92 protein-coding genes (1 of these 92 cut by a window edge) are annotated in these 113,357 nt (G+C 74.4%); 43 read left to right on the forward strand and 49 right to left on the reverse strand.

What is annotated here, in order from left to right; genetic code table 11:
* Nucleotides 1–1,228: 1,228 nt before the first annotated feature.
* Nucleotides 1,229–2,029, reverse strand: coding sequence for a crotonase/enoyl-CoA hydratase family protein (locus tag ACZ4M3_RS19645; RefSeq protein ID WP_467734262.1), 801 nt, complete (start codon nt 2,027–2,029; stop codon nt 1,229–1,231).
* A gap of 186 nt (nt 2,030–2,215) precedes the next feature.
* On the opposite strand from ACZ4M3_RS19645, the gene ACZ4M3_RS19650 reads away from it, so the two are divergent.
* Complete coding sequence (locus ACZ4M3_RS19650; RefSeq protein ID WP_467734263.1) at nt 2,216–3,847, forward strand: acyl-CoA synthetase; 1,632 nt, start codon at nt 2,216–2,218, stop codon at nt 3,845–3,847.
* 22 nt (nt 3,848–3,869) lie between these two features.
* On the opposite strand, the gene ACZ4M3_RS19655 is transcribed toward ACZ4M3_RS19650, so the two are convergent.
* Nucleotides 3,870–4,517 carry a DUF2278 family protein gene (locus ACZ4M3_RS19655; protein ID WP_467734265.1) on the reverse strand — a complete coding sequence of 216 codons (648 nt, stop codon included), beginning with the start codon at nt 4,515–4,517 and terminating at the stop codon, nt 3,870–3,872.
* A 195-nt stretch (nt 4,518–4,712) separates the two neighbouring features.
* Between ACZ4M3_RS19655 and paaK the strand changes: the two genes are divergently transcribed.
* From paaK to ACZ4M3_RS19675, 4 genes are all read left to right on the forward strand, one after another.
* Nucleotides 4,713–6,029, forward strand: a complete 1,317-nt coding sequence (gene paaK, locus ACZ4M3_RS19660) for a phenylacetate--CoA ligase PaaK (protein WP_467734267.1) — start codon at nt 4,713–4,715, stop codon at nt 6,027–6,029.
* Between the two features lie 111 nt (nt 6,030–6,140).
* Nucleotides 6,141–6,995 (forward strand): YhjD/YihY/BrkB family envelope integrity protein, encoded by an 855-nt coding sequence (locus tag ACZ4M3_RS19665; RefSeq protein WP_467734269.1) that lies wholly within the window; start codon nt 6,141–6,143, stop codon nt 6,993–6,995.
* 66 nt (nt 6,996–7,061) lie between these two features.
* On the forward strand, nt 7,062–7,925 hold the full coding sequence (locus ACZ4M3_RS19670; protein WP_467734271.1) for an oxidoreductase: 864 nt from the start codon (nt 7,062–7,064) through the stop codon (nt 7,923–7,925).
* A 101-nt stretch (nt 7,926–8,026) separates the two neighbouring features.
* Nucleotides 8,027–10,459: a penicillin acylase family protein gene (locus ACZ4M3_RS19675; protein WP_467734273.1), complete on the forward strand. Its 2,433-nt coding sequence runs from the start codon at nt 8,027–8,029 to the stop codon at nt 10,457–10,459.
* A 64-nt stretch (nt 10,460–10,523) separates the two neighbouring features.
* Here ACZ4M3_RS19675 and ACZ4M3_RS19680 read toward each other — a convergent pair whose 3' ends face one another.
* Genes ACZ4M3_RS19680 through ACZ4M3_RS19690 form a run of 3 tightly spaced genes read right to left on the reverse strand, consistent with a single transcriptional unit; the run spans nt 10,524 to nt 14,343 of the window.
* A complete protein-coding gene (locus ACZ4M3_RS19680; protein WP_467734275.1) occupies nt 10,524–11,636 on the reverse strand; it encodes a calcium:cation antiporter in 1,113 nt (370 codons plus the stop codon).
* Between the two features lie 35 nt (nt 11,637–11,671).
* The gene (locus ACZ4M3_RS19685) at nt 11,672–13,219 is read right to left on the reverse strand and encodes an acyl-CoA synthetase (protein WP_467734277.1); all 1,548 of its coding nucleotides are present in this window, start codon (nt 13,217–13,219) and stop codon (nt 11,672–11,674) included.
* 5 nt (nt 13,220–13,224) lie between these two features.
* Nucleotides 13,225–14,343 (reverse strand): nitronate monooxygenase, encoded by a 1,119-nt coding sequence (locus ACZ4M3_RS19690; RefSeq protein ID WP_467734279.1) that lies wholly within the window; start codon nt 14,341–14,343, stop codon nt 13,225–13,227.
* Between the two features lie 920 nt (nt 14,344–15,263).
* Here ACZ4M3_RS19690 and ACZ4M3_RS19695 point away from each other — a divergent pair.
* Entirely contained in the window at nt 15,264–17,075 is a 1,812-nt protein-coding gene (locus ACZ4M3_RS19695; protein WP_467734748.1) for a serine hydrolase domain-containing protein, read from the forward strand.
* Between the two features lie 371 nt (nt 17,076–17,446).
* Nucleotides 17,447–17,902, forward strand: a complete 456-nt coding sequence (locus ACZ4M3_RS19700) for a nitroreductase family deazaflavin-dependent oxidoreductase (protein WP_467734281.1) — start codon at nt 17,447–17,449, stop codon at nt 17,900–17,902.
* Nucleotides 17,903–17,906: 4 nt separating this feature from the next.
* Here the strand turns inward: ACZ4M3_RS19700 and ACZ4M3_RS19705 are convergent, their stop codons facing one another.
* The 9 genes from ACZ4M3_RS19705 to ACZ4M3_RS19745 form a co-directional block, all read right to left on the reverse strand.
* Nucleotides 17,907–19,481 carry a phytoene desaturase family protein gene (locus ACZ4M3_RS19705; protein WP_467734283.1) on the reverse strand — a complete coding sequence of 525 codons (1,575 nt, stop codon included), beginning with the start codon at nt 19,479–19,481 and terminating at the stop codon, nt 17,907–17,909.
* Nucleotides 19,478–21,541, reverse strand: a complete 2,064-nt coding sequence (locus tag ACZ4M3_RS19710) for a serine/threonine-protein kinase (RefSeq protein WP_467734285.1) — start codon at nt 21,539–21,541, stop codon at nt 19,478–19,480. Before ACZ4M3_RS19710 ends, ACZ4M3_RS19705 begins: the two co-directional genes overlap by 4 nt.
* Before the next feature lie 27 nt (nt 21,542–21,568).
* The gene (locus tag ACZ4M3_RS19715) at nt 21,569–22,504 is read right to left on the reverse strand and encodes an oxygenase MpaB family protein (RefSeq protein ID WP_467734287.1); all 936 of its coding nucleotides are present in this window, start codon (nt 22,502–22,504) and stop codon (nt 21,569–21,571) included.
* 133 nt (nt 22,505–22,637) lie between these two features.
* Nucleotides 22,638–24,113 (reverse strand): chloride channel protein, encoded by a 1,476-nt coding sequence (locus tag ACZ4M3_RS19720; protein ID WP_467734289.1) that lies wholly within the window; start codon nt 24,111–24,113, stop codon nt 22,638–22,640.
* Complete coding sequence (locus tag ACZ4M3_RS19725; protein WP_467734291.1) at nt 24,110–25,963, reverse strand: glycoside hydrolase family 15 protein; 1,854 nt, start codon at nt 25,961–25,963, stop codon at nt 24,110–24,112. Before ACZ4M3_RS19725 ends, ACZ4M3_RS19720 begins: the two co-directional genes overlap by 4 nt.
* A 231-nt stretch (nt 25,964–26,194) precedes the next feature.
* On the reverse strand, nt 26,195–27,229 hold the full coding sequence (locus ACZ4M3_RS19730) for a peptidogalycan biosysnthesis protein (RefSeq protein ID WP_467734293.1): 1,035 nt from the start codon (nt 27,227–27,229) through the stop codon (nt 26,195–26,197).
* Nucleotides 27,226–28,500 (reverse strand): MFS transporter, encoded by a 1,275-nt coding sequence (locus ACZ4M3_RS19735; protein WP_467734295.1) that lies wholly within the window; start codon nt 28,498–28,500, stop codon nt 27,226–27,228. The genes ACZ4M3_RS19730 and ACZ4M3_RS19735 overlap by 4 nt, the downstream gene beginning before the upstream one ends.
* Complete coding sequence (locus ACZ4M3_RS19740) at nt 28,497–29,747, reverse strand: ATP-grasp domain-containing protein (RefSeq protein ID WP_467734750.1); 1,251 nt, start codon at nt 29,745–29,747, stop codon at nt 28,497–28,499. The genes ACZ4M3_RS19735 and ACZ4M3_RS19740 overlap by 4 nt, the downstream gene beginning before the upstream one ends.
* 5 nt (nt 29,748–29,752) lie before the next feature.
* Nucleotides 29,753–31,006: an ATP-grasp domain-containing protein gene (locus ACZ4M3_RS19745; protein ID WP_467734296.1), complete on the reverse strand. Its 1,254-nt coding sequence runs from the start codon at nt 31,004–31,006 to the stop codon at nt 29,753–29,755.
* Nucleotides 31,007–31,222: 216 nt separating this feature from the next.
* Here ACZ4M3_RS19745 and ACZ4M3_RS19750 point away from each other — a divergent pair, with 216 nt between their 5' ends.
* Together ACZ4M3_RS19750 and ACZ4M3_RS19755 are read left to right on the forward strand one after the other, a co-directional pair.
* The gene (locus ACZ4M3_RS19750; RefSeq protein WP_467734297.1) at nt 31,223–32,662 is read left to right on the forward strand and encodes a coproporphyrinogen-III oxidase family protein; all 1,440 of its coding nucleotides are present in this window, start codon (nt 31,223–31,225) and stop codon (nt 32,660–32,662) included.
* Entirely contained in the window at nt 32,659–33,720 is a 1,062-nt protein-coding gene (locus tag ACZ4M3_RS19755; protein WP_467734298.1) for a DUF1152 domain-containing protein, read from the forward strand. Before ACZ4M3_RS19750 ends, ACZ4M3_RS19755 begins: the two co-directional genes overlap by 4 nt.
* A 364-nt stretch (nt 33,721–34,084) precedes the next feature.
* Here ACZ4M3_RS19755 and ACZ4M3_RS19760 read toward each other — a convergent pair whose 3' ends face one another.
* The 3 genes from ACZ4M3_RS19760 to ACZ4M3_RS19770 form a co-directional block, all read right to left on the reverse strand.
* Nucleotides 34,085–35,275 (reverse strand): acyl-CoA dehydrogenase family protein, encoded by a 1,191-nt coding sequence (locus tag ACZ4M3_RS19760; protein ID WP_467734299.1) that lies wholly within the window; start codon nt 35,273–35,275, stop codon nt 34,085–34,087.
* A gap of 93 nt (nt 35,276–35,368) precedes the next feature.
* The gene (locus tag ACZ4M3_RS19765; RefSeq protein WP_467734300.1) at nt 35,369–36,205 is read right to left on the reverse strand and encodes a class II fructose-bisphosphate aldolase; all 837 of its coding nucleotides are present in this window, start codon (nt 36,203–36,205) and stop codon (nt 35,369–35,371) included.
* The gene (locus ACZ4M3_RS19770; RefSeq protein WP_467734301.1) at nt 36,202–37,104 is read right to left on the reverse strand and encodes an SIS domain-containing protein; all 903 of its coding nucleotides are present in this window, start codon (nt 37,102–37,104) and stop codon (nt 36,202–36,204) included. The genes ACZ4M3_RS19765 and ACZ4M3_RS19770 overlap by 4 nt, the downstream gene beginning before the upstream one ends.
* 152 nt (nt 37,105–37,256) lie before the next feature.
* On the opposite strand from ACZ4M3_RS19770, the gene ACZ4M3_RS19775 reads away from it, so the two are divergent.
* On the forward strand, nt 37,257–38,036 hold the full coding sequence (locus ACZ4M3_RS19775) for a DeoR/GlpR family DNA-binding transcription regulator (protein ID WP_467734302.1): 780 nt from the start codon (nt 37,257–37,259) through the stop codon (nt 38,034–38,036).
* 972 nt (nt 38,037–39,008) lie between these two features.
* Here ACZ4M3_RS19775 and ACZ4M3_RS19780 read toward each other — a convergent pair.
* The 3 genes from ACZ4M3_RS19780 to tdh all read right to left on the reverse strand — a co-directional run bounded on the left by ACZ4M3_RS19780 (nt 39,009) and on the right by tdh (nt 42,380).
* Complete coding sequence (locus ACZ4M3_RS19780; RefSeq protein WP_467734303.1) at nt 39,009–39,923, reverse strand: LysR family transcriptional regulator; 915 nt, start codon at nt 39,921–39,923, stop codon at nt 39,009–39,011.
* Nucleotides 39,924–40,002: 79 nt separating this feature from the next.
* A complete protein-coding gene (locus tag ACZ4M3_RS19785) occupies nt 40,003–41,205 on the reverse strand; it encodes a glycine C-acetyltransferase (protein WP_329193030.1) in 1,203 nt (400 codons plus the stop codon).
* Nucleotides 41,206–41,351: 146 nt separating this feature from the next.
* Complete coding sequence (gene tdh, locus ACZ4M3_RS19790) at nt 41,352–42,380, reverse strand: L-threonine 3-dehydrogenase (RefSeq protein ID WP_467734305.1); 1,029 nt, start codon at nt 42,378–42,380, stop codon at nt 41,352–41,354.
* Between the two features lie 159 nt (nt 42,381–42,539).
* Here tdh and ACZ4M3_RS19795 point away from each other — a divergent pair, with 159 nt between their 5' ends.
* Nucleotides 42,540–43,508: an alpha/beta hydrolase fold domain-containing protein gene (locus ACZ4M3_RS19795; protein ID WP_467734307.1), complete on the forward strand. Its 969-nt coding sequence runs from the start codon at nt 42,540–42,542 to the stop codon at nt 43,506–43,508.
* A 95-nt stretch (nt 43,509–43,603) separates the two neighbouring features.
* Here ACZ4M3_RS19795 and ACZ4M3_RS19800 read toward each other — a convergent pair whose 3' ends face one another.
* Complete coding sequence (locus ACZ4M3_RS19800) at nt 43,604–44,314, reverse strand: class I SAM-dependent methyltransferase (protein ID WP_467734309.1); 711 nt, start codon at nt 44,312–44,314, stop codon at nt 43,604–43,606.
* A 215-nt stretch (nt 44,315–44,529) separates the two neighbouring features.
* Between ACZ4M3_RS19800 and ACZ4M3_RS19805 the strand changes: the two genes are divergently transcribed.
* Nucleotides 44,530–46,578 (forward strand): SpoIIE family protein phosphatase, encoded by a 2,049-nt coding sequence (locus ACZ4M3_RS19805; RefSeq protein WP_467734752.1) that lies wholly within the window; start codon nt 44,530–44,532, stop codon nt 46,576–46,578.
* Between the two features lie 300 nt (nt 46,579–46,878).
* Nucleotides 46,879–48,288, forward strand: coding sequence for an APC family permease (locus ACZ4M3_RS19810; RefSeq protein ID WP_467734310.1), 1,410 nt, complete (start codon nt 46,879–46,881; stop codon nt 48,286–48,288).
* Nucleotides 48,289–48,363: 75 nt separating this feature from the next.
* Here the strand turns inward: ACZ4M3_RS19810 and ACZ4M3_RS19815 are convergent, their stop codons facing one another.
* Nucleotides 48,364–50,157 carry a glycoside hydrolase family 15 protein gene (locus tag ACZ4M3_RS19815; RefSeq protein WP_467734312.1) on the reverse strand — a complete coding sequence of 598 codons (1,794 nt, stop codon included), beginning with the start codon at nt 50,155–50,157 and terminating at the stop codon, nt 48,364–48,366.
* A gap of 85 nt (nt 50,158–50,242) precedes the next feature.
* Nucleotides 50,243–50,806, reverse strand: a complete 564-nt coding sequence (locus ACZ4M3_RS19820; RefSeq protein WP_467734314.1) for a DoxX family protein — start codon at nt 50,804–50,806, stop codon at nt 50,243–50,245.
* 113 nt (nt 50,807–50,919) lie between these two features.
* Between ACZ4M3_RS19820 and ACZ4M3_RS19825 the strand changes: the two genes are divergently transcribed.
* Nucleotides 50,920–51,384 carry a MarR family winged helix-turn-helix transcriptional regulator gene (locus tag ACZ4M3_RS19825; RefSeq protein ID WP_467734316.1) on the forward strand — a complete coding sequence of 155 codons (465 nt, stop codon included), beginning with the start codon at nt 50,920–50,922 and terminating at the stop codon, nt 51,382–51,384.
* A 39-nt stretch (nt 51,385–51,423) separates the two neighbouring features.
* Here the strand turns inward: ACZ4M3_RS19825 and ACZ4M3_RS19830 are convergent, their stop codons facing one another.
* Both ACZ4M3_RS19830 and ACZ4M3_RS19835 read right to left on the reverse strand, forming a co-directional pair.
* Nucleotides 51,424–52,074, reverse strand: coding sequence for a fasciclin domain-containing protein (locus tag ACZ4M3_RS19830; protein WP_467734318.1), 651 nt, complete (start codon nt 52,072–52,074; stop codon nt 51,424–51,426).
* A gap of 47 nt (nt 52,075–52,121) precedes the next feature.
* Complete coding sequence (locus ACZ4M3_RS19835) at nt 52,122–53,684, reverse strand: molybdopterin-dependent oxidoreductase (RefSeq protein ID WP_467734320.1); 1,563 nt, start codon at nt 53,682–53,684, stop codon at nt 52,122–52,124.
* Between the two features lie 308 nt (nt 53,685–53,992).
* Between ACZ4M3_RS19835 and dhaK the strand changes: the two genes are divergently transcribed.
* From dhaK to ACZ4M3_RS19850, 3 genes are all read left to right on the forward strand, one after another.
* The gene (dhaK, locus tag ACZ4M3_RS19840) at nt 53,993–54,997 is read left to right on the forward strand and encodes a dihydroxyacetone kinase subunit DhaK (RefSeq protein WP_467734322.1); all 1,005 of its coding nucleotides are present in this window, start codon (nt 53,993–53,995) and stop codon (nt 54,995–54,997) included.
* 111 nt (nt 54,998–55,108) lie between these two features.
* Nucleotides 55,109–55,720: a dihydroxyacetone kinase subunit DhaL gene (gene dhaL / locus ACZ4M3_RS19845; RefSeq protein ID WP_467734324.1), complete on the forward strand. Its 612-nt coding sequence runs from the start codon at nt 55,109–55,111 to the stop codon at nt 55,718–55,720.
* Nucleotides 55,717–56,127, forward strand: coding sequence for a PTS-dependent dihydroxyacetone kinase phosphotransferase subunit DhaM (locus tag ACZ4M3_RS19850; RefSeq protein ID WP_467734326.1), 411 nt, complete (start codon nt 55,717–55,719; stop codon nt 56,125–56,127). The genes dhaL and ACZ4M3_RS19850 overlap by 4 nt, the downstream gene beginning before the upstream one ends.
* A gap of 25 nt (nt 56,128–56,152) precedes the next feature.
* Here ACZ4M3_RS19850 and ACZ4M3_RS19855 read toward each other — a convergent pair whose 3' ends face one another.
* Entirely contained in the window at nt 56,153–56,530 is a 378-nt protein-coding gene (locus ACZ4M3_RS19855; protein ID WP_467734328.1) for an RNA-binding S4 domain-containing protein, read from the reverse strand.
* A 134-nt stretch (nt 56,531–56,664) separates the two neighbouring features.
* Here ACZ4M3_RS19855 and ACZ4M3_RS19860 point away from each other — a divergent pair, with 134 nt between their 5' ends.
* The 3 genes from ACZ4M3_RS19860 to ACZ4M3_RS19870 all read left to right on the forward strand — a co-directional run bounded on the left by ACZ4M3_RS19860 (nt 56,665) and on the right by ACZ4M3_RS19870 (nt 60,119).
* Entirely contained in the window at nt 56,665–57,060 is a 396-nt protein-coding gene (locus ACZ4M3_RS19860; RefSeq protein ID WP_467734330.1) for a TOBE domain-containing protein, read from the forward strand.
* A gap of 130 nt (nt 57,061–57,190) precedes the next feature.
* Nucleotides 57,191–58,006, forward strand: coding sequence for a molybdate ABC transporter substrate-binding protein (modA, locus tag ACZ4M3_RS19865; RefSeq protein ID WP_467734332.1), 816 nt, complete (start codon nt 57,191–57,193; stop codon nt 58,004–58,006).
* A gap of 184 nt (nt 58,007–58,190) precedes the next feature.
* The gene (locus tag ACZ4M3_RS19870) at nt 58,191–60,119 is read left to right on the forward strand and encodes an ABC transporter permease (RefSeq protein WP_467734334.1); all 1,929 of its coding nucleotides are present in this window, start codon (nt 58,191–58,193) and stop codon (nt 60,117–60,119) included.
* Nucleotides 60,120–60,126: 7 nt separating this feature from the next.
* Here ACZ4M3_RS19870 and ACZ4M3_RS19875 read toward each other — a convergent pair whose 3' ends face one another.
* From ACZ4M3_RS19875 to ACZ4M3_RS19885, 3 genes are all read right to left on the reverse strand, one after another.
* A complete protein-coding gene (locus ACZ4M3_RS19875) occupies nt 60,127–62,784 on the reverse strand; it encodes a phosphodiester glycosidase family protein (protein ID WP_467734336.1) in 2,658 nt (885 codons plus the stop codon).
* 950 nt (nt 62,785–63,734) lie between these two features.
* Nucleotides 63,735–65,846 (reverse strand): SpoIIE family protein phosphatase, encoded by a 2,112-nt coding sequence (locus tag ACZ4M3_RS19880; protein WP_467734338.1) that lies wholly within the window; start codon nt 65,844–65,846, stop codon nt 63,735–63,737.
* A gap of 12 nt (nt 65,847–65,858) precedes the next feature.
* Nucleotides 65,859–67,100, reverse strand: coding sequence for a DUF6777 domain-containing protein (locus ACZ4M3_RS19885; protein WP_467734340.1), 1,242 nt, complete (start codon nt 67,098–67,100; stop codon nt 65,859–65,861).
* Nucleotides 67,101–67,503: 403 nt separating this feature from the next.
* Here ACZ4M3_RS19885 and ACZ4M3_RS19890 point away from each other — a divergent pair, with 403 nt between their 5' ends.
* Complete coding sequence (locus ACZ4M3_RS19890) at nt 67,504–68,793, forward strand: streptophobe family protein (protein WP_467734342.1); 1,290 nt, start codon at nt 67,504–67,506, stop codon at nt 68,791–68,793.
* Nucleotides 68,794–68,906: 113 nt separating this feature from the next.
* Nucleotides 68,907–69,275, forward strand: coding sequence for a hypothetical protein (locus ACZ4M3_RS19895; RefSeq protein ID WP_467734343.1), 369 nt, complete (start codon nt 68,907–68,909; stop codon nt 69,273–69,275).
* A 10-nt stretch (nt 69,276–69,285) separates the two neighbouring features.
* On the opposite strand, the gene ACZ4M3_RS19900 is transcribed toward ACZ4M3_RS19895, so the two are convergent.
* The 3 genes from ACZ4M3_RS19900 to ACZ4M3_RS19910 are packed head-to-tail and all read right to left on the reverse strand — an operon-like array spanning nt 69,286 to nt 73,292.
* Nucleotides 69,286–70,290 (reverse strand): serine/threonine-protein kinase, encoded by a 1,005-nt coding sequence (locus ACZ4M3_RS19900; RefSeq protein ID WP_467734345.1) that lies wholly within the window; start codon nt 70,288–70,290, stop codon nt 69,286–69,288.
* Nucleotides 70,290–70,931 carry a hypothetical protein gene (locus ACZ4M3_RS19905; protein WP_467734754.1) on the reverse strand — a complete coding sequence of 214 codons (642 nt, stop codon included), beginning with the start codon at nt 70,929–70,931 and terminating at the stop codon, nt 70,290–70,292. The genes ACZ4M3_RS19900 and ACZ4M3_RS19905 overlap by 1 nt, the downstream gene beginning before the upstream one ends.
* Nucleotides 70,932–70,943: 12 nt before the next feature.
* Nucleotides 70,944–73,292 carry an ABC transporter ATP-binding protein/permease gene (locus ACZ4M3_RS19910; protein WP_467734347.1) on the reverse strand — a complete coding sequence of 783 codons (2,349 nt, stop codon included), beginning with the start codon at nt 73,290–73,292 and terminating at the stop codon, nt 70,944–70,946.
* Nucleotides 73,293–73,443: 151 nt separating this feature from the next.
* Between ACZ4M3_RS19910 and ACZ4M3_RS19915 the strand changes: the two genes are divergently transcribed.
* From ACZ4M3_RS19915 to ACZ4M3_RS19940, 6 genes are all read left to right on the forward strand, one after another.
* Nucleotides 73,444–74,475 (forward strand): cation diffusion facilitator family transporter, encoded by a 1,032-nt coding sequence (locus tag ACZ4M3_RS19915; protein WP_467734349.1) that lies wholly within the window; start codon nt 73,444–73,446, stop codon nt 74,473–74,475.
* Between the two features lie 30 nt (nt 74,476–74,505).
* The gene (locus ACZ4M3_RS19920; protein ID WP_467734351.1) at nt 74,506–75,003 is read left to right on the forward strand and encodes an NUDIX hydrolase; all 498 of its coding nucleotides are present in this window, start codon (nt 74,506–74,508) and stop codon (nt 75,001–75,003) included.
* Between the two features lie 48 nt (nt 75,004–75,051).
* Nucleotides 75,052–76,308: a Tm-1-like ATP-binding domain-containing protein gene (locus ACZ4M3_RS19925; RefSeq protein ID WP_467734353.1), complete on the forward strand. Its 1,257-nt coding sequence runs from the start codon at nt 75,052–75,054 to the stop codon at nt 76,306–76,308.
* Between the two features lie 118 nt (nt 76,309–76,426).
* On the forward strand, nt 76,427–78,058 hold the full coding sequence (locus ACZ4M3_RS19930; RefSeq protein WP_467734355.1) for a serine/threonine-protein kinase: 1,632 nt from the start codon (nt 76,427–76,429) through the stop codon (nt 78,056–78,058).
* Nucleotides 78,055–78,333, forward strand: coding sequence for a hypothetical protein (locus tag ACZ4M3_RS19935; protein ID WP_467734357.1), 279 nt, complete (start codon nt 78,055–78,057; stop codon nt 78,331–78,333). The genes ACZ4M3_RS19930 and ACZ4M3_RS19935 overlap by 4 nt, the downstream gene beginning before the upstream one ends.
* Nucleotides 78,330–78,758, forward strand: a complete 429-nt coding sequence (locus ACZ4M3_RS19940) for a hypothetical protein (RefSeq protein ID WP_467734359.1) — start codon at nt 78,330–78,332, stop codon at nt 78,756–78,758. The genes ACZ4M3_RS19935 and ACZ4M3_RS19940 overlap by 4 nt, the downstream gene beginning before the upstream one ends.
* Before the next feature lie 114 nt (nt 78,759–78,872).
* Here the strand turns inward: ACZ4M3_RS19940 and ACZ4M3_RS19945 are convergent, their stop codons facing one another.
* Nucleotides 78,873–80,162 (reverse strand): ATP-binding protein, encoded by a 1,290-nt coding sequence (locus ACZ4M3_RS19945; protein WP_467734360.1) that lies wholly within the window; start codon nt 80,160–80,162, stop codon nt 78,873–78,875.
* A 263-nt stretch (nt 80,163–80,425) separates the two neighbouring features.
* On the opposite strand from ACZ4M3_RS19945, the gene ACZ4M3_RS19950 reads away from it, so the two are divergent.
* Nucleotides 80,426–81,193, forward strand: coding sequence for a trypsin-like serine peptidase (locus ACZ4M3_RS19950; protein WP_467734362.1), 768 nt, complete (start codon nt 80,426–80,428; stop codon nt 81,191–81,193).
* Nucleotides 81,194–81,196: 3 nt separating this feature from the next.
* Here the strand turns inward: ACZ4M3_RS19950 and ACZ4M3_RS19955 are convergent, their stop codons facing one another.
* Genes ACZ4M3_RS19955 through ACZ4M3_RS19965 form a run of 3 tightly spaced genes read right to left on the reverse strand, consistent with a single transcriptional unit; the run spans nt 81,197 to nt 83,881 of the window.
* Nucleotides 81,197–81,682 carry an NUDIX hydrolase gene (locus tag ACZ4M3_RS19955; protein ID WP_467734363.1) on the reverse strand — a complete coding sequence of 162 codons (486 nt, stop codon included), beginning with the start codon at nt 81,680–81,682 and terminating at the stop codon, nt 81,197–81,199.
* 37 nt (nt 81,683–81,719) lie between these two features.
* On the reverse strand, nt 81,720–83,321 hold the full coding sequence (gene lnt, locus ACZ4M3_RS19960; RefSeq protein WP_467734365.1) for an apolipoprotein N-acyltransferase: 1,602 nt from the start codon (nt 83,319–83,321) through the stop codon (nt 81,720–81,722).
* Between the two features lie 44 nt (nt 83,322–83,365).
* Nucleotides 83,366–83,881: a hypothetical protein gene (locus ACZ4M3_RS19965; RefSeq protein WP_467734367.1), complete on the reverse strand. Its 516-nt coding sequence runs from the start codon at nt 83,879–83,881 to the stop codon at nt 83,366–83,368.
* 257 nt (nt 83,882–84,138) lie between these two features.
* On the opposite strand from ACZ4M3_RS19965, the gene ACZ4M3_RS19970 reads away from it, so the two are divergent.
* On the forward strand, nt 84,139–85,059 hold the full coding sequence (locus ACZ4M3_RS19970) for an ADP-ribosylglycohydrolase family protein (RefSeq protein ID WP_467734369.1): 921 nt from the start codon (nt 84,139–84,141) through the stop codon (nt 85,057–85,059).
* Here the strand turns inward: ACZ4M3_RS19970 and abc-f are convergent.
* From abc-f to ACZ4M3_RS19985, 3 genes are all read right to left on the reverse strand, one after another.
* Complete coding sequence (gene abc-f, locus ACZ4M3_RS19975) at nt 85,035–86,657, reverse strand: ribosomal protection-like ABC-F family protein (protein ID WP_467734371.1); 1,623 nt, start codon at nt 86,655–86,657, stop codon at nt 85,035–85,037. The genes ACZ4M3_RS19970 and abc-f overlap by 25 nt on opposite strands.
* 156 nt (nt 86,658–86,813) lie before the next feature.
* Nucleotides 86,814–87,161, reverse strand: a complete 348-nt coding sequence (locus tag ACZ4M3_RS19980; protein ID WP_467734373.1) for a VOC family protein — start codon at nt 87,159–87,161, stop codon at nt 86,814–86,816.
* Between the two features lie 116 nt (nt 87,162–87,277).
* The gene (locus tag ACZ4M3_RS19985) at nt 87,278–88,069 is read right to left on the reverse strand and encodes a glutamate racemase (protein WP_467734375.1); all 792 of its coding nucleotides are present in this window, start codon (nt 88,067–88,069) and stop codon (nt 87,278–87,280) included.
* A 272-nt stretch (nt 88,070–88,341) separates the two neighbouring features.
* Between ACZ4M3_RS19985 and ACZ4M3_RS19990 the strand changes: the two genes are divergently transcribed.
* From ACZ4M3_RS19990 to ACZ4M3_RS20015, 6 genes are all read left to right on the forward strand, one after another.
* Entirely contained in the window at nt 88,342–89,514 is a 1,173-nt protein-coding gene (locus ACZ4M3_RS19990; protein ID WP_467734377.1) for a glycosyltransferase, read from the forward strand.
* A gap of 257 nt (nt 89,515–89,771) precedes the next feature.
* Complete coding sequence (locus ACZ4M3_RS19995; protein ID WP_453408323.1) at nt 89,772–90,281, forward strand: DUF6643 family protein; 510 nt, start codon at nt 89,772–89,774, stop codon at nt 90,279–90,281.
* Nucleotides 90,282–90,375: 94 nt separating this feature from the next.
* A complete protein-coding gene (locus ACZ4M3_RS20000; RefSeq protein WP_467734379.1) occupies nt 90,376–91,200 on the forward strand; it encodes an MOSC domain-containing protein in 825 nt (274 codons plus the stop codon).
* A gap of 220 nt (nt 91,201–91,420) precedes the next feature.
* Nucleotides 91,421–92,038: an Rv1733c family protein gene (locus ACZ4M3_RS20005; RefSeq protein ID WP_467734381.1), complete on the forward strand. Its 618-nt coding sequence runs from the start codon at nt 91,421–91,423 to the stop codon at nt 92,036–92,038.
* 114 nt (nt 92,039–92,152) lie between these two features.
* On the forward strand, nt 92,153–94,609 hold the full coding sequence (locus tag ACZ4M3_RS20010) for a right-handed parallel beta-helix repeat-containing protein (protein ID WP_467734382.1): 2,457 nt from the start codon (nt 92,153–92,155) through the stop codon (nt 94,607–94,609).
* A gap of 132 nt (nt 94,610–94,741) precedes the next feature.
* Nucleotides 94,742–95,218 (forward strand): SRPBCC family protein, encoded by a 477-nt coding sequence (locus ACZ4M3_RS20015; RefSeq protein WP_467734383.1) that lies wholly within the window; start codon nt 94,742–94,744, stop codon nt 95,216–95,218.
* Nucleotides 95,219–95,294: 76 nt separating this feature from the next.
* On the opposite strand, the gene cds1 is transcribed toward ACZ4M3_RS20015, so the two are convergent.
* Nucleotides 95,295–96,422, reverse strand: coding sequence for an L-cysteine desulfhydrase Cds1 (gene cds1 / locus ACZ4M3_RS20020; protein WP_467734384.1), 1,128 nt, complete (start codon nt 96,420–96,422; stop codon nt 95,295–95,297).
* Nucleotides 96,423–96,775: 353 nt separating this feature from the next.
* Here cds1 and ACZ4M3_RS20025 point away from each other — a divergent pair, with 353 nt between their 5' ends.
* The gene (locus ACZ4M3_RS20025) at nt 96,776–97,318 is read left to right on the forward strand and encodes an ATP-binding protein (protein ID WP_467734386.1); all 543 of its coding nucleotides are present in this window, start codon (nt 96,776–96,778) and stop codon (nt 97,316–97,318) included.
* 159 nt (nt 97,319–97,477) lie between these two features.
* On the opposite strand, the gene ACZ4M3_RS20030 is transcribed toward ACZ4M3_RS20025, so the two are convergent.
* Nucleotides 97,478–98,776, reverse strand: coding sequence for an ROK family protein (locus ACZ4M3_RS20030; RefSeq protein ID WP_467734388.1), 1,299 nt, complete (start codon nt 98,774–98,776; stop codon nt 97,478–97,480).
* A 41-nt stretch (nt 98,777–98,817) separates the two neighbouring features.
* A complete protein-coding gene (locus ACZ4M3_RS20035) occupies nt 98,818–99,468 on the reverse strand; it encodes an alpha-ketoglutarate-dependent dioxygenase AlkB family protein (protein ID WP_467734390.1) in 651 nt (216 codons plus the stop codon).
* Nucleotides 99,469–99,519: 51 nt separating this feature from the next.
* On the opposite strand from ACZ4M3_RS20035, the gene ACZ4M3_RS20040 reads away from it, so the two are divergent.
* Nucleotides 99,520–100,251 carry a maleylpyruvate isomerase family mycothiol-dependent enzyme gene (locus ACZ4M3_RS20040; protein WP_467734392.1) on the forward strand — a complete coding sequence of 244 codons (732 nt, stop codon included), beginning with the start codon at nt 99,520–99,522 and terminating at the stop codon, nt 100,249–100,251.
* A 30-nt stretch (nt 100,252–100,281) separates the two neighbouring features.
* Here ACZ4M3_RS20040 and ACZ4M3_RS20045 read toward each other — a convergent pair whose 3' ends face one another.
* Together ACZ4M3_RS20045 and ACZ4M3_RS20050 are read right to left on the reverse strand one after the other, a co-directional pair.
* Nucleotides 100,282–101,238, reverse strand: coding sequence for a spherulation-specific family 4 protein (locus ACZ4M3_RS20045; protein ID WP_467734394.1), 957 nt, complete (start codon nt 101,236–101,238; stop codon nt 100,282–100,284).
* A gap of 162 nt (nt 101,239–101,400) precedes the next feature.
* The gene (locus ACZ4M3_RS20050) at nt 101,401–102,099 is read right to left on the reverse strand and encodes a TetR/AcrR family transcriptional regulator (protein ID WP_467734396.1); all 699 of its coding nucleotides are present in this window, start codon (nt 102,097–102,099) and stop codon (nt 101,401–101,403) included.
* A 170-nt stretch (nt 102,100–102,269) separates the two neighbouring features.
* Between ACZ4M3_RS20050 and ACZ4M3_RS20055 the strand changes: the two genes are divergently transcribed.
* Together ACZ4M3_RS20055 and ACZ4M3_RS20060 are read left to right on the forward strand one after the other, a co-directional pair.
* A complete protein-coding gene (locus tag ACZ4M3_RS20055) occupies nt 102,270–102,734 on the forward strand; it encodes a nitroreductase/quinone reductase family protein (RefSeq protein ID WP_467734398.1) in 465 nt (154 codons plus the stop codon).
* Between the two features lie 238 nt (nt 102,735–102,972).
* Nucleotides 102,973–104,037: an SMP-30/gluconolactonase/LRE family protein gene (locus ACZ4M3_RS20060; protein WP_467734400.1), complete on the forward strand. Its 1,065-nt coding sequence runs from the start codon at nt 102,973–102,975 to the stop codon at nt 104,035–104,037.
* A gap of 46 nt (nt 104,038–104,083) precedes the next feature.
* Here ACZ4M3_RS20060 and ACZ4M3_RS20065 read toward each other — a convergent pair whose 3' ends face one another.
* The gene (locus tag ACZ4M3_RS20065) at nt 104,084–105,364 is read right to left on the reverse strand and encodes a geranylgeranyl reductase family protein (RefSeq protein ID WP_467734402.1); all 1,281 of its coding nucleotides are present in this window, start codon (nt 105,362–105,364) and stop codon (nt 104,084–104,086) included.
* Nucleotides 105,365–105,545: 181 nt separating this feature from the next.
* On the opposite strand from ACZ4M3_RS20065, the gene ACZ4M3_RS20070 reads away from it, so the two are divergent.
* Both ACZ4M3_RS20070 and ACZ4M3_RS20075 read left to right on the forward strand, forming a co-directional pair.
* Nucleotides 105,546–106,910 carry a M20/M25/M40 family metallo-hydrolase gene (locus ACZ4M3_RS20070; protein ID WP_467734404.1) on the forward strand — a complete coding sequence of 455 codons (1,365 nt, stop codon included), beginning with the start codon at nt 105,546–105,548 and terminating at the stop codon, nt 106,908–106,910.
* 116 nt (nt 106,911–107,026) lie between these two features.
* A complete protein-coding gene (locus ACZ4M3_RS20075) occupies nt 107,027–107,746 on the forward strand; it encodes an MBL fold metallo-hydrolase (RefSeq protein WP_467734406.1) in 720 nt (239 codons plus the stop codon).
* Nucleotides 107,747–107,810: 64 nt separating this feature from the next.
* On the opposite strand, the gene ACZ4M3_RS20080 is transcribed toward ACZ4M3_RS20075, so the two are convergent.
* Nucleotides 107,811–108,848 carry an NUDIX hydrolase gene (locus ACZ4M3_RS20080; RefSeq protein ID WP_467734408.1) on the reverse strand — a complete coding sequence of 346 codons (1,038 nt, stop codon included), beginning with the start codon at nt 108,846–108,848 and terminating at the stop codon, nt 107,811–107,813.
* A gap of 222 nt (nt 108,849–109,070) precedes the next feature.
* Between ACZ4M3_RS20080 and ACZ4M3_RS20085 the strand changes: the two genes are divergently transcribed.
* On the forward strand, nt 109,071–110,060 hold the full coding sequence (locus ACZ4M3_RS20085) for a LacI family DNA-binding transcriptional regulator (RefSeq protein WP_467734756.1): 990 nt from the start codon (nt 109,071–109,073) through the stop codon (nt 110,058–110,060).
* A 33-nt stretch (nt 110,061–110,093) separates the two neighbouring features.
* On the opposite strand, the gene ACZ4M3_RS20090 is transcribed toward ACZ4M3_RS20085, so the two are convergent.
* The 3 genes from ACZ4M3_RS20090 to ACZ4M3_RS20100 form a co-directional block, all read right to left on the reverse strand.
* On the reverse strand, nt 110,094–111,392 hold the full coding sequence (locus ACZ4M3_RS20090; protein WP_467734410.1) for a DUF6986 family protein: 1,299 nt from the start codon (nt 111,390–111,392) through the stop codon (nt 110,094–110,096).
* Nucleotides 111,393–111,566: 174 nt separating this feature from the next.
* Entirely contained in the window at nt 111,567–112,541 is a 975-nt protein-coding gene (locus ACZ4M3_RS20095; protein WP_467734412.1) for an electron transfer flavoprotein subunit alpha/FixB family protein, read from the reverse strand.
* A 62-nt stretch (nt 112,542–112,603) separates the two neighbouring features.
* On the reverse strand, nt 112,604–113,357 hold the 3' portion of the coding sequence (locus ACZ4M3_RS20100; RefSeq protein WP_467734414.1) for an electron transfer flavoprotein subunit beta/FixA family protein. 32 nt of this gene lie beyond the right edge of the window; the window shows 754 of its 786 coding nt (coding positions 33–786); its start codon lies off the right edge, out of view — the gene reads right to left on this strand; the stop codon is at nt 112,604–112,606.

Below are 113,357 nucleotides of genomic sequence, written 5' to 3' on the forward strand. Positions count from 1 at the left end.
CGACATGCCGACCGGGGGGCGACCTTCCGGCCTTCCGGCCGGTCCGGTATCCGGTCGGCCGTGGGGGCCGGCCAGTTGGTGCGGGTGGTCCGGTCTGGGTGGTCCGGTCCTCCGGCCGGGCCGACATGCCGACCGGGGGCCGGCCCTCCGGCCTTCCGGCCGGTCCGGTATCCGGTCGGCCGTGGGGGCCGGCCAGTTGGTGCGGGTGGTCTGGTCCTGGGTGGTCCGGTCCTCCGGCCGGGCCGACATGCCGACCGGGGGGCGACCTTCCGGCCTTCCGGCCGGTCCGGTATCCGGTCGGCCGTGGGGGCCGGCCAGTTGGTGCGGGTGGTCCGGTCCTGGGTGGTCCGGTCCTCCGGCCGGGCCGACATGCCGACCGGGGGCGACCTTCCGGCCTTCCGGCCGGTCCGGTATCCGGTCGGCCGTGGGGGCCGGCCAGTTGGTGCGGGTGGTTGGTGCGGGTGGTCCGGCCCTCCGGTGGACCTACATTCCGGTCGGTTGGCTGGTCGCGGGCGGATTGGCGGTCAGGGCGGTCGGGCGTCCCGGCCAGTCGGCCGGATCGGGCGGTGCCGGGCGGTCCGGCGGTCGGATCGGTCGGATCGGTCGGATCGGTCGGTCCGTGGTCGGCCCTCGGCCGGCACCGGAACTCCGGCCGAGCGGTCGGTTGTTACCAGGCGGTCGGACGGCGGAGCTGGTCCGGCGTTCCGGCTGGTCAGCCGGATCGACCGGTACTGGGCAGTCCGGTCAGGGCAGGGTGCGGCCCGGCCTTCCGTTCGTCCGGCATCCCGGCAACCGGCCGATGCCGGGTGGTTGGGGGCCCTCGGGCCGACCGGCCGGGCGGTCCGGCCTCCGGCTCGTCCGGCGTCCGGTCGGCTGCCGGTCCGTCGCAGGGTGGTCCGGTTGTCGGCCCGTCGGCGCCGACCGGCCGGGATGGCCGGAGCCGGGGCAAGCGGTCGGAGCGCCACCGCCGCGGTGCGGCCGGTCCGCGTCGACCACCCGGGCCGGCCGTGCGGCACCGCCGCGGGCCACCCCGGGGGCGCCCGCCCGAACCGCGTGGCCGGAGCCCGCAACCGGTTCCCGTACCGCAGCCCCGGGTGCGCCCACCCGAGCCACAGAACGGCGGGCCGCCCGCGGGTACCCGTACCGCAGCGCCGCCCCCGGTCTGCCCACCCGAACCGTACGGCCGCACTCCGCCGGGATACCGGAACCCGCACCGCGCGGCCGGCGGTCAGGTTCGGCGGTAGTGCGGCCGGCGTTTTTCCGCGAAGGCCCGGGCGCCCTCCTTCGCGTCCGCCGTGTCGAAGATCGGCCAGCCCCGGGTCAGCTCGGCGGCCAGTCCCTCCGTCTCCGTCAGCTCCGCGGTCTCGTACACCGACGCCTTCACCGCCTCCACCGCCAACGGCCCGCACGCGTTGATCAGTTCGGCGGTCTCCAGGGCCCGCTCCAGCGCGGAGCCGTCCGGTACCACCCGTCCGATCAGGCCGACCCGGGCCGCCTCCGCCGCCCCGTACGGCCGGCCGGTGAGCAGCATCTCCAGCGCGTGCGTGCGCGGGATCTGCCGAGGCAGCCGTACCGTCGAGCCGCCGATCGGGAACAGGCCCCGTTTGACCTCGAACAGCCCGAAGGTGGCCCCTTCCCCCGCGATCCTGATGTCGGTCCCCTGCAGGATCTCGGTGCCGCCCGCCACGCAGTACCCCTCCACCGCCGCGATCACCGGTTTGCGCGGCCGGTGATGGCGGAGCATCGCCTTCCAGTGGAGGTCGGGGTCGGCCGTGAGCCGGTCCCGGTACTGGTCGCCCGCCATCCCCCGGCCGGCCAGCGCCTTGAGGTCCATCCCGGCGCAGAAGTCCCCGCCCGCACCGGTCAGGACCACCGAGCGGACGGCGTCGTCCGCGTCGGCTTCCAGCCAGCCGTCGTACAGCCCGACCAGCAGCGGCAGCGAGAGCGCGTTCTTCGCCTCCGGCCTGTTCATGGTGAGCACCAGCGTGGCCCCGTGGCGTTCCACGGTCAGGTGTTCCGTCCCACCCATTGCCGTCCTCCCGTCTGAAGACCTAGAACAGGTTGCAGGAGGGGAGGAGGCAGTTCAATAGTTTTCTGACACCCAGTCAGTTTTCTTGTTGCGCGCCTTCCCAGTTGACCGCCCCGGCGCTCTAATGACCGCCGAGCCGGGCCGGCCATGGGGTCAGCCGTGGACACTTTCGGGTCAGGAGGAACGGTGGAGTACAACCTTGCCGACCTGTTCGAGTCGGTCGTCGACGTGGTCCCCGACCGGGAAGCCCTCGTCTACGTGGACCACCCGGGCACCGGCGCCGAGCGCCGCCTGACGTACGCGGAACTGGACGCGGCGGCGAACCGCCTCGCGCACCACCTCCTCGACAGCGGGCTGACGCCCGGCGAGCACCTGGGGCTGCACCTCTACAACGGGGTCGAGTACCTCCAGACGGTGCTGGCCTGCCTCAAGGCGCGCCTGGTCCCGGTGAACGTCAACTACCGCTACGTCGAGGAGGAATTGGTCTACCTCTACAACGACGCCGACCTCGCGGCGCTCGTCTTCGAGGGCGAGTTCACCGAGCGGGTGGCCGCGGCGCTGCCGCAGACCGCCAGGCTCCGGCACCTGATCCGGGTCGGCGAGGTTCCCGACGGCGCGCCGGAGCCCGCGATCGCGCCGGTCGCGTACGCGGACGCGGAGGCGGCCGGCTCCCCGGAGCGCGGCTTCCCGCCCCGCTCCCCCGACGACCTGTTCATCATCTACACCGGCGGCACCACCGGGATGCCCAAGGGCGTCATGTGGCGGGCCGAGGACCTCTTCTTCGCCGGGCTGTTCGGCGGCGAGCCGTCGGGCGAGCCGGTCAAGCGGCCGGAGGAACTCGCGGAACGGGTCGCGGCGCGCGGCACCGGGCTCACCTTCTTCCCCGCGCCCCCGCTGATGCACGGCACTTCGACCCTGACCTCGTTCATCGCCTTCAACTACGGGCAGCGGGTGGTCATCCACCGCAAGTACGCGCCCGAGGAAGTGCTGCGCACGATCGAGAAGGAGAAGGTCTCCAGTGTGTCGCTGGTCGGCGACGCGATGCTCAGGCCGCTCATCGACGCGCTGAACGGTCCGCTCAAGGGGACCGACCTGTCCTCGCTGTTCAGCGTCTCCTCGTCCGGGGCGATCATGTCGGAGACGGTCCGGGCCGAGTTCCAGCGGCTGGTGCCGCACGTGGTACTGCTGAACAACTTCGGTTCCTCGGAGTCCGGTTCCAACGGCCGGGCGGCGAACGACTCCGGCCCGGAGAAGGGGTTCCGGCTGGAGGTCAACGACCGTACGCAGGTGGTGGACCCGGTGACCCACGAGCCGGTGCCGGTGGGCCGGCCGGGTCGGCTGGCGCAGCGCGGGCACGTGCCGCTCGGCTACTACAACGACCCCGCGAAGACGGCCGAGACCTTCTTCCGCAAGGGCGGGGAGCGGTGGGTGCTGCTCGGCGACATGGCGACGGTGGACGAGAGCGGGATCGTCACCGTGCTGGGGCGCGGCTCGCAGTGCATCAACACGGGGGGCGAGAAGGTCTACCCGGAGGAGGTCGAGCAGGCGTTGAAGTCGCACCCGGACGTGTACGACGCCCTGGTCGCGGGGGTGGCGGACCCGACGTGGGGCAGCCATGTCGCCGCGGTGGTCCAGGTGCGGGCGGGGGCGCCGGAGCCGACGCTGGAGGAGATCCAGGCCCATTGCCGAACCAGGCTGGCGGGGTACAAGATCCCGCGCCAGCTCGTCGTCACGCCCGCGATCCAGCGCTCCCCGAGCGGGAAGGCGGATTACCGCTGGGCGAAGGCGGTGGCCACGGAGGCGGACGCCACCCGCTGAGACCGTGCTGGGCGCACCCGGTTCACAGGGGGTGGCCGTCGGGGCCGGTCCGGTCGGCCTGGGTGGAGAACTTGGAGAGGAAGACGTCGTACCAGCCGTCGTCCCGCCTGGTCATCGTCGCGCCGTCCTGCCAGATCCCGTTGTCCGCCCACCACTGGCTGTCGTACGGGTCGCCCTGGTTCTGGTGGATGTTGTGCAGGCCCGGGCCGCCGTGGTCGAAGGGCTCGCCGAAGACCAGGACGGGCCGGCCGGGTACGAGGACCGGCTCCAGCGCCTGGGAGGCTTCGAGGTAGGAGCCCGAGGTCCAGGGGTGTGACGGGCCCGGCCGGCCGAGGAGCGCGCGCAGCCGGGCGGTCGCCCGGCCGGCCCGGCCGGCCAGTGCGGGGTGGCGCTGGAAGTCGAGGGCGCCCGATCCGGAGGTGCGGGCGAGGTCGTGGTAGCCCGGCGCGAGCGCGGAGGCGGGTTCGAGCACCGAGGCGGCGAGGGTCAGGACCTTCCACTGCACGCCGATCGTGGAGTGTTTGCTGTCGACGTCGACGGCGCACCGGTAGCGCCCTTCGGGTGCGTCGACCTCCAGGTTGACGTGGAACCAGCGGCCCTGCGTGTCGGGCTCGTCGCGGAAGTGGCGGTGCAGCGTTCCGGACAGCACCCCGTAGTCGGCGAGCGGCATGCGGACAGTGAACCACCGCCGACCGCGGGGGGCGAGCTGGGGTGGGGCGCTGCTCCCGGCCGGTCCCGCCCCGGCTCCCCGCCCCGTTCGTGCGGGGCCGACGACACCGATCACTCGTTCGAGTCATTGATTTGGCCGCCCGTCTCCGGCAGGCTACCGAATGATCGGTCGGTGCGTCGAGAACGGGGTGAGGACATGTCGGACTTCGCGGGCGAGGAGCGGGACCCGGGCGAGCTGCTGAGCGGTGACGAGCTGGCGGCCCTCCAGCTGAGCCGGCTGCGCGCCACCTTGCACCGGGTCCACGAAACGGTGCCCTTCTACCGGCAGGCGTTCGAGAAGGCCGGGGTGCACCCCGACGACTGCCGTTCCCTCGCCGACCTCTCCCTCTTCCCCTTCACCACCAAGGCCGACCTGCGCGACCAGTACCCCTTCGGGATGTTCGCCGTGCCCCGGTCGCAGGTGCGCCGCATCCACGCCTCCAGCGGCACCACCGGCCGGCCGACGGTGGTGGGCTACACCGAGCGGGACCTGTCCACCTGGGCCGATGTCGTCGCCCGCTCGATCCGCGCGGCGGGCGGGCGGCCGGGGCAGGTCGTGCACATCGCCTACGGGTACGGCCTGTTCACCGGCGGCCTGGGCGCGCACTACGGCGCCGAACGGCTCGGGTGTACGGTCGTGCCCGCCTCCGGGGGCATGACGGACCGCCAGGTCCGGCTGATCCAGGACTTCCGGCCCGAGGTCATCATGGTGACCCCGTCCTACATGCTGACGTTGCTGGACGAGATGGAGCGCCAGGGCATCGACCCCCGTTCGACCTCGCTCCGTACGGGGATATTCGGCGCGGAGCCGTGGACGGAGGAGATGCGCCGGGAGATCGAGGACCGGCTCGGCATCGACGCCGTGGACATCTACGGGCTGTCGGAGGTGATGGGGCCCGGCGTGGCGCAGGAATGCGCTGCGACCAAGGACGGGCTCCACATCTGGGAGGACCACTTCTACCCCGAGGTGGTCGATCCGCTCACCGGGGCGGTGCTGCCGGACGGTGAGCCGGGAGAGCTGGTGTTCACCTCGCTCACCAAGGAGGCCATGCCGGTCGTCCGGTACCGCACCCGGGATCTGACGCGGCTGCTGCCGGGCACCGCCCGCCCGGCGTTCCGCCGGATGGAGAAGATCACGGGCCGCAGTGACGACATGATCATCCTGCGGGGGGTGAACCTCTACCCCACGCAGATCGAGGAGATCCTGCTCCGCGTCCCGGCCCTGGCCCCGCACTTCCAGCTCCGGCTGACGCGGGAAGGCCGGATGGACGCGCTGACCGTCCGGGTGGAGGCCCGGCGCGAGGCGGACGCCGCCCAGCGGGAAGCGGCGGCCGCCGCGGTGGTCAGGGCCGTGAAGGAGGGGGTGGGGGTCTCCGTGGGGGTGGAAGTGGTGGATCCGGAGACGCTGGAGCGGTCCGTGGGCAAGATCAAGCGGATCCGGGACCTGAGGGGGGAGAGACCCGGACGCCCCTGACGGACGGCGGCGAGCCGGAGTCGGCCGCGCGGGCGCCGGAAAACCACCTCTTCGGGCCGTTTTCGGCGGCGCCTCCGAGGCAATCGGGGTGCGGCCGGGTAGGTGAAGGGTGTGACTTCGACGCCCCGTCCGCGGCACGACCGGCTCCGGGCCTCCCTCGTCGGGCTGGCCTGGAGCCGTGGGCGCCAGATGGAGCTGATGCACCGGGCGATGGGCTTCGCGGCCCTGGGGTTCCTGACCCTCGTACCGCTGCTCGTGGTCGTCGCGGCCGCCGCGCCCGGCAGCGGCTCCGGCTTCGGCCGCTGGCTCGGGCAGGCCCTCGGGGTGACCGAGGCCTCGCGGGCCCGGGTGGAGATGCTGTTCAGCGCCGCCGACCTGGCGCTGGAGCGGACCACCGCCTTCGGTCTGGCCGCCCTCGCCGTCTTCGGCCTGACCTTCGGCTCGGCGGTCCAGACCGGCTACGAGAAGGTCTGGGACCTCCCGACCGCCCGCTGGCACACCATGTGGCGGCACGTCGTCTGGCTCGCCCTGCTCGTCTGCTACCTCGCCCTCCTCGTCGAGATCCCCGCCCCCTCCAAGAGCGCGCTCGGCGTCGTCGCCGGCACCCTCAGCGACCTCATCGGCACGGTCCTCTTCTTCTGGACCTCCCAGCGCCTCCTGCTGGGCGGCCGGGTCCGCTGGCGCGCCCTGCTCCCGGGGGCGGTCGCCACCAGCATCGGCCTGCTCGGCCTGCGCGTCTTCTCCCAACTGGTGTTCTCCCCGCTGATCGCCTCCAGCGCCGTCACCTACGGCCCGTTCGGCACCCTTCTCGTGGTCCAGTCCTGGCTGGTCGGGGTGGGCTTCGTCGTCTACGGCGGCTCCCTCGTCGGCCGCCTGGCGCACGAACGGCTCACCCTGCGCCGGCTGCGCAGGGCCGGTGCGGTCCCCGAGGAGGGTCCGGATCCGCATGGTCCGAGAACCGACTGACGCCGCGGGCCCGCCGGTGCGAGGATCTGGGTGATCCAGTAACACCAGTCACTCGCAGGGGGATTGATGACCACGCAGCATCCGACGGGCGCGCCCGAGGGCCGGGTCTGGCTGATCACCGGGGCGTCCTCCGGTTTCGGCCGGATCCTGACCGAGGCGGCGCTGGCCGCAGGTGACACGGTGGTGGCGGCCGCCCGCCGCACCGCCGCCCTCGAAGCCCTGGCCGCCGAGCACCCCGACCGCCTCGTCCCGCTGGCCCTGGACGTGACGGACACCACCCGTGCGGAGGAGGCCGTCAGCGGCGTCGTGGACCGTTTCGGCCGTATCGACGTCCTGGTCAACAACGCCGGCCGGGGCCTGGTCGGCGCCGTGGAGGAGGCGACCGACGCCGAACTCCGCGAGCTGATGGACCTGCACTTCTTCGGCCCGGCGGCGCTCCAGCGCGCCGCGCTCCCCCACATGCGCTCCCGGAAGTCCGGGGCGATCGTCCAGATGAGCAGCATGGGCGGACGGCTGGCCTTCCCCGGCGTCGGGGCCTACTGCGCGACGAAGTTCGCCCTGGAGGGGCTGACCGAGGCGCTCGCGGCCGAAGTGGCCCCCTTCGGGATCAAGGTGCTCATCGTGGAACCCGGCTCGTTCCGCACGGGTTTCGCGGGCGGCGGTGCGCTGCGGTCCACGACCCCGCTGCCCGCCTACGAGGACATCGTCGGCCCGGTCCGGGCCGGGCTCCCGGCGAGCGACGGCCACCAGCCCGGGGACCCCGTCAAGGCGGTCGCCGCGATCCTCTCCGCCCTGGACGCCCCGCAGACCCCGTTGCGGCTCGTGCTGGGCACGGACGCCGTCGAGTTCATCCGGGCCCGCACGGATGCCGTCCGCGCCGAAGCCGACGCCTGGGAGTCCGTCAGCCGCGGCACCGACTTCGACGCCTGACCCCGTCGCCCGCGGGGACGTACGCCCACATCCGTCACCGGGTGCGGGCGTACGTCCCGGCACGGCCGCGCAAGCCCACCGGCAGCCACCTGGGAGGCACCTTGCAGCTCCGCACCCGCCCGCTCCTGCGCCGCCTCGCGCTCACCGGCGCCGCGCTGCTCACCGCCGCGGCGGCCGTTCCCCCGTCCCCGGCGGCCGCCGCCGACGGGCCGGCCCCCTCCGGCGGCGGGCTGTCCGCCGTCATCCGGTACACCGAGAACGGCATCCCGCACATCGTGGCCCGGGACTACGCGGACCTCGGGTTCGGCACCGGCTGGGCGCAGGCCGCGGACCAGGTGTGCGTGCTGGCCGACGGGTTCCTGACCGTCGCCGGGGAACGCTCGCGCTGGTTCGGCCCCGACGCGGCGCCCGACGGTTCGCTCTCCTCGGCCACCGCGAACCTCTCCAGCGACCTCTACTTCAAGGGCGTCCGCGAGTCCGGAACGGTCGAGAGGCTGCTCGCCACCCCCGCGCCCGCCGGGCCGGGCAAGGACGTCAAGGAACTGATGCGGGGCTGGGCGGCCGGGTACAACGCCTGGCTGGCGCAGCACGAGATCACCGACCCGGCCTGCAAGGGCGCCGCCTGGGTCCACCCCGTCTCCGCGCTCGACGTGGCCGCGCACGGCTTCGCCGTCTCGGTGCTCGCGGGCCAGGGGCGCGGCATCGACGGGATCACCGCCGCGCGGCCGCCCGCGCCGGCCACCGCCCGCGCCGGAACCCCCGGCATCGACCCCGGGGCGGCCGCCGAAGCCGCCCGGCGGTTCTTCGACCCGGCCCAATCCGACATGGGCTCCAACGCGGTGGCGTTCGCCGGCTCGACCACGGCGAACGGAACCGGCCTGCTGCTCGGCAACCCGCACTATCCGTGGCAGGGCGGCCGCCGGTTCTGGCAGTCGCAGCAGACCATCCCGGGCGAGCTGAACGTGTCCGGCGCCTCGCTGCTCGGCAGCGCCGTGGTGAACATCGGCTTCAACGAGAAGGTGGCCTGGAGCCATACGGTCGCCACCGGCACCCCCGTCAACCTGCACCAGCTGACCCTCGACCCCGCCGACCCGACCGTCTACCTGGTCGACGGCAAGCCGGAGCGGATGACCGAGCGCAAGGTCGGCGTCCCGGTGCCGGGCGCGGCACCGGTCGTGCGCAGCCAGTGGTGGACCCGCTTCGGACCGGTCGTGACCGCCCTCGGCCCCGGCCTGCCACTGCCCTGGACCTCCGCCACGGCGTACGCGCTGAACGACCCCAACGCCCTGAACCTGCGCGGCTCCGACACCGCCCTCGCCCTGGGCAAGGCACGCTCGGTGGCCGGGCTGCGGGACGCCCTCGCGCGCACCCAGGGCCTGCCCTGGGTCAACACCGTCGCCGCGGACTCGGCCGGCCACACCCTCTTCACCCAGTCGCAGGTGCTGCCCCGGATCACCGACGAGCTCGCCGCGCGCTGCTCGACCCCGCTGGGCAGGGCCACGTACCCCGCCTCCGGACTCGCGGTGCTGGACGGTGCGCGGGGCGACTGCGCGCCCGGCTCGGACCCCGACGCCGTACAGCCGGGCGTGTTCGGCCCGGGCGGCGCGCCGGCGCTGCGGGACGCCCCGTACGCCGAGAACTCCAACGACAGTGCCTGGCTGGCCAACGCGGACCGGCCGCTGACCGGGTACGAGCGGATCTGGGGCACGGTCGGCACCCCGCGGTCCCTGCGCACGCGCGGCGCGGTCGAGGACGTGTCGGCGATGGCCGCCAAGGGCCGGCTCACGGTGGCCGACCTCCAGGCGCAGCAGTACGCGAACCGGGTCCCGGCCGGCGACCTGGCCGCCGCCGACGCCGCCGGGGCGTGCGCCGCGCTGCCCGGTGGAACCGCGATGGGCAGCGACGGCACGGCGGTGGACGTCTCGGCGGCGTGCCCGGTGCTGGCCGGCTGGGACCACCGTGCCGACAGCTCCAGCAGGGGCGCCCTGCTGTTCGACCGCTTCTGGCGGAGGCTGACGGCGGGCACGGCGGCCAAGGACCTGTGGCTGGTGCCGTTCTCCCCGGCCGACCCGGTCGGCACGCCCCGGACCCTGAACCGGGCCGCGCCCGGGGTGGGGCGGGCGCTCGCGGACGCCGTCGCGGAGCTGCGGGCCGCCGGCATCGCGCTGGACGCGCCACTCGGCGAGCACCAGTTCGTGGTGCGCGCGGGCCGGAAGCTGCCGGTGGGCGGGGGCACGGAGGCGCTGGGCGTCTGGAACAAGATCGAGGCACCCTGGAACGCGGCTGCCGGGGGCTACCCGGAGGTGGTGCACGGCTCCAGCCACATCCAGGCGGTGGGCTGGGACGGCAGCCGCTGCCCGGTGGCCCGCACGCTGCTGACGTACAGCCAGTCGGCGGACCCGCGGTCGCCGTACTACGCGGACCAGACCCTGCTGTTCTCCCAGGAGCGCTGGGTCACCTCGCGGTTCTGCGAGCGGGACATCCTCTCCTCGCCGCGGCTGAGGATCGAACGGCCGCACGAGCGGCGGCGCTGACGCGGGAGCTCAGCTGCTCACGGGCGTAGGGGCTCACGGCGTAAGGCCTCACGGGCTCACGGGCTCACGGGCTCACGGCGAGGAACAGGTAGGCGGCCAGCAGCACGATGTGCACCCCGCCCTGGAGCAGCGTCGCCCGCCCCGGCACGATCGTCAGGGCGCTGACCACCACCGTCAGCGCCAGCAGCACCATGTGGACCGGGCCGAGGCCGAGCAGCAGCGGTCCGGAGAGCCAGATCGATGCCAGCGCGATGGCCGGGATGGTCAGTCCGATGCTGGCGATGGCCGAGCCGTAGGCCAGGTTCAGGCTGGTCTGCACCCGGTCCCGGCGGGCGGCGCGGACGGCCGCCAGGGTCTCCGGAGCCAGCACCAGCAGGGCGATGATCACACCGACGACGGCGTGCGGCAGCCCGGCGTCGGCGACGCCCCGCTCGATGGTCGGCGAGACGGCCTTGGCGTTGCCGACCACCGCGACGAGCGCGACCAGCAGCAGACCGAGGCTGACCAGGGTGGCCCGGAAGCTCGGCGGCACGGCGTGGGCCTCGTCCCCGGCCGCTCCCGAGGAGGTTCCCGGCGTTTCCACGGGGAGGAAGTAGTCCCGGTGGCGGACCGTCTGGACGGCGATGAACAGGCCGTAGAGCGCGAGGGAGGCACCGGCGGCGAAGGTCAGCTGGGCGGTGGAGAACTCGGGGCCGGGCTTCGAGGTGGTGAACGTCGGCAGCACGAGGCTGAGTACGGCGAGGGTCGCGACCGTGGCGAGCGCCGCGCCCGAGCCCTCGGCGTTGAAGACGGCCACCCGGTTGCGCAGCGCGCCGACCAGCAGCGACACGCCCACGATGCCGTTGCAGGTGATCATGACGGCGGCGAAGACGGTGTCCCGGGCCAGCGAGGAGGTCTTGTCGCCGCCACCGGCCATCAGGGTGACGATCAGGGCCACCTCGATGATGGTGACGGCGACGGCGAGGACGAGGGAGCCGAAGGGTTCGCCGACCCGGAGGGCCACCACCTCGGCGTGGTGCACGGCCGCCAGGACCGCGCCCGCCAGGCAGAGGGCGACCAGGGCGACCGCGAAGGCGGGCAGGTCGCGTCCCCAGCTCAGGACGAGCGCGGCGAGGGCCACCACGGGGACCAGGACGGTCCAGTCGGTCAGGGGCGTTCTGTGCGGTGCCGTACTCATGTCGGCCAACTTGCCAGAACCGTCACCCCGGGGCGTCACATGGCGCGCTCGCGCCCTTCCCAGTACGGATCGCGCAGCCGTCGCTTGTAGAGCTTGCCGTTGGGGTCGCGGGGCATCGTCTCGATGAAGTCGACCGTCTTGGGGCGCTTGTAGGCCGCCAGCTGCCGCTCGCAGTGGTGCAGGATCTCGGCGGCGAGCGCGTCGCCCGCTTCGAAGCCCTCGGCGGGCTCGATGACGGCCTTGACCTCCTCGCCCCAGTCGTTGTGAGGAATGCCGAAGGCGGCGGCGTCCGCGACCGCCGGATGGGTGAGGAGCGCGGACTCGATCTCGGCCGGATAGATGTTGACCCCGCCGGAGATGATCATGTCGATCTTGCGGTCCCGGAGGAAGAGGTAGCCCTCCTCGTCCAGCAGACCGAGGTCGCCGACCGTGAAGAAGTCGCCGATGCGGTTCTTGCGGGTCTTGCCCTCGTCCTTGTGGTAGCTGAAACCGCCGGTGTTCATCTTGATGTACACGGTGCCGAGTTCGCCGGGCGGCAGCCGGTTGCCGTCGTCGTCGAAGATGGCCAGTTCGCTGATGGGCCAGGCCTTGCCGACGGTTCCCGGCTTCTTCAGCCAGTCCTCGGCGGTGGCGAAGGCACCCCCGCCCTCGCTGGCGGCGTAGTACTCCTCGACGCAGCCGCCCCACCAGTCGATCATCGCCCGCTTGACGTGGTCCGGGCAGGGGGCGGCGCCGTGGATGGCGTGCCGCATGGAGCTGACGTCGTAGGCGTCCTTCGTCTCCTGCGGGAGCGCGAGGAGGCGGTGGAACTGGGTCGGCACCATGTGGGTGTGGGTGCAGGCGTGCCGGTCGATCAGGCGCAGCATCTCGGCGGGCGTCCACTTGTCCATGAGGACCAGCGGGTGCCCGATGTGCAGCGAGGCACCCGCGAACTGCAGGACGGCGGTGTGGTAGAGCGGCGAGCAGACGAGGTGGACGTTGTCGTCGAAGGGCCGGATGCCGAAGATGCCGAGGAACCCGCCCAGGTACGTCTCCTCGGGGAGCTTGCCGGGCAGCGGGCGGCGGATGCCGCGCGGCCGGCCGGTGGTGCCGGAGGTGTAGTTCATCACCCAGCCGAGGGTGCGGTCGGCGGGGGGTGTGCCGGGGTGTCCCGCGAGGAGGTCCTCGTACGGGCGGAAACCGGCCACCGTTCCGACGGCGTAGCGGTGGCTAGCGGTCAGGCCGGCTTCGTCGGCCGCCGCCGTGGCGGCCTCGGCGAAGCGCTCGTGCGCGATGAGCACCTGGGCGCCGGAGTCGGCGACGATCCAGGCGATCTCGGGGCCGACGAGGTGGTGGTTGACCGGAACCAGGTAGAAACCGGCCTGGGAGGCGGCGAGGTAGGCGGTGAGGAACTCGACGCCGTTGGGCAGGACGATGGCGAAGGCGTCGCCCTTCTCCATCCCGGCGGCGCGCAGCCCGTGGACGAGCCGGTTGACGTCGGCGTGCAGCCGGCCGGCGCTCCAATGTTCGCCGTCGGGGGTGGTCAGTACGGTGCGGTCGGGCTCGGCGGTGGCCTGGGCCCAGAAGCCGTTGGTGTCGGTCATGCGGTTCACGCCTCTCGGGTCCGGCGGCCGGCTATCCGGTTGATGCGGTCGATGGCCTTCTCGAAGCCACTGGTCAGCTCGTCGAAGACGGCCTGGACGCTGCGTTCGCTGTTCATCCGGCCGACGATCTGCCCGACCGGGGTGCCGAGCAGCGGCTGCACCTCGTACTTCTGGATCCGTGACACGGCCTCGGCGACCAGCAGGCCCTGGAGCGGCATGGGCAGCGCGCCGGGGCCGGCCGGGTCGTCCCAGGCGTCGGTCCACTCGGTGCGCAGCTGGCGGGCGGGCTTGCCGGTGAGGGCGCGCGAGCGGACGGTGTCGCCGGATCCGGCGGCGAGGAGTTTGGCGGTGAGGGCGCGGGAGTGGAGGTCGGCTTCGGTGGTGGTGAGCCAGAGGGAGCCGAGCCAGACGCCCTGGGCGCCGAGGGCGAGGCCGGCAGCTATCTGTTCGCCGCTGCCGATGCCGCCGGCGGCGAGGACGGGGAGGGGGGCGACGGCTTCGGCGATCTCGGGGACCAGCACCATCGTGGCGATGTCACCGGTGTGGCCGCCGGCCTCGTAGCCCTGGGCGACGACGACGTCGATGCCGGCCTCGGTGTGGCGGCGGGCGTGTTTGGCGCTGCCGGCGAGGGCGGCGACGAGGACGCCGTGCGCGTGGGCGCGGCGGATGACGTCGGCGGGCGGGGAACCGAGCGCGTTCGCGAGGAGTTTGATGGGGTAGTCGAAGGCGACGTCGAGCTGGTCGCGGGCGACCTGTTCCATCCAGCCGGTGATCCGCCAGCCGGATGCCTCGCCCTCGCCCAGCTCGGGCACGTGGTGCTTGGCGAGGGTGTCGCGGACGAAGGCGCGGTGGCCGGCGGGGATCATCGCCTCGATCTCGGCTTCGCTGATGCCGTCGACGGCCTTTTTGGCGGGCATGACGACGTCGAGGCCGTAGGGCTTGCCGTCGGTGTGTTCCTGCATCCAGTCGAGGTCGCGTTTGAGGTCGTCGGGCGCGGTGTAGCGGACGGCGCCGAGCACGCCGAAGCCGCCCGCGCGGGTGATGGCGGCGGCGACCGCCGGGAAGGGCGTGAAGCCGAAGATGGCGTGCTCGACTCCCAGTTTCTTGCTCAGCTCCGTCTCCATGGGCGTGAGGATGCCGCAGCCCGCCGGTCGAGGGAAGAGGTTTCCTGATGCAGCGTCAGATTCTTTACGGGCCGGTCGGTGCGGGAGGCGCGGGCCGCGCGGGCAGATACTGCGGGAGGGCGTGACGGCGGACGGGAGGACCGGTCATGGACGAGTCCACGGGGGCGGTCGGCGGCGACGGCCGGGCGGCCTCCGCCCCGGCGAGCGCGGACACCGGCCCGGCAGGCGCCGGCCTCGAACCGGCTTGTGCGGAATCCACGCTGGCCGCCAGGCACGCCGGACCGGCCGGCACGGACAACGGACCGGCAGACATCGGCCGCGAACCGGCCGGCACGCACGCCGGACCGGCCGCCCCAGGCTCCGGGCCGACGGACACGGGCCGCGAACCGGCAGACGCGGGCTCCGGCCCAGCCGCCGCACACACCGGGCCAGCCGGCCCGGACAACGGACCGGCACGCGCTGGCTGCGGGCCGACGGACACGGGCCGCGAACCGGCAGACGCGGGCTCCGGCCCAGCCGCCGCACACGCCGGGCCGGCCGGCACGGACAACGTACCCGCACGCGCTGGCTGCGGGCCGACGGACGCGGGCCGCGAAGCGGCAGGCGCGGGCTCAGGGCCAGCCGCCGCACACACCGGGCCGGCCGGCACGGACAACGGACCGGCCGCCCCAGGATCCGGGCCGACGGACGCGGGCCGCGAACCGGCAGGCGCAGGATCCGGGCCACTCGGCGTACACGCCGGGCCGGCCGACCTGGACGACGGACCGGCAGGTGCGGGGACTGGACCGGCAGGAGCAGACTCCAGGCCAGCCAGCACACACCCCGGACGGACAGGCACGGACAACGGACCGGCGGACGTCGGCCGTGGACGGGTCGGCACGCACGCCGGACCGGCAGGCGCCGGCCGCGGAGCAGCCGACCTGGACTCCCGGCCGGTGGGTGCGGGGGTGGGCGGGGGGGTGAGCCGGAGGCGGCTCGGCGCGCGGCTGCTCGCGCTCGGCGGCGTACTCGTCCTCCAGGCCGCCCTCCCCGGCTCGGCGGGCGCCCGCGGCAACCCGGCCGAGCGGCGGGCCCTCCAGGGGCTGAAACTGCGCTACGGCTCCGCCCGTCAGGCCGGGCTGCTGGAGAAGCACCTCGAAGGGGTGGCGGAGGAGGCCCGGCGCTTCCTCGGCCCCTCCCCCGAACACCCGTACTACGCCGGGGCCGTCGTCCTCGCCGGCCGCGGCCGCACCGTCGCGCTGCACCGGGCCATGGGCGACGCGGTCCGCTACGCGGACTACGACGGCCGCGCCGACCGGGTCCGGGAGTTCCCCGCGGCCGAACGGATCGCGATGGCCGAGGACACCGTCTTCGACCTGGCCTCGCTCACGAAGCTGTTCACCTCGCTGCTGGCCGTGCAGCAGATGGAGCGGGGGCGGCTGGAGCTGGAGGCTCCGGTGGACCGGTACCTGCCGGAGTTCACCGGCGGCGGCAAGGAACTGGTCACGGTCCGTCAGCTGCTCACGCACACCTCGGGGCTGCGTTCCTGGGCGCCCTTCTACCAGGAGTCCACCCGCGAGGGACAGCTGAGGCTGCTGTGGTCGGTGCGACCACAGGACACACCCGGGACCGTGTACCGGTACTCCGACCTGAACCTCATCGCGCTCCAACTGCTCCTGGAACGGATCACCGACCGCACTCTGGACACCCTGCTCCGCGACGAGATCACCGCTCCGCTCGGGATGCACCGCACTCGTTACCGCCCACCGCTCTCCTGGCGCCGGAGCATCGCCGCCACCGAGGTTCAGCGTCCGCCCTGGTCCGGCCTGGACCGCGGCCTGGTGTGGGGCGAGGTCCACGACGAGAACGCGTACGCCCTCGGCGGCGTCGCGGGGCACGCGGGCGTCTTCGGCACCGCCTGGGACCTGGCCGTCCTCGCCCGCGCCCTGCTCGACGGCGGGGTCTACGCCGGGAAGCGCATCCTGCGCCCCGCCTCCGTCGAGCTGCTCTTCACCGACTTCAACACCGCCTTCCCCGGCGACGACCACGGCCTGGGCTTCGAGCTCTACCAGCACTGGTACATGGGCGCCATGGCCACCCCGCACTCCGCGGGCCACACCGGCTTCACCGGCACCTCGCTGGTCCTGGACCCCTCCACCGACTCCTTCCTGATCCTGCTCGGCAACTCGGTCCATCCCGTGCGGACCTGGCGGGCCGGCAGCGCGCCCCGGGTCGCCACGGGCAACCGCTTCGCGCGGGCCGTCCCCGTCCGCACCCGGCACGGCGGCCCCGCCTGGTTCTCCGGCATCACCCCGGGCGGCTCGGGCACCCTCACCCTCCCCCCGCTGACCCCCGCCACCACGGCCGCCCGGCTGCGCTGCGCGCTGTGGTGGGACACCGTGCCGGGCGAGGGGGCCTTCCACCTGGAGGCCTCGGCCGACGGGCAGGCCTGGGAGCCGCTGCCCTTCAGCACCGTGCGCTCCACCGGCGGCGCGCCCGAACCGTGGCCCCAGGGCCGCGCCGACGGCTGGTCGGGCCGCATCTGGCACCGCCTCGAAGCGCCGCTCACCTCCTGGGCGGACCGGGAGGTCCGCCTGCGCTTCCGCCACACCGCCACGGGCCGTTACGTGGGCCGCGGCGTCTACGTCGACGTCATCCGCGTCGCCGAACCGGCCCGGCTCCTCTTCGCCGAGGACCGCCCGGCCGACTTCGCCCGCCTGGAGGCCACGGGCTGGACCCGCTCGGCCGACTGAGCCCCGCTCAGAGCGGGAAGCCGATCAGGCCCCAGCCCCTACGGCGGGCCCCTTCGACGAGCTCGCCCCCCAGTCCCGCAGCAGGCCCTCGAACTCTGGAAGGTGCGGATCCAGCCGTCCGGGACCGCCGCGTGCCGGGCGAAGGGCTCCCACAGACCCGGCAGCAGCGGCTCCACCCGGTCCCGGTGCGAAGGCGTCCAGCGCTGCACGGACGGGAGCACCGGCCACCTGCGAGGTGTGCGGGCGGGGGCCGGTCGGGGCGGGGGTTCACCCGTACGGGGCACGTCCGGCCGGAATGAACGCCGTGCCGCGGGGCGTTGTGTGGTTGATTGAGGTTCGTTGATCGTTCGACGCGAAGGCAGGCACCCCCGATGACCACCGTCGACTGGGACCACCCGACCGACCCCAAACCCGGCACCTGGCAACTCGACCACCTGCGGAAGTACGTCGAGACGAACGGCCGCGAGGGCCAGTTCTGGAACAACACCCAGACCCTGCTGCTGACCACCCTCGGCCGCAAGTCCGGCAAGCCGGTGCGCACGCCGCTGATCTACGGCGAGGCCGACGGCCGCTACCTCATCGTGGCGTCCAAGGGCGGCGCCAGCGACCACCCGCTCTGGTACAAGAACTTGTCCGAGCACCCCGAAGTCCGCGTCCAGGTCGGCCCGAAGGTCCTCCAGGGCACCGCCCGGACGGCGAACCCCGAGGAACGCGCCAAGTACTGGCCCGTGATGGTGGGGCACTGGCCCGACTACGACGAGTACCAGACCAAGACGGACCGCGAGATCCCGATCGTGGTCATCGAGCCGACCGGCCAGGTCGGGTAACGGCTCAGCGTCCGAGGACCGCCATGGCGGCGTTGTGGCCGGGGACCCCGCTCACACCGCCGCCGCGCACCGCGCCCGCCCCGCACAGCAGTACGTTCGGGTGCCGGGTTCCGACGCCCCACCGGCCCGTGTCCTGACCGTCCTCGTACGGCCAGGACAGGTCGCGGTGGAAGATGTGCCCGCCGGGCAGCCGCAGTTCACGGTCCAGGTCGAGCGGGGTCTTGGCCTCGATGCAGGGCCGGCCGTCCGCGTCGAGGGCCAGGCATTCGGTGAGGGGCTCGGCCAGGTGCGCGTCGAGCTGGGCGAGGGTGCCCGCCAGCAGCACCTCCCGCGCTCCCTGGTTGTCCTTCTCGAACAGCCGGGCGGGGGTGTGCAGGCCGAACAGGGTCAGGGTCTGGTAGCCCCGCGCCACGAGCTCGGGTCCGAGGATCGAAGGGTCCGTCAGCGAGTGGCAGTAGATCTCCGAGGGCGGTACGGAGGGCAGTTCACCGGTCGCGGCCTCGGCGTGGGCCCGCGCCAGCTGCTCGTACCCCTCGGCGATGTGGAAGGTGCCGCCGAACGCCTCGCGCGGGTCCACGGAAGTGTCCCGGAGCCGGGGCAGCCGCCGCAGCAGCATGTTCACCTTGAGCTGGGCCCCCTCCGGCCGGGGTGCCGGGGCTTCGCCGAGCAGTTCCGCCAGGGCCCGCGGGGAGGCGTTCACCAGCACCGTGCGGCCCGCGACGGCGCCCTCCCCGGTGGCCGTCCGGAAAGTCACCTCCGCGGGCGCGCTGCCGTCCGTGTCGATGCGCAGTGCCTCGTGGCCGGTGAGGATCTCGGCTCCCGCCGCCCGCGCGGCCCGCGCGAGGGCGTCGGTCAGCGCGCCCATACCGCCCACGGGGACGTTCCAGTCGCCCGTGCCGCCGCCGATGACGTGGTAGAGGAAGCAGCGGTTCTGCGCGAGGGAGGCGTCGTGGGCACCGGCGAAGGTGCCGATCAGGCCGTCCGTCAGCACCACGCCGCGCACCAGGTCGTCGGAGAAGTACCGCTCCACGGCCCGGCCCAGCGGCTCCTCGAACAGCATCCGCCAGGCGGCCTCGTCATCGATCCGGGCCCGTAGTTCCCCGCGGGTGGGGAGCGGCTCGGTGAGGGTGGGGAACACCCTCCGGGCGAGCCGGCCCGTCGTCGCGTAGAAGGCGCGCCAGTTCTCGTACTCCCGGTCGGAGCCGGTGAGGCGGGCGAAGGACTCCCTCGTACGGGCCTCGGCGCCGCCGATGAGCAGTCCGCCCGGGCGGCCGGCGCGCTCGACGGGTGTGTACGAGGAGACCGTGCGCCCGCGTACCGCGAAGTCCAGGCCGAGATCGCGCACGATCTTCGCGGGGAGCAGGGAGACGAGGTAGGAGTAGCGCGAGAGCCTGGCGTCCACGCCCGCGAAGGGGCGGGTGGAGACGGCCGCGCCGCCGGTGTGGCCGAGCCGTTCGAGGACCAGTACGGACCTGCCCGCGCGGGCCAGGTACGCGGCGGCCACCAGACCGTTGTGCCCGCCGCCCACGATCACCACGTCGTAGGCCGCCTGCCGGAAGGGCGCCGAGGTCGTCGTCATGGCTCTTGGTAGCACACCTGGCCGAGCCGCTCCAGACAGTGCGCCTCGTCGGCGTGGGCCAGCACCGTGCCGGGATGCCCTTCGCCGAGGGACCGTTCGCGGATGCCGGAGAGTTCCCGGTAGAGCGGCAGCGCCTCGTGCCAGCGTCCGAGGCGGCCCAGGCCGACGGCGAGTTCGCGGCGGCTGACCAGCGTGTCCGGGTGCTCGGAGCCCAGTACCTCGGCCCGCGCCCGCTCGACCGCGCGGGCCTCGGCCACCGCCTCCTCCCAGCGGTCCAGCCGGCCCAGGTTCACGCCGAGGACGTGCCGGGCGCGCAGGGTCTCCGGGTCGGCGGCGCCGTAGGCTCGGGTGCGGTCGCGCACCAGGGCGCGGAACAGGTCGAGGGCTTCGGCGGCGCGCCCGGTGCGGCCCAGCGCGACGCCGGTTTCGTAGCGGGCGGCGAGGGCGTCGGGGTGGTCGCGGCCGAGGACCCGTTCGCGGACGGCGGCGACCTGCCGGAAGCCGGCCAGCGCCTCGTCCCAGCGGCCGAGGCGGCCGAGCGCGTACGCGACCTCGTACCGGGTCAGGAGCGTGTCGGGGTGTTCGGCGCCGAGCACGGCGGCGCGGTCCGCCGCGACCTCGGCGGCGGTGCGGTGGGCGTCCTCGTGGCGGCCGATGGCGCCGAGCGTGCAGGCGAGGTTGTGGCGGCAGCGCAGGGTGTCGGGGTGGCGCGGGCCCAGGGTGCGGGAACGGGCGGCGGCCACTTCGGCGTAGATCTCGCAGGCCTCGCGGTGGCGCCCGAGACGCCCCAGTTCGTACGCCTCCTCCTGACGGGCCGCGAGGGTGTCGCCGTGGTCGGGCCCCAGCACCCCGGCCCGCCCCCGGGCCACGGCCGCGTACCCGGCCAGCGCCTCCTCGGGCCGACCGGCGCGGCTGAGGGCGTACGCGCGGGAGTACGCGGCGCCGAGGGCGTCGGGGTGCTCCGGACCGGGGGGAGCCGCGGCGCGGGTCAGCCCGACGGCGAGGGTGAGCCGGGGGTCGGCGGCGGCGTCGGGCCGCTCGATCGGCCGGGTGACGCCGGGCCGGGCGGCGGTCCAGGAACCGGTGAGCACGGCCCATTCCCCGCTCGCGGGGCGGGCGTCGGTGCCGGCCTTGCGCCCGGCGGTCATCTCCCGGGCCCACTCGGGCAGCGGCGGCGGGGCGCCGGGCGGCGCGCCGGGGCCGAGCCGGTGCTCCACGAGCCGCCGGTGCAGGTGGCGGGCGTCGCCGGGGCGGTCCTCGGGCCGCTTGGCGAGCAGTTCGAGGACCAGCCGGTCGAAGTACTCGGGCAGCTCGGGGCGGTGCTCGCGGGGCGGTACGGGCGCGTTGTCGCGGTGGCCGACCAGGACGGACCAGGAGTCGCCGAGGTCGAAGGGCGGGGCGCCGGTGGCGATCTCGTACAGGACGCAGCCGAGGGAGTAGAGGTCGCTGCGGTGGTCGACCTCGCCGCCCGCGATCTGCTCGGGCGACATGTAGTGCGGGGTGCCCATGGCCATGCCGCCGCCGGTGAGCTTGGCGGTGAAGCCGATGTCGTGGGCGAGGCGGGCGATGCCGAAGTCGCAGATCTTCACGGTGCCGTCGGTGAGCCGCATGATGTTCGCGGGCTTCAGGTCGCGGTGGACGACGCCCTGGTCGTGGGTGTACCCGAGGGCGGCGGCCATCTGCTCGGCGATGTCGACGACGACGTCCACGGGGAGCGGACGTGACTCGTTGTCCTCCAGGAGCTGGCTGAGGTTGCGGCCGTCCAGGAGTTCCATGACGAGGTAGAGGGGACCGCCGGCCGCGCTGTCGTCGCCGAAGTCGTGGACCACGGTGACGCCGCGGTGCTGGAGCGCGGCGGCCACGCGCGCCTCGCGGCGGAAGCGTTCGCGCAGCACCTGGGTGAAGTGGTTGTCCTGCTCGGGCCCGAGGGGCTTGAGGCACTTCACGGCGACCTGGCGGCCCAGCGATTCGTCCCGGGCCCGCCATACCTCGCCCATGCCGCCGCGCCCGATCAGATCGAGCGACCGGTACCGGCCCTGGATCAGTCTGGACTCCGCCATGTCTTGAAGCCGCCCCCGTGTGTTGTGCTACGCCCTCCCCGGACGGTCCAGTATGGCCGCTGATGTACGCAGTGTGTACGCCGAGGGGCGACTCCCGGGGCCCATGCGGCGCATCGCTTTCAAGATGTGACCTGGCGGCAGCTGCCAGCGCAGACCTGCGGGGATGGTGCGCAACAGGCGTCCTGTGAGGCGCAGGCGGCGGGTGACGTCCCGCGGGTCGGGAGCGGGTCTGCCGTACAGCCGGTGCGCGTAGTCCGGGAGGGAACCGTACGCGAGGGCGGCGAGCGGCCGCCACAGCAGGTTTCGGCCAGGGACCAGGAGAGTGGGGACGGGCGGGGCGCGCAGGAAGTCGTCCACGGCGAGCGCGTCGGCCCCGGCGGCGAGGTCGGGGCGGACCGTCTCGAAGTAGCCGGCGAGGGCGGCCGTGTCGGCGGGCACGCCACTGGGGTCGAGGCCGACGAGGCGGGCGTTGACCCGGTTCTCGTCGACGTAGCGGTCGGCCTGGGCGGGGGTGAGGGGGACGCCGGAACGGTGCAGGACGTGCAGGAAGCTGTCGATCTGCGCGCAGTGCACCCAGAGCAGCAGGGCGGGGTCGTCGACGGGGAACCGGCGGCCGGTGGCGGGGTCGGTCGCGGACAGCTTGCGGTGGACGGCCCGGACGCGGGCGCCGGCCTGTTCGGCGGCAGCGGTGGTGCCGTAGGTGAGGGTGCCGACGAAGTCCGCGGTGCGCAGCAGCCGCCCCCAGGCGTCCGCGCGGCCCCCCTTGTCCCCGAACGCGGCGCTGTTCTCCATGACGCCGCGGACGGCCCGGGGGTGCAGGGCCTGGAGGTAGAGCGCACGGACCCCGGCGATCCACATCACCGGGTCCCCGTGGCACTGCCACGTCACGGACCCGGGCCCGTACAGCCCGGGATCGGGCCCCTGCCCCTGCTGTCCCGCCGTAGGTCCCGCCGTTGGTCCCATCCCGGTACCTCCTGCTGCCGTGCGGGCGTGGCCGACTGCGCGTCGTCCAGCGTAGCGGCGTACGGACCGGGGGCAGGAGCGGATCGAGCGGGAACTCCCGCGGCGGCCGGCGGCCGCAGCCGGGCGCCCGCCGTCAGGGCGCCCGGGCCGCCCGGGCGCCGGCTGTCGCGCCGGGCCGGGGCGCGGGCGGCGCCAGGGGCGGGAGCTCCGGCAGCAGTTCGGTGACGACGAAGGCGATGACGGCGGCGATGATCGCCACGGGCATCACGGCGGAACTGCCCAGCAGCAGGACCACGAGCACCACGCTGCTGACCGGCAGCCGCAGGACGGCGACGGTGGTGGCGGCCATGCCCGCCGCGATCGCGGGTACCACGCCCAAGCCGGGCAGCGGGGAGGCCAGAACGCCGGCCGCGGCCCCCAGGAACAGCGCCGGGAAGATGGGGCCGCCGCGCAGGCTGCCCAGGCACAGGGCGTAGGCGGCGCCCTTGCACAGCAGGACCGCGACCAGCGCGCCGATCCCCCAGGCATGCGGATCGGCGGCCAGTTGCGCCAGCGTCGACTGACCCGACAGGGCGGCCTCCGCCGAGGAGCGGCCGGTGGTCAGGGCGTAGAGGGCGGCGCAGGCGCCGGCGCCGAGTGCGCAGAGCGCCGTACGCGGCACGGTACCGTGCGTGACGAACACCGCGACCCGGCGCGCCACGGACTGCACCGGCCGCATCAGGAGGGCGCAGCCGAGGGCGATGACCACCGCCCAGAGCACGTCCGCCGCGTCCAGGCGCGGGTCCGCCCCGGACACCTCGAGGCCGAGTTTGCCCGTGCCCAGACCGGTCCAGCGCCCGAAGCCGGTGAAGACCAGGGAGCCGATGCCGCTGGAGAGCAGCGCGGGGAGCATGACCGCGAACAGCCGCGGTCCGCCCACGCCCGCCACCTCGATCAGCAGGACGGCGGCGACCAGCGGGTTGCCGAAGATCGCCGCGATGGCGGCCGCCGCTCCGGCCGAGCCCAGCAACGCGGTGGTCAGTGCACTCGTCGGGGCCCTGGTGAGGTCCCGCAGGAGCAGGGCGAGGCCGCCGCCCAGCGCGATCAGGGGTGCTTCCGGCCCCAGCACGGCGCCGAGCGGCAGGCCCACCGCCGCCGCGAGCAGTACGCCCGGCAGGGCGGCCGGTCTGGTGCCGCCGGTGGCCAGCCCGGCTGCGGGGACGTGGCCGCCGGCCCCGGGGAGGCGGGTGACGACCAGGCCGACGAGGACCCCGGCGACCGGCAGCAGGGGCAGGGGCCACCACCACGGGGGGCCGCCCTCGCCCAAGGCGTGCGGGAGCGACACCCACACGGCGTGTTCCAGTGCGTGGAGCCCGGCGAGGAACCAGAACGCGACCAGGGACACCGGGATGCCGACGAAGGCGGAGAAGGCGAGGGCTTTGAGGTAGCCGGGAGAGCGCAGGATGGCGCGCAGCAGGTCCGCCTCCCGCGGCTGGGCGCCCCCGGCGGCCCCGTCCGGCCGGGGCACCGCTGCCCGCGGCTCTCCGGGTCCCTTCGGTCCCTCCGGTCCCTCCGGTTCCATCGGTTCCATCGGCTCCTCCGGTTCCGTCGGTTCCCTCGGTTCCGTCATGGCTCCCCGTCCAGTTCGGCGTCGAGCGCGAGGGCCGCGGTGACCAGCGCGAGGTGGGTGAACGCCTGCGGGAAGTTGCCCAGTTGCTCGCCGGTGGGGCCGATCTCCTCGGCGAACAGGCCGACGTGGTTGGCGTAGGTGAGCATCTTGTCGAAGGCGTACCGGGCCTGTTCGACCCGTCCGGCGCGGGCGAGGGCGTACACGTAGAGGAAGGAGCAGAGCGAGAACGTGCCCTCGGAGCCCCTGAGACCGTCCGGTGAGGCGTCGGGGTCGTAGCGGTGGACGAGGCTGTCCGAGACGAGTTCGCGGTCCATGGCGTCCAGGGTGGACAGCCAGCGCGGATCCTGCGGCGGGATGAAGCCGACCAGCGGCATCATCAGCAGCGAGGCGTCCAGGACGGCGCTGCCGTAGTGCTGGACGAACGCCTGGCGTTCCTCGCTCCAGCCCCGGGTCATGATCTGGCCGTGGATGGCGTCCCGGACGGCGGTCCAGCGCTTCACGTCCGCCGGGCGGCCGGTGGCCACGGCCTGGCGGACGCCGCGGTCCAGGGCGACCCAGCACATGAGGCGGCTGTAGGTGAAGTCCTTGCTGCCGCCGCGGGTCTCCCAGATGCCGTCGTCGGGGCGGTCCCAGTGGTCGCAGAGCCAGTCCAGCAGGGCGGCCGAGCTCCGCCAGTCGTCGTAGCCGACCACATCGGGGGTCCGGCCGCTCTGGGCGAGGGCGTAGACCGCCTCGCCGTAGATGTCGAGCTGCAGTTGGCCGACGGCGTCGTTGCCGGCGCGTACGGGGGCGGAGCCCCGCCAGCCCGTCAGGTGGCCGAGGACCTCCTCCGGCAGGTGCGGGTCGCCGTCGACGCGATACATGATCTGCAGTGGCTCGCCGCCGGGTGCTCCGCCGTCCCGGAACCGGTCGGCGAGCCAGCCGCGGAAGGCGTTCGCTTCCTCGGTGAACCCGAGGTCGCGCATGACCCGGACGGCGAGGGAGGCGTCCCGGACCCAGGTGTAGCGGTAGTCCCAGTTGCGCTCCCCGCCCTCCTGCTCCGGCAGGCCCATCGTCGCCGCGGCGATGGGAGCGCCCGTGGGCGCGTACGTCAGGAGCTTGAGGGTGATCGCGGAGCGGTTGACGATCTGCTGCCAGCGGCCGCGGTAGCGGCAGCGTCCGGTCCACCGGTGCCAGAAGCGGTTGAGGTCGGTGAACTCCCGTGTCATGTCCAGCGCGTCCGGCGGCGGAGGGGCCGGGCCTCCGGCGTCGCACACCGTCAGGACGGCGGCCGCGCGTTCGCCCGCCGCCAGCGCCACCGTCGCGCGTACGTCGCCCCCGTCGGCCCGGAGCACCACCGGGCCGACGGCCTGGAGGTGGGCGGTGCAGCCGGGTGCGTCGAAACGTGCGGCCCGGCCGTCCAGGGTCAGGGCGTGGTGCGCGCGACCGTAGTCGAAGCGCGGCCGGCAGGCCAGGGCGAAGCGCATCGATCCGCGTACCACGCGCATGACCCGCACCACCTGGTGCCGGTCGGTGGGGGTCCGCTCCTCGCGGACGGGCATGAAGTCGACCACCTCGCCGACCCCTTCGGGGGTGAGGAAGCGGGTGATCAGGACGGCGGTGTCGGCGAGGTAGAGCTGGCGGGTGACGACGCCGTCCCCGCCGGCCGGCGGGCCGGCGTCCTGCGGCGGCTGCGCGGTGATGGCGAAGTACCCGCCGCGGTCGTGGTCGAGGAGCCCGGCGAAGAGGCTGGGTGAGTCGAAACGGGGGGAGCAGAACCAGTCGAGCACTCCCTCGGACGACACGAGGGCACAGGTCTCCAGGTCGCCGATCAGGCCGTGTTCGGCGATCGGCGGGTACGGGCGCGTCATGCGACCGCCTCCCCGGACCGCCTCGCAGCCCGCGCGGCACCCGTCCGTGGACCGGGTCGCGCGCCCGTACGAGCGGACCGCCTCGCGTCCTTCATGGCCGGTCCCCTTGACGTGGTGGCCTCGGATGTGGGGTCCCCCGACGGACGTGGCCTCCGGCAGGTCCATTCTCCCGTCCCCGCGCAGTGATCGCCACGCAGCCGGGCGGGGGCGGTGGCCGGCCTGCCGCACAGGTCACCCGCTGCCCGGCTGACCTGTCCCCCCCGGCTCCTGGTCGACCAGCGCGTACAGGCCGGACACCACGGCGCCGCGCCGCCGCTTCGCCTCGATCGTCGTCATACCGGCGTGCAGGCCGGTCGAGCCGTGGGCGTAGGCGTCTGCGACGGGCAGGTAGTACATCAGGTTGAAGTACAGGTGGGGCGCCGGATGCCGCCGGTCGACGGCGACCGCGCGGATCCACGTCGTGGCCCCGTAGTGGTAGTACAGGCAGAACCCGGTCATCCGCTGCCCGTCGTAGGCGGCCACCACCCGCGCTTCGCTGCCCATCGCCGCCGCCTGCCGCTTCAGCAGCGTGGTCATCGCGTCGACACCGTCCCGGTCGTGCCCGTGATCCAGCTGGTGTCCGGCGAGCAGGACCCCGGCGTCCTCGAAGCAGTCAGCGAGCACCTGGTGGCGGACGTCGAGCCCGGTCGCGGCGAAGGCGCGGCGTTCACGACGTACGCCGACCCGGCGTCGTGAGGGCAGGGAGGCGATGTAGTCGTCGATGCCCGCGCCGGGCAGCGGAATGAGAGCGTCGTCCTGGAGGTGGAGGGGACGTCGGGGGTAGAGGGGGGCGAGCCGGGTGGCGGCCTCGGAGGTGAGGTAGGGCCACCAGTGAGTGGTGTGGTGCAGGGCGGCGAAGTCGCGTGCGGCGTCCCGCAGCAGGACGAGGCAGGCGTCCCGCCGTACGGCGTCGAGACCGGGGGCGGTGAGCGGGGTGTTGTGGTAGCCGCGCCGCGCCCCGGCGATCACCCGGGGCCGCAGTGGGGCGGGCAGCACGGCGGCGGGCTGGTAGGAGTCGTTCGGTTCGTCCCGCACCAGGTAGAGGGGCGCGGCGGCCAGCAGCCGGCCTCCGCTGTCCCGTACGAGCGCGTACGCGCAGGTGGCGGTGGGGTCTGCTTCCTCGCCGGCGAGCCACTGGTGGGCGAGGTAGAGGCCGGCCGGGCGGGCGAGCTGCTCCCATTCGGCGGCGAGGAGGGCGTGGATCGATTCGACGACGCTCGTGATCAATGGGGTTTCCTTCGGCGGCGGCGGTTGGTGGCCTTCAGGGCGGGAGCGGCGACCATGGCGACCAGGCAGGCGGCGGCTTCGACGCCCCACGGCAGGAGGGGACCGGCGTCCAGCAGCAGGGTGAAGAGGGCGGGAGCGGCGACCATGCCGAGGGCCCAGGAGAACTGGTACAGGCCTTGCGTGAACCCCCCGGCCGCCTCGGGGGTCAGGCTCACGGACAGTTCGCCGAGCGCCGGGCCGAGCAGCATCTCCGCCAGGCTGAACAGCGCGATCGCGCCGAGCAGCGCCACCCGGGCGGTGAAGGCGAGGGCGGGCAGTACGGGCAGTGCGAACGCCGCCATCCCCGCGGCCATGATCAGGTATCCGGCCGCCACGGCCCGGCGGGGCGGTTGCGGCGCCAGGTGCGCGGTGACGACGGTGGAGAAGCCCGAGACGATGACGGTGTTGACGACGAACAGCAGGCTCGCCGCCGACGGGGGCAGCTCCAGGGCGTGGGTGGTGTAGAGGGCGACCAGCACGGCGAGGATGGCCTGGGCGAGGACGTAGGGGATGTTGACCGCCACGAGCAGCAGGTAGCGGCGGGTGTTGGCGGTCCAGGCCGCCGGCGCACCCGCCGGCGCACTCGGTAGCGCACTTCGCGGCGCGTCCTCGGGTAACGGCGGACGGGTGGTGAGGGCGGCGAAGCAGGCGGCGGCCAGCAGGTAGGTGGCGGCGTCGACCGCGATCAGCCACCGCAGCGAGCCCCTCCCGGACACCGCCAGGGTCGCCGCCGCGGCGCTGGCCCCCGCGGCGAGGCCGATGTTGCGCAACGAGCCGGTGAAGGCGAACCACGAGCGGCGTTCCCCGGGTGCGGTGACGTGCGTGATCAGGGTGCGCTGTGCGGTGAAGTACATGTTGATCCCGGCCTGCACCACCAGGTACGCGCCGGCCACCTGCCACGGCCGGCCCGCGAACAGGAACAGGGTGAACCCGGCTGCGGAGAGGATGTTCGCCCAGACCACGACCGGTCGTGGTCCCACCCGGTCCATGAGGCGTCCGGCGAGGAACGTCACCGGCAGGGCGATCGCCTGCCCCGCCGTCATCGCCACGCCGACCTGCGCCGGTGGCAGCCCCCGTACGTCGGTGAAGTACAGCAGGCCGAGCGGCAGGAGCATGCCGTTGCCGACGGAGTCGATCAGGTTGCCGGTGATGAAGAGGCCGTGCCCCCGCAGCCCGGGCACGCCGAGCCGGTCGGCGACGCGGGGGCGGCGGGTACCGGTGGCCGTGCTCACGGGCCCAGCAGGGAACTGATCTTGCGCAGGACGCCGGCCGCGGGGAAGCCGGTCGCCTCGTGCAGCTCCGTCAGGGCCCGCACCGTCTTGTCCTCCGCGCCTTCGGCGAGCGTGAGAACGACGATGTCACCGTGGGAGGCGCCGTCGATGACCAGTTCGTGCGCGGTGACCACCGTGACGCGTTCCCGCAGCCGCGCCACCACCGCCGGGGGGACGCGGCCGCTGGTGAGGAATTCGAGGGCCCATCCGGTCCGTCGCGCCGTGCCGCCCTCGACGGGGAGGCCGCGGGCCATCCGGGCGAGGGCGGTGAAGGTGTTCGTGCCCGACGCGGCGCAGGACAGGGTCGTGGCTCCGCCGATGCGGGGGTTGACCTCCAGGATCACGAACCGGCCGGCGGTGTAGACCATGTCGACGTTGACCGATCCGCAGACCCCCAGGTTCCCGCACAGGGTGACCAGTGTGCGCGCCACGTCCACGAACGCGGCGTCCGCTTCCGCGCGGGGCCCGCACCAGCGCAGGTCGGCGAAGGTGAACACCGGTTCCGCCCCGGCGCGTCCGGTCCAGCACAGCGGCAGGACCCGGTAGGAGCCGGGCCGTCCCACGATGTCCACGCTGCACAGGTCGCCTTCGACGACCTGCTCCAGCACCGCCGACACCTCCGGCGGGGACGCGAGGTAGGCGTCCAGATCGGCGGCCGAGCGCAGGGTGCGGATGCCCATGCTGGTCGAGTCCCCCACGGGCTTCGACATCAGCGGATAGCCGGTCTGTCCGGCACGTACGCGCAGCGCGTCCGGGTAGCCGGGCGTCGGCAGGCCCCGCCCCGCCAACAGGTCGGAGTCCGCGCGGAATCCGTCCGGCACGTTCAGCCCGGCCCGTTCGCAGAGCCGCTTGGTCTCCCACTTGTCCACCAGCAGCATCGTGGCCGCGAGCGGTGTCATGACCGTCGGGATGCCCGCGGCGTCCAGGAAGGCCTTGGCCGCGGCGTCGCGCAGCGCGTTCTCGCACGGCAGTGAGATCGACACCGCCGCGTCCGCCCCCCAGGCGGCGACCGCGTCGGCGAGCTCCCGTGGCGTCACGTCGCGGGCGAGCCGTTGCCGGTGTCCGGGGAAGTCGTCGTCGTCGGCGGTGCCGCCGGTGTGGAACAGTCCGGCCTCGATCCCGTCGGCGGCGAGCGCGCGTACGGCCTGCTGGATGTAGGGGTCGGCGCGCCGGATGGCCACCGACCGCAGGAACGCGATCTTCCGCACCTGGTTCAACCCACTTCCACTCGGGACCGGACGATCACCTGGTCCGCCAGGTCGCGTGCGTGCTCCACCGTGCCCGCGCGGGCCACCACGTGCCCGATCCGGCAGGCCGAGTCCGCCGGTTCGGGCACCGTGTCCCCGGGCTCCAGGTGCAACTCACTGTGCGTACCGGGCACTTCGGGGATGGACACCTGTCGCAGCACCCCGCCGCGCTCCGGCAGCAGGAAGCGGATCGTCGCCGCGTCCGCAGCGGAGGTGACCGTGTCGGGGACCCGGCCGAGCACGGCCTGGAGGTAGGCCACGGCCTCGTTCACGCCCGTCGCCGCCCGGACGATCTCGCACAGGTTGTCGCCCGGCAGCCGGGCGCCGGTCTCGATCACGTACGGCGTCCCGGTGCCCGGAGGGATCTTCACCTCCGTGTGCGCGATCCCGTTGCGCACGCCGACGGCGAGCGCTGCCCGCGCCGCGGTGTGCTGCACCTTCCGGGCGAGCGGCGGCGCCAGACCGGACGGGCAGGTGTGGCCGGTCTCGATCCGGTAGCGGCCCTCGGTGGTGTCCTTCCGGACGACCGGCAGCGGGTAGGCCACCCCGTCCGCGACCACCGTTTCGCACGAGTACTCCTCCCCCGGGATGTACTCCTGCACCAGTGCCCGCGTGTCGAGCTCCAAGCCGTGCGGGTAGGCGTGCGTGTACCGCTGGGCGGCGCCGACCGCTGCGGCGAGCCGCTCCGGGCCGTCCACCACGGACACCCCCCACGAGCCGCCCTGCTCCGCGGGCTTGACCACCAGCGGCCAGCCCAACTCCCCGGCCCGCGCCACCCGGTGCGCCTCGGCCGCGTCGTGCACGACCTTCCAGCGGGGGGCCGGGACGCCTGCCGCCGCGAACGCCTCGCCCATCAGGATCTTGTTCCGGGCCGCCCGGGCGAGCTGCGGATCGTTGCCGGGCAGGCCCAGCCGCTGGGCGAGCGGCGCGGCGAGCGGGGTGAACAGCTCGAAGCAGGCGGCGACACCCGCGATGGCATGCTGCCTGCAGAAGGCTCCCATCTCCTCCAGGGCCCTCGGGGCGTCCGCGAGATCCGTCGCGCACACCCCCGCGAGGGCCGATCGCAGCCGGTCCGGGTAGCCGTCGTGGATGTCCTTGCGCGTGGCCGCGTACAAGCGCAACCCCAGCCGGTCAGCGGCCTCTACGAGAAAACGCCCCGCGTTCCCCATCGGCTCGATCACCAGCACTCCCGGCCCGCGCGGGCCCGCACCGAATGTCATCCGCCCAGCAAAGCCGGGGGGTGAGGGTAGCCGCTATGGGCCCGACCGACGAAAACAACTCGCCCTGGAGCAGGTTGTTTTGGAGCAAAGCCCAGACAACCGGTCAGTAGCGGCCCGGCATTTGGTGCGCCCACCCGATGGAGCCGTACGGGCCTCCCGTGGTCGGATCACAACGCCAGGTCCGCCGCCACCGCGACCCGAACGGGGACGACCACCGTGACCAGCCTGCGCCAGCAGCTCGCCGCCCACATCGACCAGGGCGTCATACCGCCCTACCAGTACTCGTACCCGCCGCGCTCCACCTACCGCCCCCTCCCGGAGGGGAAGTGGAGCATCCCCGACGTGTGGGCCATGGACCGCGCCAACTACCAGGTCCCCGAACTCAACCTCTACCTGCACGTCCCCTTCTGCGACCGCAAGTGCGGCTTCTGCAACCTGTACACCATCATCAGCACCGACGAGGACGTCTTCGACGCCTATGCGGACGCCCTGTGTACGCAGATCCGGGATCACGCCGAGATCATCCAGGCCCGGCGCCTGCGCACGGTCTACATCGGCGGCGGCACCCCCGCCCTGCTCAAGCCACGCCACTTCGAGCAGATCTTCACCACCATCGGCGACATCTACCCCAACTGGCGCTCCACGGTCGAGGAAGTCGCGGTCGAAGCCACTCCTTCCTCCATCGCCGACGCACCGGACGAGTTCAAGGCCCTCATCGGCATGGGCCTGACCCGCGCCAACGTCGGCATCCAGTCCCTCGTCCCGCGCGAGATCCGCGAAGCAGGCCGCGGCGGCGAGGACGAGGGCGTCATCCGCCGAGCCATCCACACCGCACACGAACTCGGCCTGCCGGACCTGTCCACCGACCTGATCATGGGCTTCGCCGGGCAGACCCCCGAGACCTGGCGGCACAGCGTGAACGAGCTGGCCGAGCTCCGGCCCACCACCGTCAGCACCTACTTCCTGACCGTGCGGCCGGACGCCTGGTTCTCCAAGACCGGCGCCTACCAGTACATGTGGCAGCCCGAGCTGTACGACCGCTACGACTACGCCCGCGAGGTCTTCCTGGACCACGGCTACGTCCAGGAGGGCTCCGTCCGCTACAAGAAGCCCGGCCGCGGCGGCTACGCGCAGAAGGTACTCACCTTCCACGGCGTCCCCCTGCTCGGCCTGGGAGTCGGCGCCCGCTCCTACACCAGCGTCCTCGATTACATGACCGGCAGCGTCAGGCCGTCCACGGCCGAGGTCGCCGACTACATCAGGAAGGCCAGGAACCACGAGATCGTCCCCGTCACCGGTATCGAACTGACCGGGGAGGAGCTCGTCCGCAAGCGCCTCGTCCTCGACTCCTTCGACCTCGACCTCACCGAACTCGACCGGTTCGGCTACCAGAAGCACGCCGCCGAGTTCGAAGCCGTACTCGACGCGGCCGAGTCCAACGGACTCCTCCACCGCATCGGCCGCCGCGTCCAGCTCACCCCCAAGGGCTTCAAGTACCGCGACATCCTCTCCTGGATGTTCTACTCCGAGCCCGTCAAACGCCTCGACCGCGAGTACTACGAGAACCTCCACGCGGCGAACGCGCGCGCCCAGCGGAACATGGGGACGACGCCCGTCCGCATCACCGGCATCGACCTGCGCGGCGGAGCCGCATGACCGACCTGTACGTCGCGGCGGGCGGCGGCGGAGACCCCCTCGGCACGCTCATCGCCGCCCGCTCCGTCACCGTCGACCCGGCCCCGCCGCTGATCGCCACCTACGCGTGGGAGCGCCCCGAGGTCGACTCCACGTCCCGGCCCCTGGGGAGCGGGGACTTCACCGGACTCGCCCACGGAGTCGGCGGCGCCGCGGCCTTCACGCCCGCCACCCGGGCCCGGCGCCCGGCCGGATCCACCATGCCGGGCCTCGCCCGGGACCTGCCGGCCCGGCTCTTGCTGCTGGACCCCGCCCAGGGGCTCCGGTCCGTGGCACGGCAGATCGCGTCCATCGCCGACGCCGCGGGCGGGCGGATCCGCGTGGTCGACATCGGCGGTGACATCCTCACCCACGGCGACGAACCCGGCCTGCGCAGCCCGTTCGGCGATGCCTTCACGCTCGCCGCCTGCCACCTCACCGGCATCCCCACCACCGTCTACGTCGCGGGCCCCGGCCTCGACGGGGAGATCGGCGAACAGCCCCTCCTCGAACGCCTCACCGGTTGCCGCCACCCCCTCACCCCCGGCCGGGGCGCGGCCGCGGCGGCCGCCGCCGCGCTGTCCTGGCACCCCTCCGAGGCCTCCGCGCTGTGGGCGGCCGCCGTCCATGGCGCCCGCGGCGCCGTCCGCACCGTCCACCACACCGTCCGCCTCACGGAGGTCTCCCCGCGGCTGTACCACCTGCCGCTCCGGGAGGCCATCGGTCACAACCGGGTCGCCCAAGCCCTCCTCGACGAACGCCCGGCCACCCTGGAGGCGGCGGCGGGCCTCTCCCACCGGCTCACCGGCATCCACGGGCTGGAGCCGGAACGCGACCGCGCACCCCGGCCGGACCCGCCCACGGGGCCGCCCGCCGTCCCCGGCCGGGACGAGGCCATGAAGACCCTGCGCGAAGCGTCCGACGGAGCCGACCACATCACCTTCCGCTACGCCGCCCGCACCCTCGGCCTCCCCTGGACGGCCATCCCCACCCTCCGCGCCACCCTCACCACCCCCACCCCCCTCCTCCGCCTCACCTGACCGCCCCTCATCCAACGTCGAGGGACACCTGCGGCGCGGAGCAAGCGGTCCTGGGGTGAAGACCACCACGTACAGCACCGGCGGCACCTCCACCCTCGCCGGCTGGGCCTGGTCTTCTGCGTCACCCGCAACGGCAAGACCGTGTTCGGGGTGCTGCTGGACGACGAGGACCGCTAGGTCGGCTCCATGCCGCTCTCCGCCCGGGCCCTGGGCCCGGTAGCGGCCCCCCGGACCGCTCTCCAGCGCAGCAACACCGAGCCCATCCCGAACGTCCTCGACTGACCGGGCGCTGACACCGGCCCGACCCGAAGCGCAGCGGATGCCCCGGCATCCGCTGCGCGTCTCTCTTTCCCGAAGAGGGCGGCTACCGGCGGACGCGGGGCATGCCGAGGCCGATCCAGGAGATGATCTCGCGCTGGATCTCGTTGTTGCCGCCACCGAAGGTGAAGATCACGGCGCTGCGGTAGCCGCGTTCGAGTTCGCCGTGCAGGACGGCGCCCGCCGAACCGTCCTTGAGGGAGCCGGCCGCGCCGACCACCTCCATCAGCCAGGCGTAGGCGTCCCGGCGGGCTTCCGAGCCGTAGACCTTGACGGCGGAGGCGTCCTGGGGGGTGAGGGTGCCGGACTGGACGGCGCCCACCATCTGCCAGTTGAGGAGCTTCATCGCGTCCAGCCGGGCGTGGGTGCGGGCGAGGCGGCCGCGGACCCAGGAGAGGTCGATCACCCGGCGGCCGTCGGCCAGTTCGGTCTCCGCCGCCCAGCGCTGGACGTCGTGCAGGGCCCGGATGGCCATGGTTCCGTGGGCGGCGAGGGTGACGCGCTCGTGGTTGAGCTGGTTGGTGATCAGCCGCCAGCCCTTGTTCTCCTGGCCGACGCGCCGGCTCGCCGGGACCCGGACGTTCTCGTAATAGCTGGCCGTGGTGTCGTGCGAGGCGAGGGTGTTGATCAGGGTGCACGAGTAGCCCGGGTCGGAGGTCGGCACCAGGAGCATGCTGATGCCCTTGTGGGCGGGGGCGTTGGGGTCGGTGCGGACCGCGAGCCAGACCCAGTCGGCCGTGTCGCCGTTCGTGGTCCAGATCTTCTGGCCGTTGACCACGTAGCTGCCGGTCTCCTCGTCGCCCTCGCGCACCGCCTTGCACGTGAGCGCGGCGAGGTCGGTGCCGGCGTCGGGCTCGCTGTAGCCGATGGCGAAGTCGATCTCGCCGGAGAGGATGCGGGGCAGGAAGTACGCCTTCTGCTCGTCCGTGCCGAACTGCATGAGCGTCGGCCCGACGGTGTTCAGCGCCATCAGCGGCAGCGGTACGACGGCCTGCGCGGCCTCGTCGAAGAAGATGAACTGGTCCATGGGCGACATCCCGCGCCCGCCGTACTCCTCGGGCCAGCCGACCCCGAGCCAGCCGTCCGCCCCGAGGCGGCGGATGGTCTCGCGGTAGAAGCGCTTCTGGGCGGCGGGGTCCTCGTAGCGGGAGTAGACGTCCTGCGGGACCAGCTCGGCGAAGTAGGCGCGCAGCTCGCTGCGCAACCGCTCCTGCTCAGGCGTGTATTCGAGGTGCACGGCCCCTCCGGGTGTCTCGCGGTCCGTCCGTCGGCGGAGGCAGAGTAGAACCTGTTACAAGAATCCGGAAGGGCGGTGGCGCACGGGACGGGGTCAGTCGAGGACGGCGATCATCGCCGCGGCGGTCGCCGCCATCGCGGCGCGGGCGGCCGTCAGGTACGGGCGGGGGTCCGCCGGGGTGAGGTGGGTGCGGATGGCTTCGGTCATGGCCACGTTCAGCGCGGTACCGATGTTGACCTTGCGGATGCCGCCCGCGACGGCCGCCGCTAGTTCGGCGTCCGGGAGCCCCGACGAGCCGTGCAGGACGAGCGGGACCTCCACCGCCTTGGCCAGGCGGGCCAGCAGCCCGTGGTCCAGGGAGGCCGTCCGGCTTGTCATGGCGTGGCTGCTGCCGATGGCGACGGCCAATGCGTCCACCCCCGAGTCGGCGACGAACCGCCGTGCCTCGTCCGGATCGGTACGGGCGCCCGGCGCGTGCGGATCCAGCGGCGCGGCGCCGTTCTTGCCGCCGACCTCCCCGAGCTCCGCCTCGATCCACAGGCCGTTGGCGTGGGCCCAGTCGGCGGCGGAGCGGGTGGCCTCCAGGTTCTCGGCGTAGGGCAGGTGCGCCGCGTCGTACATCACCGACCCGAAGCCCGCGTCGACGGCCTGCCGCAGCAGTTCGGAGCTCTTCACGTGGTCCAGGTGCAGCCCGACCGGCACGCCCGCCGCCTCGGCGCACGCGCAGGCCGCCCGGGCGATGGGGAGCAGCCGGCCGGACCGGAACTTCACCGCGTTCTCGCTCAGTTGCAGGATGACCGGCAGACCGACCCGCTCGGCGCCCTCGATGACGGCCTCGGCGTGCTCCAGCGTGATGATGTTGAACGCGGCGACGGCGCGGCCGGCGGCGGCCGCCTCCGTCACGAGCGCGCCCGCGGGTACGAGGCTCATCGGACCGCCTCCTCGCCCGCGGTCAGGATCACGGACCGGGTCAGGTGCCGGGGCGCGTCCGGGTCGAGGCCGCGGTGGGCGGCGACGGCGAGGGCCAGCCGGTGGACCCGTACCAGCTCGGCGAGGGGGTCGAGCCGCCCGGCGACCCACTCGGCGCCGGTCGTCAGGACCTGCTCGGCGAGCCCCTCGGGGGCCTCGCCCAGGGACCAGGTGACGGTTCCGGGCCCGGTGACGCTGATCGGTCCGTGCCGGTATTCCATCGCCGGGTAGGACTCGGCCCAGGAGAGCGACGCCTCGCGCATCTTGAGCGCGGCCTCGTTCGCGAGGCCGGTGCTCCAGCCGCGCCCGAGGAAGGTGAACTGGTCCCGGTCTTCCAGCCCTTCGGGCAGCGGCTCGGCGAGCGCGGTGCGGGCGTCCGCGACGACGGCCGGGCCGTGCGCGCCGAGGTGCGCGCGCAGCAGCGTCAGGGCCGTCGTGGCGAACCGGGTCTGTACGACGGACCGTTCGTCGGCGAAGTCCAGTACGACGAGTTCGTCCGCGAGGGTCATCACGGGGGTGGCCGGGTCGCCGATGACGGCGGTGGTCGCCACCCCGGCGTCCCGCAGGCCGGCCAACAGGTCCAGCACCTCGGTGGTCGTCCCGGACCGGGTCAGCGCCACCACCCGGTCGTAGCGCCGGTGACGGGGGAATTCCGAGGCGGGGAACGCGTCGGTCTCGCCCTGTCCGGCCTCCTCCCGGAGGGCGGCGGCCGCCTGGGCCATGTAGTACGAGGTCCCGCAGCCGACGATCGCGGTCCGCTCCCCCGGCTGCGGCAGCACCGCCCGCCGCCCGGGGGCCAGTTCGGCGGCCCGCTCCCAGCACACGGGTTGCGTGGCCAGTTCGTGCGCGACGTGACTCATACGGGCTCCCTGGGGCTGTGCCGTCGATGCGGATGCGTGTTCCTGCACGTTATCGGGCCGTTTCACGCAACTTCAAGCATCGGCCGGGCGATCGTCTGGGTTAATCTCAACCGGAGGGCCGAAGGACGGGCCGGGAAAGTGGGAGTGGGGCCATGACCCGCAAGGAACGCTGGCAGAGACTGCTGGATCTGCTGGTGGAGCGGGGCGGGCTGGAGGTGGAGCCGGCCGCCGAGCTCCTCGGCGTGTCCGCCGCGACCATCCGGCGCGACCTCGACCAGCTGGCCGAGCAGCAGATGCTGGTCCGTACGCGCGGTGGCGCCGTTCCGCACGGGGTCTCGTACGAACTGCCGCTCCGCTACCGCACTTCGCGCCGGGCCGCCGAGAAGGGCCGGATCAGCGAGGCGGTGGCGGCGCTCATCGCCCCCGGCGAGGTGATCGGGCTGACGGGCGGGACGACGACCACCGAGGTCGCCCGGGCCCTCGCCGCCCGCCCGGACCTGGCCACCGGCTCGCCCGCGCTGACGGTGGTCACCAATGCCCTCAACATCGCGGGTGAGCTGGTGATCCGCCCGCAGTTCAAGATCGTGCTGACGGGCGGGGTGGCCCGGCCGCAGTCGTACGAACTCACCGGCCCGCTGGCGCAGCAGGTGCTGGGGCAGCTCAGCATGGACACCGCCGTCGTGGGCGTCGACGCCTTCGACCCGGCGGACGGCGCGGCCACCCGGCACGAGGACGAGGCCGCGATGAACCGGCTGCTGTGCGAGCGGGCCCGGCGGGTGGTGGTCGCGGCGGACTCCAGCAAGCTGGGCGTACGCGCCTTCGCGCGCATCTGCGCGACGGACGCGGTGGACGTCCTGGTGACGGACACGGGCCTGCCAGAACCGGTCGCGGAGGCGTTCACCGCGGCGGGCGTCGAGGTCCGCCGGGTCTGAGACGGCCCCTCCCGGTCGGCGGCCCTGAACGACGGGGCGGTCCCACCGGACCCGCCGGGCGGAGCCGAGGAGCCAGGGACGGCGGACATCGGGGCCCGGAGCCGAGCCGACGGGGTACCCAGCGGCTCCTCCCGGCCGCCGGCTGAGCTGCCGGCCGGCCGCCCGAACGCGCACGGTGTGCGCGCAGCGCCCCTGGACCCGGCGGGGCCCCCGTTGAGCCGGTGCCCGGCGCGGCCGTGGCGGACCGGCGGTCAAGGGCAACTGGCCGGGCTGGCCGGGCTGGCCGGGCTGGCCGGGCTGGCCGGGCTGGCCGGGCCGCTGTCGCGCGGCCTCCTGGACGCCGCTGCCGGGTATGTCCAGCGGCCACGCACGCGGCCGATACGGACCCGCAGCAACAGGCCCCCGGCGGGGGGAGCTGCTGGGCTCCCTGGACTCCGACGACTGGGCGTCGAGGGCCGGGAAGTGCGGACGTTCATCGCTGGCCTGGCCGGGCGGCCTCGGGGGCCGCACCCCGCGCTCGGTGTACTGGGCCAGCAAGGCGCGGGCCCCAGCGGCCGGTGGCCGGGCGGGGTGGACTCGACGAGGGTGATGGCGCGCGATGAACGCGTCGGCCAGCATCTGGGTGGGTTGCCAGTCGTCGGTGCAGCCGTTGGAGACGGGCCCGCCCGCGTACGCTGCCCGAGGCCTACTGGCCGGCCATGTCGGTGATCTCGGCTCCGGACCGCGGCACGAGCGGCCGAGGGGGGAGGAGGGAACACCCGCCACGCCCCACCGCGGCGCAGCCTCCTGGACGCCGCTGCCGGGCGGGCCCGGCGGCCGCGCAGGCGGCCATCGCGGACCCGCAGTGACAGCGCCCCCGGGCGGCTCCCTCCTGGCCGGGGGAACTGCCGCGGATCCCGCAGCGGCCCGGACAGGTGGGAACGCGCGCCTGGCCGGGGTGGGCGCGGGGGCGGGGCGTCCGCGCGGCCGCGGTCAGTGGGTCGGGACGCGTTCCGCCTCGCGGGACAGGGCGGACAGGACCGGGGCGATCAGGGGGTGGGATTCCGCGCCGCGGCGGGTGGCCGCGAAGACCCTCCGGGTGGGGGTGGAGCCCGAGACCGGGCGGACCTGGACCTCCTTGAGGTCCATGCCGCGCAGCGCCGAGCGCGGGACCAGGGCCACACCCGCCCCGGCACCCACCAGGGCCGTCACGGCGCGGAAATCGTCCGAGGAGTGCACGAACCGGGGCTGGAACCCCGCCAGTTCGCAGGCGAGCAGGGTCACGTCGTGGCACGGGTTCCCGGGGTACTGCCCCACCCAGTCCGCGTCCGAGAGGTCTGCGAGCGGGACCTCGGGGAGGTCGGCCAGCGGGTGTCCCGAGGGGAGCACCGCGTCGAAGGGTTCCGCGTACAGCGGGAGCACGGACAGCCTGCCGTCGTCCGCGCCGGGGGCGCCCCGGTACTCCACGGCCAGGGCCAGGTCCGCCTCGCCGTCCAGCAGCAGCGGCAGGCTCTGGTCGCCCTCCGCGTCGCGCACCCGCAGCCGGATGCCCGGGTGGTCCACGGCCAGCCGGGCGATGGCCGGCGCCAGTACCTCGGCGATGCCGGTGGCGAAGGCGGCCACCGTGACCTCGCCCGCCGCACCGCCCGCGTAGGCGGCGAGTTCGGCCTCCGCGCGCTCCAGCTGGGCCAGCACCTCGTGGGTGTGGCGGAGGAGGATCTCCCCGGCGGCGGTGAGGCGGACGCCCCGGCCGCTGCGGGTGAGCAGGGCGTGCCCGGTCTCCTGCTCCAGCGCCGCGAGCTGCTGCGAGACGGCGGAGGGGGTCAGGTACAGGGCTGCGGCCGCGGCGGTCACCGTACGGTGGTCCGCCACGGCCCGCAGGACACGCAGCCGGCGGGGGTCGATCACCCCGCCATTGTCTCAGGCCCCAGGCGCCTCAGACCCCGTCCACCGCAGGCCCCGCCCACCGCAGCCTCCCGGCCGGGCCTCAGGCCCCGGCCGTCGCCAGCGCCGCGCGGGCGTCGACGAAGGCGGCCACCGCGCGCTCGACGTCCGCCGTCGAATGGGCGGCCGACAGCTGGACGCGGATGCGGGCCGCGCCCATCGGCACCACCGGGTAGGAGAACCCGATCACGTACACGCCGCGCTCCAGCAGGAGTTCCGCCATGCGCGCCGCCTCCGCCGCGTCGCCGATCATCACGGGGGCGATGGCGTGGTCCCCGGGCAGTACCTCGAAGCCGGCCGCGGTCATCTTCGTACGGAACAGCTCGGTGTTGGCGGCGAGCTGCTCGCGCAGGTCGCCCGCGGACTCCAGCAGGTCCAGGACCTTGAGCGAGGCGGCCGCGATGACCGGGGCGAGGGAGTTGGAGAAGAGGTACGGGCGCGAGCGCTGGCGCAGCAGTTCCACGATCTCGGCACGGGCCGCGACGTAACCGCCGGACGCGCCGCCGAGGGCCTTGCCGAGGGTGCCGGTGATGATGTCGACGCGGTCCATGACGCCGTGCAGCTCCGGGGTGCCCCGGCCGCCGGGGCCGACGAAGCCGACGGCGTGCGAGTCGTCCACCATGACCATGGCGTCGTAGCGCTCGGCGAGGTCGCAGATCTCGGCGAGCGGGGCGACGTAGCCGTCCATCGAGAACACGCCGTCGGTGACGATCAGGCGGCGCCGGGCGTCCTGGGTGTCCTTGAGCCGGGTCTCCAGCTCCGCGAGGTCGCGGTTCGCGTAGCGGTAGCGGCGGGCCTTGGAGAGGCGGATGCCGTCGATGATCGAGGCGTGGTTGAGGGCGTCGGAGATCACCGCGTCCTCGGCGCCGAGCAGGGTCTCGAAGACGCCGCCGTTGGCGTCGAAGCAGGAGGAGTAGAGGATCGTGTCCTCCTGGCCGAGGAACGCCGAGAGGCGGGCCTCCAGTTCCTTGTGCACCTCCTGGGTGCCGCAGATGAAGCGGACCGAGGCCATGCCGTAGCCCCAGCGGTCCAGCGCGTCCTTGGCGGCGGCGACCACCTCGGGGTGGTCGGCGAGCCCGAGGTAGTTGTTGGCGCAGAAGTTCAGGACCTCCCCGGCGGAGCCGCCGGAGGTGACGGCGACGGACGCGCTCTGCGGGGTGCCGATGACGCGCTCGGGCTTGTGCAGGCCGGCGGAGCGGATCTCGTCGAGGGTGGTGCGCAGGTCGGCGCGGACGGTCTCGAACATGGGGTGGTGCTCTCTTTCTCCTGGTCGGCGGAGGGAGGGGGCCGGGCCCCGCGGGGCGGTGGTTGCGGGACCCGGCCGGAGGGGGATGGTCCGGGGGCCGGGGACACCGCGGACGGCGCTGCCGCCGTCCCGGTCCCCGGCGGCGGTCAGGCCGTCCAGTCCAGGATGATCTTGCCGCTGCGGGCGGTCGACGCCTCGTCGAAGGCGGCCTGGAAGTCGGTGTGGGAGTAGCGGCCGGTGATGACGGGGCTGAGATCGAGGCCGCCCTCCAGCAGCACGGTCATCGCGTACCAGGTCTCGAACATCTCGCGGCCGTAGATGCCCTTGATGGTGATCATCGAGGTGACGACCTTGGCCCAGTCGACGGGGAACTCCTGCGCGGGCAGGCCCAGCATGGCGATCCGGCCGCCGTGCGTCATGTTGTCGATCATGTCGCGCACCGCCTCGGGGCGGCCGGACATCTCCAGGCCGACGTCGAAGCCCTCGCGCAGGCCCAGCTGCGCCTGCGCGTCGGCGATGGTCGACTCCCGTACGTCCAGGGCGAGCGTGGCGCCGGCCTTGCGGGCGATGTCGAGGCGCTCGGGGCTGACGTCGGTGATGACGACGTTGCGGGCACCGGCGTGCCGGGCCACGGCGGCCGCCATGATGCCGATCGGGCCGGCGCCGGTGATCAGGACGTCCTCACCCACCAGCGGGAAGGACAGCGCGGTGTGCACGGCGTTGCCGAACGGGTCGAAGATCGCCGCCACGTCCAGGTCCACGGCGGTCCGGTGCACCCAGACGTTCTGCGCGGGCAGCACCACGTACTCGGCGAACGCGCCGTCACGTCCGACACCGAGCCCGACGGTGCTGCGGCACAGGTGCCGGCGCCCGGCGAGGCAGTTGCGGCACTTGCCGCACACCAGGTGGCCCTCGCCGCTGACCAGCGCGCCGATCTCGATGTCCCGGACGTCGGCGCCGAGGGCGGCGACCTCGCCCACGAACTCGTGGCCCAGCACCAGGGGCGTCTTGACGGCGCCCTGCGCCCAGCCGTCCCAGGCCCGGATGTGCAGGTCGGTCCCGCAGATACCGGTCCGCAGCACCTTGATCAGCACGTCGCCGGGGCCGTACTCGGGCTCGGGCACGTCCATGAGCCACAGCCCGGGTTCGGCCTTGTGCTTGACGAGTGCCTTCATGGGGTGGCTCCAGGCATGCGAAGGGTGCCGTCGCGAGCGTGCGGGCCCGCGCGGTGTCGTGTCGGGTGACGGGACCAATCTGCCGAGCGGCCCGGTGATCAGTCCATCGAGACTTTCTTAAGCGGGTCGACAGCGCAGCTTCACGCCTATGCTCCTCAGGTGACGGGGCAGGGCCGGCCGGGACCGGGCCGGGAGCAGGAGAACGGGGAGGTGGGGGGCGTGCCGAGTCTGCGCAGCAGGGCGCTGTCGGTCGCGCTGATCGCGACGGGACGGCGAAGACGGTTCGCGAGCGCCGAGGCGGTACGCGCCAGGGTCGCGCACAGCGCCAGGCGGCCCGCGTCGCATCTGCCGCCGCGCTCGCTCGGGCGGATCGCCGAGGTCTCGCGGGCCTTCGTCGGGGCCTGGCCGGTGTACGACATCTCGCCGCGCGGCACCGAAGCGGTGGCCCAGGTGCTCTACGTGCACGGTGGCGCGTACATCAACGAGCTGGTCCGGCCGCACTGGTCGATGATCCGCACCCTGGTCGGCCGGGCCCGCGCCCGCGTCGTCGTACCGGCCTACATCCTGGCCCCGCGCGGGACCGCCGACCGGAACGTGCCGGTCGCCGCCGACCTGCTGAGCGGGCTCATCGAGAGCGGCGGGGCGGGCGGGACGGTACTCATCGGAGACTCCGCCGGGGCCGGTCTGGCGCTGGCCGCCGCGCAGCGGCTGCGGGACCGCACCGGCGCTCAGCCGTCCCGGATCGTGCTGATCTCGCCCTGGCTGGACGTGACGATGAGCCATCCCGAGCAGCCGGGCATCGAGCGGGCCGACCCGCTGCTGGCCCGGTCCGGGCTGGCCGAGGCCGGGCGGCTGTACGCGGGCACCCTGGCCGCCGACGACCCCAGGGTGTCCCCGCTGCACGGCTCCTTCACGGGCCTGGCGCCGCTGACGGTGTTCACGGGCACCAGGGACGTGCTGAGCACCGACAGCCGGGAGCTGCTGCGGCGGGCCCGGGCGGACGGCGTGGAGGTGGAGTTCCACGAGGCGCCGGGGCTGCCGCACGGCTACCCGCTGCTGCCGGTCCCGGAGGGGCGGGCGGCCCGTGACCGGATCGTGGACCTGGTCAGGGCCGCCGGGGAGCTGTGACGGACCCCTGGGTGTCCGCGGCCTGACGCACGGGCGGCGGCGCGACCCCGGCGGGCGGCCCGGCCCGGGCGGGCTCCACGTCAGCGGGCGCACGCTCAGGCCAGGCAGCTCATCAGTGAGCTGACCGGCCGGGCCCGGTAGGCCGCCCAGAAGGCCTCGTCGCGTTCCGCGTCGGGCGGTGGGGTGCGTACGGGCTGCCAGCCGGCGGTGGTGAAACCGGCCTCGACCGCCGCTTCGCAGAAATCGGCGTGCGTCCAGGCGCGGAACTCGAAGTGCGCGTCCGGCCGGCCGACGAACTGCGCCCGGACCAGCGGGGCCTCCTCGGGGTGCGGTTCGCGCTCCAGGACGCGTACCCCGTACGGGGACCAGTCCGGGCACGGGAAGGCTCCCGGGTTCGGCACGATGGCCAGCAGCCGGCCCCCGGGGCGCAGGTTGGCCCGTACGGACCGGAACAGGGCGTGCAGCGCCTCGCGGTCCGGGGCCTGGTTGAACAGGTAGACGGCGGTGGCCAGGTCGAAGGGGCCCAGCTGCGGCATTCCGGCGGCGTCGGCGACGACGTACTCGATCCGGGCGTCGTGGTGGGTTTCGCGGGCCCGGCGGATCCGGTCGGGGCAGCTGTCGACGCCCACGGTCCGCCGGGCGCCGCCGCTCGCCAGCAGTCTGGCGGTGCCGCCGTGCCCGCAGGGCAGGTCGAGGGCGTCGAGCCCGCGGACCCCGCCGAGCGCGTCCAGCGCGCTGCGCAGGGTGAGGGCGTCGGCCGCCGAGAAGGCGGGCGGGGGCGTCGACGTGTCGTACTGCTGCTGCATGCCGGAAGCCTCCCCGGCCGCTGCCCGGCCGACAGCCGCCCGGCGCCGACCGTCCCCCGCACGGGGGAGGCGTTCGGGTCAGTCGGTGCGGCGTACGGGCCCCGCGCGGCGGTGCGGGCCCGTCCCACCGGGCGCATCCTGGCTGTGTGACGGCGAGACCCGACAGCGGCAGCCCGGCCACCGATGCCTTGGCCCGGGTGCTCGCACGGGCCGCCATGGCCGCCGTGGAGGCCGTCGGCGGCTACGCGGGCGGGGTGTACCTGCGCTCGCGCACGGACGGGCTGCTGCGGCTGGCGGCGCTGGACGGGCTCCCGGGCCGGCTGTTCCGGCCCTGGTGGCGGATGCACGTGAACCGGCCCTATCCCGTCGCGGAGGCGTACCGCTCGGGGCAGGCGGTGCACCTGCCCGACGCCGAGTCGGCGATGCGGCGCTTCCCCCAGCTCACGGCGGGGCTGCCCTTCACGTTCGGGTCGCTGTACGAGCCCGTCACCGCCGGGGACGAACGGTTCGGGGTGCTGATGGTGCTGCGCCCGGCGACTCCCGGCGCGCAGGTCGGCCCCGCGGACCGGGAGCGGATGCGCAACATCGCGGCGCGGCTGTCGGCCGAGCTGGCGGCGCTCACCGCGGGCGGCGAGCCGGCGGTGTGGGAGGGCGACCCCTTCTGCCCGCCGCCGACGGTCCCGCGGGTCGGCGCGGAGACGGCCGTGGACCGCCTCGCGCAGGCGGTGCTGTCGATGGACCGGCAGGGGAGGATCCGGTTCGCCAACGCCACGGCGCCGGCCGTGCTCGGCGCCGAGGGACCGCTGCTCGGGGAGGTGCTGTGGGAGGCGCTGCCCTGGCTGGCCCATCCGGCGTACGAGGACCACTTCCGGGCGGTGTTCATGGCTCCCGATCCGGTGTACTTCATGGCCCGCCAGGGCCGCCCGCCGTCCGGGGCGTGGTTGTCGGTCGGCCTGTTCCCGGGGCTGGACGGGGTGACCGTGACGGTGGGCGACGCCGGGTCGGGCCGGTACCCGCCGGCGCGGGAGGGACCCGGCTCTCCGGCGGACCGGTCCTCCGCCCTGTACCGGCCCGTGGCCCTGGCGATCGCGCTGACCGAGGCGGTGACCGCCCGCCAGGTCTCGGCAGTGGTCACCGAGGAGCTGCTGCCGGCCTTCGGCGGCCGCCAGCTGGCGATCTACCTCCTCGACGAACGCCATCTGCACCTGGCGTGGGAGACCGGGTTCCCCCGGGGCTTCCTGGACCGCTTCGACGGCGTGGGCCTGGACGTGCGGCTGCCCGGTGTGGAGACCCTGACCTCGGGCCGCCCGCTGTTCTTCGAGTCGATGGAGCACCTGGCCGCGGCCTACCCGGGGATTCCGCTGGACACCAATGTCGGGGCCCGGGCGTTCCTGCCGCTGATCGCCTCGGGCCGCCCGGTGGGCTCCTGCATCCTCGGCTTCGACACCCCACGCGGCTTCGGCGCGGAGGAGCGTACGGTCCTCACCGCGCTCGCCGGCCTGATCGCGCAGGCCCTGGAGCGGGCCCGGCGCTACGACACCGAGGCGGCCCTGGCCCGCGGGCTCCAGTCGGCGCTGCTGCCGCACCGGCTGCCGGTGCGCGAGCGGGTCGTCACCGTGGGCCGGTACCTGCCCGGGACGGTCGGCATGGACGTCGGCGGCGACTGGTACGACGTCACGGAGACCGGCCCGGACACCATCGCCCTGGTCATCGGCGACGTCCAGGGCCACGGGGTGGCGGCCGCGGCGACGATGGGCCAGCTGCGCAGCGCCGTGCGGGCCTTCGCCCTGGGCGGCAACGACCCGGAGCAGGTGATGCGCGGCACCAACGGGCTGCTGATCGACCTGGACCCGGGCCAGTTCGCCAGCTGCTGTTACGTCGAGCTCGACCGGATGACCGGCCGGGCCCGGGCCGTCCGCGCCGGACACCCGCAGCCGCTGCTGCGCCATCCCGACGGCCGGACCGAGGTGCTCAACCTGCGGGGCGGCGTGGTGCTCGGCGTGGACCCGGCCGCCTCGTACCCGGTGACGGAGTTCCTGCTGGAGCCGGGCGCGCTGCTCGCCCTGTACACGGACGGGCTGGTGGAGCAGCCGGGCGCCGACATCGACACCGGGGTGGAGCGGCTGCGGGCGGCGCTGGCCGCCGCCCGACCCGTCCCACTGACCGAGACGGCGGACCGGCTGGCGGGCGGGGCCGGTACGACGGGCGACCGGCCGGACGACATCGCCCTGCTGCTGGCGTGGCGCACCGAAGCGGGCGGCTGAGCCGGCCCCCGGTGGTCACAGTAGGGGGCCCGCTCGGCAAAGCGGAGGAAAATTCGCGCTGATCTACGTGCGGTTTGCGTACCCCCGCGGGGGCAGTGTTTACGCCACCTTGACGCCGGAATTGGGTTACCGGCGGTCCGCGGACAAGGGAATCCGCACATGAACAGCTCTTGACCTGCGGATCTCGCGCAGATTGCATGACGGCCCGGGAGCCACCGAAACACCTTGCCGACCACCGCCCCGGAGGCGATACCGCTCCCGCCTCATTCCCCCGCATCTGCCGATCGGAACACCGCACCGATGACTGACACGATCAGCGCCCCGCAGGCCCTCGCTCCAGCGACCGCGCCCGTCCCCCAACAGCTCAAGCGCTCCATCGGCGTGGTCGGCGGCACGCTGCTCACGCTCTCGTGCGTGACGCCCGCCTCGACGCTCTTCGTGGTCGTTCCCGACCTGTTCGCCGGTCTCGGTACCTGGACCGCGCTCACCATCGCCATCGGCTCGCTGCTCTGCATCGGCGTGGCGTTCTGCTACTCGGAGCTGGGAACGCTCATCCCCAGCGCCGGGGGCGAGTACGCGATGGTGTCGACCATGGCGGGCCGGCTCGCCGGCTGGCTGGTCTTCGTGCTCTCCCTGCTGGTCGTGATGATCGTGCCGCCCGTGATCGCCATGGGCACGGCCGACTACCTGGCTCCGGTCGTGCACGTCCCCGCCCCGGTCGCCGGCGGGGCCGTGATGCTGCTCGCCACCCTGGCCGGGCTCCTCGACCTGCGGGCCAACGCCTGGATCACCGGCATCTTCCTGGTCCTGGAGGTCGTGGCGGCCGCGGTGGTCGCCGTACTCGGCTTCGCCCACAGCGAGCGGGGCGCCGGCGCGCTGGTGCACGGCTCGGTGGCCGCCGAGGGCGGCGGCACGTCGACGGTGACGGCGATGATGGTGGTCTCCGGACTGGCGATCGCCCTGTTCGTCACCCAGGGGTTCTCGACGGCCGTCTATCTGTCGGAGGAGCTGGAGAAGCCGCGGCGCAACGTCCCGCGGACCGTGCTCGCCACTCTCGCCATCTCCACCGCCGTGATCCTGGTGCCGGTCATCGCCATCACCATGGGCGCCCCGGACCTCGACGCGCTGAGCGCCGGGGACCTCGGCGGGATGGTCACCGCCTGGTCGAACTCGGCCGTCGGCACCTTCGTCAGCCTGTGCGTCGCGCTCGCGATCATCAACGCGGGCATCGTCATGGTCATCCAGAACTCCCGCGTGCTGTTCGCCTCCGCCCGTGACAAGGCCTGGCCGGAGCCGGTCAACAACGCCCTGGCGAAGCTGGGCCGGTTCGGCTCGCCGTGGGTGGCGACCCTGCTGGTCGGCATCCCGGGCGCGGCGATGTGCTTCGTCAAGCTGGACACGCTGTACGGGGTCACCGGCGTCTCGGTGACCGGCATGTACCTGCTGGTCGCGGTGGCCGCGCTGTTCTGCCGCCGGGGGGCGCACCGCGAGAAGGCCGCCTGGCGGATGCCGCTGTGGCCCGCCGTGCCGGTGCTGCTGATCGCGGTGTTCGCGTACATCCTGACCCAGCAGGAGACGCAGTACCTGCTGTGGACGGGCGGGATCACCGCCGTGGCCACCCTGTACTGGGCCCTGTACCTGCGCCCGCGCCGGGACAGCCGCTGGCTGGTCAGCATTCCGCAGGATGCCGAGGAGGACGCCACCGCGTAGGGGCCGCGCACCGTGGGACCGCGCGGGGCCGACGGGTTCGCATCCCGTCGGCCCCGCGCCCGGTTCCCCGTCGGGTCAGTCGCGCGGCGGGCCCCAGCCGAGCAGCAGCGCGGTGCTGACCAGGCCGATGTGGCTGAACGCCTGGGGGAAGTTGCCGAGCTGGCGTCCGGCGATGGGGTCGTACTCCTCGGCGAGCAGGCCGACGTCGTTGCAGACGCCCAGCAGCCGTTCGAACAGCTCGCGCGCCTCCTTGCTGCGGTCCGTCAGGTGCAGGGCGTCGGCCAGCCAGAACGAGCAGGCCAGGAAGACCCCTTCGTCGCCGGGCAGTCCGTCGACGGAGGGCCCTTCGGTGCTGTAGCGGCGGACGAAGCCGCTGGCGCCGAGTTCCTCGCGCACCGCGTCGACGGTGCCGATGACGCGCGGGTCGTCGGGGGGCAGGAAGCCCACCCTGGGGATGAGCAGGGTCGCCGCGTCCAGCTCGCGCGAGCCGTAGTACTGGGTGAAGGTGTTGCGCTCGGGGTCGTAGCCGTTCGCGCAGACGTCGGCGTGGACCTCGTCCCTTATGGCCCGCCAGCGCTCCACGTCGCCCGGCATCGAGGGGTCGTGCTCCAGGGTCCTGACGGCGCGGTCCGCGGCGACCCAGGCCATCACCTTGGAGTGGGTGAAGTGGCGGCGCGGGCCGCGGACCTCCCAGAGCCCTTCGTCGGGCCGCCGCCAGTTGCGCTCCAGGAAGTCGAGGAGCGCGAGCTGGATCTTCCAGGCGTGCCGTTCGGTGGGGAGCCCGCTGGCCCGCGCCAGGTAGAGGGCGTCCATTACTTCGCCGTACACGTCCAGCTGGAGCTGGTCCACGGCCGCGTTGCCGATGCGTACCGGGGCCGAGTCGGCGTAGCCGCGCAGCCATGGCAGGTCGGTCTCCGGGATCCTGCGTTCGCCCGCGATCCCGTACATGATCTGCAGGTCGGCGGGGTCTCCGGCCACCGCGCGCAGCAGCCAGCCCCGCCAGTCGCGGGCCTCGTCGTGGTAGCCGGTGGCGAGCAGGGAGCCCAGGGTGAGGGTGGCGTCGCGGAGCCAGCAGTAGCGGTAGTCCCAGTTGCGCACGCCCCCGAGCTCCTCGGGGAGGGAGGTCGTGGCGGCCGCGACGATGCCCCCGGTCGGGGCGTAGGTCAGGGCCTTGAGGGTGATCAGGGAGCGCACGACGGCCTCCCGGTAGGGGCCCACGTAGGCGCATTTGGCCGCCCAGTCACGCCAGTCGGCGAGGCTCTGTTCGAGCGCCTCGTACGGGTCGAGGGGCTCGGGCCGCGGCTGGTGCGAGGGGTGCCAGGTCAGGACGAAGGCGACCTGCTCGCCGGCGGCGACGGTGAACTCGGAGCGGGTGCTGTTGTCCTCGCCCCAGGTGCGGACGGGCGGCTCGCTGCGGAACCACGCGGAGTCGGGTCCGGCGATGGCGACGCGGTCGCCGTCGCGCCGCCGGACCCAGGGCACGATGCTGCCGTAGTCGAACCGCAGGCGCAGGGTGCTGCGTACGGTGACCTCGCCGGTCACTCCTTCGACGATCCGCATGACGTCGGGCATGACGTCGCGCTGCGGCATGAAGTCGGTGACCTTGACGGTGCCGTCCTCGGTTTCCCAGACCGTCTCCAGGATGAGCGAGTCGTCGACGTAGGCGCGGCGCGTGCACCCTTCGCCGTCGGCGGCGGCCGCCGGGGCGATGCGCCAGTGACCGTTCTCCTGGTCGCCCAGCAGGGAGGCGAAGCAGGCGGCCGAGTCGAAGCGGGGCAGGCACAGCCAGTCGATGGACCCGTCTCGGCCGACCAGTGCGCTGGTCATCAGGTCGCCGATGAGTGCGTAGTCTTCGATGGGTTGTGTCATTTGTGCGATCTTCCCCCGAACGCCCGGGGCCAATCAGGTCCGGGTTCCGCTCGGTTCGTCCGGGGGCAGGGCGCGTGGCGGGTCGTCAGTTCCGTACGAGGAGCAGGACGGCCCCGGCGGCCACGCCGAGGGCGACGGCGAGCGCGCCGTGGGCCGGGCGGGGCGTGCGCACCGCCGGGACGGGCAGCAGCCGGTCGGCGGCGTACCGGCCGGGGCCGGTGAGGGCGAGGGCCGCGGCGCCGGCGGTCAGGAGCAGTTCGAACTCGATGCCCTTCGGGGCGAAGAACGATCCGGCGCCGTGCACGGCGATCGCGTTGATCATGGTGCCGACGACGGCGGCGCCGGCGAGCGGGGTGAGCAGTCCGGCGGCGAGGCCGAGACCGCCGAGGGTCTCGGTGAGGCCGGCGAGGGCGGCCATGACGTCACCGGCCGGGTAGCCGCTCGCGGTGAAGAAGCGCCCGGTGCCGCTGATGCCGCCGCCGTCGAACCAGCCGAACAGTTTCTGGGTGCCGTGCGCGGCCATGGTGAGACCGAGGACGAGGCGCAGGAGCAGCAGACCGGTGTCGTGGCCGGCGGTCCGGCGCGTGGGGGCGGGGGCGGCCGGTGCGGCGGCCGGGACCTTCGTCGCGGGGGCGGAGGCGCTGGTCATGGGGGGGATCCTTCCGGTCGGGCGGCGGTTCGCCCGGTTGTTCAAATTCGAACCGACAGTTCATGACCCTAAGCCATTGATTCAAATTGGAACAACACATGTAAGCTGGTGTCATGGGTGGGACGAGATGGCTGGACGACCGCGAGATGCGCGCCTGGAACGGCTTCCTCGCCGCCTCCGCGCTGGTGAACCGCCGCCTCGACCAGCAGCTCAAGGAGGATTCCGGGCTCTCGCACCCCCAGTACGAGATCCTCGTCCGGCTCGCCGCCGCGCCGGACCGCGAGCTGCGGATGACCGAGCTGGCAAACGGACTGATCAACTCCAAGAGCGGGCTGACCTACCAGATCACCCAGATGGAGAAGGCGGGACTGGTGCGCCGCCGCAGCTGCCCCTCTGACGTGCGCGGCGTCTTCGCCGTCCTCACCGAGGCCGGGCTCACCCGGCTGGAGGAGGCGGCGCCGGGGCACGTGGCCACCGTGCGCGAGATCCTCGTCGACGTGCTGACCCCCGAACAGCTGGACGCGCTGGCGGCCGGTCTGGGTGAGGTCGGCCGCCGGCTCCGGGAACAGGGCGCCTGAGGCGCCGCCGGCCGGCGCCCTGTTCCCCGCGTCGCGCCGCTACTTCGGCATCAGGACGGTGTCGACGATGTAGACCTTGGCGTTGGCCGTCGTCACGTTGCCGCACACCACGTTGGCGCTGCCGTTGACCTTGTAGGACTGGCCGGAACCGGCCGTGGTGAGCGTGCCCTTCTCCAGGGTTTCGAAGGAACCGGACTCCAGCTGCTGCGGCGTCAGCTGCTGCCCGACCACGTGGTAGGTGAGGATCTTCGTCAGGGTCGCCTTGTCGGCGAGGACCTTGTCCAGGTCGGCCTTCGGGATCTTGGCGAAAGCGTCGTTGGTCGGCGCGAACACCGTGATGTCCTTCGCGTTGTTGAGCGTGTCCACCAGGCCGGCCTTCTTGACCGCGGTGACCAGCGTGGACAGCGCCGGGTTGTTCGAAGCGGCGGTGGCCACCGGGTCCTTGGCCATCCCGTCGAAACTGCCCGCGCCCTGGGCGGGCACCCCGGCACAGGCCGGTCCGAACGGCGCGTCCATCACCATCGCGGGCGAGGCGGCGCCGGCGGCGGGATCGGCCGGCCCGGAGGCGGCGCTGCCGTAGCCCGCTTCCCCGCCGGAGTCGGAGGAACAGGCGGCGAGGGCGAAGGGCAGCACGGCCGCGGCGGCGACGGCGAGGGCCGTGCGACGGAGACGAAGACGAAGACTATTCATGAGGGTTCTCCTTGGTAGTGACGTTATGGCTGAGGGGCGGGATGGGATCAGCCGACGCTGACGACGACCGAGTGCCGGCCGCTCGCCCCGTCGGGGATGGTGGGGGTGCGTTCCTCGGTCTGGGTGGTCCCGGACCGGTCGGTGGCGCGGACGGTGAGGGTGTGTCCGCCGGTGGCGGCCTGCCACCGGTAGGACCACTGCCGCCAGGTGTCGGCGGTGTCCTCGGCGGCGAGGTCGGCCGGCTCCCACGGGCCGTCGTCGACGCGTACCTCGACCCGGTCGATGCCCCGGTGCTGCGCCCAGGCGACTCCGGCGACCATGACGGCGCCGGGTGCGGGGCGGGCGAACGGCTTGGGGGTGTCGATGCGGGCCTGCGTCTTGACGGGCGCCTCGCGGGCCCATTGGCGCCGGACCCAGTAGGGGTCGTAGGCGGCGAAGGTGGTGAGTTCGATGTCCTCGATCCACTTGCAGGCCGAGACGTACCCGTACAGGCCCGGCACGAGCATCCGTACCGGGAACCCGTGGGCGAAGGGCAGGGGTTCGCCGTTCATGCCGACGGCGAGCATCGCGTCCCGGCCGTCCATGACGGCTTCCACCGGCGTTCCCAGGGTCATGCCGTCCACCGAGCGCGCCACGAGCTGGTCGGCCGGACCGCCCTGCGAGGGCGGCCGTACGCCCGCCTCGCGCAGCAGGTCGGCCAGGCGTACGCCGAGCCAGCGGGCGTTTCCGGTGTACGGGCCGCCGACCTCGTTGGACACGCAGGTCAAGGTGATGTCGCGCTCGATGAGCGGGCGGCCGAGGAGGTCGGCGTAGCTGTACGTGCGGGGGCGCGCGACGCCCTTGCCGTGGACGCGCAGTCGCCAGTCGTCGGCGGAGACCGCGGGCACCACCAGGGCGGTGTCGACGCGGTAGAAGTCCGCCGCGGGCGTGGTGAACGGGCTGATGCCGGGGATGCGCAGGGCGGCGCCGCGGGGGACGGCCGGGGCGGGCGAGGCCGGCGCGGGCAGCCGTACGGCGGCCCGGGAGGCGGCCGCGTCCCGGGCCCGCGAGGAGTTCAGCCGCCGGCCGAGGGCTCCGGCCGCCGTGGCGGCGACGGCAGCGCCGGCCGCCAGGAGGAACCTCCGGCGGTCCGGCCCGTGGTCCGCCGCCGCGCCCGGGCCGCCGTACGACGGGCCGGACAGCGCGTACAGCAGCGCGGCTCCGGCGAGGGCGCCCAGCACCGACGGCAGGGCGTCGACGGGGCCGGTCGAGTCGGGCCGGGTGACGGCGGCCGCCCCGCCGACGAGACCGAACAGCAGGACCCCGGCGGCGCCGCGGCGGCGGTGGCGCAGGGCGAGGAGGCCGAGGGCGACGCCCGCCAGCGCCAGTACGGCGAGGATGCCGAGCCGCAGGACGAGCTTGTCGTCGGTGCCGAAGTGCCGGACCGCCCAGTCCTTCAGCGCGGGCGGCGTACGGTCGATGGCCGCCCCGCCGACCGCGGTCACCGGTCCCGCCTCGGGCCGCACCGCGGCGGAGACCAGTTCGGCGAACGCCAGGGCGGCGTAGCCGGACAGCAAGCCGCTCAGCGCCGCGGGGGCGGTGCGGGCGACGGTGGCTCGGATGATCCTCACAGCGGGTCTTCGGCGCCGCCCGGCAGCCGGATTGGCCCGTCTTTTTTCTCACGGAGCGGATCCACGGAGCCGATCCACGGAGCGGATCCGCTCCTTCTTCACGGAGCGGCCGCGCCCGGCAACCCGGACGTCCGCGGGGCGCCCGGCACGCCGAGGTGGGACGCTGGAAGTGGCTGCCCGAGCCCCCGACGGCCCGGCCCGAAAGCCGGATCGGCCCCGCACCGTGGGGTGTCGTCACCGGGTCACCGGCCGCCTGCCGTCAGCATGGGCAGACACGCGCACCACTCCAGCCGCACCGGGAGATTCTCGTGAAGATGCTGATCAACAGTGCCGAGACCGTCGTCGCCGACGCGCTGCGCGGGCTGGCCGCCGCGCATCCCGACCTGGACGTCGACGTCGAGCGCAGGGTCGTCGTACGGCGCGACGCGAAGTCCGGCGGCCGGGTCGGGCTGGTGTCCGGCGGCGGCTCCGGCCACGAGCCGCTGCACGCCGGGTTCGTCGGCCCAGGCATGCTGTCGGCGGCGTGTCCCGGCGAGGTGTTCACCTCCCCGGTGCCCGACCAGATGGTGCGGGCGGCCGCCGCGGTGGACGCCGGGCAGGGCGTGCTGTTCGTCGTGAAGAACTACACCGGCGACGTGCTGAACTTCGAGATGGCGGCCGACCTCGCGGGCGAGGACGGCGTACGGGTCGAACAGGTGCTGGTCAACGATGACGTGGCCGTCACCGACAGCCTCTACACCGCCGGGCGGCGCGGGACCGGCGCGACGCTGTTCGTGGAGAAGATCGCCGGGGCGGCCGCCGAGGCGGGCGCGCCCCTGGAACAGGTCGCGGCGCTCGCCCGCCGGGTCAACGAGTCCTCGCGCAGCTTCGGCGTCGCCCTGAGCGCCGTCACCACGCCGGCGAAGGGCAGTCCCACCTTCGACCTGCCCGTCGGCGAGCTCGAACTGGGTATCGGGATCCACGGCGAGCCCGGCCGGGAGCGGCGCGCGATGATGGCCGCCCGGGAGATCGCGGACGTGGCGGTGGGCGCGGTGGTCGACGACCTCGCGCAGGTGGGTCCCGCCGACGGGCCGGTGATCGCGCTGGTCAACGGGATGGGCGGGACCCCGCTGCTGGAGCTGTACGGGTTCCACGCGGAGGTGACCCGGGTGCTGGCCGAGCGAGGCGTGCCGGTCGCCCGGGCGCTCGTCGGCAACTACGTCACCTCCCTGGACATGGCGGGCTGTTCGGTGTCCCTGTGCCGGGCCGACGAGGAACTGCTGCGCCTGTGGGACGCCCCGGTCCAGACCGCCGCACTGCGGTGGGGCCGGTGAGCGGCCGTCAGCCGACCGTCCCGGGCCGTCGTCAAAGCCCCGTCCGCGCGCCCGTGGACCGTATGGTGGCGGCGGGAGACCGGTCGGGCGGACGTGAGGCGAGGAGATCCGGTGCGTGACACAGACTTCTTCCGGCGCTGGATGGACACCGCCACGGCGGCGGTGGAACGCGAGGCGGACCGGCTGACCGAACTCGACTCCCCCATCGGGGACGCCGACCACGGGAGCAACCTGCTGCGCGGCTTCATGGCCGTACGGGCGGCCCTCGCCGCCGGCGAACCGGCCGTGGCCTCCCCGGGCCAGGTGCTCCAGCTCGCCGGCCGGACCCTGATCTCCACGGTGGGCGGGGCGTCCGGACCGCTGTACGGGACGTTGCTGCGCCGCGCGGGCAAGGAACTCGGCGACGCCCCCGAGGTCTCCGACGACGCGCTGCGCGAGGCGCTGTACGCCGGGGTGGGCGCGGTGGCCCAGCTCGGCGGGGCCGCGCCGGGCGACAAGACGATGCTGGACGCGCTGGTGCCGGGGGTGGCCGCGCTCGGCACCTCCTACCGGGCGGCCGCGGACGCGGCGGAGGAGGGCGCGCTGGCGACGGTGCCGCTCCAGGCGCGCAAGGGCCGGGCCAGTTACCTGGGCGAGCGCAGCATCGGGCACCAGGACCCGGGCGCGACCTCGTCGGCCCTGCTGCTGAACGCGCTGGCCGAGGTCGCGGAGGACGGGGCGTGAGCGCGCCCCGTGCCGGAGTCGGCATCGTGCTGGTCTCGCACAGCGCCGGGGTCGCCCAGTCGGTGGCCGGTCTCGCCCGGGGCCTGGCCGGGGGCGCGCCGGCCGTCAAGATCGCCGTGGCGGGCGGTACCGGGGACGGCGGGCTCGGCACCAGCGCGGAGCTGATCGTGACCGCCGCACGGACCGTGGACCAGGGCGCGGGGGTCGCGATCCTGGCGGACCTGGGCAGTTCGGTGCTCACGGTGAAGTCGCTGCTGGTGGACGGGGAGCTGCCGGACGGCAGCCGGCTGGTCGACGCGCCGTTCCTGGAGGGGGCGGTGGCGGCGGTGGTGGCCGTCTCCGCCGGCGCCCCGCTGGACGCGGTGCTGGCCGCGGCCGGCGAGGCGTACACGTACCGCAAGAGCTGACCGGCCGGGCCGGCCGGCGCAGGGCCTACCGTCCGCGCAGGGTTTCGATCTCGCGGCGTTCGCGCTTCGTCGGCCGGCCCGCGCCGCGGTCGCGGATGCCGACCACGGCCGCCTCGACCGGGGTGGGCGGCGGCGGGCTCTTGTCGATGTAGCACTCGGCGGCCACCGGCGCGCCGACCCGCTTGGCCACCGGCCTGCTGACCACCACGATCCGTTCGCGGCCCGCGTGGAAGAGCCGGACCTCGTCGCCCGCGCGCACGGCCTGGGCCGGCTTGGCGCGTTCGCCGTTGACCCTGACGTGACCCGCACGGCAGGCCGTCGCCGCGGTCGAGCGGGTCTTGGTCAGGCGCACCGACCAGATCCACGCGTCCACCCGGACCGTTCCCGATACCTCTTCAGCCATGTCCCGACTTTATCGAGACGCGCGGCCGGGGACCGAACGACTTTCGGCGAATACCACAACACCACTGGCATCTGCCATGTACAACTAGCTGATGGAATTGCAAATGCGCCAGAGGTGCCCCTACCTTGTCGCACATGCAGTCCTACACCATCGGACAGGCCGCGCGCCTGCTGGGCGTCAGCCCGGACACGGCGCGCCGCTGGGCCGACGCCGGCCGGGTCGCGACCCATCGCGACGAGGGCGGGCGCCGGCTGATCGACGGCCGCGCGCTGGCCGCCTTCTCCGTCGAGGTGGGTCAAGGCGCCCACAGCGAGGAGGAGGAGCCGTACACCTCGGCGCGCAACGCCTTCCCCGGCATCGTCACGGCCGTCACGCTCGGCGACGTGGCCGCCCAGGTGGAGATCCAGGCCGGTCCGCACCGCCTGGTGTCGCTGCTCACCCGTGAGGCCGTCGAGGAGCTCGGCCTGGAGGTCGGAATGCAGGCGACCGCCCGCGTGAAGTCCACCAGTGTGCACGTCGACCGCGCCTGACCGCGGTCCCGGCAAACCCGCTCAGCACCACCGAACGTCCCCACCCGCTCCGCCCGTCCCCGGCGCGGGTCACCACCGCGCGGTCCCGGCACCCGAGCCGGCCGCCGACCCGACCGAGGAGCACCCGCTCATGTCCCCGACCCTGACCCGCCGCCGCGCGGCCGCCGCCGCGCTGACCGCCGCCCTCCTCGTGCCGGCCCTTTCGGCCTGTGGCGCCGACAAGAAGACCGACGCCGCCGCCTCGCCGAGCGCCTCCTCCTCCGCCTCCACCGGGACCAAGGCGGCGAACCTGACCGTCCTCGCCGCTTCCTCGCTCACCGACGTCTTCAAGACGGCGGGCGCCGCGTACGAGAAGGCGCACCCGGGTACGAAGGTCACCTTCTCCTTCGCCGGTTCGCAGGAGCTCGCCGCCCAGGTCAAGCAGGGCGCCCCGGCCGACGCGCTGGTCACGGCCGACACCAAGACCATGGACGGCCTGAAGGCCGAGACCGGCGATGCGACGGTCATCGCGAAGAACCGTCTGGTCATCGCCGCCGCCAAGGGCAACCCGTTCAAGATCGACGAGCTCAAGGACCTCGCGGACAGCAAGATCAAGGTCGTGCTCGCCGCGCCCGAGGTGCCGGTCGGCCGCTACAGCAAGCAGATCCTCGACGCGCAGAAGATCGAGGTCAAGCCGGTCTCCCAGGAGCCCAACGTCCGCGCCGTGCTGAGCAAGGTCGAACTCGGCGAGGCCGACGCCGGCCTCGTCTACAAGACGGACTCCGCCAAGTCGGGCGACAAGGTCGTCAACGTGGACATCCCGGACGACCAGAACGCCGTCGCCTCCTACCCGGCCGCCACGCTCAAGCAGTCCAAGAACGGTGAGGCCGCGGCCGCCTTCGTGGCCTGGCTGAGCACGCCGGAGGCGCAGAAGATCCTCCAGGACGCCGGTTTCCAGAAGCCGTAACGCCGCGCCCGGCCGAACGCGCGGGAGGGACTGCCCGGTCCGGGGGGACGGGCAGTCCCTCCCGCCGTTGCCGCGCCGCCCGGGCGCGGGCGCCGGTCCAGGCCCTACCCTTCCCGTTCCGGACCGCCGCCCCGGCAGACACCGTGACCCGGCCCCGCCGGAACCCCCAGCCAGGAACCGCCCCATGAGCAGACTCCGTACCCGCGTCCGGCCGCCCCTGGCCCTGGCGTTGCCCGCGCTCCTCGCCGTGGCGTTCCTGCTGCTGCCGCTCGTCGGCATCCTGACCCGTACCCAATGGGGCGAGCTCGGTACCCATCTGGGCAGCCCCGGCGTGGAGACGGCGCTGCGGCTGTCGCTGCTGGTCTCCTTCTGGGCCCTCGGGCTCTCGCTCCTCCTCGGCGTCCCGCTCGCCTGGCTGCTGGCCCGCGTCGACTTCAAGGGGAAGGCGTTCGTACGGTCCCTCGTGCTGCTCCCGATGGTGCTGCCGCCCACGGTCGGCGGTGTGGCGCTGCTGCTGGGCTTCGGCCGGCGCGGGCTGCTCGGGCCGTGGCTGGAGGACACCTTCGGCATCACGCTGCCGTTCCACACCTCGGGGGCCGTCGTCGCCGCCACCTTCGTCGCGATGCCGTTCCTCGTCATCAGCCTGGAGGGCGCGCTCGGCGGCCTGAAACGGAGTTACGAGGAGACCGCGGCCTCGCTCGGGGCCCCGCCGGTGCGGGTGTTCTGCACCGTGACCCTGCCCATGGTGGCCCCCGGCCTGGTCGCGGGCGCGGCGCTGACCTGGGCCCGGGCCCTCGGCGAGTTCGGGGCCACCATCACCTTCGCGGGGAACCTCCCCGGCACCACCCAGACGCTGCCGCTCCAGGTGTACCTACTGCTCCAGGACAGCCCCGAGGCGGCCACCTCGGTGTCCCTGCTGCTGCTCGTGATCGCGATGGGGGTGCTGATCGCCCTACGCGGCCGCTGGACCGGCACCCCGGTCGGCCGCACCCCGGCAGCGGCGGCCGTCCCCGGGGCCGGGGAGGTCCCCGAGCCCCCCGCCCCGGCGCAGCCGGCCGTCGCACACCGGGACGGCGGCCGGTGGCCGCTGCACGCCGAGGTCACCGGCTTCAACCGGGTCACCCTGGACGCCGGGCCCGGCACCACGATCGCCGTCGTCGGCGAGAACGGCGCCGGCAAGACCACCCTGCTGCGGGCCCTGCTCGGCCTGACCCCGCGCGCCCACGCCGACCTGCGGCTCGGCGGCACCGATGTCACCGCTCTGCCGCCGCACCGGCGGCAGGTGGCCTGGGTCCCGCAGGACGGCGCGCTGTTCCCGCACCTGACCGCCCTCGCCAACACGGCGTACGGGCTGCGCGCCCGCCGGGTGCCGCGCGCCCAGGCCCGCGCCGAGGCGCAGGCGTGGCTGGACCGGCTCGGCGTCGGCCACCTGGCCCGGCGCAAGCCCGCGCAGCTGTCCGGCGGGCAGGCGCAGCGGGTGGCGCTGGCCCGGGCGCTCGCCGCGCGGCCCCGGCTGCTGCTCCTCGACGAGCCGCTCGCGGCCCTCGACCAGACGACGCGGGCCCGGGTCCGGCACACCCTGCGCACCCACCTGGCCGGTTTCGGCGGGGTCTGTCTGATCGTCACGCACGACCCCGTCGAGGCGGTGTCGCTGGCCGACCGGGTCCTCGTGCTCGCCGACGGGCAGACCCTCCAGGACGCCCCGCCGGCCGAGGTCACCCGGCATCCGCGCTCTCCCTGGGTGGCCCGGATGCTGGGCCGCAACGCCTGGCCGGGCACCGCCACCGCAGAGGGGCTGGAGCTCGCCGGAGGGGGTCGGCTGGTGGTGTCCGAGGCCCTGCCGGAGGGGTCGGAGGCGCTGGCGATCATCGCCCCGGAGGCGGTGTCCCTACACCGGACGCGGCCGGACGGCAGCCCCCGCAACGTGTGGCCCGGCACCGTACGGGAGGTCACCGCGGTGGGGAGCCGGCTGCGCGTGCTGGTCGGCTCCGCCGAGGCCCCGGACCTCGTCGCGGAAATCACCCCGCAGGCGGCGGCCGAACTCGGTGTGGTCGACGGCGCCGAGGTGTGGACCAGCGTCAAGGCCACTGAGGTGACGCTCGTCCGGCTCTGATCCGGCGTCAGGCTCCGGGCCGTACGGACAGCCAGTCCCCGGCGGCGAAGGCGTCGACCCCGATCAGGGTCCGCTCCGCGCGGGCCGCCGAAACCGCCAGGACGCCCTCGGAACGGCCGGCCGCGAACCGGGGCGCGTCGAGGATCAGCAGTACCGCGCGCTTTCCGGTGGTGCGGCGGAAATCGGCGAGCAGACGCTCCAGCAGGGCGGCCTCCTTGCTGTCCACGGTGTGGGGCGCATGAGGTTCTACGACGGCCACCGCGCCCGTGTCCGGCTCCCGGGCGGCAGCTGCCAGCGCCTCGCGCACCGTCCGCATCCGGTCCAGCCCGGCGCCGCCGTCCAGCGTGCGGCGGCCACTGTCCAGCGGCACGATCCGTAGCCCGCGGTGCACGAACGCGCGGCGGGCCCGCCCGCCGCCGAGCACGAAGTCGACGCCCGGCGGGGGCGTCCGCCCGGCCGGGAGCACCGCGAACCGCCAGGGCCGGGCCGCCGCTTCGGCGGCGGTGTCCACCACGGGATCGGTGGCCGCGGGCACGGCGGGAGCCGGACCGGTCGGCGGGGTGGCGGCGGTCGGCGTGTCCAGCAGCAGCCGGCCGGGCCTGGTCCCGGGCGCCGCCGAAAGCCGGGTCACGGTCAGCGGCCGCTGCGCTCCCCCGGGCAGCGCCAGGGTGATCCGGCGCCGGCCGGTCCAGGTCACGGCGGGCCCGCGCAGGGAGACGGCGGCCCCGTCGGCATCGGCGAGGTGCACGGTGGGGCGGGCTCCGGAGCCGTCCCCCGTCACCCACAGGGACACCGAGCGGGCCGGCTCCGGCACCGGGACCGGGCCGGGCGGGACGGCGTACGCCCCGGTGCGGCCGGGGGTGAGGGCCACCGCCCCGGCGGCCGCGGCCGCGCCCGGGCCGGTCCAGCGGGCGGTGGCTCCGGGGGCGGTGAGCGGCAGCTCGTCCAGGCCCACGCCGAGGGCGAGTTCGGCGGTGGCCCCGGTGGCCCGGACGGTGACGCCCAGCCGTCCGGTGGCGTGCGGCACCCGGGCGGCCACGGTGAAGGCGCCGCGGCCGTCGTCGGTCACGCTCCAGCGGGAGCGGTCGAACCGGAGCGTCACGTCCCGGGGTTCGACCGGCGCGGCCGCGCCCTGTGCGTCGTAGCCGGTCAGCGCGAACGAGGCGGGCTCGGTGGGGCGGGCGAGGCCGATCCGGTCGGAGGTGGGCCGGATCCGGGTCAGCGGGCCGAGGACCTCCAGCCGCAGCGCGCCGGCGGCCGGGCCGCGGCGGGCCGTGACGGTGGCGGGGCCGGGCCGCAGGGCGTGGAAGACCCCGTCGGGGCCGGTCCTCCCGCCGCCCCGGGTGGACCAGTGCGGGGCGCCGGGGGCGGGGCCCAGGGCGGAGTCGTGGCCGGTGGCGGTCAGGGTGCGGGTCAGGCCGGGGAAGGCGCGGGCCGGCCCGGCCACGGGCTCGACGCGGTATCCGGCCAGCCGGCCGGAGCCGGCCGGGGCGGTGAGGACGAGGCCGTTGGGGACCGGGCGGAGCGAACCGTCCGAGGGGGAGTTCTCCACGGTCAGGGCGGTGACCCCGGTCCGTCCGGCGAGCAGGGTCGAGGAGCCGCCGCCGTCCAGGTTGAGGGCCTCGGCGGCGCCGAGCCGGCGCATCATCCGGCCGAGCCCGGTCAGGGTGAGACCGCCGCTGTCGCGCTGGCGGCCGTCGACGGTGACCAGGCGCAGTCGCCGGCCGTCGGCCGAGAGGCCGGCCGCGGTGCGCGGGGCGGCGGTGTTGTTGGGTTCGCCGTCGTGGTCCTGCGGGGTTCCGGCCAGGACCAGCGGCTCGCGGCCGCCGATCGCCGTCACGGGGACCGGGGCGCCGGAGGCGGGCAGCGGGGTTGCCGTCACGGCCACCGGGTCGCCGGGGCGCAGGGCGGCGAGTTCGGCCGCCGCGCGCCCGGCGGCGAACAGCAGGGTGGTTCCGGGGGCGGGGCGCCCCGTCGGCTGCCGGGCGGGGCCGGTCACCCGGCCGGCCCGGAGTTCCACGACGTGCCCCGCCGCGGTGGGCATCCGGATGCCGGGCCAGTCCTCGGTGTAGAGGGTGAAGCCGTCGGCGGCCGGGCGGGCGGCGTTGTAGGCGCCCAGGGCCCGGACGGCGCCGCCCGGCAGGGTGACGGTCCCGGCGAGGCCGAGGCGCAGGAGGCGGCCGCCGCCGTCGGGGCCGAAGCCGACGGCCAGACCGCCGCCGGGGCCGGCCGAGGCGGAGTGCAGCAGCCGTCCGGAACGCAGCCCGGGGCCGAGGGGGGCTCTGGTGCCCCGGATGTCGAAGAAGTCGCCGTTGACGGCGCCGACGATCCGCCGCCCGGGCCCGGCCGGATGCCGGGCGGCGGCCTCGGCGAGGGTCTCGGGGCGCGCCGGGTTCCGGGCGGGCCCGCCGAGGTACTCGGCCCGTACGCCGTCGGCTCCGCCGAGGTCGGCCACGAGCTCGTCGATCCGCAGCCACCGGTCGGCCTGGAGGCGGTCGTAGGACTCCAGGCGGACTCCGGGGGCGATCTGCCGGGAGGTACGGGCGGTCTCGATGCCGTCGTCGTCGGCGGCCCGAGCCGGGGGCGCCGCGATGAGGGCGGCGCAGAGCAGGGCGGCGAGCGGAACGGGGAGGGACCCGGCGAGCGCCGGACGCGGGTTCGACACCCGGGCAGCATCGAACGTCGGGCCGTCACCCGAGCCCCTGTTCGGCATGCCACGCCCACGGGTTCAGCCATTTCGCCGCCCGCGCGGCGCCGACAGACCCAGCCATGCGCCGCCCGTGCCGCGCCCCCGGACCAGCCGTGCGCCGCCCGGGCCGCGCCCACAGGCTCGGCCTTCCGTCACCCGGGGGGGGTACCCGCGGGCCCAGCCAGCCATACACCGGCCAGCTCGCGTCTTCCGCCATTTCGCCGCCCGGGCGTACCCGCGCGCTCCCCCATCGCCCGTCCGGACAGCGCGCGCAGGTCAGCCGTGCGCCGTCCAGGCCCGCGCCCGCGGATTCGGCCATTCGGCAACGAGCGGCGCCCGCAGGCCAGCCGTGCGCGTCCAGCCCGCGCCCGCGGGTTCCGTGAGGCGCCGCCCAGGCGGCCGATTCCGCCAATCCGGCGTCCAAGCCGCGCCCGCAGACTCCACCATTCGGCAACGGGCGGCGCCCGCAGGCCAGCCGTGCGCCGCCCGGGCGCGCCCGCAGGCTCGCCTTTCCGCCGCCCGCGGGTCTCGTCATGCGCCGCGCAGACCGTCGATTCGCCATTTCGGCGTCCGGGCGTGCTCGCGGATTCCGCCATCGCCCAGCCGGGCGGCGCCCGCAAGCCAGCCGTGCGCGTCCAGCCCGCACCCGCGGGTCCCATCAGGCGCCGCCCAAGCCACGGTTCCGCCAAACCGGCGTCCAGGCCGCGCCTGCGTGCTCCGGCCCAACCGGACGGACCGCAGCCACAGCCGTGCGCGTCGCGCCCGCGGGTCCCCTCACGCGCCGTCCAGTCGGCCGATTCCGCCAATCCGGCGTCCAGGCCGCGCCCGCAGACTCCGGCCCAACCAGATGGCCCCGCGGCACAGCCGTGCGCGTCCGGGCCGCGCCCGCGGGTCAAGCCGTGCGCCGTCCGGCGGGCTCGCCCGGTTCAGCCGTGCGCCGTACCGGCGGCGGGGGGCGCGTCGGCCGGGGGTGGTGGGACGGCGAACTCGCACCACACGCACTTTCCGCCGCCCCGGGGTTCCACCCCCCAGGCGTCCGCCAGTCCCTCCACCAGCAGCAGGCCGCGTCCCGACATCGCCCACTCCCCCGCCTCCCGGCGGCGCGGCAGGGCGCTGCTGGAGTCCTCCACCTCGACCCGGATCCGTCCGTCCACCGTCCGGCGCATGCTGACGTGGCCGCCGCCGTCGGTGTGCACCAGGGCGTTCGTCATCAGCTCGTCGGCGGCCAGCACGATCTCGTCCGCCCGGTCCCGGGCACCCCAGGCTTCCGAGGCCGCGCGGATCAGGTGCCGGGCCTGTCCGGGGGCCGCCGGGTCGTCCGGGTCGAGCCGGTGGCTCAGCGGGCCGCCGCCGCGCGGGGCCGGCGTACCGCGGCGGCGCAGCAGGAGCAGCGCCATGTCGTCGCCGCCGCCCGCGTCGCCGATGAGGTCGCACAGCACGTCGGCGAGTTCCTCGACGTCGGCCGGGCCGTCACGGACCGCGTCCATCAGCTCGCGCATGCCCGCATCGGAGTCCCCCCGGGGCCGCTCGGTCAGGCCGTCCGTGCAGAGCACCAGGGTGTCGCCGGGGTGCAGGTCGAGGGCGGTGACGGGGTACCCGGTGCCGGACCCCGGCGCGGCGCCCGGGCCGTCGGGCGGGCGCAGCCCGAGCGGGAGTCCGCCCGCCACCTGGACGCGGTGGGCGCTGCCGTCGCCGCGCCGCAGCACCGGGTCGAGGTGGCCGGCGCGGACCATCCGCAGGGTCCCGGTGTTCAGGTCGACCTCGGCGTAGGTGCAGGTGGCGAAGCGTTCCGTCTCCAGTTCGCGGAGGAAGGCCGAGGCCCGCGCCATGGCCGTGCCGGGCGGGTGCCCTTCGGCGATGTAGGCGCGCAGGGCGATGCGCAGCTGGCCCATGACGGCCGCCGCGTCCGTGTCGTGGCCCTCCACGTCGCCGATCATGACGCCGACCCGGCCGTCCTCCAGCGGGATGACGTCGTACCAGTCGCCGCCGATGTCCCGGCCGATCCTCGCCGCCCGGTAGCGCACGGCGATCCGTACCCCGGCGACCTCCGGGATCCGGCGCGGGAGCATGGCCCGCTGGAGGCCTTCGGCGAGGTCGTGCTCCTGTTCGAAGAGCATGGCCCGCTGGAGGCTCTGGGCGATGCCGCTGCCCAGCGCCATCAGCACGTTGCGTTCCTCGGCGGTGAAGTCCCGGGCGCGGGTGTAGAGCAGGCCGAGTGCGCCGATGGCCCTGCCCTGGGCGATGAGGGGCAGGTAGACGCCGCTGCACACGTCGAGCGGCTCGATGTACGGCCACAGCAGCGGGTAGCGCCCGCGGAAGTCGTCGCGCGAGGCGATGAAGACCGGTCGCAGGCTCCGTACGGCCTCGCTCATGGGGAACCGCGCGTCGATGCGGGTGTACTCGATCTCCGGGACGTACGAGCCCAGCCGGCCCTCCGCGACCAGGTGGATCCGGCCGCCGTCGACGACGCCGAGCATCACGCTGACCGCCCCGAGGTGGCCGAGCGCCTCGGGGTCCTTGAGCACGTCGGTGACGTCGTTGACGGTCCGGGCGTGCGCGAGGATCGCGGTGGTCCGTTCGACCACCCCGGTCATCCGGCGCCGACCCTCGTCGTGCGCCCCCTCGGCCCCGGGCTCGCCGGGGTCGTGGGCGGCGTCGCGGAGGATCCCGATGATCCGGTACGGGCGGCCGTGCGGGTCGCGCAGGATGTGTCCCTGGATGTGGGTCCAGCCGGCGCCGCCGTCGCGCCGGCGACTGCGGAAGTAGGCGCCGTAGTGGCTGCGGCCCTCCTTGAGGGCCTGCGCGACACGCGCGTCGATGCGGGCCTCCTCGCCGGAGACCAGGCGGGCGCGCAGTCCGTCGGGGGTGCCGCTGAACTCGTCGGGGCGCAGGTCGAGAACCTCGAGGGCGGTGGGGTCCAGGTGCATCTGCCCGCTGTCGAGGTCCCAGTCGAAGGTGCCCATGCGGTTCAGCGCGAGGCTGGTGTCGGGCCGCGCGGGCCAGTCGACTTCGGGGGCCGTCTCTCCCCGCTGGTCCATGGAGCCAGCGTCTCACGGGTTACCGGGCGTCGCCGGTGCGGGCGGCTGCGAGCTCGGGGGCCCGGGCGGAACCAGTCCGGGCGCGGGTTCGGACGACGTGCCCGGGGGCTCCGGGGGCGAGCTCGGCGGGGACTCCGGCGGGGGCTCGGGCGGGGACTCCGGCGGGGAGCTGGGCGGGGACTCGGGGGCGGAGGCCGGTGACTCCGGAGGCGGGACCTTGGACTCCGGCGGGGAGCTGGGCGGGGACTCGGGAGGAGAGACCTTGGACTCCGGCGGGGAGCTGGGCGGGGACTCGGGGGGAGAGGCCGGGGACCGCGGGGGCGAGGCCGGCGACTCGGGAGGAGAGACCGGGGACCGCGGGGGCGAGGCCGGCGACTCCGGAGGAGAGACCGGGGACCGCGGCGGCGAGACGGGGGACTCGGGGGGAGAGGCCGGGGACTGCGGGGGCGACTGCGGCGGCGAGAGGGTGGGCGGCCGCGACGACGACGACGGCGGCGGGATCTTGAACACCGGCGGCGGCACCGGCTTGTCGTGCTTGCCCTGGTGGTCGTTGCGGTCGCGCTCGACCCAGCGCTCGTCGTGCCGGTCGTAGATCACGAACTTGTGCACGACCGTCACCGACGGCGCGATGACCACCACCCGGGAGGGCATGTACGACGGCCACGACTGCCCGGTCCGCTTCGGCTCACCGCCCGCCAGCGCCACGGGCGGCGCCAGCGGGTTCCCGCAGGCGCAGCGCACCCGCGGTACGCCCCTGTCGTCGACCAGTACGGCCGTCCCGGCCTGGAGCACCGCCTGGTAGGCGGTGGGCCGGCCGTCGCGGTAGCCGTGGTTGGTGACCCGGGTGTCGACGCGCAACTGGAGGGGGGTCAGCGAGCGCAGGTAGCCCGGAACGGAGGCGGGCGTGACGGCGAGCGCCGAGGCGAAGGCCGCGTTCTTCTCCGGCTGGCCGGACAACAGCTTGATCTGCTTCTCCACGTCGCAGCTGGCCACGTCCTTGGTGCCGCCGTAGAGCCCGGGCGCCGCCCCGCTGACGCTGGGGGTGGCCGTCGTGCCGGTCGCCGCCGTGTTCGTCGCGGCGCCGTCCGGGGACGGGCTCTGCGGTTGCGGCGAGCCCTGGTCGGTGGCCGTGGAGGCGGTGAAGGGGGCGGGTCCGGTCGCGGAGGCGGGCTGGAGGAAGACCTCACCGGCCTTGCCCGACGGGTTCCCGCCGGGCCGGGTGAGGACGACGATCAGGGCGGTGACGGCCGCCACCGCGACGACGGCCGTGGCCAGCCGGGGTACGGAGCGCCACCACGGCCCCTTGGGCGGCTGTCCGCCCGCTCCCGAGGGGGGTCCGGACGGGGGCGACGGGGGCGGTCCGCCCTGACGGCCGCCCGAGAGCGGGCCGGAGGGCGGGCCTGCGGGAGGCTCGGCGGACGGCGGTCGTGAGGCGCTCCGCGGCTGCGGTGAGCGTGGTGGCCGCGGCGGTTCCTCACCCGAGGGTTGCGTGGTCACGGGCTCTTCTTCCCCTGCGGAGGCGTTCCGGGGTACCCGGGGACGTTCCGCAGCTGCCGTACGGACATGTCCGTGTACATCGGCTTGTATCGCACTCCTGCGGACCATTGTGTGCGCCCGTCGGGTGGTGGCCGCAAGCCGGGGGTGCCACCTTGGCGGGGTGAACACTCCCTCGACGTCGCCGGCCTCCGCAGGCGCGAAGGCCTGGCGTGACGGGTTCCTCGCCGTGGTGGCGGGGTTCGCCGTCATGTTCGCGGTCGCCGCGGCCGGAGCGGCCTGCGCGGGCGCCGGCCGGCTGCCGGGCGGCGCGTTCCCCCGGGTGGTCGCGGCGGTGGTCGTGCTGGGGGCCGGCGGCTCGGTCGGGGCCTCCGGCGGGGCCGGGGAGCTGGCCGGGGCGGAACTGGACCTGTCCGTGCTGCCGCTGTCGGTGGGTCTGGCCGGGGCGCTGACCGCGGGCTGCGCCTTCTTGCGGCCCCTGCGCGGCCGGGCGGTGGCCGGGACCCGGGAACTCCTGCGCCGGGCGGTGCCGTTGATCGTGCTGTGGCTGCTCGCCCTGCTGGCGGCCGGTCTCGCGGCCCGGCAGACCTTCGCCCTCTCCCCCGACGACTCCCTGCTCGGGGACATCGGTGAACTGACCGGCTCGGCCCCGACGGTGGGCTTCGCGGCCGACCTGCCGGTGACCCTGCTGCGCGGACTGCTGTGGATCGTCGTCCTGTTGGCCGTGTCCCTGCTGGTCTCGCGGCGCGCCCCGCTGCCGGCCGGGCTGGTCCGCTTCCACACCGCGGTGCGCCCGGCCGCCTTCGCCACCCTGGTGCTGCTCCTCGCGTACGTGGCGCTCGGGCTGGTCACCGGCCTGGTGGCGGCGGCCATTCAGGGGCATGCGGAGCGCACCCTGGCGATCGTGCTGCTGGGTCTGCCGAACCTGGCGTGGCTCGCGCTCTCGGTGGGGCTGGGCGGGGCGTGGGAGGGCCGGGCCGAGGGGCCGTTCGGGCTGCCGGTGCCGCATCCGCTGGACCAGGTACTGCGTGGCCCGGGACGGTCCACGGTCGACGTCTCCTCGCTGGCGGAGCAGGACTCCCGGGCGTGGTGGCTGGTGGTGGTCGCCGCCGTCCTGCTGCTGGGGACCGGCGTGCTGGCCGCCGTACGCTCCCCGGCCGGGGTCCGGCCCCGGCAGCACGCACTGCGTCTGGGCGTGGCGCTGGCCCTGGCGATGCTGGTGGTCTGTCCACTGGCGGGCGTGCACGCCGGTTTCGGGCTCTCGCTCCTCGGGATCGGCGATGTGGGCGGTCTCGGCGGCAAGGTCGAACTCGTCCCGGTGCTGTGGCGCACCACCGGCGTGGCCCTGCTGTGGGGCGCGGTGGCCGGATTCCTCGGCGCCCTCCTGGCCCGCCCGTTGCGCCACCGGGGGCCGGTGGACAGCGCGGACGGTCCCCGCGAGGCCCTGACCTGAGCGGTTGTCGCGGCGGACCGACCGATGGTCCGTATGCAACCGATGGTCCGTACGGGTGAACCGGCTCGGATCGGTTCGGCGGCGAATCGATTCCGCATGCCAACCTCACCTCCGTGAACACGTTTAAAGGCCTGTTCCGGCCGCTCCACGCCGGCGGTCTGCTTGCCGTCTCCGCAGTCGCCCTGACCCTGTCCACCGCGCTCCCCACCGGAGCGACGCCCACCGGTGCCCGCTACCTCGCGGGTCCCGTCGGGGCCCGGGACGCGACACCCCGGGAGATTTCGGCCAGCGCGGTCTACTGCCCCGACGGCATGCTCGTCCAGTCCGGCGGCTACTCCCTGGAGAACGGCAACACCGGCCCGGTCGTGGCCAGTCACCCCGTCCTCGGGCCGGACGGCCGCAAGGGGTGGTACGCCTCCGCCTCGCACGCCGATGTGAGGGCGTACGTGCTGTGCCGCTCCGCCCTCACCACCGGCTCCTGACCACGCCCCCTCACGCACCGCCGCCGGGCAGCCGGAACACCGGTACCGCCCAGCGCGGCGGCGGTGCGGGATCCCGGTCCAGGACGGACCCGGCCGGGTCGGCGAGCGGCGCCGCCGGGCCTCCGGAGCGTCCCGGCCCGGCCGCCGCCTCCCCCGCCCGTCGCAGCGCATCGGTGAACGCCAGGCAGTTGTCCCACCGCTGTTCGGGCGACTTGGCCAGCGCCTTGCCCAGCACCTCGTCGACCGCCACCGGCAGGTCCGGGCGCAGCGAGGTCACCGCCGGCGGCGGATCGAACTGGTGGGCCCAGAGCAGGGCCAGGTCCTCGTCGCGCCGGAAGGGCGGGGCGCCGGTCAGCATCTCCTGGACGACGCACCCCAGGCCGTACACGTCGCAGCGCCCGTCGACCGGTTTGCCCGAGATCTGTTCCGGCGCGACGTAGTCGAGGGTCCCCACGAACTGTCCGACGCTCGTGAACCCGGTCAGCGACAGCGACTTCTTCGTCAGCCCGAAGTCCGTCAGGTACACGTGTTCGGGGTGGTCGCTGTCGGTCCCCGGCGCCACCAGGATGTTGCCCGGCTTCACGTCCCGGTGGACCAGGTCGTGGGCGTGGGCAGCGTCCAGGGCCGAGGCCACCTGCCCCGCGATGCGCGCCGCCGTACGGACGGGCAGCGGGCCCGAGCGGTCCAGCAGGGCCCGCAGGTCCTGCCCGGCGACGTAGCGCATCGCGATGTACAGCAGCCCGTCCGTCTCGCCCGCCTCGAAGACGGGCACGATGTGCGGGTGGTCGATGGCGGCCGCCACCTTCGACTCGTGCGCGAACCGCTGCCTGAAGGTGTCGTTGCGGGCGAGTTCCGGCGCGAGCAGCTTCAGTGCCACCGTCCGGTCCAGCCGCAGGTCCAGCGCCCGGTAGACCACCGCCATGCCGCCGCGCCCGATCTCGCTCTCCAGCTCGTACCCGGCGATCCGCTTGCCCCGAAGGCCGGAGGGCCGGCCGCCGAGCGCCTCCGCGGACATCACCGGCCCCCGTCCTTCCCGTCCTCGGAGCGCTCCGTGACCAGCGTCGGCTCGTACCCGGCAGCGCCGGGTGCCCGCGCCCGTACGTCGGCCACCGCGCCCGGATCCGGATCTTCGGGCTCCGCCGGCCCGTCGGCGGAACCCGGCCCGGAGACGACCGCGTAGGTCGCCGGGGGCCCGCCGCCCTCGCCGTACAGCCACCGCCCGGCCGCCTCGTCGTAGAGCCACACCGATTCCCCGTCGATCACCACTCCAGCCCGCAGTCCCCGGGTGTCCGCGCGGAAGGCCTCGGCGTCACCGCTCCCGGAGGCGAGCCGGTCGGCGGCCCGCCGGTAGCGCTCCAGCACGTCGGCGCTGCGGGCCAGCAGGGGCCCCGGGTCCTCGGTGCGCGCGAGGGGCCGGCCGCCCGTCGGCGGGGGCTGCGGCACGGCGACCAGCAGCCGGCCGTCCACCCACGCGGACCATCCGTTGGCACACAGGATCTCGCCCCACTCGCCTTGCCGGGACAGCAGTTGCACGGGCAGGAACGGGTCCAGGGCGGCGGTCGGCCGGGATCCGTCCGGTGCCTCCCAGGCGGGCAGTCCCTCCTGCGGCACGACGTGCGTGGGCCGGAACTCCGCCGCGCCGCCGGGGCTGGTCATCGCGGTCACCGGCTACTTCCGCATGATGGCGGGCTCGTGCCGGCGCAGCAGCCTGGAGACCAGCACCCCGAACAGCACGGACAGCACCACCAGCATCCCGATGTCGAGCAGCCACACCCCGGCGGAATGGGCGAACAGCGGGTCGTCGGTGACCTTGCCGGGCACGATCGCGCCGAGGTCGATGGTGGCGGCCATGGCGCCGAGCGCCCAGCGCGAGGGAACCAGCCAGGCCAGTTGCCCGATCACCGGTACGCCGTTCAGCTGGAGCAGGGCCCCGCAGAAGACCACCTGCACGATGGCGAGGAGGACCAGCAGGGGCATGGTGACCTCCTCCTTCCTGACCAGCGCGGAGACCAGCAGGCCGAGCATCATCGCGGTGAACGACAGCAGCGCGACCGCGATCGTGATCTCCACCAGCGGGGGCAGGAAGACGCCCCGGCCGCCGGGGGCGTTGAGCTGCACCCCGAGGAGCGCCACCAGGGTCAGCACCACGGCCTGCGCGACGGTGACCGCGCCCAGGACCACCACTTTCGACATCAGGTAGGCGGAGCGCGACAGCCCCACGGCGCGTTCGCGCTGGTAGATGGTGCGCTCCTTGACCAGTTCGCGTACCGCGTTCGCCGCACCGGTGAGTACACCGCCCACGCACAGGATGAGCAGGGCGTTGACCGCCGTCTCCTGGGTGAGGGAGGAGCCCGCGAGGGCGCGGGCCATCGCGCCCATCACGAACGGCAGGGCGACCATTATGGCGAGGAAGGTGCGGTCGGCGCTGAGCGCGGCCGCGTAGCGCCGGACGAGGGTCGACAGCTGTGCTCCCCAGCTCTGTGCCTTGGGCGGCGCGGCGGCGAAGCCGGCCGGCCCGGCGGGGACGCCGGCCGCCGCTGGCTGCCCCGGTTCCCGGACGTACATCCGGTACAGGGCCGAGGCGCGGTACTCGGCCGCCCAGTCCCGGTCCTGCTGGTTCTCGAAGGCTTCGAAGGCCTCCGGCCACTCGGCGAAGCCGAAGAAGCCGAGGGTTTCGCCGGGCGGTCCGTAGTACGCGACGCGCCCGCCCGGGGCGAGCACCAGCAGCCGGTCGCAGACGTCCAGGCTGAGCACGCTGTGGGTGACCACGATGACGGTCCGGCCGTCGTCGGCGAGGCCGCGCAACATGTGCATGACCGAGCGGTCCATGCCGGGGTCCAGCCCGGAGGTCGGCTCGTCGAGGAAGAGCAGGGAGGGCTTCGTCAGCAGTTCCAGCGCGACGGAGACCCGTTTGCGCTGGCCTCCGGACAGGCTGTGGATGGCCTGGTCGGCGCGCTGCCCCAGGCCGAGTTCCCGGATCACCTCGTCCACCCGGTCCTGCCGCTCCGCCTTGGCGGTGTCCTGCGGGAACCGCAGTTCGGCGGCGTAGGTCAGGGCCCGGCGCACGGTGAGCTGGGCGTGCAGGATGTCGTCCTGCGGGACGAGGCCGATGCGGCTGCGCAGTTCGGCGTAGTCGCGGTAGAGGTCGCGTCCGTCGTACAGGACGGCGCCCTGGTCGGCGGGGCGCAGCCCGGTGAGCGCGCCGAGCAGGGTGGACTTGCCCGCGCCGCTGGGGCCGACGACCGCGAGCAGGCACTTGGCGCCGACGGGGAAGGAGACGTGGTCGAGCAGGACCTTGCGGCCGTGGTCGACGGCGACGGCGAGGTCCTGGACGTCGAGGGAGACCTCACCGGTGTCCACGTACTCCTGGAGCTGGTCGCCGACGAGGCAGAAGGCGCTGTGTCCGATGCCGACGATGTCGCCTTCGGCGAGGCGGGCCCGCTGGACGGGGGCGCCGTTGAGGTAGGTGCCGTTGTGGCTGCCGAGGTCGGCGATCTCGTAGGTCCCGTCGGGCAGGGCACGCAGTTCGGCGTGGCGGCGGGAGACGACGAGGTCGTCGACGACGAGGTCGTTGTCGGGGGCGCGCCCGATGCGCACGGTCCGTGCGGGCAATGGCCGTACGGAGGTGGGCCGGTGGAAGGTGGCGGACAGGGCGGGGTTGGTGACGGAGGACGGGCGGCCCTGGCCGCGCCGGGAGCCGGCGCCGAGCAGGACGAGGCGGGGGCCGTCCTCGGCGCTGCCGAAGCGCAGTTCGCTGCCGGGACCGACGCTCCACTCGTGGACGCGGTGACCGTCGGCCCAGGTGCCGTTGGTGCTGCCCTCGTCCTCGACGGTCCAGTGGTCGCCCTCGGGGCGCAGGATCGCGTGGTGCCAGGAGACCCGGGCGTCGTCGAGACAGATTTCGCAGAGGGGGTCACGCCCGACGTGGTACGTCCGGCCCGGGCTGATCGGGGTGGAGCCCCGGGCGGTCTCCACCACGAGTTCGGGTGCGGCCGCCGCACCGGGTCGCTGGACCATGAACAGATTTTCCCACGATCCGAGCGGCGCGGCATAACACCTGGTCAGGGGCGCCTTATGGGTAATGACAACGGTCCCCGTTGCAGCCTTTGCCGATGGACGGAAGGTGCGCTTCACTTCTGGCGTCGGAACCGAACACACGGGGGACGCCATGACCGGGCACGACCACGAGCACGGGCACGACCACGCCGGGGATTCCGGGCGCGGCGGGCACGCCGGGCACAGCCACGGCGTGGCCGCGGACGCCGACCGGCGCTGGCTGGCCATCGCCCTGGGTCTGATCTGCGGCTTCATGGCCGTCGAGGTGGCCATCGGTGTCATCGCCCAGTCCCTGGCCCTGATCTCCGACGCCGCGCACATGCTGACCGACGCGGTCTCGATCGTGCTCGCGCTGATCGCGATGCGGCTCGCCGCCCGGCCGGCCCGCGGCGGGTACACGTTCGGCCTCAAGCGGGCGGAGATACTCTCCGCCCAGGCGAACGGGCTGACCCTGCTGCTGCTGGCGGTGTGGCTGGCGTACGAGGCGGTGCGGCGGCTGGTCGATCCGCCGCCGGTGGCGGGTGGCCTGGTCCTGGTCACGGCGCTGGCGGGGATCGCCGTCAACGTGGTGGCGGCCTGGTGCATCTCGAAGGCCAACCGGACCTCCCTCGCCGTCGAAGGCGCCTACCAGCACATCCTGAACGACATGTTCGCCTTCATCGGGACCGCGGTGGCCGGCTTGATCGTACTGACCACCGGTTTCCGGCAGGCCGACGCGATCGCCTCGCTGGTCGTGGTGGTGCTGATGGTCAAGGCGGGCTACGGCCTGGTCCGCGAGTCGGGCCGGATCTTCCTGGAGGCGGCTCCGGCGAACGTGGACCCGGACGCGGTCGGCGACCGGCTCGTGGGGCAGCCGCCGGTGACCGAGGTGCACGACCTGCACATCTGGACGATCACCTCCGGGCAGGCGGCGCTCTCCGCGCACGTCCTCGTGGAGCCGGCCGGCGACTGCCACGCCGTACGCCGCGACCTGGAGCGGCTGCTGGCCAAGGAGTACGGGATCACCCACACCACCCTCCAGGTGGACCACGTCCCGGAGGCCCTGCTCTCGGTCGGCCGCGCCGGTGAGGGCCCCGAGCCCCGCGACCCGCACTGCGCCGACGCGCACGGGCCGGTCCACCGCGAGGGCCCGCACGACCACTGACGGAGCGCTCGGCGGGGCATACATGGCCCCATGACACAAAAGCGCAGCGCCGGACTGCTGCTGTTCCGCGAGACGGGAGCCGGGGCCGGAGCCGGAGCGAAGGCCGGAGCCGGGGTCGAGGTCCTGCTCGGCCACATGGGCGGCCCGCTGTGGGCGAGCCGCGACGCCGGGGGCTGGGCGATCCCCAAGGGCGAGTACGGCCCGGACGAGATGCCGCTGGACGCGGCCCGCCGCGAGTTCACCGAGGAGATCGGCCAGCCGCCGCCGCAGGGCCCGTACCTGCCGCTCGGCGAGATCCGGATGGCGGGCGGGAAGCTGGTGACGGTCTGGGCGGTACGGGCCGACCTGGATCCGGCGCTGATGGTGCCCGGCACCTTCACCATGGAGTGGCCGCCGCGCTCGGGCCGGCAGGCGCAGTTCCCGGAACTGGACACCGTGGCCTGGTTCCCTCCCCCGGTGGCCAGGACCAAACTCATCGCAGGTCAAGTCCCTTTCCTGGAGCGGCTGTTGGCCCTACTGAAGGGTTGACCCGACCTTGACTTGCCAACGAACCCCGGCTGCGTGGACATTGCACATATGACGAGCGTCGTGCTGGTGGGAACCCTGGACACCAAGGGTGTCGAGTACGGCTGGCTGCGCGAGAGGCTGCGGCGAGCCGGCGTCGAAGTGATCACGGTCGACACAGGAATCATGGGCGAGCCCCGGATACCCGCGCAGGTGCCGCGCGAAGCGGTCGCACGGGCGGCGGGAACGGAACTGACGGAACTACGTGCGGCGGCTGACCGGGGCGCCGCCGTCACCGCCATGGCCGTGGGCGCCGAGGCGACGCTGTTGCGCCTGCACGCCGAGGGCCGGCTCCACGGAGTCCTCGCGATCGGGGGCAGCGGCGGGACCTCGATCGCCACCCGGGCGATGCGCGCCCTGCCGCTGGGCGTACCGAAGCTGATGGTCTCCTCCATGGCCTCCGGTGACGTGGCCCCGTACATCGGATCCGCGGACATCACGATGATGTACAGCGTCGTCGACATCGCGGGGATCAACAGCGTCTCCGCCCCGGTGCTCACCAATGCGGTGGAGGCGATCGCCGGTATGGCCAAGGGGTACGCCCGGGCCGGGCTGGAGCGGCGCCGTCCGGCCCGGCTGGGGGCCGGCTCCCGGCCCCTGGTCGCCGCGAGCATGGCGGGGGTCACCACGACCGGCGTGGACGCGGCCCGGGAGCGGCTGACCGAACTCGGTTACGAGGTACTGGTGTTCCACGTCAGCGGCAGCGGCGGCCGCACCCTGGAGAAACTGGCCGGACAGGGCATCTTCGCGGGCGTCCTCGACCTCACCCTCAGCGAACTCGCCGACGACCTGTGCGGGGGCATCCTGACCGCCGGCCCCGACCGGCTGAGCGCCGCCGGGCAGGCCGGAGTCCCGCAGGTGGTGAGCCTGGGCGCGCTGGACATGGTGAAGTTCGGCCCGCTGGAGAGCCTGCCCGAGCGGGTCCGCTACCGGCGGGTCCGGGTCCACAACCCCTCGATCACCGTCATCCGTACGACCGCGGCCGAATGCGCGGAACTCGGCCGCCGGGTCGCCGCCAAGCTCCGGGTGGCGACCGGCCCCACCGAGGTGTGCGTCCCACTGCGCGGACTGTCGACGCTGGGCGCGCCCGGTGGCCCCTACCATGACCCCGGCGCGGACCGGGCCCTGTTCACGGCGCTGCGCGACGGACTGCGGGGCAGCGCCGCCCGGCTGTACGACTACGACACCCACATCAACGATCCGTCCTTCGGGCGGGCCGCGGCCGACCGGCTGCACGCCATGATCGGAGCGGAGCGGGCCGTGGCCTGAAAGCCGCCTCAAGACACCCCCTCCGGCCGGGAACCGGCCATGGCGGAAACCGTGTCCCAGGGGGTGGCCGGCCGCGCGGACCGGCTCTGGAACCCGGTCGGGCCGCGGAGGGGGAACGATGAACGACGTGTGGACGGTTCCCGGGTACACGCCGGTCCGGGAGCTGGGCGCCGGCGGCAGCGGCCGGGTCGTGCTGGCGGTCCATGACGCCACCGGCACGCCGGTCGCGGTGAAGTACCTCAGCGACCGGCTGCGCGAGGACCCCGCCTTCGTCCGGGAGTTCCGGGCGGAGGCCCGGCTCCTCGGCGGGCTGCGCTCACCGCACGTGGTGGCGCTCTACGAGTACTGCGAGTACGCACGGGCGCCCGGCGGCGCCGCCATCGTGATGGAACTCGCCGACGGGATCTCCCTGCGCGCCCTGCTGAAGCGGTCCGGCCGCACGGCACCCGAGGCCGCCCTGGTGCTGCTCAAGGGCTCGCTGCTGGGGCTGGCCGCCGCGCACCGGGCCGGGGTGGTGCACCGCGACTACAAGCCGGAGAACGTCCTGGTCGGGGCGGACGGTTCCTCGAAACTGGTGGACTTCGGGATCGCGGCCGGCCGCGGGACCACCCCGGGGGTCGCGGGCACGCCCGCCTACATGGCGCCCGAACAGTGGCAGGGCCGGCCGGCCTCCCCCGCGGCGGACGTGTACGCGGCGACGGCGACCTTCTTCGAATGCGTGACGGGGCACAAGCCGTTCCCGGGGACGAACTTCGCGGAGCTGGCGGTCCAGCACGTGGAGGGTCCGGTCCCGGAGGCCGACGCGCCGGAGCCGGTGCGCCCGCTGATCCGCCGTGGCCTGGCCAAGGCGCCGGAGCGGCGGCCGGAGAACGCCGAGGCGTTCGTGGCGGAGCTGGAGGAGGTGGCGCTGGCCGGGTACGGCCCGGACTGGGAGGAGCGCGGGCAGCGCAAACTGGCGGCCCTGGCGGCGCTGCTGCCGCTGCTGTTCCCGTCGGCGGGGGCTCCGGCGGCCGGCACCACCGCGCTCGCGACGACCGTGCTGGAACCCCCGCCGGCGAGCTGGCTGCCCGGGCGGCGCGGCGCGCTCGCGGCGGCCGCCGTGCTGGTGATCGGGGCGCTGCTGGTGTTCTCGTACGAGGCGGTCGCCGGGGAGTCCGGCGGGGCGGCGACGCTGAGCGCGTTCGCGACGTCGAGCGCCGGGCCGCCGGGCGGCGGGAGTCCGGGGCCGGGGCCGAGCGGCCCCGGGTCCGCGTCGCCGACGCCCTCGGCGCCGTTGTCGCCCTCGCCGTCCGTGTCCGTCTCCTCCGCCCCCTCTGCGTCGGCTTCGCCGTCCGTGCCGCCGAGCCACAGCGGATCGCCCACGCCGACGCCCACACCTACACCCACACCGACGAAGCCGGCTCCCACCGTGCAGCCGAGCCCGCCGGTCACCGTCTCCGGGGTGGCGGCGACGCTGCGGACCAGCCCGACCACCGGGCAGGTGACCGTCTCCCTCGACGTGAAGGGCGGACCGGCAACGGTGGTACTGGAGTGGTTCCTCGGAAACAGCCTCTCGGACCTGAGCCACGCGGACGGCACGGACGCGGTACCCGTCCAGGCCGGGACCGCGCCGGTGACCCGGGCCCACACCTTCACCCGCCGAGCCGGCTGCTACCTGAGCGTCCGGGTCACGACGACGCCCTCGTCCCGGAAGCCGGTCATCGCCTCGCAGGCCATCCCCCGGTGCACCACGACGGAGCCGCCGCGATGAGCGAACCCCACGCCCCCGAAGGCGACGACTACAGCGCCACGGTCCTCGGCAGCCAGTGGTTCAGCGGCCCGCCGCAGCCGCCGGGCGACACCCGGCGGCCGGAGGTGACGCAGCGGCTCGGCATCCCCACCCAGCAGCAGGGCGCCGGGCTCGCCGCCACCCAGCGGCTCGACACCCCGGCCACCGTGCCCGGCGCCGCGCCCGACCGGGTCGACGGGCCGGTGCTGCGGTTCGGTCCCGGCGTCACGGCGGCGATGCCCGCGCCGTCCCGGTGACCGTGCCCGGGGCGGCGGCCGGCCGCCGCCGGGGCCAGTGGCGGCGCTACACCCTGGCCGCCGTGGTCCTGGCCGCGGTCCTCGGCTACCTGGGCTGGCAGCGGTTCGGACCCGCGCTAGCGGTCCGGGACGTGGTGGTGACCACGGACCCGCGGGGACCCGGGTGCGATTCCGCCGCCGATGTGGTGGCCGTCGTACGGACCAACGGGCGCGCCGGAACTCTGGCCTACCACTGGGCGCGCAGCGACGGCACGCGCTCCGAGCAGCTCACCGAACGGGTGCCGAGCGGGCGGAAGGAGGCCCGGCTGCACCTGCTGTGGACCTTCCAGGGAGTCGGCACCTACGCCGCGCGGGCCGAACTGCGGCTCGACTCGCCAGGGCAGCGCGCCGAAGCGGTCGAGTTCACCTACCGCTGCCCGGCGTAGCCGGAATCCCGCGCGGGAAGGCCCGCGACCGCTCGGGGGAGCGGCCGCGGGCCGACCTGGCCGGCCTGTCCGTGGCAGGCACGTCTGGGGTGGGCGGCGGGCGGCCCGGGCGGGTCAGAAGCGGGCGTGCGCCGTGATGTCCGCGGCGAACTCCCCCGTCATCGCCGGGGTCACGGTCGGCCTGCACTGCGCGACCGCCGCCAGGTAGTCCGCCGTACCGGCGCCCAACTGCGCGGCGGCCGCGCCGCGCGCGCCCACCGCCTCCAGGTCCCGCTCGAAGGACACCTGTGCCGCGATCCGCGCCGCGTGCTCGATGTCGGCCGGGGTGAACAGTTCGGTCGCCTCCACCAGCGCCGCCACGTCGACGTCCGGGCGCCCGGCGGTGTAGCGGGACCAGATCGCGGCGCGCGCCCCGGCGTCCGGCGTACCGATCGGGATCAGGTAGTCGAAGCGCCCGGGCCGCAGGAAGGCGGGGTCCAGGGAGCGGATGGAGTTGGTGGCGCAGACCAGCAGCCGCTCGTCGCCCTCCCGGAACCCGGGTATCAGCTTCAGCAGCTCGTTGGTCACGCCGTGGATCCCGCCGGGCTGGGCCGGCTCGGTCCGTACGGGTGCGATCTCCTCGACCTCGTCGATGAAGACGAGGACCCGCTCCAGCTCGGCGATCCGGGCGAAGGCGTCGCGCAGCGCGGCTGCCAGGTTCCCCTCGTCGGCGAGCCGCGAGGGCAGCAGCTCGACGAAGGGCCAGCCGAGGCGGGAGGCGATGGCGCGGGCGAAGGTGGTCTTGCCGGTGCCGGGCGGCCCGAAGAGGGTGATGGCGCGCGGCGGCCGCACCCCGTGCGCGGCGGCCCGTTCCGGCTCGGCGAGCGGGAGGACCACGCGGCGCTCGATGAGGTCCTTCTCCTGCTCCATCCCGGCGACCTTGGCCCACAGGTCGTTGGGGAGGAAGCGGCCGCCGAGGTCGTCGAGGAGGCCGGCCGCCGGTCCGTGCAGCGGCTCGGTCTTCTCGAAGTAGGCCACGGCGGGCTGGCGGGTGTAGCCGGCGTTGAGCAGGCCCTCGCCGAGCAGGTCCTCCTCGGGCAGGACGTAGGCGATCCGCCCGACCCGGGCGGCGATGAGCCGCCGTTCCAGTTCGACCAGCAGCGCACTGGCCAGGCCGCGGCCGCGCCAGCCCGCGGCGATCGCGATGCGCATCACCCAGGCGCGTTCGCCGGTGACGCAGGCGAGGGCCGCGCCGATCGGGACGCCCTGGTGGACGGCGACCACACAGGGCTGCCGGTCGGTGAGCGCGCTGATGCACTCGGCGAGCGAGAAGACGGACTCCTGGCCGAGTTCCGCCGTGGTGTCGATCAGATGGACGACAGCGGCGAGATCGCTCTCGCGGTAATCGTGGATCAGCCAGTTCACCGGGTACCGCCCCTCGTTCGTGCTCCTGCGGCGAGGCTAGGCGCGCCCGGGGCCCGTGATCACGCTCCGCGGTGCACAACACCGGCTCCGGAAACCCTCCGCGGCGTCCATAGACTCGGGTTTTCCGTCCGCGGGACATGCCGGAAATGCATGCTGTTTCGGCACATCCGACATGACCGGCCGGGGATTCACAGCGGATTCTTATGGAACTGGGGGCTCCGGACACAGGCTCGCTGGGCAGGCTCAGGTGCATGATCCGCAGCATGCTCCCCAGACAGGCCGCCCCCGTCGGCTCCTCCCGCGTCCGGCGGGCGTCCCGGGTCCTGCTCGCGCTGGCGGCGATGGCCGCGCTGCTGAGCGTCGATCTGCCGGACGCCGGAGCCGCCCCGCCGCTCGGCGTCACCGCGGTGGCCGACTCCGGCGCCGCCGCCGACCGGGTGGGCGCGCTGTTCGCGGGAGGGCTGGACGGGGGGCACTTCTGCACCGCCGCGGTGGTGCACAGTGACGACCGGAGCGTGATCGCGACCGCGGCGCACTGCCTGGTCGACCCGGACGCCACCGTGTTCGCGCCGGGGTACCGGGACGGGAAGACCCCGTACGGCCTGTGGAAGGTCACCGGCGTGTACGTGTCCCCCCGCTGGACGCAGGGGCGGGACGCGGACGAGGACATAGCCTTCGCGTCGGTCGCCCCGGTCTCGGGCTCGGCGCAGGTCGAGGACGTGGTGGGCGGCTTCCCGGTGGCCGCCGACCAGCCCGCGGACGCGACGGTGACGATCGTCGGCTACCCGAGCAGCGAGGAGTCCCCGCTGCGCTGCACCAACGCCACGACCCTGTTCTCGCCGACCCAGCGCCGCATCGACTGCCCCGACCTCAGCGGTGGCACGAGCGGCAGCCCCTGGCTGGTGAACGGCGCCGTGGCCGGGGTCCTGGGCGGCTACGAGGACGGCGGCCTGGTCCCGGAGGTGTCGTACAGCGCGGTGATGGGCGACCAGGCCGTGGAGCTGTACCGCGAGGCCGCGGTCGCGGACTGAGCCTCAAACGGTTCCGGCCGGCGGCCGGAACCAGGTCGGTTCGTCACGCAGGGCGCGCTGGACGCGGTCCACGGCGAAGGGCTCCAGCGGGGGCAGGGCGTCCGCCGTGAACCAGGCGACCTCCAGCAACTCGTCGTCGTGCGGCCGGGGCTCACCGCCCGCGGCCCGGCAGCGGAAGGTGATGTCCTGGAACTGGCACACGTCCCCGTTGGGATAGGTGATCGGTTCGAGCATCTCGACGAGCACGACCCGCTCGGGGACGCAGCGCACCGCCGTCTCCTCGTACACCTCGCGCACCGCCGTCTCCGCGGGCTGTTCGCCGGGTTCGGCGATGCCGCCGATCACCGACCAGAGGCCGGTGTCGGCGCGGCGGCCGAGCAGGATCCGGTCGCGGTCGTCCACGACGATCGCGGTGACACCGGGCAGCAGGAGCAGCAGGTGCCCCGCCCCGGCTTCGCGGATCGCGCGTATGTAGTCAGGTGTGGTCATGGGGCGACCCTACGAGCCGGCCGCCCGGCCACCCGCGTCATGCGGCCCGCCGGGCGCGAACCCGGCGGGTCAGCACCCGGCCGAGCCCACCGGCGGCCACCAGGAGCAGCGCGTACTCGGGCAGCGGTCCGAACCGGGTGGCCGGGGTCCGCGTCGAGCGCAGCGGGATTTCGGCGACCAGCGCGTCCGCGGTGAACATCTTCGTCTGCTGGACGACCGCCCCGTCGGGCCGGATGACGGCGCTGACCCCGCTGGTGACGGGGACGAGCACGGTCCGGCTGTGTTCGACGGCCCGGACCCGGTCCATGGCGAGCTGCTGGTAGGTCATCTGGCTCCGGCCGAAGGTGGCGTTGTTGCTCGGTACGGCGATGACCTGGGCGCCGGCCTGGACGGTGGAGCGGACGGCGTCGTCGAAGGCCGCCTCGTAGCAGGTGACCATGCCGGCCCGGCTGCCCGCCATGTCGAAGACGCCGGGCTCCTTGCCGGGGCCGAAGTCGCGGCGCACGCGGTCCACGTCCTTGCTGAAGATCCGGACGAAGGACCGCATCGGCATCCGCTCGCCGAACGGCTGGATCTTGCGCTTGTCGTACGTCGCGGTCGGGCCCTTGACCGGGTCCCACAGGATCATCGTGTTGCGCAGCGGGCCGGTCGGCGGCTCCAGCACGGAGCCGACGGCGACGGGTACGCCGATGGCCTTGACCGCGCGGTCGATGACGTCGCGGGCGTCCTGCTGGGTGAACGGGTCGATGTCGGAGGAGTTCTCCGGCCAGACGACGAAGTCGGGCTGCCGGGCACGGCCGGCCTTGACGTCGTCGGCGAGCTGGAGGGTGCGGTTGGCGTGGTTGTCCAGGACGGCGCGGCGCTGGGAGTTGAAGTCGAACCCGGCGCGCGGGACGTTGCCCTGGATGACGGCGGCCACCGCGGTGCCGTCCTCGGCGGCGTCGGACACCAGCGGCCGCGCGGCGAGCGCCGCGCCGACGGGGAGGACGACGGTGAGGGCGGCGAGCGCGGCCGCGCTGCGGCTCGGCTGCGAGCGGGCGGTGCGGGCGGCCTCGTACAGGCCGAATCCGCACAGGGCGACCGCGAAGGAGAGCAGCGGGGTGCCGCCGACCGCGGCGAGCGGCAGGAAGAAGCCGTCGGCCTGACCGAAGGCGAGCTTGCCCCACGGGAAGCCGCCGAAGGGGGCGCGGGCGCGCAGCGCCTCGCCGGCGATCCAGATGGCGGAGGCCCACACGGCGCGGCCGGGAAGGGTGCCGACGAGGGCGATGCCTAGGCCGGTGAGGCCGAAGAGGAGCGCTTCGAGGGTGACGAGGGCGATCCACGGGACCGGCCCCACGCCCTCGCTGGTCCACACCAGCAGCGGCAGCAGGTAGCCCAGCCCGAAGACGAAGCCGAGCCCGAAGCCGGCCCGGGCGCGGCGGCCGCGCAGGCAGCCGGCGAGCAGGGCGAGGGCGAAGGGGGCCAGCCACCACAGGGGGCGGGGCGGGAAGCTGAGGTAGAGCAGGACCCCGGCGAACGCGGCGAGGGCCGCCCGGACCGGCCAGGCGCCCCGCAGGCGGTCCAGGCCGGAGCGGCCGCTCGCCGGTGCGGTGGACTGCGCGGGCTCGTTCCCGGCCGCTCGGGTGACACTGGTGCTCATTTGGCGGAGTGTACGTCCCCGCACGCGGTTGTCCCCCAGGAGACTCAGTGCGCCAGGGCGCGCAGGTGGGTGCGGATGACCCGGACGGCGTTCTCGGCGTCGTCGACGGTGACGGTGAACAGCTTCCCGTCGTCCAGGCGCAGCTCGACGCCCTCGCCGCGGCGGACGATGACGGCGGTGCCCTTCTCGGGGCGCCAGCGGTAGCCCCATCCGCCCCAGTGCTGGGGGGTGATCCGGGGGACGAACTCGGCGGAGGCCACCTCGGCGAGCCGGATGGTGCGGCGCGGCACCCCGATGTGGCCGCAGCGGACTTCCACGGCCCGCGAGTCGACGGTGACGGCCACGTGGACGAAGGCGAGGGTGCCGAAGAGGATGAGCAGGCCGGCCGCGAGGCAGCCGATCACGGACATGAGCAGCGCCACCGTCCCGGCGGTCCAGCTGGCGTCCACGGCGAGTTCGATGCCGAGCGCCAGGCAGGCACCGCCGACCGCGGCGAGCAGCCACTGCACGCGGTTGGAGGCGCGGCCCGTCCAGAGCGGACCCGGGGGGTGACCCGTCATGGATGCAGCGTACCCACGTCCCCCGCCCGCGCCCCCCGACGGCGCCGCTCTGCGGCCGAGCGCGTTTCGGCCGCGGTCCGGTGGCCGGCCGCCCCGGGGCCGGCCGCCACCCGTGCGGCAGCCGGCCGTGATGAGGGCGGGCCCGGCGGATCACGCCCGGGCCCGGGCCGCCGGGCCCCCTAGCCTGTACACGTGAACCAGGACCGAGGGGGCCGGCTGCGCGATGTCCTGGCCGCCCGCTGCCCCGGCGCGGCCTCGTGACGGCCCGGCTGGACCGCGCCGTGGGCGCGGTGCTCGGCTCGGCCGTCGGGGACGCGCTCGGCGCGCCGTACGAGTTCGGCCCGGCCGGGGAACTCGACGCGCGCGGCAAGGAGATGGCGGCGGGCGGCGGCTGGGACCCCGGCGAGGCGACCGACGACACCCAGATGGCGGTCCTGGTGGGCGAGTCCCTGCTGGAGTGCGGTGGCCTCGACCTCCCCGACCTGTTCGACCGGTTCCGGCGCTGGGCGGCGGGAGAGCCCAAGGACATCGGCCTCCAGACCGAGGACGTGCTGACCAGCGGCCGGCCGTGGGACCGGGCCGCTGCGCTGCACTTCCAGGTCAACGCGCGGGCGGCCGGCAACGGTTCCCTGATGCGCGCCTCCACCTCGGCGGTGTACTTCGCCGCCGCCGGGCGCGCGGCCACCATGGACGCCGCCCGCCGGATCGCGGCGCTGACCCACGGGGACCCGGCCGCCTGGGAAGGCACCGCGGTGCTCCACGAGCTCGTACGGGTGGCCCTGGACGGGGGCGACCCGCTGGCCGCCCTTCCCGAGGTGCTGGGCGCGGTGCACCCCGACCACCGCGAGCGCTACGCCCGCGTGCTCGACCCCGGCTGGCACCCGGACCTGGCCACCGAGTTCAACGGGGCGGTGTGGCCCTGTCTCGGCTCGGCGGTGTGGGCGCTGCGCACCACCACCGGTTTCGCGCAGGCCGTACGGGCCGCCGTGAACCTGGGCGGGGACACCGACACCGTGGCCGCGGTCACCGGCACGCTGGCCGGGGCCTGCTACGGGCAGCGGGCCGTGCCGGAGCGGTGGACCGGGCCGCTGCACGTGCCGCTGCCCGGCTCCGGCGGCCGGGTGCTGGACGCGGACGGGCTGCGGCTGCTGGGTCAGCGGCTCGCCGGGGCCGGCTGAGGCCCGGGGCCGAGCTCCAGGCGGCGGCCCCGGAACGCGGCGCGCAGCCGCCGGTCGTGGCTGACCAGCACCAGGGTCCCGGTGAAACCGGCCAGCGCGGCCTCCAGTTCCTCCACCACGCCGGGGGCCAGGTGGTTGGTCGGCTCGTCCAGGAGCAGCACGTCCAGCGGGGTGGTGACCAGCCGGGCCAGTTCCAGTTTGCGGCGCTGGCCCGTGGAGAGGTCCCGGACGGGGCGGGTCAGGTCGTGCGGGGCCAGCAGGCCCAGGGCCGCGACCTGCTCCGCGTACCGCGCGCCCGACAGCTCGGTCAGGGAGCGGGGCTCCCGGCCCCACGGGTCGTCCTGGCGCAACAGGCCCACGCGCGGGGGTGTGCGTACGGTGCCCTGGCCGGGGGCGAGTTCCCGGGCCAGGACGTGCAGCAGGGTGGACTTCCCGGCCCCGTTGGGCCCGGTGACCAGGAGCCGCTCACCGGGTCCGAGCCGGAAGGAGACCGGCGCGAGCCGTCCCGGCACCGCGAGCCCGTCGGCCTCGACCACCCCGGCCGCGCCCGCCGTGAACCGCCCGGTGAAGCGGAGCGGGCTGGGCGGCGGCGGCACCGGGTTCTCGGTCAGCCGGTGCAGGCGTTCGCGGGCCGTCCGGATCCGGCCGGCCGCGCCGTGGGTGCGGGAGCGGGCGCGGAAGGCGCCGGCTCCGCTGAAACCGCGCGGCAGCTTGCGCGGGATCGCGGCGAACCGGCCGATGTTGGTGTCGGCGAGCCGCTCCGCGTCGCGGACCTGCTCGCGCCACTGCTCGTACTGCCGCTCCCAGCGGGCGCGTTCGGCGGCGCGGCCGGTGCGGAAGCCGGCGTAGCCGTTGCCGTACCGGCGTACGGTGCGGCGGTCCTGGTCGACCTCCAGGATGGCGGTGGTGACGCGGTCCAGGAAGAGCCGGTCGTGGGTGACCGCGACGACCGTGCCGCGGTGGGCGCGCAGGTGCTCCTCCAGCCAGCCGACGGCCTCGTCGTCGAGGTCGTTGGTCGGCTCGTCCAGCAGCAGCAGTTCGGGTTCGGCGGCCAGGGCCGCGGCGAGGGCCAGCCGGGAGCGCTGCCCGCCGGAGAGGGTGCCCAGGCGCCGCTCCGGGTCGGGGGCGGTGCGCTCGCCGAGCCGGCGCAGGGTGGTCGCCACGCGCCGCTCGGCGTCCTGGCCGCCGCGGGCCTCGTAGGCGGCGAGGAGGTCCGCGTACCCGGTGAGCTCCGCCGGGCCCGCTTGCGGGAGGCGGGCTTCGGCGCAGCGGATCCGGGCCTCCAGGGCGCGCAGTTCGGCCAGTGCGAGGTCGATCGCGTCCTGGACGCGGGCGGTCGGCGGCAGGTCGAGGGTCTGGGCCAGGTGGCCCACCCCGCCGGGCGCGGTGACGGTGACCTGTCCGTGGTCGGGGCGCTCCCGGCCGGCGAGGAGCCGGAGCAGGGTGGACTTGCCGGACCCGTTGTCGCCGACGATGCCGACCCGCTCACCGGGCCGGACCGTGCAGCTGACCCGGTCCAGGACGATGCGGGTGTCGTAGGCCTTGGTGACTTCGGACAGGACGATCTGGGTGGTGGCGAGTGGGGTACGGGCACGCAAGGGCGATCCCTTCGTCGGACGGACGGGACGGGGCCGGGCGACGGATCCCGGACCTTAGACGACACGAGACGTTTCGTCTCGTTGACTCGGCCCAGCCTACCCATGGGCTGTCGGCGCCGCGACTTGATAAGTGCGGGGCCCCGACCGGCCCCGGCGCTACTCCACCGGGTTCTCGATCAAGGTGATCCGGTTGCCGTCCGGGTCGTGTACGGCGGCGAACCGCACCTTCCGGGCCCCCGGCTGGATCTCTCCCGCCGTGATGCCGCGGTCGGCCAGCTCCGAAAGCGCCCGGTCCAGGTCGTCCACCACGAGGTTGAGCAGGGTCGTCCCCGCCTGCTCCGGCGACTGGAAGACCTGCACCCAGGCGGAGGGGGAAACGTGCCAGTCGGCGAGGCCGGCCATGGGCCGCGCGTCGGGGGGCCGGCCCAGGAGCCGTTCGTACCAAGGCGCCGCGGTCTCGACGTCACGCACCGGGGCCACCGCGAGTACGTGGGTGAAAGACATGGCGCACCACCCTTCGCCGCGGAGAGCTTCCTGTCCCTCTTCCGACTCCCGTCGGGCGGGAAACTCATCGCCGGCCCGGCCCGCCGTAGCGGAGCCGGGGCCGGGGGCGCGGCGGGTCAGTGCGCGAGGGGCGCGCCCTCCGCGAGCAGCCGGCCCTCGGCGTAGCCGAGCGCGGCGGCCGGGAGGGTCCCCTGCTGCCCGCCGAGCAGGACGGTCAGCCCGCCGGTACGGGGCAGGCCCGGCTCGGGGCGGGCGCCGATGCGGCGCAGCGCCTGTACGGCGACCGCCTCGGCCGAGCCGTGGAAGACGAACTCCGCCCCGCCGGTCTGTTCGGCGAGGGCGGCCCGGATCGCCGCCTCGACCAGCTCGTAGTGCGTGCAGCCGAGTACGACGTCGGTGACGTCGGCCGGGGTGAGCGCGGCGGCCGCGGCGACGGCCCGCGCGACGGCCTCCTCGTTGCCGCGCTCGACGGCGTCGGCGAGGCCGGGGCAGGGCACCTCGGTGACCCGGGCTCCGGCGGCGAACTCCGCGATCAGGCCGCGCTGGTACGGGCTCCCGGTGGTGGCCGGCGTGGCCCAGATGGCGACCCGGCCGCCCGCGGCAGCGGCCGGCTTGATCGCGGGCACGGTGCCGATGACCGGGATGGCGGGTTCCAGCTCCGCCCGCAGGGCCGGCAGGCTGTGCACGGAGGCGGTGTTGCAGGCGACGACGAGGGCGTCCGGGCGGTGCTCGGCGGCGGCCCGGGCGACGCCGAGGGCCCGCCCGGTGAGGTCGGCGGGCGTGCGCGGGCCCCAGGGCATCCCGTCGGGGTCGCTGGACAGCAGCAGATCGGCGTCGGGCCGCAGCCGTCGCATCGCGGCGGCCGCCGCGAGGAGGCCGATTCCGGAGTCCATGAGGGCGATCTTCACCTGGTCACCTTATATCGACGCGGGCCGCCAGCTCCGCGACCGCGCCCGCCACCCGGCCGCCCCCGCACCCCGGGGCCGGACCGCCGGACGGCTCTCCGGAGGCGCGGGCTCCGGCCGCCCCGGCCCGGGCCCCCACGCCCCGAAACGACACCGCAGGACCGCCCCCGAAGCCGCGCGCCCGGGCCGCCCCGCCCCCGGATCCGCACCCCGGGGGGGGGCGCCACGGTGTCCGGATGCGCGACAGGTTCCGCCCGGTTCGGCACACTGCGGCCATGGGCCTCCTCCTCACCGCCGCCTACGCCTCCCTCGCCGCCTGGCTCTGGCTCACCCTCGCCCAGGGCATGTTCTGGCGCACCGACGTCCGCCTCCCCCCGCGTACCGCTCCCGCCCGCTGGCCGTCCGTCGCCATCGTCGTCCCGGCCAGGGACGAGGCGGAGGTGCTGCCCCGCAGCCTGCCGTCACTCCTCGCCCAGGACTATCCCGGCGCCGCCGAGGTGGTCCTGGTGGACGACGGCAGTACGGACGGCACGGCCGACCTGGCCCGGCGCCTGGCCGGGGAGCTCCTGGGGCTGCCCCTCACCGTCGTGTCCCCCGGCGCCCCGGACCCCGGCTGGACCGGCAAGCTCTGGGCCCTGCGCCACGGCATCGCGCACGCGCGCACCGCCCACGCCACCGAACCCGAGTACCTCCTGCTCACCGACGCGGACATCGCCCACGAACCGGACAGCCTCCGCGAGCTCGTCGCCGCGGCGACCTCCGCCCGCCTCGACCTGGTCTCCCAGATGGCGCGGCTGCGGGTGGCCACGTTCTGGGAGCGGCTCGTCGTACCGGCCTTCGTCTACTTCTTCGCGCAGTTGTACCCCTTCCGCCGGATCAACCGCCCCGCCGGGCGGACCGCCGCGGCCGCAGGCGGCTGCGTGCTCCTGCGTACGGAAGCCGCCGTCCGCGCCGGCGTTCCCGACTCGATCCGGCAGGCCGTCATCGACGACGTCAGCCTCGCCCGCGCCGTTCGGCGCACCGGGGGCCGGATCTGGCTCGGCCTGGCGGAGCGGGTGGACAGCGTGCGCCCCTACCCGGCGCTGGGCGACCTGTGGCGGATGGTCTCGCGGAGCGCGTACGCCCAACTGCGCCATCAGCCGCTGCTGCTGGCGGGGACGGTGGCCGGGCTCGTACTCGTCTACCTGGTGCCGCCGGCCGCCCTGTTCGCGGGGCTCGCCCTGGGCCGTCCGCCCCTGGCCTGGGCGGGCGGTTCGGCCTGGCTGCTGATGGCCGGAACCTATCTGCCGATGCTGCGCTACTACCGCCAGCCGGCCGTCCTCGCGCCGCTGCTGCCGTTCACGGCACTGCTCTACCTCCTGATGACCGTCGACTCGGCCGTCCTGCACTACCGCGGCCGCGGCGCCGCCTGGAAGGGCCGGACCTACGCCCGGCCCAGCGACGCCTGACCCCTCGCGGTCCGGCTGAACGGCCGTCATACGAGGTCACGCAGCGGGCCTCCGCTTGGTGACGCTGCGTCAAGGTCAAGTGGGTGCAACACCCAACCGGTGAGTACGAGTAGGAACAAGGTGGGGTGGACGGTGCGAATCGTGCACGTGAACGTGAAGTGAAAGCTGTGGCCCTGACCTGCGAATATGCAGGTCAGGACGGGGTTGACGACACCTCGCTATGGACCCCGTGAAGTCGTGGGCTTAACTTAGGTCCCATGACCTCCCCCCGCTCCACTTATGGCGGCGGTTACTACTCCGCGCCCTCCTTCCCGGACACCCCCATCTACGACTCCCTCGTCGCCGAACGCGGCACTCCGCAGATCGCCCCGATCCGCGTGCCCGCCGCCTACGACACCCCCGGTTCCGGTTACTCGAGCGGTGGGTACCTGCCGGCCCTCCCGTCCGCCCTGCCCGCCCTGCCGGCCGCGCCCTCGATGCCCCAGCAGCAGAGCGCCCCGGCGTACGGCTACCCGTACCAGCAGCAGCCCGCGCCGCAGATGCAGATGCCCATGCCGCTGCAGAACGCGCCCGCCCCCTACGTACCGCAGCAGCAGCCGGTCGGCGCCCGCGCGGGGTACGTCCCGCAGCAGCAGCCGCGCCCGGTCGCGACCGCCACCGGATACGAGGCCATGCGCCCGGCCGCCCCGCGGCCGATGCAGGCGCCAGCTCAGGTGCCCTCGTACGAGGACCCGTACGGCCGCCCGTACCAGGGGCGCGGCTACTAGGCCGGCCGAGCACGGCCGCGGCGGCCGACTACCGCCCGGCCCTGCGGGAAGAGGCGCCGGGGGCCGCGGGGGCGGCGCCTGGCAAAATGCACTCATGTCGAACTCGTATGTCCACTCGCTGCACGTCTATCCCGTCAAATCGGTGGCGGGAACCGCTCCCGACGAGGCGGCGGTGGAGCCCTGGGGGCTCTCGGGCGACCGCCGATGGGCAGTGATCGACGTCGAGGGCGCGGTCATCACGCAACGCCAGCAGGCGCGGCTGGCGTTGGCCTCGGCCCGTCCGCTGGAGGGCGGCCGGCTGGCGCTTTCGGCCCCCGGCATGGCGGATCTGGTCGTGGAGGTGCCGGAGCCGGGTCCGCTGGAGCCCGTCGTCCTGTTCGGCAAGAAGATCGAGACCGTGGTCGCGGCGGCGGCCGCGGCCGACTGGTTTTCGGCCTATCTCGGCCTCCCCGCCCGCCTCGTGTACCTGGACGACCCCGCCGTGCGCCGTCCCGTGGACCCGGACTACGCGCTGCCGGGCGAGACGGTGAGCCTCGCGGACGCCTATCCGCTGCTCGCCACCACCCTGGCCTCGCTGGACGCCCTGAACGCGCTGATCGCCGAGGGCGGTCAGCCGCAGGAGGGGCCGCTGCCGATGAACCGTTTCCGCCCGAACCTGGTGGTGGCCGGGGCGGAGGCCTGGGCCGAGGACGGCTGGCGCCGCATCGCCATCGGGGACGCCGTTTTCCGCGGGGTGCGGGAGTGCGGGCGGTGCATCGTCACCACCACCGACCAGGCGACCGCGGTGCGCGGCAAGGAACCGCTGATGACGCTGGCGAAGCACCGGCGGATCGGGAAGTCGCTCGCGTTCGGGCGGCAGCTGGTGCCGGTCGCGCTGGGGACGGTGCGCGTCGGCGACGAGGTCCGCGTTCTGGAATAACACCTTCGAGGGGCTCCGCCCGCCCGCCGGAACCAGCGGGCACGGCGGCACCGTTGGATCATTCGAGACGTGTGGGCCGGGACCCGGACGGGCGCGGGGGAACGTGCGCCGGACCGGGCGCGGCCGGATGCGCATGTCTCCCGCGTTCCGGAATGCGCGTCCACCGGGCATGCGGGAAGCTGGGACGCGCAGGCAGGCGGAGGCGAGGGGGTGCCGGACCGTGTGGACAGCAATGGGCGTGTGGCGTTGGCGGCGCAATCCGCTGCGCCGCCGGACTGATCTCTTCGAGGCGTGGCTGGCGCTCGCCGCGGCGGTGTGCGTGCTGGTGCTCGCTCCGGCCGTCGGCTGGCTCGCGGGCGTACGGGTGGACGACACCCTCCAGCGCGCCGTGCACGAACAGCGGCAGGAGCGGTACCTCGTCCCGGCGGTGGTGCTCCGGCCGGCCCAGGGCACGCTCGCGGGCGGGGCCGCGGCGGCCGACAAGTCCGCGGGGCCGCAGACGCCGCAGCGGACCCGGATCCTCGCCTCGTGGACCGCGCCCGACGGCAGCAGCCACCAGGGGACGGTGCCGGCCGCCGAGGAACCGCCCCGGCCCGGTGACCGGTTCCGGATATGGACGGACACCAGCGGCCGGCTCGTGGGGCAGCCGCTCGCCGCTTCCGCCGCCGCGTTCCACTCCGTGATGGCCGGTCTGGCCGCCGCCCTGGGCGTGGCCGCGCTGGTGGAGACGGTCCGGCGGCTGATCGTACGGCGGCTCGTGCACCGGCGGTACATACGGCTGGACCGGGCGTGGGCCGCGGTCGGACCGGATTGGGGCCGCGCGGGCGCGGGCAGCTGACCTGGCAACTCCCCGGCCCTGCGCGCGCTACGGTGGACCGGGCAGACCGGCCGCGGGCCACCGCGGCGGTGACTGCCGCCAATGCGAAGACGAGGGTGGGGGCACGACAGCACCATGGCTCAGGGCACGGTCCAGGTGACACACGGCGGGTCCTCGCGCTGGCGGCGCCGCTCCGGTGAGTACGCGACGCTGACCGCCGCGCTCGCGGTCGCCGGGGACGGGGACGTCCTGTCCATCGCGCCCGGCACCTACCGGGAAAACCTGGTGCTGCGCCACGCCGTGACCCTGCGGGGGCCCGAGGGCGCGGTCGGGTCCGTGCGGATCGCCCCGCCCGACGGCGTCGCACTGACCGTGAGCGCCTCGGCCGTGGTGCAGGACCTCCATCTGGAGGGCCAGGACCGGACGGCGCCGGCGCTGCTCGTCGAGGACGGCTCGCCCGAGCTGACCGATCTGCGGGTCAGCACCCGCTCCTCGGCCGGCATCGAGGTCCGCGGCGGGGCCAGACCGCTGGTGCGCCGGTGCACGGTGGAGAACCCGGCCGGAGTGGGGATCGCCGTACTCGACGGCGGCGGCGGGGTGTTCGAGGAGTGCGAGGTCGTGGCGGCCGGGCAGAGCGGGATCTCGGTGCGGGGCGGCCACCCGCGCCTGGAGGGCTGCCGGATCCACCACGCCACGGGCGCGGGCATCGCCGTCACCGGCGAGGGCTCCGGGCTGGAGGCGGTGGGCTGCGAGGTGTACGAGATCAAGGGCACCGGGGTGCAGGTCGCTGCGCGGGCCGCCGCCCGGCTCACCGACTGCGCGGTGCACCGTACTTCGGCCGACGGGGTCACCCTCGACACCGACGCCGTTCTCACGCTCGCGGGCTGCGACATCCACGACATCCCGGAGAACGCGATCGACCTGCGCTCGCGCTCGGTGCTCACGCTGAGCCGCACCACGGTGCGCCGGTTCGGCCGCAACGGCCTGTCGGTCTGGGATCCGGGAACCCGGGTCGACGCCCAGTCCTGCGAGATCCACGACAGTACGGGTGACTATCCGGCGGTGTGGATCAGTGACGGGGCCACGGCCTCGCTGGACTCCTGCCGGGTGCACGACGTGCCGGACGCCCTGTTCGTGCTGGACCGCGGCTCGCGGGTGGACGTGGTCGACAGCGACCTGTCCCAGGTGCGCAACACCGCCGTCTCGGTGAGCGACGGGGCCACCGCGCAGCTGGACGACTGCCGGATCCGGGAAGCGGCGACCGGGGCCTGGTTCCGTGACCACGGCAGCGGCGGCACGCTCGCCAACTGCTCCGTCGACTCCGTCCAGACGGGCGTGATCGTCACCAAGGGAGCCGACCCGGTCCTGGAGCGCTGCGCGGTCACCTCCGCCGCCGAGGCCGGTTTCTACGTCTCGGCGGGTGGCCGCGGCACCTTCACAGCCTGCCGGGTGAGCGGCAGCTCCGGCTTCGGCTTCCATGTGATCGACGGCAGCCGCACCTCGTTGGCCAAGTGCCACACCGAGCGCTGCGCGCGGGGCGGTTACGAGTTCGCGGAGGACGGCCCCGTCGCGGAGGACTGCACCAGTGACGAGTCCGGGCCGCGCCTCGCCGCCCAGTCTGCCGCCGCCGGCGGCCCGGCCCACGAGCGCGCGGGGATCCGTACGGTGACGGCGGCGCGCGGCCCCGTACCGGGAGCCGCCGGCGTACCGGCGCAGCGTCCCGCCGACGAGCCGGACCCTGCCGCCGCGCCCGCCCGGGGCTCCGGCGAGGTGCTGGGCCAGCTGGACGCGCTGGTGGGCCTGGCCAGCGTCAAGCGCGAGGTGCGGGCCCTCACCGACATGATCGAGGTGGGGCGCAGGCGGCAGCAGGCGGGCCTCAAGGCGGCGTCGGTGCGCCGGCACCTGGTCTTCACCGGCTCCCCCGGCACCGGCAAGACCACCGTCGCCCGGCTCTACGGGGAGATCCTCGCCTCCCTCGGCGTGCTGGAGCGGGGGCATCTGGTCGAGGTGTCCCGGGTGGACCTCGTCGGCGAGCACATCGGGTCCACGGCGATCCGTACCCAGGAGGCCTTCGACCGGGCTCGTGGCGGTGTGCTGTTCATCGACGAGGCGTACGCCCTGGCGCCGGAGGACTCGGGCCGCGACTTCGGGCGCGAGGCGATCGACACGCTGGTGAAGCTGATGGAGGACCACCGGGACGCGGTGGTGGTGATCGTCGCCGGATACACGGCGGAGATGGAGCGGTTCCTGACCGTGAACCCGGGTGTGGCCTCCCGCTTCTCCCGGACCATCACCTTCGGCGACTACGGGCCTCAGGAGCTGTTGCGCATCGTGGAGCAGCAGGCGGAGGAGCACGAGTACCGGCTGGCCGAGGGGACCGCGCAGGCACTGCTGGCGTACTTCACGGAGCTGCCCAAGGGACCCGCCTTCGGCAACGGCCGCACCGCCCGGCAGACCTTCGAGTCCATGGTCGAGCGCCACGCGGGCCGGGTGGCGCAGCTCAGCGATCCGGGTACCGACGAGCTCACGCTGCTGTTCCCGGCGGACCTGCCGGCGCTCCCGGCGGGTTCGGCGGCGGCCGCCGGCCGCTGAGGCCGGCGGCCAGGGGCATGACCGGCGCCCGCTCGGTGCCCGGAGACATCTGACGGGCCGCCAAGTAAGGTGCCCCACAGCACCTTTCCGTTCCTCCGTTCCGTACCGCGCGTCTCGCAGGGGGTTGTCACGATGGTTCGCCGACTCCGGGCCGTGGAGCTGGACTTCGCCGAGACGGCGCCGGTCCGGCTCGTCTTCACGGCGCGCGCGACCCAGGCGCCGGCGCCGGTCTACCGGGCGCTCGCCGAGCACGTGGCGGACTGGCCGGCCTGGTTCAGGGCGGTCACCCTGGCCCGGTCCACGCACGGCGGCGCGGGCCGCGAGATCGGGCTGGTGGGCGGGGTCCGGTTCCGGGAGACCGTGGTGGCGGCGGAGCCGGAGCAGCGCTACGCGTACCGGGTGGACGAGACCAACGTTCCCGGGGTACGGGCGCTGCTGGAGGAGTGGCGGCTGAGCCCCTCCGGCTCCGGCACCCGGATCCGGTGGACCTTCGCGGCGGACGGACCGGCCCCGTTCCGGTTCGCCCTCGCCGCCGCCCGCCCCGGGCTGGGGCACTCGTTCCGCTCGGCGGTGGGCGCGCTCGACGCCCGGCTGAGCACGCGGGGTTGACGGTACCCGGCACCCACCCCGGCACCGGGCCCGGTGGCGCGGTGCCCGGCGGCGCCGTTCGCGGCCCGGTCCCCGGTCAGGCCGAGGGCTCCCGCCAGGCCCCCGTCGTCAGCAGCGTCTCGATGGTCTTCGTGTACGGGGCGATGTCCAGCTGCTGTGCCGCCAGCCAGGCGTCCGAGTAGTACTTGTCGAGGTAGCGGTCGCCCGGGTCGCACAGCAGGGTCACGACGCTGCCCCTACGGCCCTGGGCCACCATCTCCGAGACGATCTTGAGCGCGCTCCACAGGCCGGTGCCGGTCGAGCCGCCCGCCTTGCGCCCTATGGCCTGTTCCAGCGCCCGGCAAGCGGCGACGCTCGCCGCGTCCGGCACCTTCATCATCCGGTCGATGGCACCCGGCACGAAGCTCGGCTCCATCCGGGGGCGGCCGATGCCCTCGATGCGCGAGCCGCAGTCGCTGCTCGCGTTCGGGTCGTTCCGGGTCCAGCCGTCGAAGAAGCAGGAGTTCTCCGGGTCGGGGACGCAGATCCGGGTGTCGTGCTGCATGTAGTGCACGTAGCGCGCGATCGTCGCGGAGGTGCCGCCGGTGCCGGCCGTCGCCACGATCCAGGTGGGCTCGGGATAGCGCTCCAGACGCAGCTGCTGGTAGATCGATTCCGCGATGTTGTTGTTGCCGCGCCAGTCCGTCGCCCGCTCCGCGTACGTGAACTGGTCCATGTAGTGGCCGCCGGTGCGGGCCGCGAGCTGCGCCGACTCCTCGTACATCTTCATCGAGTCGTCGACGAAGTGGCAGGTGCCGCCGTGGAATTCGATGAGGCGGCACTTCTCGGGGCTGGTCGTGCGCGGCATGACGGCGACGAACGGGACGCCGATCAGCTTGGCGAAGTACGCCTCGGAGACGGCGGTCGAGCCGGAGGACGCCTCGATGACCGGGCGGCCGGGCCGGATCCAGCCGTTGCACAGGGCGTACAGGAACAGCGAACGGGCCAGGCGGTGCTTGAGGGAACCCGTCGGGTGCGTCGACTCGTCCTTCAGGTACAGGTCGATGCCCCACTCCTCGGGGAGCGGGAAGCGCAGCAGGTGGGTGTCGGCGGACCGGTTGGCGTCGGCCTGGACCTTGCGCACGGCTTCGTTCAGCCAGGCCCGGTAGTCCGCGTCGCTGCGGTCGACGTCGTCGGCCCTGGCGGTGGTGCTGGTCGTGCTCATGCGCCTTGCTCCTTCATCACTTCCATGACCCCCTGCCTTCGCAATGTACCTCCCTCACCTGCGCAAACAGTTCCTTTGGGTCTCCATGCGAATCGCTTTAGGGCGGCCGGCGGATGGCCAGTGCACCCACCCCCGCGGACGGCCCGCGCGTGGCGTGCGCGTTGCCTGCGCGCTGCCTGCGCGGGGGCGGTCGGCGGCTTTCGGACGGCCGGGGACGACTTTCGGACGGGTCCCGGACGCGCGGGGCAGATCATCGCGCGCGTTCGGTTGCACAGCGGCGCACCGTGGGTGACCCTGGTGAGGCGTCACAGAGGGTGCAGCACCCGTAACACTCATGTCGGGGAGTCGCAGCCGTGATAAGTCATTCCCGCAGGCACTGCGTCGTCGAACTGCAGGCCTTGCCCGCCCGGATCGGCCAGATCCGCAGAATCGTTTCAGCGCAACTGCGTCACTGGCAGCTCGACCCCCTCATCGACCGGGCCGCGCTCGGCGTGACGGAGCTGCTCAGCAACGTGCACCGGCACGCACAGCCGGACAAGGTCTGCCGGGTGGAGATCGAATTCCGGCTCGGGCGGCTCACCGTCTCGGTGCACGACAGCGATCCCCGGCTGCCCGTGGTCCGCGAGTCCGCCGCCCTGGAGACCTGCGGACGCGGTCTCGCGCTCGTCGCGGCGATCAGCGAGGCCTGGGGCGCCCGGCACCAGCAGGACGGGCCGGGCAAGGTGGTGTGGTTCTCGATGCGGGCGGCTCCGGCCGCGCCGGCGCCGGCCCGTACCGTGCGGATCTCCCCCAAGGCCATACGGGAGCCCGCCCCGGCGGCGCTCTACGCCGTTGAGCCCGCAGCCGTGGTCACGGCCGTGCCGGTGTCGGCGCGGGCCGGCGCCAGGCCCGGGTAGCGCCGCACCCGGCTGGCGGGGGCCGCCGCGTGCGCGCCGCCGGGTTCAGGCCCGCCGCGTCAGGGGCCGCCGCTTCCGGGCCGCCGCATGTGGGGCGCTGCCTTCAGGGCCCGCGGCGCCGGGGCCCGGAGCACCCGGCGCCCCCCGCTCCCGGCGGTGTCAGGCGGCCGTGCCCAGCGCTCCCAGCGGGTCGTCGAGCACCGGCTGCCAGGCCAGCTCCGCCGCGCCGACCAGGCTGTTGTGGTCCAAGGTGCACGGCAGGATCGGCACGCCGCCGCTGCGCCCCCACAGACTCCGGTCGGCGACCACCGCGCGCAGCCGCTCCGGATCCGCGTGCAGCAGCTCCCGGTGCAGACCGCCCAGGATGATCCGGTCCGGGTTCAGGATGTTCACCAGGCCCGCGAGCCCCAGCCCCAGCCGGTCGATGAGCTCCTCGGCGGCCGTCCGTACGGCCGGATCCGCCAGCTCCGCGTGCAGCAGCTCCCGTGCCTGCTGGAGCAGCGACACCTCGGGGCCGGGCGTCCGCCCCGCCGCCGTCAGGAAGGCCAGCGGGTCCGCCTCCACGTCCAGGCAGCCCCGGCTGCCGCAGTGACAGGCCCGGCCCTCCGGGTTCACGGTGAGGTGGCCGACCTCCAGGGCGAGCCCGGCACTGCCGCTGTGCAGGCGGCCGTCGAGCACCAGCGCCCCGCCGACACCGCGGTGGCCGGTGGCCACGCAGAGCAGGTGCTGCGCGCTGCGGCCCGCGCCGTGCCGGTGTTCGGCGAGCGCGGCGAGGTTGACGTCGTTGCCGGTGAGGGCGGGGCCGTCGATGCCGGCCGCCTTCACCCGTTCGGCGAAGATGGCCCGGACCGGTGAGCCGGCCGGCCAGGCCAGGTGCAGCGGGTTCAGGGCGGTGCCCTCCGGTTCCGCGACCGCCGACGGGACGGCGAGGCCCGCGCCGATGCAGCGCCGCCCGGACTCGGCGAGCAGCGCGGCGCCCGCGTCGACGACCGCGCCGAGGACTTGCGCCGGGTCGGCGGAGACGGTGACCTTGCCGGGGGCGGTGGCCACGATCCGGCCGCCGAGGCCGACGAGCGCGGCCCGGAAGCCGTCCGAGTGCACCTGCGCGGCCAGCGCGACCGGGCCGTCCTCCGCCACGGAGAGCCGGTGCGAGGGGCGGCCCTGGGTTCCGCCGGCGCCACCGGGGCGGGAGTCGACGCGGATCAGGCCGAGCGCCTCCAGTTCCGCGGCCACGGCTCCGGCGGTGGCACGGGTGACCCCCAGCTCGGCCGTCAGCACGGCCCGGGTCGGGGCCCGGCCGGTGTGCACGAGTTCCAGCGCGGGGCCCAGCGCGCCGCGGCCCCGCTCCAGCCTGGTCCGCGTAGCGGCCGCGGCCCGGTCCGCGGCGGAGGCCGCCGATGAGACCGTGGACACCGTGGACGCGTCCCCCACCCGCCGCGGGGCCCCGTTGCCGTTCATGACAGCGATCCTCGCACGAGCGGGGAGGTGCCCGGCGCCGCTCACGGCAGGAGGCCGCCGACCCGCAGTGTGATGTTCAGCCGCCCCGTCAGGCCCAGCTCGGGCGGCGCCGTACCGGGCAGCACCTTCGGCACCCCGTGGTAGGCCAGCCGGCTCGGCCCGCCGAACACGAACAGATCACCGCTGCGCAGTTCGACGTCCCGGTACGGGCGCCCGCGCGAGGCGGTGTTGCCGAAGCGGAACAGGCAGGAGTCGCCGAGGCTGAACGAGACGACGGGCGCCGGCGACTTCTCGTCGGAGTCCCGGTGCATGCCCATGCGGGAATCGCCCTCGTAGAAGTTGACGAGGGCGATGTCGTACGCCTCCTCCGGCGGCCGGCCGTAGACGTCGGTCACGGCGCTCCGCCCCAGTTCGGCGAGCCAGGTGGGCATCGGCTTGACCGGCGCGCCGTCGCCGTCGACGGCGGTGCTCGCGTATCCGTACGGGTACCAGTGCAGCCCCAGGCACACCTGGCGGGCGGTCATCGTCCCGCCGCCGGGGGTGTGCACGGTGCGCAGGCCCGCCGGCGGCCGCGCCCACTCGCGGCAGGCGGCCAGCAGCTCCCGCTGCCGGAGCCGGTCGAGCCAGTCGGGCAGGTGCACCGCGCCGGGGGCGATCTCGGTCCGCTCGCGCGGGAAGAGTTCCCCTTCCATGTCCCCATTGTGGGGTGACCGCTGTCAGTGGCGACTGGCACACTCCCCTCCATGAAGATCATCGACTTTGTGGACACCCTGGCCCGCGAGGGCGAACTGATGGCCGACGCGGCCGAACGGGCGGGCACCGACGCCCTGGTCCCGACCTGCCCCGGCTGGCGGGTCGCCGATCTGCTGCGGCACACGGGGGCGGTACACCGCTGGGCGGCCGGGTACGTGGGGAGCGCGGTGACGGAGCCGGGCCCGTTCCCGGACGCGCCGGAGTTCGCGGGGCCGGAGCTGCTGGCGTGGTTCCGGGAGGGGCACGCGGCGCTGGTGCGGACGCTGACCGGGGCTCCGGAGGATGTGGAGTGCTGGACGTTCCTGCCGACGGCGCCGTCACCGCTGGGGTTCTGGGCCCGCCGCCAGGCGCACGAGACGACGGTCCACCGGTTCGACGCGCAGGCGGCGCTGGGCGTCCCGTTCTCGGCGGTGACGCCGGAGTTCGCCGAGGACGGGGTGGACGAACTGCTGACCGGCTTCCACGCGCGCTCGCGCAGCCGGGTGCGCAGCGAGGAGCCCCGCGTCATACGGGTCCGGGCGACCGACACCGGCGCGGTGTGGACGGTGCACCTGTCGCAGGACCCGCCGCGCACGGTGCGGGGTGCCACGGACGACCCGGCGGACCTCGACCTGACGGGCGAGGCGGCCTGGCTGTACGCGGCCCTGTGGAACCGCCTGCCGCTGGGTGACGGTGACGCGCACCCGCTCGCGCGGCTGTGGACGGAAACCTCCGTCGTCTGACCCACCACCCGCCCCGGCCGGACCGCCCCGCTAGCCGATCGTGGCGGCGAAGCCGGTCTGGGCGGCGTAGGGCCAGGCCGGCCGGGTGTTCCACGGGTTGGGCATGGTGGCGCTGGTCGCGTAGGCGTAGCCCGCGCCGCGGCCGAAGGCGGTGCGGAGCGTGGAGCGCATCGCGGCGGCGTCCGGGACGTCGTGGACGAGGTGCCAGAACGCCGTTCCGCTCGGGTCGAGTTCGCTGCCGGGCCGGTAGCCGCCGGTCTCGTTGAACACGTTGCCGCCCAGCCAGCCGCCGGCTGTGTAGGCGGCGTAGGTGTCCTCGAAGGTGACGAAGACGTCGGCCGTACGGTGGCCGGGCTCCAGGTAGCAGTCGGCTATGGCGGTGCCGGGGTTGTTCACGACCAGTCCGGGCACGCCCGGGTCGACGGCCTGCATGGTGTCCTCGACGTACCGGCGCAGCTGTTCGTACCGGTCGCGGGTGGCGTTGGCCGGGCCGCAGTCCCGGCTGACGACGTCGAAGAAGATGCCGTCGACGTGCAGCCGGCCGTCGGGCGTCCGCAGGTAGTTGTCGACGGACGCCTTGACATCGGCCGCGCCGCGGTTGCCGTGGTCGGTGTGGACGTAGCCGAGTACCTTGGTCCGCTCTCCGGTCGCCGTGGTGGCGCCGCGCAGGGTGTCCGCGCGGGATTGCCAGCGGGAGGTGAACGGGGAGTCGCCGTTGCCCGGGTTGAGAACGACCACCGAGACCGCCGGGCCGGCGGCGGTCACTTCCGAGAGCATCGGGTCGTCCGCCCACACGTAGGCGGGGACCGCGACCTCCAGGCCCCGGACGCCGGGGGCCCGGGGGCCGGGCGGCGTGCCGGGGGCGGGGGCGGCCGGGCCCGCGGCCGGTCCGGTGCCCGTCGACGCCCCGCAGGCCGGCGCGGGGGCGGCCAGTAAGAGGACGGTCACAACGGCGTACAGCGCCTTCGCGGCGCGGGCGCGGGCCATGGCGGTTCCTCCGGGGCGGTGGGGCGACCCGAGGAACAGTAGACGCGCGGCGGTGCGGGAGAAGCCGAACCACATGCATTCATACGACGAACAGCAGAGCGACGAATCGTTTCCATCGGCCCGTCCGCTGCCGCGGGTGGGCGGCGGTGCCGCCTCGGCCGCTCACGCCGTGAACAGCCCGACGTCGTACGCCAGGCGGTCCGCCGCGTGCGCGAAGAAGGCGGCGCGGTCCTGGACGACCCGGTTGAACTGGCCGAACAGCTCGAAGGACACCAGGCCGATGAGCTGTGCCCAGGCCGCGACGAGGGCCACGGTCACCTCGGGAGGCAGGTCCGGGGCGAACTCCGCGGTCATCCGCCGGGCTTCGGGGTGCAGGGCCTCGGGCAACGGGGGCAGGGCCAGGCCGCGGCCCGCGTGGGCGGCGCGGACGATGCCGATGAAGGTGTTGCCGACGCGGGAGGCGGGGCCGACGGTGTCGAGGGGGGCGCTGTAGCCGGGCACCGGGGACCCGTAGATCAGGGCGAACTCGTGCGGGTGCGCCAGCGCCCAGGCGCGGACCGCCCCGCAGGCGGAGTTCCAGCGGGCGCGGGGCGCGGCTCCGGCGGCCAGGCCGGTGGCATCGACCCCTTCGGCGGCGGCCCCGACGCTGTCGTACGCGTCGATGATCAGTGCGGTGAGGAGCTCGTCCCGGCTGGGGAAGTAGCGGTAGAGGGCGGAGGAGACCATGCCCAGCTCGCGGGCGACGGCGCGCAGCGACAGCTTGGCGGCGCCCTCGGCCGCGAGCTGGCGGCGCGCCTCGTCCTTGATGGCGGCGGTGACCTCGATGCGGGCCCGTTCGCGGGCCCCTCGCACGGTGCTCATGGCGGTCAGTGTGGCATGCGGCCGGAGCAGCGCTCAAGTAAGAGAGCACCGCTCCGTAAACCGACACCCGGCCCGCTCCGAGAGCGGTGCTCTTGCTTCAGTGCGGCGCTCCGGGCACACTGGTCCGAAGCGAGAGCACCGCTCTCCCAACCCCCGCCCCGGAGGCCGTCATGACCGCGTCCACCCCCGAGCCCTACTACGCCGGGCGCAGCCGGCTCGGCAACCGCGTCAACGGCGTCTTCGGCAGGCTCGCCCGGCTGGGCATCAGCCTCGCCGGCAGCGCCGAGCTGTCGGTGCGCGGCCGCACCTCCGGCCGGATGCAGCGGATCCCCGTCAATCCGCACACCGTCGAGGGCGTTCAGTACCTGGTCTCCGTCCGCGGCCACTCCCACTGGGTCGCCAACATCCGCGCCGCCGGCGGCGGCGAGCTGCGCCTGGGCCGCACCGTGCGCGCCTTCACCGTCACCGAGATCACCGACCCCGCGGAGCGGGCCGCCGTGCTGCGCCCCTACCTGGAGCGCTGGGGCTGGCAGGTGAACCAGTACTTCCAGGGCGTCACCGCGAAGTCCTCCGACGCCGAGCTGCGCGCCATCGCCCCGGACCACCCCGTCTTCCGCCTGACCGTGTCGCGCTGACGGGCGCCGCCCGGGCCGGCGCCCGCCGGTGCCCCGCCGGGAGCAGGACCGCGCCGGGCGGGCGGAAGCAGCCTTCGACCGTGCGGGCGATCCGGGGCACTCACACGGCCTGACGGCCCGCGCGGGGGCGCCGCCCCGACTGCCCGTCGTGCTCTCGTGGGCGTTCGTCCGCCTGCCGCCTCACCCGGCCACCGCCGGGAGGTGCGCCGACCCCGCCCGGTCGAGAAGGAGAGCAGCCGTGCCCCGAAAGCCCCGCCCACCGCGCATCGCCGGTCCGAGCGCCCTGAGCGCCGGTCTCGGCACCGCGGCTGTGGCCCTCGCCCTGCTCGCGACCGCCTCCCACGCGGTCGCCGCGCCTCCCCCCGCGCCCCCGCGCCCGGCCTCGGTGTCCGCGCCGTCCGCGCTGACCGTCGCCGATTCCCGCATCGTGGCGCACTTCCGCTTCGCCGAGGGCCAGACCCCGGAGAACATCGCGCTGGAGCCGGACGGCTCCGCCGACCTGACCTTCGCGTTCGCCCGCCAGGTCGCCCGCGTGGACAAGGGGGGCCACACCCGCGTCCTCGCCACCCTGCCCGACGAGCCGCACCCGGCCACGCCGCTGTTCGGGGCCGCGGTCACGACCGGCATCGTGCGCACCCGCGACGGGGCGCTCTACGTCGGCTACGCCACCGGCACGGCCGCGCTCACCGGCATCTGGCGGATCACCCCCGACGGATCGGTCACCCGCTTCGCCGCCCTGCCGCCGGACACGCTCGTCAACGGCCTCGCCCTCGACCAGCAGCACGGGTTCCTCTACGCGGCCGACTCGGCCCTCGGGAAGGTCTGGCGGATCTCCGTGAACGACCGGTCGGTGCGGACCTGGGCCACCGGTCCCCCACTACGGCCGAACGGCTTCCTCGGCGCCAACGGCATCAAGGTGCGCGACGACGCGGTGTGGGTGTCGAACTACGACCGCGGCACGCTCCTGCGCATCCCGGTCCGCGCGGACGGGTCCGCGGGCCCGACCGCGACCAGGGCGACCGGGCTGACGGGCGTCGACGACTTCGCCTTCGCCGGCCACGACGGCACGGTCCTCGCCGCCCTGAACCCGAGCAGCGAGCTGGCCCTGGTGCGGCCCGACGGCACGCACGACATCGTGCTGACCGCGCGGGACGGGCTGTCGAACCCGACCTCGGTCGCGATCCGCCACCACCGGGCCTTCGTGCCCAGCGCCGCCTACACCTCGCAGCACGATCCGAACCTCCTGGTCGCCCGCCTCAGGGGGCACGGCGCCAACGGCCACGAGCCCCGCGACCCGCAGTAGCCGGGCTGCCGCCCGCGCCCCGTACGCGCCGGGCGGCGCGCCCGCCTCAGCCCTGACGGCGGCGCGCCTGGCGACCGTCCAGTACGTGCAGGGCCTTGCGGGCGAGCGGGTACGCGCGTACCAGCTCGGCCAGCGTGGTGGACCCGCGGGTGATCCGGGCGAAGGCCAGCCAGGCCGGGCGCAGGCCGGTGATCGCCGCGTGCAGCAGACCCGGCTTCGCCTCGAAGAACGTCAGCATCCGCTTGCCCACGCCCATCTCCACGCCCAGCCCGGCCTTGACCGCGAAGGCGTAGTTCAGCGCCTGGCGGCGGGCGTCCACCGCGTCCTGCGCCTCGGAGATCTTCACGGCCCACTCGCCCGCGAGCCGGCCCGAGCGCAGTGCGAAGGAGATGCCCTCGCGCGTCCACGGCTCCAGCAGCCCGGCCGCGTCACCCGCCACCAGTACCCGGCCGCGCGAGAGCGGCGAATCGGGCGTGCGGCAGCGGGTGAGGTGACCCGAGGAGACGGCGGGCTCGAAGCCGGCCAGGCCGAGGCGGGCGATGAAGTCGTCCAGGTAACGCTTGGTGGCGGCGCCCTCGCCCTTCGCCGAGATGACGCCGACCGTGAGGGTGTCGCCCTTGGGGAAGACCCAGCCGTAACTGCCGGGCAGCGGGCCCCAGTCGATGAGCACCCGCCCCTTCCAGTCCTCGGCGACGGTCTCCGGGACCGGGATCTCCGCCTCCAGGCCGAGGTCGACCTGGTCCAGCTCGACGCCGACGTGGGCGCCGATCCGGCTGGCGCTGCCGTCGGCGCCGACCACCGCCCGGCCCAGCACCGTCTCGCCGTCCGCGAGCACCACGGCCACCGTGCGCCGGTCGGGCACCGCCGCGCCGTGCTGCTCGACCCGGCTCACGGCCGTTCCCGTGCGGACGGTCGCGCCGGCCTTCTCCGCCTCCGCGACCAGCGCCGCGTCGAACTCGGCCCGGTTGACCATCCCGAACAGCATCCCGCGCGAGCGCCGGGTCCGGGTCAGCCGCCCGTTCATCGAGAAGGTGACCGCGTTGATCCGGTCCTTGAAGGGCAGCACGAAGCCCGGCGGCAGGGCGTCGCGCGAGGGGCCGATGATGCCGCCGCCGCAGGTCTTGTACCGGGGTAGTTCGGCCTTCTCCAGCAGCAGGACCCGCCGCCCGGCGGCCGCCGCCGCGTGGGCCGCCGAGGCCCCGGCCGGTCCGGCCCCGACCACGACCACGTCCCACACCTCACCGGTCGGCCCGGCGTTCTCCTCTTCGGCCCGTCCGGCGGCGTTCTGCTCCGCGCTCGTGCCCTGTACGTCGTCGTCGCTGCTCACGATGTGCTGCTGCTCCTGATCAGGCTGTTCCTCGGATGCCGGGGAAATCCTACGGCGAGAGATCGTCTCGGCTCGCTGTGCGAGGATCGATGCTGTCTTTCGCCGTACCCGCCCTACGCGCACCACGCGGATGCGGGAGGCGTACACGTACACCAACGTCGCACCCAAGAGGAGCGTGCCCATGTCGCCGATTCCGGTCGCCGAGACCATCGCCTCGCTGATGCCCCGTGCCCGGCAGGAGCTGGCCGAGCTGGTGTCCTTCCGGTCGGTGGCGGACTTCTCGCAGTTCCCCAGGAGCGAGAGCGAGGCCGCCGCGAACTGGGTGGCGGACGCCCTGCGCGCCGAGGGCTTCCAGGACGTGGCCCTGCTCGACACCCCCGACGGCACGCAGTCGGTGTACGGCTTCCTGCCCGGCCCCGAGGGCGCCCCGACCGTCCTGCTCTACGCCCACTACGACGTGCAGCCGCCGCTGGACGACGCCGCCTGGATCTCCCCCGCCTTCGAGCTGACCGAGCGGGGCGGCCGCTGGTACGGGCGCGGCGCCGCCGACTGCAAGGGCGGCTTCATCATGCACCTGCTGGCGCTGCGGGCGCTGAAGGCCGACGGCGGGGTGCCGGTCGGCGTGAAGGTGATCGTCGAGGGTTCGGAGGAGCAGGGCACCGGCGGTCTCCAGCGGTACGCCGAGGCACACCCGGAGCTGCTGGCCGCCGACACCATCGTCATCGGCGACGCGGGCAACTTCCGGCTGGGGCTGCCGACGGTGACGGCCACGCTGCGCGGCATGACCCTGGTCAAGGTCAAGATCGACACCCTGGCCGGGAACCTGCACTCCGGCATGTTCGGCGGCGTCGCACCCGACGCACTGGCCGCGCTGATCCGCGTCCTGGACTCGCTGCGGGCGGCGGACGGTTCCACGACGGTCGACGGGCTGGCCTCCGACGCGGTGTGGGAGGGCCTCCAGTACCCGGAGGAGGAATTCCGCGCCGACGCGAAGGTCCTCGACGGCGTGGGACTCATCGGCGAGGGCACGATCGCCGACCGGCTGTGGGCCCGCCCGGCCGTCACCGTCCTCGGCATCGACTGCCCGCCGGTGGTCGGCGCGACGCCGTCGGTGCACGCGAGCGCCGGTGCGCTGATCAGCCTGCGCGTGCCGCCGGGCGTGGACACGGCGGAGGCCATCAAGCTGCTGGAGGCGCACCTGGAGGCGCACACCCCCTGGCAGGCCCGGCTGGAGCTGGATGTCGTCGGCCAGGGGCAGCCGTTCCAGGCCGACACGGACAGCCCCGCGTACGCGTCGATGGCGGCGGCCATGGAGGTCGCCTACCCGGGCCAGGAGATGCAGGTCAGCGGCATGGGCGGGTCGATCCCGCTGTGCAACACGCTGACGTCGCTGTACCCGGAGGCGGAGATGCTGCTGATCGGTCTGAGCGAGCCGGAGGCGCAGATCCACGCGGTGAACGAGAGCGTCTCCCCGCAGGAACTGGAGCGGCTGGCGGTCGCGGAAGCGCTGTTCCTCGTGAACTACGCCCGGTCCAAGCGCGGCTGAGCCACGGCGGCCCCGGTCCGCCACGGGCCCGGTCCACGTCGGTCTACGCCACGGGTGAACTCCGCTCCCGGTGAACCGCGCGCCGGAAGCGGAGTCTCCGTGCCTACGTTCGACCCATGACCGAACTCCAACTGGTGCAGGTCGTACCCCACCGCCTGCACATGCTCCGCTTTCCCGTCGGCCAGGCGTACCTGTGGCGCGACGGCGCGGCCCTGACGCTGATCGACGCCGGGCCCGCGGGGGCCGCGGACGCGATCGAGGGGGCGATGCGTTCGCTGGGGCTGCTCCCGGAGCGGCTGGAGCGGATCGTGCTGACCCACTGCCACCGCGACCACGTGGGCGCGGCGGGCGAACTCGCCGACCGGTGGGGTGCGCGGATCGTGGCGCACCGGCTGGACGCCCCCGTGGTCCGGGGCGACGAGCCGGTGCCGGAGCCGGTGCTGCTGGACTGGGAACTCCCGCTGTACGAGCACGGCCTGACCGTCCCCGAGGCCCCGCCGACCCGGGTGGACCAGGAGGTGGAGGACGGGGAGCGGCTGCCGTTCGGGGGCGGCGCGGTGATCGTGCACGCGCCCGGCCACACGCCGGGCAGCGTCGCCGTGCACCTGCCGGAGCACGGCGTGCTGTTCACCGGGGACTGCGTCGCCGGAGTCGGCCAGGTCATGCTGGGCGTGTTCAACGTGGACCGCGGTCAGGCCGTCGCCTCCTTCCGCCGCCTGGCCGGGCTGGCGCCTTCGGTGGCCTGCTTCGGCCACGGCGACCCCCTGACCAGCGCCGCGGCCGACGCCCTCCGGGCCGCCGCCGCCACCGCCACCGCCACGGCCGCCACCGCCTGACCGCGCCCGCCGGGTCGGCCGGGGCTACGCGCCCGGCAGGACTACGGGTCCCGGACCGGCCGGGCTACGGGACCGGCCGGCCCGCCTCCAGGTACAGCGGGCGGCCGCGTTCGCGGGCCCGCAGGGCCCACCGCAGGCGCTCGAAGCGGACCGGCGGGAGCAGGCCGGCGGCCTCCGGCTCCGTCACGAACCGCCACTCCCGCAGCTCGGGCCCCGGCAGCCGCAGCTCCGCGATCTCCCGCTCCCCCAGCCGGCCCCCGTCGAACAGCAGCCGCAGCCCCCCGTACGCCGGGGACACCGGCGGCTCCCAGTCGAGCACCAGCAGCTGCGGCAACCGCTGCAACGCCAGGCCCAGCTCCTCCTCGACCTCCCGCACGCCCGCGCACGCCGGAGCCTCGCCCGGCTCCACGACGCCGCCCGGGAACTCCCAGCCCGGCTTGTACGTCGGGTCCACGAGGAGCACCCGGCCCCGCTCGTCGAAGAGCAGCACCCCCGACGCCACCGTCTCGCGCGTCGGCTCCGGCGTCTGGACGATCTCGCACACCGGCGCCGACCCCGTCCGCACCGCCTCCGCGATCCGCTCCGCGGTCTCCCGCACCGTCAGCCGCCCGTTGTCGATGACGTGGGCGTCGGCCGTCAGCCAGCCCAGCGCCTGCCGGTACGCGGGGATGTGGTCGTATGCCCACTGCCTGACCCGGAGGTCCACCTCCCCCGGCTCCCCCGGCTCCTCGCGCTGGGCGGTACGTTCGCGCAGAATCGTTTCTCCGGGAGCCAGCAGCACATGCCGCACCGGTATCCGCCGCGCCGCGAGGCCGCCGAAGATCTCGTCGCGGTACTCCTGGCGCAGCAGCGTCATCGGTACGACCAGCACCCCGCCCAGCTCCGCCAGCATCGCCGCCGCCGTCTCCACGACGAGCCGCCGCCAGCTCGGCAGGTCCTGGTAGTCGTCGACCTCCGCGAGCCGCTTGCGCGGCAGCAGCACCCGCAGCGCGTCGCCGATGAACTCCGGGTCGAACACGGTGCTGTCCGGCAGGAGTCCGGTCAGTTCGCGGGCCGTGCTGGTCTTCCCGGCACCGAACGCGCCGTTGATCCAGACAATCACGTCTACCCCTCTCCGATGGCTCGCCTCGAAGCCCCCAGTGGCTTGCCCGCCTCACCCTGCCACGGAAACCCGCTCCCCGGTGCAGTGCTTATCCTCAAGGTCAGGGCCTTGTCCCGGGCCCCCGCCCGGCGCCCCGCCCGTGCCCCGTCCGACCGCTTCGCCGGAGGTCCCGTGCCCCACACCCGCCGCCCGTCCGTAGCCCGTTACGGGAACCGGCCGACCATGAAGGACGTGGCCGCCCGGGCGGGCGTCGGCCTCAAGACGGTCTCGCGGGTGGTCAACGGCGAGCCGGGCGTCACGCCCGACACCGAGCGGCGCGTCCAAGAGGCCATCGACACCCTGGGGTTCCGGCGCAACGACAGCGCCCGCGTGCTGCGCAAGGGCCGGACCGCCACCGTGGGCCTGGTCCTGGAGGACCTCGCCGATCCCTTCTACGGGCCGCTGAACCGGGCCGTGGAGGAGGTCGCCCGCTCCCACGGCGCGCTGCTCATCAACGGCTCCAGCGCCGAAGACCCCGACCGGGAGCGTGAGTTGGCCCTCGCCCTGTGCGCCCGTCGGGTGGACGGGCTGATCGTGATCCCGGCCGGGGACGACCACCGCTACCTGGAGCCGGAGATCCGGGCGGGCGTGGCCACGGTGTTCGTGGACCGGCCCGCGGGCCGGATCGACGCGGACGTGGTGCTGTCGGACAACTTCGGCGGCGCCCGGGACGGTGTGGCGCACCTGATAGCCGCGGGGCACCGCCGGATCGGCTTCATCGGCGACCGGCCCCGCATCCACACGGCGACGGAGCGCCTGCGGGGCTACCGGGCGGCGATGGCGGCCGCGGGCCTGCCGGTGGACGAGTCCTGGGTGGCCCTGGGCCCCACCGCCCCCGCCGCGGTCACGGCCGCCGCCCGCCGGATGCTGGCGGCCCCGGAGCCGGTCACCGCCCTGTTCGCGGGCAACAACCGGGTGACGGTCACGCTGGTACGGGTCCTGTCCGCCGAGCCGCGCCCCGTGGCGCTGGTCGGCTTCGACGACTTCGAGCTCGCCGACCTGCTGCGCCCCGGCGTGACGGTGGTCGCCCAGGACGCGGCGGCCCTGGGCCGGGTCGCCACCGACCGGCTCTTCCAGCGCCTGGCGGGTGCCGGTCTCCCTCCGGCCCGCATCGAGCTCCCCACCCGCCTCGTCCCGCGCGGCTCGGGCGAACTCCCCCCGGCGGCGGCCTGAAACCCGCGTGGGGTTCCAGGCCGGCACCTGCACTCAGGCGTTCGCCTTCAGCGTTGCCGAGCGGCGCGGGATGGCGAAGGCGTCCAGCTCCGCGCGGGTGAGGCCGGTCAGCGCCGTGACCTCTTCGGTGCCGACGGCTCCGCAGTCGAGGCCGCGGACCAGGTAGCCGGCCAGGGCCTTGGCGGTGGCGGGCTCGTCCATCACATCGCCCTCGATCTTGGCCACGTACGCCTTCAGGCGCGCGGCCGCCGCTTCGAGACCCTCCCGGTAGAAGGTGTAGACGGCCGCGTAACGGGTCGGCAGGTGGCCCGGGTGCATGTCCCAGCCCTGGTAGTAGGCCCGGGCGAGGGCCCGCCGGGTCAGGCCGTAGTGCAGCTTCCAGGCTTCGTGGACGTGCTCGGTGGTACCGATCGGCAGCACGTTCGTCGAGCCGTCGGAGACGCGCACACCGGTTCCCGCGGCCGCTACCTGCATGATCGCCTTGGCGTGGTCGGCGGCGGGGTGGTCGCTCGACTGGTACGCGGCGGAGACGCCGACACAGGCGCTGTAGTCGAAGGTGCCGTAGTGCAGCCCGGTGGCGCGGCCCTTGGCGGCCTCGATCATGCGGGCCACGGTGGCGGTGCCGTCGGCGGCGAGGATCGACTGGCTCGTCTCGATCTGGATCTCGAAGCCGATCCGGCCCGGGCGCAGGCCCCGGGCGGTCTCGAAGGCCTCCAGCAGCTCGACGAAGGCGCTGACCTGTTCGGCGTAGGTGACCTTGGGGAGGGTGAGGACGAGGCCCTCGGGCAGGTCGCCGTGATCCAGGAGCCCGGAGAGGAAGACGTCCGTGGTGCGGATGCCGCGGTCGCGGACGTTGGACTCCATGCACTTCATCCGGATGCCCATGTACGGGGCGTTGGTGCCGTTGGCGAAGGCCTCGGAGACGAGGCGGGCGGCGCGGGCGGCGGCCTGGTCCTCTTCCTCGTCGGAGCGGACGCCGAAGCCGTCCTCGAAGTCGACGCGCAGGTCCTCGATGGGCTCGGAGGCGAGCTTGGCGCGTACGCGCTCGTAAACGGGTCCGGCCAGCTCGTCGGAGATGCCCAGCACCTTGGCGAAGGTGGCGGCGTCCGGGGCGTGCTCGTCGAGGGCCGCGAGGGCCTGGTCGCCCCAGGAGCGGATGGTGCCGGCCGCGAAGACGTCACCGGGCACGTAGACGGTGTGGATGGGCTGGCGGGTCCCGGGGTCGCCCGGGTAGTGCCGCGCGAGTTCCGCGTCCACCGGGGCGAGGGAGGCGCTGATGCCCTCGCTGACCGCGCCTGCGAGGCTCGTCGCCACCTTCTCCTGCTGACCCATCGTGCACTCTCCTCTTTTCCGCTTCACGGAAGCTTAGATCCGCATAGCAGAATTTAGTCACGGGGTTCCGCACAGTCAATGGTCCCTCCGCGGCTGCGGGCAAACGACTCGGGGCCGTGCGGTGAGAAACACCACACGGCCCCGAAGACGCTCGACGAGCAGGAGAAGCGCAGGTCAGCCCTTGCGCGCCTTGATCGCCTCGGTCAGCTGCGGGACGACCGTGAAGAGGTCGCCGACCACGCCGTAGTCGACCAGGTCGAAGATCGGGGCCTCGGAGTCCTTGTTGATGGCCACGATGGTCTTCGAGGTCTGCATGCCGGCCCGGTGCTGGATCGCGCCCGAGATGCCGGAGGCGATGTACAGCTGCGGGGAGACCGACTTGCCGGTCTGGCCGACCTGGTTGGTGTGCGGGTACCAGCCGGCGTCGACGGCGGCGCGCGAGGCGCCGACCGCCGCACCGAGGGAGTCCGCGAGGTCCTCGATGAGGTGGAAGTTCTCGGCGCCGTTGACGCCGCGGCCACCGGAGACCACGATCGCGGCCTCGGTCAGCTCCGGGCGGCCGGTGGACTCGCGCGGGGTGCGGGAGACGACCTTGGTACCGGTGGCCAGGGCACCGAAGGTGACGGCGAGCGCCTCGACGGCGCCGGCGGCCGGGGCGGCCTCGACCGGAGCCGAGTTCGGCTTGACGGTGATGACCGGGGTGCCCTTGGAGACGCGGGACTTGGTGGTGAACGACGCGGCGAACGCGGACTGCGTGGCGACCGGGCCCTCGTCACCCGCCTCCAGGTCGATGGCGTCGGTGATGATGCCGGAGCCGATGCGGACCGCCAGGCGGGCCGCGATCTCCTTGCCCTCGGCGGAGGACGGGACGAGCACGGCGGCCAGGGAACCCGCGGTGGACGCCGCCTCGTAGGCGGCCTGGAGCGCGTCCACCTTCGGTACGACGAGGTAGTCGGTGAACTCGGGGGCGTCGGCGGTGAGGACCTTGACCGCGCCGTGCTCGGCGAGCACGGCGGCGGTGTTCTCGGCGCCGGCGCCGAGGGCGACCGCGACGGGCTCGCCGATGCGGCGGGCCAGGGTGAGCAGTTCGAGGGTGGGCTTGCGGACGGCGCCGTCCACGTGGTCGACGTAGACGAGGACTTCAGCCATGGGAGTGCTCCTGCGAATGCGAAGTAGTCAGGGGGCGATCGGGAGGGTGTCGGCTGAAGCTCTTAGATGAACTTCTGGCCCGCCAGGAACTCGGCCAGCTGCTTGCCGCCCTCGCCCTCGTCCTTGACGATCGTGCCGGCGGTACGGGCCGGGCGCTGCGCGGCGGAGTCGACCTTGGTCCAGGAGCCCTCCAGGCCGACCTCGTCGGCGTCGAGCTCCAGCTCCTCCAGGTCCCAGGACTCCACCGGCTTCTTCTTGGCCGCCATGATGCCCTTGAAGGACGGGTAGCGGGCCTCGCCCGACTGGTCGGTCACCGAGACGAGCGCCGGCAGGGAGGCCTGGAGCTGCTCGCTGGCGGTGTCGCCGTCGCGGCGGCCGGTCACGGTGCCGTCCTCGACCTTGACCTCGGAGAGCAGGGTGACCTGCGGGACGCCCAGGCGTTCGGCCAGGATCGCGGGGAGCACGCCCATGGTGCCGTCGGTGGAGGCCATGCCGGTGATGACCAGGTCGTAGCCGGCCTTCTCGATGGCCTTGGCGAGCACGAGCGAGGTGCCCATGACGTCGGAGCCGTGCAGGTCGTCGTCCTCGACGTGGATGGCCTTGTCGGCGCCCATCGAGAGCGCCTTGCGCAGCGCGTCCTTGGCGTCCTCCGGGCCGACGGTCAGGACGGTGATCTCCGCGTCGTCCGCCTCGTCGGCGATCTGGAGCGCCTGCTCGACCGCGTACTCGTCGAGTTCCGACAGCAGACCGTCGACGTCGTCGCGGTCGACGGTCAGGTCATCGGCGAAGTGCCGGTCGCCGGTGGCGTCGGGTACG

The organism is Streptomyces sp. NPDC026522 (genome assembly GCF_055567555.1).

What these genes read in the sequence shown, in the direction of transcription:
- ACZ4M3_RS19685 (WP_467734277.1), bottom strand. Translation starts at nt 13,219, where the DNA reads ATGACCGACACCAACGGCTTCTGGGCCCAGGCCACCGCCGAGCCCGAC.
- ACZ4M3_RS20000 (WP_467734379.1), top strand. Translation starts at nt 90,376, where the DNA reads ATGTCGAACTCGTATGTCCACTCGCTGCACGTCTATCCCGTCAAATCG.
- ACZ4M3_RS20045 (WP_467734394.1), bottom strand. Translation starts at nt 101,238, where the DNA reads ATGGCCCGCGCCCGCGCCGCGAAGGCGCTGTACGCCGTTGTGACCGTC.
- ACZ4M3_RS19725 (WP_467734291.1), bottom strand. Translation starts at nt 25,963, where the DNA reads ATGACGCGCCCGTACCCGCCGATCGCCGAACACGGCCTGATCGGCGAC.
- ACZ4M3_RS19800 (WP_467734309.1), bottom strand. Translation starts at nt 44,314, where the DNA reads ATGCAGCAGCAGTACGACACGTCGACGCCCCCGCCCGCCTTCTCGGCG.
- ACZ4M3_RS20055 (WP_467734398.1), top strand. Translation starts at nt 102,270, where the DNA reads ATGACCGCGTCCACCCCCGAGCCCTACTACGCCGGGCGCAGCCGGCTC.
- ACZ4M3_RS20090 (WP_467734410.1), bottom strand. Translation starts at nt 111,392, where the DNA reads ATGGGTCAGCAGGAGAAGGTGGCGACGAGCCTCGCAGGCGCGGTCAGC.
- ACZ4M3_RS19805 (WP_467734752.1), top strand. Translation starts at nt 44,530, where the DNA reads ATGGCCGCCGTGGAGGCCGTCGGCGGCTACGCGGGCGGGGTGTACCTG.
- ACZ4M3_RS19655 (WP_467734265.1), bottom strand. Translation starts at nt 4,517, where the DNA reads ATGCCGCTCGCCGACTACGGGGTGCTGTCCGGAACGCTGCACCGCCAC.
- ACZ4M3_RS19680 (WP_467734275.1), bottom strand. Translation starts at nt 11,636, where the DNA reads ATGAGTACGGCACCGCACAGAACGCCCCTGACCGACTGGACCGTCCTG.
- cds1 (WP_467734384.1), bottom strand. Translation starts at nt 96,422, where the DNA reads ATGAGCACGACCAGCACCACCGCCAGGGCCGACGACGTCGACCGCAGC.
- ACZ4M3_RS19860 (WP_467734330.1), top strand. Translation starts at nt 56,665, where the DNA reads ATGCAGTCCTACACCATCGGACAGGCCGCGCGCCTGCTGGGCGTCAGC.
- ACZ4M3_RS19830 (WP_467734318.1), bottom strand. Translation starts at nt 52,074, where the DNA reads ATGAATAGTCTTCGTCTTCGTCTCCGTCGCACGGCCCTCGCCGTCGCC.
- modA (WP_467734332.1), top strand. Translation starts at nt 57,191, where the DNA reads ATGTCCCCGACCCTGACCCGCCGCCGCGCGGCCGCCGCCGCGCTGACC.
- ACZ4M3_RS19870 (WP_467734334.1), top strand. Translation starts at nt 58,191, where the DNA reads ATGAGCAGACTCCGTACCCGCGTCCGGCCGCCCCTGGCCCTGGCGTTG.
- ACZ4M3_RS20040 (WP_467734392.1), top strand. Translation starts at nt 99,520, where the DNA reads ATGAAGATCATCGACTTTGTGGACACCCTGGCCCGCGAGGGCGAACTG.
- ACZ4M3_RS19815 (WP_467734312.1), bottom strand. Translation starts at nt 50,157, where the DNA reads ATGACACAACCCATCGAAGACTACGCACTCATCGGCGACCTGATGACC.
- ACZ4M3_RS20010 (WP_467734382.1), top strand. Translation starts at nt 92,153, where the DNA reads ATGGCTCAGGGCACGGTCCAGGTGACACACGGCGGGTCCTCGCGCTGG.
- ACZ4M3_RS19775 (WP_467734302.1), top strand. Translation starts at nt 37,257, where the DNA reads ATGACCCGCAAGGAACGCTGGCAGAGACTGCTGGATCTGCTGGTGGAG.
- ACZ4M3_RS19720 (WP_467734289.1), bottom strand. Translation starts at nt 24,113, where the DNA reads ATGACGGAACCGAGGGAACCGACGGAACCGGAGGAGCCGATGGAACCG.
- ACZ4M3_RS19690 (WP_467734279.1), bottom strand. Translation starts at nt 14,343, where the DNA reads ATGGAGACGGAGCTGAGCAAGAAACTGGGAGTCGAGCACGCCATCTTC.
- ACZ4M3_RS19855 (WP_467734328.1), bottom strand. Translation starts at nt 56,530, where the DNA reads ATGGCTGAAGAGGTATCGGGAACGGTCCGGGTGGACGCGTGGATCTGG.
- ACZ4M3_RS19810 (WP_467734310.1), top strand. Translation starts at nt 46,879, where the DNA reads ATGACTGACACGATCAGCGCCCCGCAGGCCCTCGCTCCAGCGACCGCG.
- ACZ4M3_RS19880 (WP_467734338.1), bottom strand. Translation starts at nt 65,846, where the DNA reads ATGGACCAGCGGGGAGAGACGGCCCCCGAAGTCGACTGGCCCGCGCGG.
- ACZ4M3_RS20035 (WP_467734390.1), bottom strand. Translation starts at nt 99,468, where the DNA reads ATGGAAGGGGAACTCTTCCCGCGCGAGCGGACCGAGATCGCCCCCGGC.
- ACZ4M3_RS19990 (WP_467734377.1), top strand. Translation starts at nt 88,342, where the DNA reads ATGGGCCTCCTCCTCACCGCCGCCTACGCCTCCCTCGCCGCCTGGCTC.
- ACZ4M3_RS19670 (WP_467734271.1), top strand. Translation starts at nt 7,062, where the DNA reads ATGACCACGCAGCATCCGACGGGCGCGCCCGAGGGCCGGGTCTGGCTG.
- ACZ4M3_RS20085 (WP_467734756.1), top strand. Translation starts at nt 109,071, where the DNA reads ATGAAGGACGTGGCCGCCCGGGCGGGCGTCGGCCTCAAGACGGTCTCG.
- ACZ4M3_RS20075 (WP_467734406.1), top strand. Translation starts at nt 107,027, where the DNA reads ATGACCGAACTCCAACTGGTGCAGGTCGTACCCCACCGCCTGCACATG.
- ACZ4M3_RS19910 (WP_467734347.1), bottom strand. Translation starts at nt 73,292, where the DNA reads ATGGTCCAGCGACCCGGTGCGGCGGCCGCACCCGAACTCGTGGTGGAG.
- ACZ4M3_RS19705 (WP_467734283.1), bottom strand. Translation starts at nt 19,481, where the DNA reads ATGACGACGACCTCGGCGCCCTTCCGGCAGGCGGCCTACGACGTGGTG.
- ACZ4M3_RS20070 (WP_467734404.1), top strand. Translation starts at nt 105,546, where the DNA reads ATGTCGCCGATTCCGGTCGCCGAGACCATCGCCTCGCTGATGCCCCGT.
- ACZ4M3_RS19905 (WP_467734754.1), bottom strand. Translation starts at nt 70,931, where the DNA reads ATGACCAGCCCCGGCGGCGCGGCGGAGTTCCGGCCCACGCACGTCGTG.
- ACZ4M3_RS19745 (WP_467734296.1), bottom strand. Translation starts at nt 31,006, where the DNA reads ATGACATTCGGTGCGGGCCCGCGCGGGCCGGGAGTGCTGGTGATCGAG.
- ACZ4M3_RS19980 (WP_467734373.1), bottom strand. Translation starts at nt 87,161, where the DNA reads ATGTCTTTCACCCACGTACTCGCGGTGGCCCCGGTGCGTGACGTCGAG.
- ACZ4M3_RS19645 (WP_467734262.1), bottom strand. Translation starts at nt 2,029, where the DNA reads ATGGGTGGGACGGAACACCTGACCGTGGAACGCCACGGGGCCACGCTG.
- ACZ4M3_RS20050 (WP_467734396.1), bottom strand. Translation starts at nt 102,099, where the DNA reads ATGAGCACCGTGCGAGGGGCCCGCGAACGGGCCCGCATCGAGGTCACC.
- ACZ4M3_RS19770 (WP_467734301.1), bottom strand. Translation starts at nt 37,104, where the DNA reads ATGAGTCACGTCGCGCACGAACTGGCCACGCAACCCGTGTGCTGGGAG.
- ACZ4M3_RS19710 (WP_467734285.1), bottom strand. Translation starts at nt 21,541, where the DNA reads ATGGCGGAGTCCAGACTGATCCAGGGCCGGTACCGGTCGCTCGATCTG.
- ACZ4M3_RS19920 (WP_467734351.1), top strand. Translation starts at nt 74,506, where the DNA reads ATGACACAAAAGCGCAGCGCCGGACTGCTGCTGTTCCGCGAGACGGGA.
- ACZ4M3_RS19825 (WP_467734316.1), top strand. Translation starts at nt 50,920, where the DNA reads ATGGGTGGGACGAGATGGCTGGACGACCGCGAGATGCGCGCCTGGAAC.
- ACZ4M3_RS19950 (WP_467734362.1), top strand. Translation starts at nt 80,426, where the DNA reads ATGCTCCCCAGACAGGCCGCCCCCGTCGGCTCCTCCCGCGTCCGGCGG.
- paaK (WP_467734267.1), top strand. Translation starts at nt 4,713, where the DNA reads ATGTCGGACTTCGCGGGCGAGGAGCGGGACCCGGGCGAGCTGCTGAGC.
- ACZ4M3_RS19935 (WP_467734357.1), top strand. Translation starts at nt 78,055, where the DNA reads ATGAGCGAACCCCACGCCCCCGAAGGCGACGACTACAGCGCCACGGTC.
- ACZ4M3_RS19700 (WP_467734281.1), top strand. Translation starts at nt 17,447, where the DNA reads ATGACCACCGTCGACTGGGACCACCCGACCGACCCCAAACCCGGCACC.
- lnt (WP_467734365.1), bottom strand. Translation starts at nt 83,321, where the DNA reads ATGAGCACCAGTGTCACCCGAGCGGCCGGGAACGAGCCCGCGCAGTCC.
- ACZ4M3_RS19900 (WP_467734345.1), bottom strand. Translation starts at nt 70,290, where the DNA reads ATGTCCGCGGAGGCGCTCGGCGGCCGGCCCTCCGGCCTTCGGGGCAAG.
- tdh (WP_467734305.1), bottom strand. Translation starts at nt 42,380, where the DNA reads ATGAAGGCACTCGTCAAGCACAAGGCCGAACCCGGGCTGTGGCTCATG.
- ACZ4M3_RS19965 (WP_467734367.1), bottom strand. Translation starts at nt 83,881, where the DNA reads ATGACGGGTCACCCCCCGGGTCCGCTCTGGACGGGCCGCGCCTCCAAC.
- ACZ4M3_RS19925 (WP_467734353.1), top strand. Translation starts at nt 75,052, where the DNA reads ATGACGAGCGTCGTGCTGGTGGGAACCCTGGACACCAAGGGTGTCGAG.
- ACZ4M3_RS19820 (WP_467734314.1), bottom strand. Translation starts at nt 50,806, where the DNA reads ATGACCAGCGCCTCCGCCCCCGCGACGAAGGTCCCGGCCGCCGCACCG.
- ACZ4M3_RS19930 (WP_467734355.1), top strand. Translation starts at nt 76,427, where the DNA reads ATGAACGACGTGTGGACGGTTCCCGGGTACACGCCGGTCCGGGAGCTG.
- ACZ4M3_RS19765 (WP_467734300.1), bottom strand. Translation starts at nt 36,205, where the DNA reads ATGAGCCTCGTACCCGCGGGCGCGCTCGTGACGGAGGCGGCCGCCGCC.
- ACZ4M3_RS19915 (WP_467734349.1), top strand. Translation starts at nt 73,444, where the DNA reads ATGACCGGGCACGACCACGAGCACGGGCACGACCACGCCGGGGATTCC.
- ACZ4M3_RS19785 (WP_329193030.1), bottom strand. Translation starts at nt 41,205, where the DNA reads ATGTTCGAGACCGTCCGCGCCGACCTGCGCACCACCCTCGACGAGATC.
- ACZ4M3_RS20015 (WP_467734383.1), top strand. Translation starts at nt 94,742, where the DNA reads ATGGTTCGCCGACTCCGGGCCGTGGAGCTGGACTTCGCCGAGACGGCG.
- ACZ4M3_RS20030 (WP_467734388.1), bottom strand. Translation starts at nt 98,776, where the DNA reads ATGAACGGCAACGGGGCCCCGCGGCGGGTGGGGGACGCGTCCACGGTG.
- ACZ4M3_RS19995 (WP_453408323.1), top strand. Translation starts at nt 89,772, where the DNA reads ATGACCTCCCCCCGCTCCACTTATGGCGGCGGTTACTACTCCGCGCCC.
- ACZ4M3_RS19755 (WP_467734298.1), top strand. Translation starts at nt 32,659, where the DNA reads ATGACCGACCTGTACGTCGCGGCGGGCGGCGGCGGAGACCCCCTCGGC.
- ACZ4M3_RS19955 (WP_467734363.1), bottom strand. Translation starts at nt 81,682, where the DNA reads ATGACCACACCTGACTACATACGCGCGATCCGCGAAGCCGGGGCGGGG.
- ACZ4M3_RS19715 (WP_467734287.1), bottom strand. Translation starts at nt 22,504, where the DNA reads ATGGGACCAACGGCGGGACCTACGGCGGGACAGCAGGGGCAGGGGCCC.
- ACZ4M3_RS20095 (WP_467734412.1), bottom strand. Translation starts at nt 112,541, where the DNA reads ATGGCTGAAGTCCTCGTCTACGTCGACCACGTGGACGGCGCCGTCCGC.